The following is a 113,126-nucleotide window of genomic DNA, read 5'->3' as shown; positions in this document are numbered from 1 at the left end:
CAAAGGCATGCAGGTGTGTCTGCACCACCACATGGGCACCGGCATTCAGACCACCGCCGAAATCGATCGCTACATGAGCATGGTCAACGACGACGTCTACCTGCTGTTCGATACCGGCCACGCCTACTATTCGGAAGGCAGCCAGCAGGCGATGATGGCGATCCTGGAGAAGTATCTGCCGCGCATCAACCACGTCCATCTGAAGGACGTGCGCGATGAGGTGGTGGCGGAAGTGAAGGCCAACAAGCTGAGCTTCCTCGACGGCGTGAAGAAGGGCACCTTTACCGTGCCGGGTGATGGCGTGATCGACTTCAGGCCGGTGTTCAAGCTGCTGGACGAGCGCGGTTACAAGGGATGGATGGTGGTGGAGGCCGAGCAGGATCCGGCGCTGGCCAACCCGTTCGAGTATGCGGTGAAAGCGCGCCGTTACATTCGGGAAACCGCCGGTATTTAAGCGGTAAGGGGCAATAAAACTCGAGGGGCGCCGCCAGCGCCCCTTTTTTGATGGCGGCGCGTTAGCCGCCGAGCGTTTGCCAGGTGGCGACCTGGCTGCCTGGCCACGGTGTGGCGGCATACACGCCACGGGCGATCGCCCGAGCGAGGGTGTCCGCCGCCAGCGCGCCGATTTGCAGTACCGCCAGTTCGCGGCTGCCCTGTACCTCGCGCTGCCCGGTGGACAGGGCGAACACCACGTCGCCGTCAAACGGGCTGTGCAGCGGGCGAATCGCGCGCGCCATGCCGTCTTGCGCCATAATGGCCACCCGCTTCAACTCCACGCGCGTCAGCACCAGATCGGTGGCGATGCAGGCCAGGGTGGTGTTCTTTCTGCCGCCCTGCGGCTCTTGCACCATCCAGTCTTCGCCCTGAGCGTGCAGTTGCGCCAGCGCCGCCGCGCCGCCGTTGCCGAATTCACCGTCAATTTCATAGGGCGTCGCCCAGAAGGCGCGGGTGCCGGGCGCCACCACCGCTCCCAGGCTGTTGACCGCCACCAGCGCGCCGACGGTAGCGCCGTTGGCGGCGACGATAGACGCCGAACCAAGGCCGCCTTTCAGCTTGCCCATGCCGGTCATGGCGCCGTAGCCGGCGCCGACGGTGCCCAGCGGAAAGTCCAATCCAGCCTTGCCGACCGCGTCGATACCCAACTGGCGATACGGCGGCGTGAGCTGCCAGTTTTTGTCACCGCCGTTGGCCAGATCGTACAGGCAGGCGGTGGGCACGATCGGGGAGACCGGCACGCCGGGCGCTGGGCGCAGCGCGTAGCCTCGGCCCTGTTGCCCCAGCCAGGCCGCGACGCCGTCCGCCGCCGCCAGGCCGTAAACTGAACCGCCGCTGAACGTCAGCGCATCGATGGTTTGCACCAGATTGTCTTCGCCCAAGGCGTCGGTTTCCCGGGTGGCGGGGCCGCCGCCGCGCACGTCCACGGCGGCCATCGCCGGGCTGTCCGGCAGGATCACCGTCGCGCCGGTGCGCACCCGGCTGTCTTGCGCCACGCCGACCTTCAGGCCCAGCACATCGGTAATCAGGTTGCGGGCGCCAGGGCGCCCGGCGGCGGAAGTTGGCATAGCGGCACCTAATGGGGTGAGGGGAGAGAACATGCTGGCGGCGGCCGTCAAGCCGGCCAGCGCTTGTAAAAAGGTTCGGCGGTTGATGTTAAGGGGCCGGCGCAGCGGCCCCTGCGGGGGGATGAGATCACGCATCTGCGCGTGGCTGCCCGGAGCGCAGACGCGCCATATGGTAGGCATCGACCAGCACGCCGTCGCGCATGGCATAGGCGCGGCTGGTGCCCTCTATCTCGAAGCCGAATTTGCGGTACAGCGCGATGGCCGCCGGGTTATCGGTGAACACCGTCAGTTCGATGCGCTCGATGGCCGCCCAGTTGTCGCACAGGTCGATCATCGCCTGCATCAGGCGGCTGCCGACGCCTTTACCGTGGTAGCGCGGATCGACGCCGATGCCAAAGGTGGCGACGTGGCGGCGGCGAACGCGCTGATTCAGCATCACAACCAACTGGCCGGCAAGCTGCCCGTCGATGATGGCGGCCAGGTTATGCGTGCCCGGCTCGGGATTGGCGAGGCGCTTCTGCCAGGACTCGACGGACGGTAGCGGGAGCTGCAGCGTATCGCGGTAGACGGGCGTCTGAGAATAAAGATGATGCAGGGCCTGCGCATCCGTTGTTTCCACGTGGCGTATCACGATCTCGCTCATCTCGCTGCTCCTGTCGCTTACCGGTTGAATAACCTCTGAATTTATCCGTTTACTGCCTTGAGTCAATATTATTTAAACGGGTCAAAAAAAACGCTTTACAGGTGCGAATGATAATGATTATTATTGCGATGCGTTCCGGGGAGGGCATCAACCCTTGATACTCTCGCTGCGAAGGCACGACATTGCTCACATTGCTTCCAGTGTTTACTTAGCCAGCTCGGGTGCTGGCTTTTTTTTTTGCCATTTTTCAGCCGTTCCCGCTTTAAACAAATCCGCTGCCCATCCGACGTTTCATTTCATCGAAATTTTTGAACAGAGGCATGAGTTTTTTACGCTTTCTTATTCTGCTGGCAGGACTAGACTGTAAAAAAACATTGAGGAGAGTTGAATATGATTTATGTACGTAAAGCGGAAGACCGCGGCCACGCCAATCATGGCTGGCTGGATAGCTGGCACACCTTCTCATTTGCCGATTACTACGATCCGAACTTTATGGGGTTCTCGGCGCTGCGGGTGATCAACGAAGATGTGATCGACGCAGGGCAGGGTTTCGGTACCCACCCGCATAAAGACATGGAAATCCTGACCTACGTGCTGAGCGGCACGGTGGAACACCAGGACAGCATGGGCAACAAGGAGCAGATCCAGGCCGGCGAATTCCAGATCATGAGTGCGGGCACCGGCGTGCGTCACTCCGAGTACAACGCCAATCAGGATCGTCCGTTGCACCTGTACCAGATTTGGATCATCCCGGATCAGGTCGGGCTGGAACCGCGCTACGAACAGCGCATGTTCGACGCGCCGCAGGGCCGTCAGCTGGTGCTGTCGCCGGATGCGCGTGACGGCTCGCTGAAGGTGTTCCAGGACATGACGCTGTCGCGTTGGGCGCTGAATAAAGGTGAGCAGGCGGAATACGCGATCGACGCCGGACGCCGCATTTGGATCCAGGTGGTGCGCGGCAAGGTCTCGGTCAATGGCCAGGCCGCCGGCATCAGCGACGCGTTTGCGGTGTGGGATGAATCGGCGCTGACGATTCAGGCCGACGAAGAGAGCGAAATCCTGCTGTTCGATCTGCCGCCGGTGTGATTAAGCGGTAAATATCAAGGGCTCACGGTGTGAGCCCTTTTTGCGTTGGCCGTCGCATAACCGACAATATCGGCGCGCCGTTTTTTTTGCTAAAATGACTGCCCATTCACGGTTAGTCAGTTCATTGATAATGAAGAAAAAACGGCCGGTACTCCAGGATGTGGCGGACAAGGTGGGCGTGACCAAGATGACGGTGAGCCGTTATCTGCGCAATCCCGACCAGGTTTCCGCCGCCCTGCAGCAAAAAATCGCCGTCGCGCTGGATGAGCTGGGCTACATCCCCAACCGCGCGCCGGACATTCTCTCCAACGCCACCAGCCGGGCGATTGGCGTGCTGTTGCCGTCGCTGACCAACCAGGTGTTCGCCGAAGTGCTGCGCGGCATCGAAAGCGTGACCGACGCGCACAACTACCAGACCATGCTGGCGCACTACGGCTATCTGCCGGAGCGCGAAGAAGAGCGTCTGACCTCGCTGCTGTCTTACAATATCGACGGTTTGATCCTGTCCGAGCGCCACCACACGCCGCGCACCCTGAAGATGATCGAGGTGGCGGGCATTCCGGTGGTAGAGCTGATGGACTGCGTCTCGCCGTGCATCGATCTGGCGGTGGGCTTCAACAACTTCGAGGCGGCGCGCCAGATGACGCAGCAAATCATCGCGCACGGCCACCGTCACGTGGTCTACTTCGGCGCCCGTCAGGATGAACGTACTATCATCAAACAACAGGGGTATGAGCAGGCGATGCGTGAATCCGGCCTGGAGCCGTATAGCATCATGACCGCGCGTTCTTCCTCCTATTCCGCCGGCGGCGAGCTGCTGCGCCAGGCGCAGCGCGATTATCCGCAGATCGACAGTATCTTCTGCACCAACGATGACCTGGCGATCGGCGCGGCCTTCGAGTGCCAGCGACAGGGGCTGTCGATCCCGCAGGACATGGCGATCGCCGGTTTCCACGGCCATGACATCGGTCAGGTGATGGTGCCGAAGCTGGCCAGCGTGCTGACCCCGCGCGAGCGCATGGGGCAGATCGGCGCCGAGCGCCTGCTGGCCCGGCTGCGCGGGGAAACGGTGTGTCCGCGCATGGTGGACGTCGGTTTCACCGTGATCCCCGGCGGCAGCATCTGAGCCATTTTAACGTTCTGTTTTAACACCCTTTCTTTTTGCAGCGCGCCCTGAGGCGCGCTGGTTATCCCGCCTGTAAGCCCGCCGCTCGTTGCCGACATAAGTTTGATCTCTGTCCCAGAACGCGAATTTTAGCCGCTTACCCGGTTCCGAGGCTTATGTTGTTACCGGTATCATGATACCGGTAACAACGAGTGGGCGGTCATCTTGCTGCAAGACTGAACCTCTGAATCAACAACACCTACAGCTCTTCTTAAACACCGGGAAAGAGCCTAAAAATAAAACAACCGCACGCTTTACGCCTATCGTAAAGAGAGTCGCGATAAAAGGTTGGAGAAAAACTATGCCATTAGTGATTGTTGCAGGCGGCGTAGCGCTGCTGCTGCTGCTGATGATCCGCTTCAAGCTGAACGGCTTTATCTCTCTGGTTCTGGTTGCTCTGGCGGTCGGGATTGCACAGGGGATGCCGGTCGATAAGGTCATCGGCTCCATCAAGGCCGGCGTGGGCGGCACGCTGGGCAGCCTGGCGCTGATCATGGGCTTCGGCGCCATGCTCGGCAAGCTGCTGGCGGACTGCGGCGGCGCACAGCGCATCGCCACCACGCTGATCGACAAGTTCGGCAGAAAACACATTCAATGGGCGGTGGTGCTGACCGGTTTCACCGTCGGCTTCGCGCTGTTCTACGAAGTGGGCTTCGTGCTGTTGCTGCCGCTGGTGTTCACCATCGCCGCCTCCGCGCGCATTCCGCTGCTGTACGTCGGCGTGCCGATGGCCGCCGCGCTGTCGGTGACCCACGGCTTCCTGCCGCCGCACCCGGGCCCGACCGCCATCGCCACCATCTTCCATGCCGACATGGGTAAAACCCTGTTGTACGGCACGCTGCTGGCGATCCCGACGGTGATCCTGGCCGGCCCGGTCTATGCCCGCTTCCTGAAAGGCATCGACAAGCCGGTGCCGGAAGGCCTGTACAACCCGAAAACCTTTACCGACGCGGAGATGCCGAGCTTTGGCGTCAGCGTCGCCACGTCGCTGGTGCCGGTGATCCTGATGGCGCTGCGCGCGGTCGCTGAAATGGTGCTGCCGAAGGGCCACAGCCTGCTGCGCTTCGCCGAGTTCTTCGGCGACCCGGTGATGGCGACCCTGATCGCCGTGCTGATCGCTATCTTCACCTTCGGCCTGAACCGCGGCCGCACCATGGATGAAGTGATGGGCACCATCACCGATTCGATTAAAATCATCGCCATGATGCTGTTGATCATCGGCGGCGGCGGCGCCTTCAAGCAGGTGCTGGTGGACAGCGGCGTCGAGAAGTACATCGCCGGTCTGATGGAAGGCAGCAACGTTTCGCCGATCCTGATGGCCTGGTCGATCGCCGCCGCGCTGCGTCTGGCGCTGGGTTCCGCCACCGTGGCGGCAATCACCGCCGGCGGCATCGTGGCGCCGCTGATCGCCACTACCGGCGTCAGCCCTGAGCTGATGGTGATTGCGGTCGGTTCCGGCAGCGTTATCTTCTCGCACGTCAACGATCCGGGTTTCTGGCTGTTCAAGGAGTACTTCAACCTGAGCATCATGGAAACCATCAAATCCTGGTCGGTGCTGGAAACCATCATCTCGGTGTGCGGCCTGGTGGGCTGCCTGCTGCTGGCGACGGTCGTATAATCTTTATCCGGCGCCCTGCGGGGCGTCGGCGTTCCAAAGTATCTTTATCAGTCGGGACGCATTTGGCGCGTTTGCGCCAGTTCCCATAAGGGCATGACACAATGAGCAATCCGCAGAATCACGTATTTATCCTGATGGGCGTGTCCGGCAGCGGCAAATCCGCCGTGGCCAGCGCCGTCGCCCGCGAGGCCGATGCCGCCATGCTGGACGGCGATTATCTGCATCCGCGCGCCAACATCAACAAGATGGCTGCCGGGCATGCGCTGGACGACAACGATCGCGCCCCGTGGCTGGCGGCCTTGAACGACGCCATCTTCGCCATGCAACGCACCAATCCCGTGTCGCTGCTGGTCTGCTCGGCGCTGAAGAAAAGCTATCGCGACCGCCTGCGCGAAGGGAATAGCAACCTGCATTTCCTCTACCTGAAAGGCGACAAGGCGGTGATCGAGGAGCGCCTGAAGCAGCGCAAAGGTCATTTCTTCAAACCGCAGATGCTGGTTTCGCAGTTCGCCACGTTGGAAGAGCCGGGCGAGCAGGAGCCGGATGTGCAAGCGATCGACATCAACCAGCCGCTGGACGGCGTGGTCGCCGATACGCTCGCCTATATTCGCCGCGTTACCGCCCGCTGAGCGCGGGCCGTTGTCGGCGCCGCCAGGCGCCTACAGCTTCATGTAAGCCCGCACGCCGTCCAGGAACATCTGGGTCGACAGCATCACCAGAATCAGCCCCATCAACCGCTCCAGCGCGCTGACGCCTTTGCTGCCCAGCAGGCGCAGGAACAGGTTCGACATCAGCAAAATGGCCGCAGAGAGGCCCCAGGCGATCAACAGCGCCGCCACCAGATGGGGCAGCTGATGTGGATACTGGTGCGACAGCAGCATCAATGCAGCCAGAATCGACGGCCCGGCCACCAGCGGGATCGCCAGCGGCACCAGGAACGGCTCCTCGCCGGCGGACAGCCCGGAGCTGTTTCCTTCCTGCGAGGGGAAAATCATCTTGATGGCGATCAGAAACAGGATGATGCCGCCGGAAATGGAGACGGTTTCGGTGCGCAGGTTGAGGAACGCCAGAATTTTCTCGCCGGCGAACAGGAAGATCAGCATCAGCAGCAGGGCGATCAGCAGCTCGCGAATCAACACCACGCGGCGGCGGCGCGGTTCCAGGTGCTTGAGCACCGACATGAAAATCGGCAGGTTGCCCAGCGGATCCATAATTAAAAACAGCAATACCGTAGCGGAAATCATCTCTGTCATGGTGACCTCGTGATCGGGAAAACGCCTCGGCCTTTTCGGCCGCGTCCTTGCCTATACCCTATGGATTTCAAATTGCAGCTAGGCGCCCAGCGATCGCATCCCCAGGAGCTTACTCAAGTAAGTGACTGGGGTATGACAAATCTGCCGGGAGCAGATTTGAACGCTGCTCGCAGCGGCCCCTTGGGGCGTGGCCCACGGATGGGCCACGTAACTACGTGCAGGTAACAACGCTGCAGTTTGAAAGACGACGGGTATATAAGAAGGATTGCTGAGAAATCCCCAGCCATCGAATAAATTCACTTTGCGCCCGCGCCGACATTTTGTAAGGTGAGGAGATATTGCACACAACTCGTTATCACCTAATAAGCCCTTATCCGGGCGGGACACAGATATTATGAAAAACGTTGGTTTCATCGGTTGGCGCGGAATGGTCGGCTCGGTTCTCATGCAACGCATGACGGAAGAGCGCGATTTCGACGCCATTCGCCCGGTCTTTTTCTCCACCTCGCAGCACGGTTCTGCCGCGCCGGCCTTCGGCGGCCAGCAGGGCACGCTGCAGGATGCCTATGACATCGACGCCCTGAGCGCGCTCGATATCATTATTACCTGTCAGGGCGGCGATTATACCAACGAAGTTTATCCTAAGCTGCGCGCCAGTGGTTGGCAGGGTTACTGGATCGACGCGGCCTCGTCGCTGCGCATGCAGGATGACGCCATCATCATTCTGGATCCGGTCAACCACGCGGTGATTCAGCAGGGCCTGGACAAAGGCATCAAAACCTTCGTCGGCGGCAACTGCACCGTCAGCCTGATGCTGATGTCCCTCGGCGGCCTGTTCGCCAACGATCTGGTTGAGTGGGCGTCGGTTGCCACCTACCAGGCGGCCTCCGGCGGCGGCGCTCGCCACATGCGCGAACTGCTGACCCAAATGGGCATGCTGCACGCCGATGTGGCGAAAGAGCTGCAGGATCCGGCCTCCGCCATTCTGGATATCGAACGCAAGGTGACCGAGGCGACCCGCAGCGGCAAACTGCCGACCGACAACTTCGGCGTGCCGCTGGCCGGCAGCCTGATCCCGTGGATCGACAAGCAGCTCGACAACGGCCAGAGCCGCGAAGAGTGGAAAGGCCAGGCGGAGACCAACAAGATCCTCAACACCGGCAGCGTGATCCCGGTCGACGGTCTGTGCGTGCGCGTCGGCGCGCTGCGCTGCCACAGCCAGGCGTTCACGCTGAAGCTGAAAAAAGACGTGTCGCTGCCGGAAATCGAGCAGATGCTGGCGACGCACAACGACTGGGTGCGCGTGATCCCGAACGACCGCGAGCTGACCATGCGCGAACTGACGCCTGCGGCGGTGACCGGCACGCTGAATACGCCGGTCGGCCGTCTGCGCAAGCTGAATATGGGGCCGGAGTACCTGTCGGCGTTCACCGTAGGCGACCAACTGCTGTGGGGCGCGGCCGAGCCGCTGCGCCGCATGTTGCGTATCCTGCTGTAAACCCGCTCGCCAGTTCATCTGTTGTATTTCAAAGCCCGCTTATTGCGGGCTTTTTCATATGAGCGGAGTCATGTCGGTATGGTCTGAATGTGGTTACAAGTTAATCTTCCCTGTGATATTTATAAGCGCATTGGCAACATAGCGCAGGTATAGGGATATGATTTCCAACGAAGGATTGCAGGTCGCGCTTTCACCCGTGCAGCTAGCGGCCGTGATGTCGGATAGCACGGTCACAGAAGGGGAAACCTGGGGTAATCGGCTCATGGGGGGACTGGGTTTAGCGGGGGGAGTCGTCGAACTTCTTGGGGCTGGGGTGATGTGCTATGCGCCTGACCCAACATTGTTAACCAAAGTGGGATGCGTGGTCGTTGGCACTCATAGCATGGATAGCATAAAAACCGCATCAAATCAGATCATTACCGGCCGATCATTGACTACAGACACTTACAAGTCGGCGGTTTTGCTGGCTCAGAGTCTGGGGGCCGACGAAGATATGGCTTACAACGTCGGTTTAACGGTAGATATTGCCGTTCCTTTGGTGTTTGCAACCGCTTTAGGCGCTGTACGCGTGGCTTCCGTTCGGGTGGGGCAATTAAAATTGCTTGAACACGAGTCTATAGCCGGTGCAAAAGGAGGTGGGCACACTATTGCTAAGCATGTTGCTAAAAGTTCAGAAGAGCTGCTGGAGCGTTTGGCAAAGAGTCCTGGTTTACAGTCAGCCTCGACATTTACAGATTTACGTACTGCTGAAGACGCGATTAGTCGGGCGTTGAAAGTGAATAACGCGCTTATTAAGCGCTGGGCGCAACAGCCTACTTCGGCCAACGTGCTTGAACTCACGCATAAGGTGGGTAAAGCGGTTGGTTTTGGCTACAGGCAAGGAAGCACAATTCAATTAACGTCCAACAGCGTGCGGGTTGTCTTGCTAAAGAAAATTTACAACGGTAAGCCGTATTACATTTTAACCGCTTACCCCATTATCAGATAAGGGACCCTATGGGCTTTTCAGTCGCTAATCTCGGTACACTTGTGCGTGTTTTTTTGGGGCAAGATTATGATTTATTTGGAGAGTCTGTAGAAGAGATCCTGGCCTCTTATCGGGAGACGGAAAATACCGCGACAGTGAGAAAAACCGTCGATGAAGCACGAGCGTTGCTGGCGCAATATCCTGAGGAACAACAGCTTGAACTTGCCGTTGCTGAACTTGCTGATGGGGAGTTTGCACCAGCGCCATGGGGATACACGGCGCGATCGTTTCTTGAGAAGGTGATCTCTGCTTTGGAATAGGCGATACCTGCTGCTTCTGTACTTTGTTGTAAACCCGCACTTCCTGGGGGCTGAGCGCTTTCAGCCCCCTAACGCCTTATTTTCCGCTTTTTTGTTCGCTGCGCGCCGCGTCGGGCAGCGTTATCGCAAGTCTCGTTTCATTGGGCTGTACCCCGCATCTCTTCTCGTCGGCCGCCACATGCAGATGCCGTCAGGCTGGCAGTTTTCTTAATGAAGAATTTTCCTCACCAATGCCGAGCAGTTTTTAACAGACATTGGCTATGCTTAACGCATGGGCGAACAGTTTTTCACCATGACTGAAATATTTCAAAAAATAAGCATAAAGAGCGAAATTCAGGTCGGCAGAGTAAAGATTGGTCAATAACCGACCGCAATCACGCTTTAGAGTCCGAATGCATTGCATGATGACCAAAACGGCCAAGGAATAACCAACAAGCCGTGCTTAGATCATGCTGTTAATCTAAGGAAGAAGACTATGCCTGTACTTCCCGATCGTGACGTGATTGATCAGATCATCTCCGGCCATTACGCCGATCCCTTTGCTCTGCTTGGCATGCATGCGACCGATAACGGTCTGCAAGTGCGCGCGCTGCTGCCGGACGCCGGCGCAGTCTGGCTGGTGGAACAGCAAACCGGCCGGCGACTGGTGCAGCTGAACTGCGACGATCCGCGCGGCTTCTTCAGCGCCGTGGTGCCGCGGCGCAAAAATCCTTTCCGCTATCAGCTGCAGGTCAGCTGGCGCGATCATCAACAGATCGTCGACGATCCCTACCGGTTCGGCCCGCTGCTGCAGGACATCGACAGCTGGCTGCTGGCCGAGGGCACGCACCTGCGCCCCTATGAACGCCTGGGTGCTCACCTCGCCACGCTGGATGGTGTCGACGGCGTCAGCTTTGCCGTTTGGGCGCCTAACGCCCAGCGCGTCTCGGTGGTGGGGGAGTTCAACTTCTGGGACGGCCGCCGCCACCCGATGCGTCTGCGGCGTGAAAACGGCATCTGGGAGCTGTTCCTGCCCGGCGTGCGGGCCGGCCAGCTGTACAAATATGAAATCGTCGATTGCTACGGCAATACCCAGCTGAAAGCCGATCCTTACGCCTTCGAGGCGCAGATGCGCCCGGACACCGCCTCGCTGGTGGCGCCGCTGCCGGAGGTGGTGCCGTCGACGCAGGCGCGCCGCCGCGCCAACGATTTTGACCAGCCGATCGCCATCTACGAGGTGCATCTCGGCTCATGGCGTCGCCACACCGACAACCACTTCTGGCTCAGCTACGGCGAGCTGGCGGTGCAGCTGATCGACTATGTGAAGGACATGGGATTCACCCATATCGAGCTGCTGCCGGTCAACGAGCACCCGTTCGACGGCAGTTGGGGCTATCAGCCGCTGGGGCTGTATGCGCCGACCCGGCGCTTCGGCACGCCGGCCGATTTCAGGGCGTTCGTGGCGGCGGCGCATGAGGCGGGCATCAACGTGATCCTCGACTGGGTGCCGGGGCACTTCCCGAGCGACGCCTACGGCCTGGCGAACTTCGACGGCACGGCGCTGTACGAATACGCCGATCCGCGCGAGGGCTTCCATCAGGACTGGAATACGCTGATCTACAACTACGGCCGCCACGAGGTGCGCAACTACCTGGCGGGCAACGCGCTGTATTGGCTGGAGCGCTTCGGCATCGACGCGCTGCGGGTCGATGCGGTGGCGTCGATGATCTATCGTGACTACAGCCGCGCCGACGGCGAGTGGGTGCCGAATTACTACGGCGGCAACGAGAACCTGGAGGCGATCGCCTTCCTGCGTTATACCAACCAGACTATCGGCCAGGCGCAGCCGGGCGCGGTGACGCTGGCGGAGGAATCCACCGACTATCCCGGCGTCACCCTGCCGCCGGACGCCAACGGCCTTGGGTTCCACTACAAATGGAACCTCGGCTGGATGCACGACACGCTCAATTACATGAAGTGCGATCCGGTGCACCGCAAGTATCACCACAACCAGATGACCTTCGGCATGCTGTACGCCTATACCGAGAACTTCGTGTTGCCTATCTCGCACGATGAAGTGGTGCACGGCAAAAAATCGGTCCTCGACCGTATGCCGGGCGACGCCTGGCAGAAATTCGCCAACCTGCGCGCCTATTACGGCTTTATGTGGGCGCATCCGGGCAAGAAGCTGCTGTTTATGGGCTGCGAATTCGCACAGGGGCGCGAGTGGAATTTCGATACCAGCCTCGACTGGCATTTATTGGAAGGGTTGGATAACTGGCATAACGGCGTGCAGCGGCTGGTGCGCGATCTGAACCACTGCTACCGGCAGCAGGCGCCGCTGTACGAGCGCGACTACCGGCCTGACGGCTTCGAGTGGCTGGTGGTCGACGATCACGATAACTCGGTGTTCGCCTTCGCGCGCTACGATTCGCAGGGCAATGAGCTGATCGCCATCAGCAACTTTACCCCGGTGCCGCGCTACCGCTACCGCATCGGCCTCTCGCGCGCCGGTGACTACCGCGAGATCCTCAATACCGATTCGCACCACTATCACGGCAGCAACGCCGGCAATCAGGGGCGGGTCTCTTCCGAAGCGGTCGGCAGCCACGGCCGCGACTTCTCCATCTGCGTAACGCTGCCGCCGCTGGCGACCATTTATCTGCTGCGGGAGGCGCCATGACGGAGCTGACGGCCGGCCTCGCCGCGCCGCTGGGCGCGCATTACGACGGCGAAGGCATCAACTTTACCCTGTACTCGGCGCACGCGGAGCGGGTGGAGCTGTGCCTGTTCGACGGCCAGCAGCGCGAAGTGCGCCTGCCGCTGCCGGCGCGCAGCGGCGATATCTGGCATGGCTACTTACCGGGCGGCAGGCCGGGGCAACGTTACGGTTACCGGGTCTACGGCCCGTTTGACCCGGCGAACGGACAGCGTTTCAACCCCAACAAACTGGCGCTCGATCCGGCCGCGCGCGCGGTGGAAGGGCCGGTGGCAGATCACCCGCACCTGCACGGCGGTTACGAGCAGCCGGACCCGCACGACAGCGCGGAGCTGATGCCGAAGTGCGTGGTGGTGGACGAACAGTATGACTGGCAGGACGATCGCCCGCCTGCCACGCCCTGGGGACAGACGGTGATTTACGAAGCGCACGTGCGCGGCCTGACGCTGCTGCACCCGCAGATCCCGCCGGCGCTGCGCGGCAGCTTCGCCGCATTGGGGCACCCGGCGATGATCGCCCACTTCAAACGCCTCGGCATCACCGCGCTGGAACTGCTGCCGGTGCAGCAACATACCTCCGAACCGCGCCTGCAGCGGCTGGGGCTGATCAACTATTGGGGCTATAACGTGCTGGCGCCCTATGCGCCGGACAACCGCTACGCCAGCCTGAGCACCGATGCCACGCCGCTGAACGAATTCCGCGATGCGGTCAAGGCGCTGCACAAAGCCGGCATCGAGGTGATCCTCGACGTGGTGTTCAACCACAGCGCCGAGCTGGATATGGACGGGCCGATGCTGTCGCTGAGCGGCATCGATAACCTGAGCTACTACTGGCTGACGCCCGAAGGGGACTATGTCAACGACACCGGCTGCGGCAACACGCTGCGGTTGGATCAGCCGCAGGGCGTGGCCTGGGTGATGGATTGCCTGCGTTTTTGGGTGCGGGAGTGCCACGTCGACGGCTTCCGTTTCGATCTGGGCAGCGTGCTCGGCCGCACGCCGGGGTTCGATCGCGATGCGCCGCTGTTCCAGGCGATGCTGGCGGACGATGTGCTGTCGCGCTGCAAGCTGATCGCCGAACCCTGGGACATTGGCCCCGGCGGCTATCAGGTAGGGGCGTTTCCCGGCCGCTTCGCCGAATGGAACGATCATTACCGCGATGACATGCGTCGTTTCTGGCTGCAGAGCGGCGTGTCGCTCGGCCAGTTCGCCCGGCGTTTTGCCGCTTCCAGCGATCTGTATAACCAGCGCGGGCGAGCGCCTTACGCCACCGTCAATATGCTGACCGCCCATGACGGTTTTACCCTGCAGGACGTGGTCAGCTTCAATGAGAAACACAATCAGCCCAACGGCGAGGGCAACCGCGACGGCAGCGATCGCAATTTCAGCAACAACCACGGCGTCGAAGGCCTGGTCGCCGACGACGCCATTGTGCAACGCCGCAGGGCCAGCCAGCGGGCGATGCTCGCCACGCTGTTGCTGTCCCAGGGAACGCCGATGCTGCTGGCCGGCGATGAACAGGGACACAGCCAGCAGGGGAACAACAATGCCTATTGTCAGGACAACGCCACCACCTGGCTCGATTGGGCCACGGCGGACGACGCGCTGACCGATTACGTCGCGGCGCTGATCGCGCTGCGCCACCAGATCCCCGCGCTGCAGCAGGACCGCTGGTGGCAGCAGGACGACGGCAGCGTGCAGTGGCTGAACGCGCAAGGGCAGGCGCTCGACGCGCAGCAGTGGGAGCAGGGCGAGCCGCTCATGCAGATCCTGCTGTCGCAGCGCTGGCTGCTGCTGATCAACGCCACGCCGCAAACGACGGAGATGAGGTTGCCGGAAGGCGATTGGCAGGTTGTCGCCCCGTTCACTCAGGAAGACTCACGGGCGGTATTGCCCGCCTGGCACCAGGCCGCGCGCTCGCTTTGCGTACTGGTACGGAAATAATAAAAGGAGTCCGCTATGGTTAGGTTTGAAAATAAAGACCCCCTGATGTTGGCGCGCCAGTTGCCGATTAAATCCGTAGCGCTGATCCTGGCCGGTGGCCGCGGTTCACGTCTGAAAGATTTGACCTCCACCCGCGCCAAGCCCGCCGTCCACTTTGGCGGCAAATTCCGCATCATCGACTTCGCCTTGTCGAACTGCCTGAACTCCGGCATCCGCCGCATCGGCGTGATCACCCAATACCAGTCGCACACGCTGGTGCAGCACATTCAGCGCGGCTGGTCGTTCCTCAACGAGGAGATGAATGAGTTCGTCGATCTGCTGCCGGCCCAGCAGCGCCTCAGCACCGAGCATTGGTACAAGGGCACTGCCGACGCGGTGTACCAGAACCTGGATATCATCCGCCGCTATGAGGCCGAATACGTGGTGATCCTGGCGGGCGACCATATCTACAAGATGGATTATTCGCGCATGCTGATCGACCACGTCGAGAAGGGGGCCCAGTGCACCGTGGCCTGCCTGCCGGTGCCGCGCAGCGAAGCCGGCGAATTCGGCGTGATGAAGGTGGATGAAAGCGACCGTATCATCGAGTTCCTGGAGAAACCCGCCGATCCGCCGGCGATGCCGGGCAACCCGGATATGTCGCTGGCCAGCATGGGCATCTATATTTTTAATGCCGCCTACCTGTTCCAACTGCTGGAAGAGGATATGTCGACCCCCGGCTCCAGCCACGATTTCGGCAAGGATCTGATCCCGAAAATCACCGCGCAGCAGGCGGCGTGGGCGCATCCGTTTACCTTGTCCTGCGTGACGTCCAACCCCGACTTGCCGCCTTACTGGCGCGACGTGGGCACGCTGGACGCTTACTGGCGCGCCAATCTCGATCTGGCGTCGGTGACGCCGGAGCTGGACATGTACGACCGCGCCTGGCCGATTCGCACCCACATGGAACCGCTGCCGCCGGCCAAGTTCGTGCAGGATCGCTCCGGTAGCCATGGCATGACCATGAATTCGCTGGTGTCCGGCGGTTGCATCGTCTCGGGCTCGGTGGTGGTGCATTCGGTGCTGTTCCCGCGCGTGCGAGTGAACTCGTTTTGCACCATCGACTCTACCGTATTGTTGCCGGACGTGAACGTCGGCCGTTCCTGCCGCCTGCGGCGCTGCATCATCGACCGCGCCTGCCATATTCCGGAGGGCATGGTGATCGGGGAAAACGCCGATGAGGACAGCAAGCGTTTCTATCGCTCGGAAGGCGGCATCGTGCTGGTGACGCGCGAAATGTTGTCAAAATTGTGAGTTAACGTGGGGGGCAGAACGATAGCCTGCCGCCCGATGAACGGTTCGATGGCTTGCGCAACGCGGCACACATAACAGCGGCAAGCCTGCTTTATTTCTTATCCAGAGGCCTTCGGCCGACTTTCAGGAGTGATAATGCAGGTCTTACACGTATGTTCTGAAATGTTCCCCCTGCTGAAAACGGGCGGACTCGCAGACGTGGTTGGCGCGCTGCCGGCGGCGCAAATCGCCGAAGGCGCCGATGTTCGGGTGCTATTGCCCGCTTTCCCTGATGTACGCAACGGCATACCCGACACCGTGCTGGTGGCGGAGATAGACTCGTTCGCCGGCCGTGTCGGCCTGCGTTACGGCACCTACCATGGCGTGGGCATTTACCTGATCGATGCGCCCTGGCTGTATGACCGGCCGGGCAGCCCGTACCACGATCAGTCCATGTACGCCTACCCCGACAACCACCGGCGCTTTGCGCTGCTGGGCTGGATGGCCTGCGAGTTGGCCAAGGGGCTGGATCGCTACTGGCGTCCGCAGCTGGTGCACGCCCACGACTGGCATGCCGGTCTGAGCTGCGCCTATCTGGCCGCCAACGGCCACCCGGCGCGTTCGGTGTTCACCGTGCACAACCTGGCCTATCAGGGCCTGTTCTGCGCCCATCACGTGACCGAGCTGTGGCTGCCGGCGTCGTTTTACGATGTTTATGGCCTGGAGTTCTACGGCCAGATGTCGTTCCTCAAGGCCGGGCTGTTTTATGCCGACCACGTGACCGCCGTCAGCCCGACCTATGCGCGCGAGATCACCCGGCCGGAGTTCGGCTACGGCATGGAGGGGCTGCTGCAGGAGCGGCAGCGGCAAGGCAGGTTGAGCGGCATCCTCAACGGCGTGGACGACAAGATTTGGGATCCGGCCCACGACCCGCGGCTGAGCGCCCGCTACGACGCCGACGATCTGAAAAGCAAGGTCAAAAACAAGCTGCATCTGCAAAAGGCCATGGGGCTGAAGGTGGACGAATCGCTGCCGGTGTTCGCGGTGGTGAGCCGATTGACCAGCCAGAAAGGCCTCGATCTGGTGCTGCAGGCGTTGCCCGAATTGCTGGCGCAGGGCGGGCAGTTGGCGCTGCTGGGTGCCGGCGACGCGGTGCTGCAGCAGGCGTTTCTGGCCGCCGCCGCCGACTACCCTGAGCAGGTCGGCGTGCAGATCGGTTATCACGAATCCTTCTCCCACCGCATCATCGGCGGCGCCGACGTCATTCTGGTGCCGAGCCGCTTCGAGCCCTGCGGCCTGACGCAGCTCTACGGCCTGAAATACGGCACGCTGCCGCTGGTGCGCCGCACCGGCGGACTGGCGGACACGGTCGTGGACTGCGCGCTGGAGAACCTGGCCGACGGCACCGCCAGCGGATTCGTGTTCGACGATTGCGACGCCGTCGCGCTGGGCAACGCCATCCGCCGCGCCATGGTGCTGTGGAGCCGGCCGAAACACTGGCGCCACGTTCAGCGCCACGCCATGAGCGTGGACTTCGGCTGGCCGGTGGCGGCGAAAGAGTATTTATCGCTTTATCAACGCTTGTAGCCCGCGATTCGCGTCGCGAGTTGACGCGCGGCGGGCAACCGTAAGGGTAGATTGTCGGGGCGCAGCGTACCGCGCCCATGTTCAGCGGGGCCAGCTATTCCGCGGCGGATGGCTGGGCTCCCCATTAGGGATTAAAAGCCATGACTTCACCGTTTAGTTACACCTCACCTACGGTCAGTGTGGAAGCGCTGAAACATTCCATTGCCTATAAGCTGATGTTTATCGTCGGCAAGGATCCGGCGATCGCCAACCGCCACGACTGGCTCAACGCCGTCCTGTTCGCGGTGCGCGATCGCATGGTGGAGCGCTGGCTGCGCTCCAACCGCGCCCAGCTGTCTCAAGACGTGCGGCAGGTGTATTACCTGTCGATGGAGTTTCTGATCGGCCGCACGTTGTCGAACGCGCTGCTGTCGATGGGCATTTATCAGGACATCGACAACGCGTTGAACGAGATGGGGCTGAACCTGGCGGAGTTGCTGGAGGAAGAGAACGACCCCGGGCTCGGCAACGGCGGTCTGGGCCGGCTGGCGGCCTGCTTCCTCGACTCGCTGGCGACGCTGGCGCTGCCGGGGCGCGGCTACGGCATTCGCTATGAGTACGGCATGTTCAAGCAGAACATCGTCAACGGCCAACAGATGGAATCGCCGGACTACTGGCTGGAGTACGGCAATCCGTGGGAGTTTCCGCGCCATAACACCCGCTACAAGGTGCGCTTCGGTGGCCGCGTGCAGCAGGAGGGGGCCAAGGCCCGCTGGCTGGAGACCGAAGAGATCGTGGCCATCGCCTACGATCAGGTGATCCCCGGTTTCGACACCGACGCCACCAACACGCTGCGGTTGTGGGGCGCGCAGGCCAGTAACGAGATCAACCTCGGCAAGTTCAATCAGGGCGATTACTTCGCGGCGGTGGAAGATAAAAACCATTCGGAGAACGTGTCGCGCGTGCTCTATCCGGACGATTCGACCTCCTCCGGGCGTGAATTGCGCTTGCGACAAGAGTATTTCCTGGTGTCGGCCACGGTGCAGGATATTCTCAATCGCCATTGGCTGATGCACAAAACCTTCGACAACCTGGCGGACAAGATCGCCATTCACCTCAACGACACTCACCCGGTGTTGTCGATTCCGGAGCTGATGCACCGGCTGATCGACGAGCACAAGTTCAAGTGGCTCGACGCCTGGGAAGTGGTGGAGCAGGTATTCTCCTACACTAACCACACGCTGATGAGCGAGGCGCTGGAGACCTGGCCGGTGGACATGCTTGGCCGCATCTTGCCGCGCCATCTGCAGCTGATTTTCGAGATCAACGATCACTTCCTCAAAATGGTGCAGGAGGTGGCGCCGGGCGACAACGATCTGCTGGCGCGGGTCTCGATCATCGACGAAACCAACGGCCGTCGGGTGCGCATGGCGTGGCTGGCGGTGGTGGCCAGCCACAAGGTCAACGGCGTTTCCGCCCTGCATTCCGAACTGATGGTGCAGTCGCTGTTCGCCGACTTCGCCCGGCTGTTCCCGACTCGTTTCTGCAACAAAACCAACGGGGTGACGCCGCGTCGTTGGCTGGCGCTGGCCAACCCGCCGTTGGCGGCGGTGCTGGACGACTGCATCGGCCAAACCTGGCGCACCGATCTCAGCCAGCTGAGCGAGATCAAGGCCAACATCGATTACCCGAGCTTCCTGCAGGCGGTGCAGCGCGCCAAGCGGCAGAACAAGGAGCGGCTGGCGCTGTACATCGCCAAAACGCTCAACGTGGTGGTTAACCCGGATGCGCTGTTCGACGTGCAGATCAAACGCATTCACGAGTACAAACGGCAGTTGCTCAACGTGTTGCACGTCATCACGCTGTATAACCGTTTGCTGGCCGACCCTGATATCGAGCGCGTGCCGCGGGTGGTGATCTTCGCCGGCAAGGCGGCCTCGGCCTACTATGCTGCCAAGCAGATCATCCGCCTGATCAACGACGTGGCCAAAGTGATCAACAACGATCCGCGCGTGCATACCCAGTTGAAGGTGGTGTTCATTCCGAACTACGGCGTCAGCCTGGCGCAGATCATCATCCCGGCGGCGGATCTGTCGGAACAGATCTCGCTGGCGGGCACCGAAGCCTCGGGCACCAGCAATATGAAGTTCGCGCTGAACGGCGCGCTGACCATCGGCACGCTGGACGGCGCCAACGTCGAGATGCGCGAGCACGTGGGGGAAGAGAACATCTTTATCTTCGGCAATACCGCCGAGCAGGTCGAGGAACTGCGCCGCAACGGTTACAACCCGCGCCAGTACTACGAGCAAGACCCAGAGCTGCATCAGGCGCTGACGCAGATCGCCACCGGCATGTTCAGCCCTGAGGAGCCGAAGCGCTATGGCAATTTGTTCGACTCGCTGGTGAACCTCGGCGATCACTATCAGCTGTTGGCGGATTACCGCAGCTATGTGGACACGCAGGACAAGGTGGACGAGGTGTATCTCAATCAGGACGAGTGGACGCGGCGCGCGGTGCTGAATATCGCCAATATGGGTTACTTCTCATCCGATCGCACCATTCAGGAATATGCGGATGAAATTTGGCACATTAAGCCGGTGAAGCTGTAAAGCGGGGCAGGAAAAAAGCAAAGGGCCGGATAACCGGCCCTTTTTCGTTACGCTGCGGCTCAGGAAGCCAGCGACAGCGCTTTCGTTTTCGCGTGTTCCGCCAGCCAGGCTTTCACGCGCGCCTGCTGCGCTTCGTCCAGCCACATGCCCAGCTTGGTGCGGCGCCAGATAGCGTCGTCCAGCTCCACGACCCACTCTTTCTCGGTCAGATAGCGCAGTTCGGCTTCATACAGACCGTGGCCGAAATCTTCGCCCAGATCGGCGAGGCCGTTGGCGCCGGCCAGGATCAGCTCGCTCTGGCTGCCGTAGGTGCGGGCATAGCGGCGCGCCAGGGCTTCCGGCAGCCAGCCGTGCGCACGGCGCAGTTTGGCCGCGTAACCGTCGCGGTCGCCGTCGATGTCACCGCCCGGCAGCGTGGCGTTTTTGGTCCACGCCGGGCCGCAGCCTGGGTAGTAGTGGGCCAGTTTTTCCATCGCATGTTCGGCCAGCTTGCGGTAGGTGGTCAACTTGCCGCCGAAGACCGACAGCAGCGGCGCCTTGCCTTGCTCGTCGTGCACGTCCAGCGTGTAATCGCGGGTGATCGCCTGCGGTGAATCGGATTCGTCGTCGCACAGCGGACGCACGCCGGAGTAAGTCCAGACGATGTCGTCGCGGCCCAGCTGCTTCTTGAAGTGATCGTTGTACACTTTCAGCAGATAAGCGATTTCGTTCTCGTCGATCTTCACGTCTTTCGGATCGCCTTTGTACTCCACGTCGGTGGTGCCGATGATGGAGAACTCGTCATTCCACGGGATCACGAACACGATGCGGTGGTCTTCGTTCTGCAGAATGTAAGACTGCGGCTGATCGTGCACGCGCGGCACCACGATGTGGCTGCCTTTGATCAGACGGATGCCGTAAGGCGATTTCAGCTTCAGGCCGTCGTCGAAGAAGTTTTTCACCCACGGGCCGGTGGCGTTCACCAGGCCTTTGGCGCGCCAGGTGAAGGTTTTGCCGCTGTCGATATCGACCGCTTCCACCATCCACAGGCCGTTTTCGCGCCATGCGCGGGTCACTTTGGTGCGGGTGCGCACTTCGCCGCCGCGTTTTTCCACTTCCTGCGCGTTCAGCACCACCAGGCGAGCATCGTCGACCCAGCAGTCGGAATATTCGAAACCGCGCTTCAGTTCAGGCTTCAGCACCGATTCTGGTCCAAAGCGCAACCCCTTGCTGCCCGGCAGGCTGGTGCGTTTGCCCAGGTGATCGTACAGGAACAGGCCGATACGGATCATCCAGGCCGGACGCAGATGCGGCTGGTGCGGCAGGCGGAAACGCATCGGGAACGCGATGTGCGGCGCCAGTTTCAGCAGCACTTCACGTTCGGCCAGCGCTTCGCTTACCAGACGGAATTCGTAGTGTTCCAGGTAGCGCAGGCCACCGTGGATCAGTTTGGAACTGGCGGAAGACGTAGCACAGGCCAAGTCTTGCGCTTCCAGTAGCAGTACCGACAGCCCGCGCCCGGCAGCATCCGCCGCGATGCCGGCACCGTTGATGCCGCCACCGATAACGATCAAGTCTTTGGTTTCCACGTCATCTTCCTCCAGATGTTCGAAATAGCTCTTTCATGTTCGTTTTCGCTCATGATTGTAATCAAAAACCAACAAGCAAGCCAAGACTTAACCAAACAAAAACATTTAGGCGTGATAGAGGTAACAGTTTGGTGATGATAGTCACACAAGCAGCATGGATATGACGCGGGCGCGCAAAAGGCTGTCGGTGAGGGGGGCTAAAGGGATGAAACGGGGCGGCGGCGCGCCCCGCAGGTTAAGGCCGAATCAGCACAGCTCCAGCTGCACGTCGTACTGTTCGATGATTTTCATCACGCTCGGCGGCGGCAGCTGGTCGGTAAACAGGTAGTCGATCAGGTTCATGTTGCCCAGGTTGACCATGGCGTTGCGGCCGAACTTGGAGTGGTCGGTCACCAGCATCACGCAGCGGGAATTTTCGATAATCGCGCGTTTGGTGCGCACTTCGTGATAGTCGAATTCGAGCAGCGAGCCGTCCATATCGATGCCGCTGATGCCGAGAATGCCGTAATCGAGACGGAATTGGGAGATGAAGTCCAGGGTGGCTTCGCCCATGATGCCGCCGTCGCGGGTGCGCACTTCGCCGCCGGCCAGGATCAGGCGGAAGTCTTCTTTGGCGGTCAGCAGGGTGGCGACGTTAAGGTTGTTGGTGACCACGCGCAGGTTCTTGTGGTTCATCAGCGCATGGGCCACCGCCTCCGGCGTGGTGCCGATATCGATGAACAGCGTGGCGCCGTCCGGGATCTGGCTGGCGACGCGCTGCGCGATGCGGGCTTTCTCTTCCGACCACATCACCTTGCGATCGTTATAGGCAGCGTTGACCGAGCTGGAAGGCAGCGCCGCGCCGCCGTGGTGACGCTGGATCTTGTTCTGGTCGGCCAGGTCATTCAAATCGCGGCGAATCGTTTGCGGGCTGACGTCAAAATGCTCGACCAGCTCTTCCGTGCTGACGTAACCCTGCAGGCGCACCAGCTCGATAATTGCGTCATGACGCTGTGTTTGCTTCACGATAATCCCCTAAAACGCCCGCTATGCCCGCTGGGCATAGCTCCCGGCTGTTATTGTTCGTTGTGTGCGCGATGACGCGTATCCCAAAATGCCATCAATAACCCTAACACTAAACCGGCTACGTGTGCCGCGTTGGCGATCGACATTCCTAAAATATCGAAATATCCGGCCACCAGCCACAGCACCGAGAACACCATCAGGCCGCGCGGCAGCATCAGGCCGCGCTCCGGCGCCCGTTCGCCCGACAGCCAGACATAGCCCATCAGCGCATAGACCACGCCCGACAGCCCGCCGAACAGCGCGCCGCTGAACAGCGATTGCGCCCAGCCGCTGAAGAACGCCGACACCACCGCCAGCACGAACAGCTTGCCGGCGCCGAGGCGTTTTTCCATCTGGCCGCCGAGATACCACCACCACATCAGGTTAAACAGGATATGCAGCAGGGAGAAATGCAGGAACGCATGGCTGACCCAGCGCCACAGCTGCGTGTATTGGCTGCTGTCTTGTGGCCAGGAGAGCCAGTACATCACGGTATCGTCGCCGAGCGCCTGCATCAGAATATAGACCGCGATGCACAGCACCATCACGCCGAGCGTCAGAGGCCCGGCCTTGCTGCGCAGGGTGTGCAGGTAGGACTCGCTCTGATAGTGCAGGCCGGCGTCGGTATGGCCGGTCTGCCAGCTGGCGGCCTGATAACGGCGGTTGAGCGGATCGACCAGAAACTGCTGCAGCTCGTGTTGCACCTGCTCGAGATGACCTTCGTCGGCCAGCCAGATTTCCGCCACCTCGCCGCTGTTGCGCAGCTCAAGCCGGATGCCCTGGGTCGCCATATAGTCGACAAAGGCCAGCGCCAGGCGCGGGTTGGATACGGCGATTACTCTAACCATTGCTCTTCCGTCGTAAGTGAATGATTTTGGCCGCCGCTTGCGCGCCGGCGACCCTGACGGCCGATTATAACGTCGAAATCCTGAGCGCTGGCAAACGGATCTGCGAAAAACCCGCGAAAACGCGCATAAAAACGAAGGGGAAGCCCGCCGACGCACGGCGGGCGGCGGGGATCAGGCAGAGGTTTCCACGTCTTGCGGATACTGACGGGCCCAGGCCTCGAAGCCGCCGTCGATGCTGTAAACCGCGTCGAACCCCTGGTGCAGCAGGTATTGCGCCGCGCTGCGGCTGCTGTTGCCGTGGTAGCACATCACCATCACCGGCCGCTCGAAGTCGTTTTGTTGCATAAAGGCCGACAGGGTGGCGTTGGTGAGGTGAAAGGCGCCCGGCGTGTGCCCGGCTTCAAAACTTTGCGGATCGCGGATGTCGACCAGGGCGGCGCTGCCCTCTTTCCAGCGGGTGTAAGCCTGTTCAACGTTGATCGCTTCGAACTGTTCCATACTGCTGACTGCCTCATTATTGGGGGACGCCGCTATTGTAACCAACTCTGCGGCGTTTAAGACCAGAGCAAGCTTGTGGTTTTCTCACACCAGCAGCACTTCTACCCCTTGTTGACGCAGTTGCTCAACGATCGCCGAATCGGCGGCGCGGCCGGTGATCACCATGGCGATTTGCTCGGTACGGCTGAACAGCATGCCGGCGCGTTGGCCGACTTTGCTGCTGTCGACCAGCACCACCAGTTTACCGACGTAGTTGAGCATCTTCTGTTCCGCCATCGCGGTCAGCATATCGGTTTTATACAGGCCGTCAGCGGTGAGGCCGATACCGCTGGTGAACATCCAGTGCCCGGCGTACAGGGTGGCGTCGCCGTCCTGGGGCGCCAGAGTAATCGACTGGGTTTTGTTGTACTGGCCTCCCATGATCACCACGCTGTCATGTTCCTGCTCAATCAGGTAATTGGCCAGCGGCAGATAATTGGTGATCACCTGAACCGGCTTGCCGCAAATTTCACGGCCCAACAGAAATGCGGTGGAGCCGCAATTGATCACCACGCTTTCACCCGGCTGACAGAGCTGTGCCGCGGCCGCCGCAATACGCATTTTTTCGTCCAGGTGCTGAGTTTGGTGGATATTGAGCGGCGTCCAGGCCGGGCGCGGAGTTTGTGTGGCTTCGGCGCCGTTGCGCACTTTGCGCAATTTGCCGATTTCATTCAGTTTGTTGATGTCCCGGCGCGCGGTGGCCGGAGAGATGTCAAACGCCGCGATGACGTCCGCCACGGAGATTTGCCCCTTGCGCTGCAAGAGATCGAGAATGGCGTTGTGGCGTTGGGACTCTGTCATGCGGGCTCCGTCGGAGAGAGAAAACGTCGTTGCCTATGATTATATGCGCGCCGTTTGACGATTTGAATCATTCCCGTTCAAAAGCGCGCATCCGTATGCAACACCGGTTGATTACAAGAAAGACTTGAAGGGCAGATCGGGTTCGAGGGTGAAGCAATCATCGAAACCGCGCGGGTAGTGGTACTCCAGATTGTCTTTATCCTGCGGCCAGATGAACTTGCCGCCAACCTGCCAGATAAACGGTTTAAAACCGTATTTGAGCCGGTCTTTCTTCATTTCCCACAGCACGCGAATTTCCTGCGGATCCGCCTGGAAATTCGACCATATGTCATGGTGGAAGGGGATAACGACCTTGGCGTTCAGCGATTCCGCCATGCGCAAGATGTCGGCGCTGGTCATCTTGTCGGTAATGCCGCGCGGGTTCTCGCCGTAGGAACCGAGGGCGACATCGATCTGATGATCGTTGCCGTGCTTGGCGTAATAGTTGGAGTAGTGGGAATCGCCGCTGTGATAAAGGTTGCCGCCCGGCGTTTTGAACAGGTAGTTGACCGCCCGCAGGTCCATGCCGTCCGGCAGAACGCCCGCCGCTTTTTGTTCCACCGGCAGTGTGATGAGCGCCGTGCGATCGAAGGCGTCCAGCGCATGAATTTCAATGTCTTTGATTTTTATCACGTCGCCAGGTTTGACGGTGATGCAGCGCTCAGGCGGCACACCCCAGCCAATCCAGATATCCACGCAGCTTTGCGGCCCGATAAACGGAACGGTGGCGGCGCAATTTTGCAACACCGCCGCGGCGACGTTCACATCGATGTGATCGTTGTGGTCGTGCGTGGCCAAGACGGCGTCGAGCTGGGTAATCGCGAAGGGATCCAGTACGAATGGGGTCGTGCGCAGGTTAGGCTGCAGCTTGCGCACTCCCGCCATTCGCTGCATTTGGTGGCCGGTTTTCATCAGCGGGTTGCCGTGGCTCTGCTTGCCGGTACCGCACCAAAAGTCGACGCACAGATTGGCGCTTTCTTCGGATTTGAGCCAGATACCGGTACAGCCCAGCCACCACATGGCGAAGGTGCCGGGCGCAACTTTCTCCTGCTCTATCTCTTCGTTCAGCCAGGTGCCCCATTCGGGAAAGGTGTTCAATATCCAGGATTCGCGGGTGATGTCGTTGACTTTACTCATGGGTCGTTCCTCGTTGGCGGTGATAATGCAATCACAAATAATCATTTTAAGATTTTATGTGATTTGTTTTGATCGAATCTAGCACCGTTTTTTTCAACTGACAACGTTCGAAATACACGTTAACACCGCCGGATTTACGTGCTGCGCCGTCCTTTTATCTCCTTTTTGTTTGATTAACTGCTATTAAATTCAATGAGTAATAAAATGAAAGCCGTCTAATTCATTGAATGTTAGTGGAATTGATTTTTAACTTGCGAGGTTGTTCACAAATAATCATTTATGATCTTTTTGTGATTTCTTGTGATTGGTATGGTGAAGGCGTTACCTGCATGCCAACCTTTTCGGGAGAGCCGTATGGAAACTCTTTACACCATCTTCACCGTCTTTTTTAACCAGGTGATGACCAATGCGCCGCTGCTGTTGGGGCTGGTTACGCTGCTGGGTTACACGTTGCTGCGCAAAAGCGCGGCGGTCATTATCAAAGGCACGATCAAAACCATTATCGGTTTCATGTTGCTGCAAGCCGGTTCCGGCATCCTGACCGGCACGTTCAAACCGGTGGTGGCGAAGCTGTCCGAGGTGTACGGCATCAACGGGGCGATTTCAGATACCTATGCCTCGATGATGGCCACCATCGATCGGATGGGGGAGGCCTATAGCTGGGTCGGCTACGCGGTCTTGCTGGCGCTGGCGCTGAACATACTCTACGTGTTGTTGAGGCGCATTACCGGCATCCGCACCATCATGCTTACCGGCCATATCATGTTTCAGCAGGTGGGGTTGATCGCGGTATTTTTCTACATTCTGGGCTACGGCATGTGGACAACGGTATTGTGCAGCGCGCTGTTGGCTTCACTGTATTGGGGCATCACGTCCAACATGATGTTCAAACCGACGCAGGCGGTGACGGAAAACAGCGGTTTCTCCATTGGGCACCAACAGCAGTTCGCTTCGTGGCTGGCGTATAAGGCAGCGCCGTATCTCGGTAAAAAAGAGGACAGCGTGGAAGATCTGAAGCTGCCCGGGTGGCTGAACATTTTCCATGACAACATCGTTTCCACCGCCATCGTGATGACGCTGTTCTTCGGCATCATTCTTTGCTCGTTCGGCTTGGATACCCTGCAGGCGATGGCCGGTAAAACCCACTGGAGCATCTATATCCTGCAAACCGGGCTGATGTTCGCGGTGGCGATTTTCATCATCGTGCAGGGCGTGCGCATGTTCGTCGCCGAATTGACCGAGGCCTTCAATGGGATTTCCCAACGCCTGATCCCCGGTGCGGTACTGGCCATCGACTGCGCCGCCATCTATAGCTTCGCGCCCAACGCCGTGGTGTGGGGCTTTATGTGGGGCACCATCGGCCAATTGATCGCCGTCGGCATCCTCCTGGCGTGCGGCGCTTCCATCATGATCATCCCCGGTTTCATTCCCATGTTCTTCTCTAACGCCACCATCGGCGTGTTCGCTAACCACTTTGGCGGCTGGCGCGCGGCGATGAAGATCTGCCTGGTGATGGGGATGATAGAGATCTTGGGCTGCGTGTGGGCCATCAAGCTGACCGGGCTGAGCGCCTGGATGGGAATGGCGGACTGGTCGATTCTGGCGCCGCCGCTGATGCAAGGGCTGAGCTTCGGCCTGTGGTTTATGGGCGTGGTGATCGCCATCGCGCTGCTGTACATGTTCTTCGCCGGGCGCACCCTGCGCGCGGAGGAAGATGCTGAAAAACAATCGGTTGAACCAGCGTCACGTTAATAGGAGTGCAGATTATGACGGTACGAATCCTGGCGGTGTGCGGTTGCGGACAAGGCAGTTCCATGATCATGAAAATGAAAGTCGACCAATTTTTAACGCGGCAAGGCGTGGATCATTCGGTCAACAGCTGTGCGGTGGGGGAATACAAATCCGAGTTGAGCGGGGCTGACATCATCATCGCTTCCACCCATGTCGCGGATGAGATCGTCGTCAGCGGCAACAAATACGTGGTCGGGGTGCGCAATATGCTCTCGGCGGCCGACTTCGGTCCGAAGCTGATGGAAGTCATCGGCGCGCATTTTCCGCAAGATTTGAAGCAGTGAGGAGCGAGTCATGAAGCTGAGCGATTCGTTGGCGCAGAACAACGCTATTCACCTGCAGGCGGAGGCTGCCGACTGGCGTCAGGCGGTGCGGCTGGGGGTCGATCTGCTGGTGGCCGCCGGCGTGGTGGAGCCTTGCTATTTCGACGCCATTCTGGCCGGCGTCGAACGGCACGGCCCTTACTTCGTGTTGGCGCCCGGCCTGGCGATGCCGCATGGTCGGCCGGAGGAAGGGGTGCTGAAAACCGGCTTCGCCTTGGTCACCTTGAAAACGCCGGTGTGCTTCGGCGATGAGGACAACGATCCGATAGATATCTTGATCACCATGGCGGCGGTGGACGCCAAAACGCATCAGGAGGTGGGCATCATGCAAGTGGTTAACCTATTCGAAGATGAGGCGAACTTCGATCGCTTGCGGGCCTGTCGCCGGGCGAGCGAGGTACTGGCGTTGATCGACAAAACGTCCGCGGCGGCGGCGAATTGAAGGAGACATGCAATGAAAACGCATTTACCGATGCTGCAAGTGGCGCTGGATAACCTGTCCATGGCCGCGGCTTACAATACGACGCGCCTGATCGCGGCCGAAGTCGACATCATTGAGGTCGGCACTATTTTGTGCGTGGCGGAAGGCGTACGGGCCGTGCGCGATCTGAAAGCGCTGTATCCGGATCGCATCGTGTTGGCGGACGCGAAAATCGCCGATGCGGGGCAAATTTTGGCGCGGATGTGCTTCGAGGCACACGCCGACTGGATCACGGTGATCTGCTGCGCTGACATCAATACGGCCAAGGGCGCGCTGCAGGTGGCGCATGAGTTCGGTGGCGACGTGCAGATCGAACTGACGGGGTTTTGGACCTGGGAACAGGCGCAGGCGTGGCGTGAGGCGGGTATTGGTCAGGTGGTGTATCACCGCAGCCGTGACGCGCAGGCGGCGGGCGTCGCCTGGAGCGATGACGATATCCGCGCGGTTCATCGCCTGAGCGAGATGGGTTTCAAGGTGACGGTTACCGGCGGATTGTCATTGGCGGATTTGCCTCTGTTCCGGGGCATTCCCATCCATGTTTTTATCGCCGGGCGCAGCATTCGCGATGCCGCCGATCCGGTCGCGGCGGCGCGGGAATTTAAACGCGTCATCGCCCAACTGTGGGGCTGAGGAGCGGTTATGTTGCAAAAATCCGTACCGTTGGGCATCTACGAGAAGGCGTTGCCGCCGGGCGAGGACTGGCTGACGCGCTTGCAACTGGCGGGGGAGTTGGGATTCGATTTCGTTGAAATGTCGATCGATGAAAGCGACGGCCGTCTGGCGCGGTTGGATTGGAACAGCGAGCAGCGACTGGCGCTGATCGGCGCCGTTGCGGCCAGCGGTGTGCGCGTCCCTTCTTTGTGCCTTAGCGCCCATCGGCGTTTTCCGTTGGGCAGTGAAGACGACAGGACGCGCGAGCGGGGGCTGGAGATCATGCGCAAGGCCATCCGGCTGGCGCAGGATACCGGCATACGGGTGATCCAATTGGCCGGATATGACGTTTATTACCAACAGGCTACTGCGCAAACCCGCGCCCGGTTCCGCGCCGGCTTGGCGCAGGCGGTGGAGATGGCCAGCCGTGCGCAGGTCATGCTGGCGATGGAAATCATGGATTATGCGCTGATGAATTCGATCAGCAAGGCGCTGGGTTATGTCCACTACCTGAATAACCCATGGTTTCAGCTGTACCCGGACATCGGCAATTTGTCTGCCTGGGACAACGATGTGCAGATGGAGCTCGTAGCCGGACGCGGGCATATCGTAGCGGTGCACGTTAAGGATACGCGGCCGGGAGAGTTTAAGAACGTGCCGTTCGGCGAGGGCGTGGTCGATTTCACCCGCTGCTTCGAAACGCTGCTTGCGAGCGGCTATCGCGGCCCCTATCTGCTCGAAATGTGGAGCGAGAAGGCGTCCGACCCGCTGCAGGCGGTGCGGGAGGCGCGTGCCTGGGTGGTTGAACGCATGGCAGAGGCCGGGTTGGAAATAGGGAGCTAACATGCTGGAACAACTGAAATGGCAGGTCTACAAAGCCAATATGGCGCTGCCTGAGCACGGGCTGGTGACCTATACCTGGGGCAATGTCAGCGGCATCGATCGGGCCAGCGATCTGATGGTGATAAAACCCAGCGGCGTGCCTTATGAAACGATGCGGGCGGAAGATATGGTGGTGGTGAATGCGCGAGGGGAGGTTGTTGAGGGGCAACTGCGGCCTTCATCCGATACGCCGACGCATCTGGCGCTGTACCGGGCATTCCCACAACTCGGCGGCGTCGTGCATACGCACTCCACTCACGCCACCGCCTGGGCCCAGGCGGGTGAGGCGATACCGGCGTTTGGCACCACCCATGCCGACTATTTTTCCGGCGACATTCCTTGCACCCGCGCGCTGACGGCGGAAGAGGTGGCGGGGGAATATGAATTGAACACCGGGCAGGTGATTATCGAAACCCTGTGCGGGCGCGAGCCGTTGCACATTCCCGGCATTCTGGCGTATCAGCATGGCCCGTTTAGTTGGGGCTGCTCGCCGGATGAGGCGGTGCATAACGCGGTGGTGCTCGAGGAGGTGGCTAAGATGGCTTGGATCAGCCGGGGCATTAACCCCGGCCTGCGCCGGATCGATGAACACCTGTCGGCGAAACATTTCAGCCGTAAACATGGCGCCGGCGCTTATTACGGCCAGCGCTGACTATCAGGCGCCATACCCCATCATCTTCAGCAGCTGCTGCGCTTGCTGCACCGCTTCCTGGCGATGGGCCACGCCCAGCTTCTGGTACAGATTGCGGATATGGGTCTTGATGGTGGTGGCCGCTACATCCAACTCACCGGCGATCTGGTCGTTGCTGTAACCGGAATAGATCAGCCCCAGCACCTGCCATTCGCGTTGGGTCAACGGACTGGTGCGGATCAGTTCCGGCACCTGCGGATGGGTCAGCAGCTTATCGACGAAGTTCTCGTCGAAATGCGCGAACTTGTGCCGATGGTGCTGGTTGATGTCGCGCAGGATGCGCTGGGCGCGATGCTGTTCCAGCTCCGGCAGCGTGTTGAGCTGGATCAACTGGCGCAGCTGCTGCGCCATCGCTTCGCCTTCGATGACGAAGTGGCTGATAAAGCCGGTGCGGTTGGCCAACGACAGCGCTTCGATCAGCGCCTGCTGCGCTTCCCCCTTGCGCTCTTGCAGCCAGTAGAGCTGGTTGCTGAGCAGCAGATTGCGGTTGAGATCGCTCACCAGCCGCAGGCGGCGGGCATTTTCGTTCAGTTCATCCAGCACCACGCCGGCCTCTTCATACTGGCCGAGCAGGATCTGCACTCGCGCGATGTTGCGCCATTGGCCCTGCGTGAAGTGGTTGTCCGCCATGCCGGGCTTTTCGGTGTGGCGCAGCCACTGGGCGGCGGCGGCGGTATCGCCGGTCATCTGCCAGTGGATCACCCGCGACTTGTCGGTGTTGGTCAGCCAGTCGCGATGATAGTGGGCGCCGTGCAGCAGGGTTTCGCAGCGCTGCAGATGGGTATTGGCGTTGTCCAGATCGCCGCGCGCCAGCGAGCATTTGGCCAACATGGCGATGCACTGCAGCTGCTGCTGCGGTTGGTAGTTGGCCAGAATTTTCAGCCCGGCGCGCGCCGCGTCTTCCGCTTCGTCCAACCGCGACCATGACCACAGGATCTGGGCGCGGATGCGCAGCAGAAATTCGTGCATCGGCAGCTGTTCCAGGTGCTGCTCGCGGATCAGTTCGAACGCCTTATCCTGGGTTTCGTAAGCGGCCTGCAGGAAGCCTTGGGCGATAAGGATTTCGCTCTGCTGCAGCAGCGCCCAGAGCGCGTAATGGTTGGCCTGATGACGACGCGCCATCTGCTCGGTTTGCTGCATCATCGGCAGCGCGCGCGCCAGTTCACCCTTGCAGTGGTGCACTTCGCCGGTCACCGAGGTGGCGACGATGCGGCTGTAGTAGCTGGACAGCGGCAGGAATTTCAACGCTTCGGTCGCCAGCCGCTCGGCTTCTTCCGGTTTGCCGGCGTTGATCGCCACCTGGGCGCGCAAGGCGTCGAACTCGGCGTGCAGCGTTTGGTCTATCTCGATTTTCTGTTCGCGCATGGTGCGCTCGGCGCGCTCCAGCAGGGTGTTGACCTCGCTGTAGCGGTGCTGGCTCTGCGCCAGCCAGGCCTGCAGCAGCGCCAGCTTGGGGTTTTGGATCAGGCGCTCATACGGCAGCGCGTTGAGGCACTCCTCCAGCAAGGCCAGTTCGCTGTGGTGGAACAGCGACCAGGCGTGTTGCAGCAGGATATCGCGCAGCATGCTGACGTCGCTGGCCGCCAGCGCGTGGTGAATGGCCTCCGCCGGATACCCCAGCGCCAGCCAGCCTTCGGCGGCGGCGCGGTGCAGCCCCGGCAGCTCCAGCGCCAGTTCCCACTGGCAACGCTGGCGCAGGAAAGAGGCGAACAGCGGGTGGAAGTTGAACCATTCGCCGGTGTCGTCCATGCGGTGGATAAACAGCCCCTGGCGTTCCAGCTCCTCCAGCCGCTGCTGGCCGTTGTCTTCGCCGGTCAGCCGTACGATCAGCGCATCGTTCATTGAGCGCAGCACCGAACAGCGCAGCAGGAAGGCGCGCGCATCGGCATCGACGTGATCCAGCACTTCGTCCACCAGATAGTCGGACAGATGGCTGGCGTTCAGCCCCGCCAGCCGCTTGGCCGACAGTTGGGCCGAGGAGGCGGATTGGCGAGCCGACAGCGCGATCAGCTGCAGCGCGGTGGCCCAGCCTTCGACTTCGTCGCACAGGCGGCTGCTGTCCTGCTGTTCCATCGGTGCCGCCAGGCGGCAATCGAAGAACTGTTTGGCTTCCTGATGGGTGAACGCCAGCTGCTGCGTGCCCATTTCCAGCAGTTGATCGCGCACCCGCAGGTTGGCGATGCCGAGCGGCGGCAGGGTGCGCGAGAGCAGGATCAGCGTCAGGTTTTCCGGCTGATGGCGCAGGAAAAAGCGCATGGCTTCGTGAATGGCGTCGTTGGTGATCAGGTGATAGTCGTCGATCACCAGGTACAGCGGTTGATGCCAGTCGGCCAGCTCGATAAACAGCTGGGCGAACAACGCAGACAGGCTGGCGTACTGGTGCTTCTGGCTCAGCGCCTCGCTCTTGACGCAGCGGCCGCCGCTGGCCTGCTGCAGCGCCGCGATCAGGTAGCTGGCGAAACGCTCCGGCTGGTTGTCGCTCTCATCCAGGGAATACCAGCCCAGATCGGCCTTGCCGGCCGCCCATTGGGCGATCAGCGTGGTTTTCCCGTATCCCGCCGGGCAATTGACCAGTGTCAGACGATAGTTGCCCGCGCTGGCCAGTTTGGCCAGCAGGCGATCGCGGATCACGGTATTTTGCAGCCGTACCGGGCGGCTCAGTTTTGATGGGATCAGCATAGTATTCCAGGATATAAATCGCGGTTCCCGCCGGGATTGGAGTGGCGCTAATTATTTTATGGTTCGTAATTAATAGCTCCCCCTAACTTCTGCCAACCCTAAACGTATTGCAACAAGCTTCCGCATCGGCTTGGAGTTAAGTTGCTATCGATCACACTTTTTTACGTTTGGCGTCGGAGTACGGCGATGCGGTTGCGGATCGCATTTCCGGCCATGGACAAAACTTCAGCAGCGCGAATACTTGTGCTAACGTCATGGTTAACGTTCTCAGTGCTCGCCGCACGCGTTGGCGGGCTTTTTTGCATCGTTGCAAGGGAGTCAAAAAGTGCCTGAGATCACAATTCCAGCTACGCCCCAATCCTCCTCCCCAGCTAATCCCCAGGCGGGATGATGCCGTCAGGCTTTCTCACCGGCACGATAGCGGCAATTTGACCCACTTACTGGATAGAGAGTTTTCCTTATGTCACAGCCTACGCTCAAGAAGGATGCTTTTCTGGCGGCGCTCGCCCGTCAGTGGCAACGGTTCGGCCTCAGTTCCGCGCAGCAAATGACGCAACATCAATGGTGGGAAGCCGTCAGTGCGGCGCTGGCCGAGCAACTGGCCGCACAGCCGGCGCCGCGCAAAAGCGCCAAACCGCTGCGTCACGTGAACTACATCTCGATGGAGTTTTTGATTGGCCGGTTGACGGCGAACAACCTGATCAACCTGGGCTGGTACGACACCGTCGAGCAGGCGCTGGCCGAGCAGAACGTCAAGCTGGCGGATCTGCTCGAGCAGGAAACCGATCCGGCGTTGGGCAACGGCGGGCTGGGGCGTTTGGCGGCCTGTTTCCTCGACTCGATGGCGACGGTGGAACAACCGGCCACCGGCTATGGGCTGAACTACCAGTACGGGCTGTTCCGCCAGTCGTTCCAGGGTGGGCAACAGCAAGAGGCGCCGGATAACTGGCAACGCGAGAGCTATCCGTGGTTCCGCCACAACGCCGCGCTGGCGGTGGACGTGGGCATCGGCGGCAAGCTGGAAAAGCAGGCCGACGGCCGCGAACTGTGGCGCCCGGCCTTCACCCTGCGCGGCGAAGCCTGGGACCTGCCGGTGCTGGGGTATCGCAACGGCGTGGCGCAGCCGCTGCGTCTGTGGCAGGCGACCCATCAGCATCCGTTCAACCTGGGCGATTTCAACGACGGCAAATTCCTGCAGGCTGAGAAGCAGGGCGTAGAAGCCGATAAGCTGACCAAGGTGCTTTACCCGAACGACAACCATCAGGCCGGCAAACGCCTGCGCCTGATGCAGCAGTATTTCCAGTGCGCCTGCTCGGTGGCGGACATTTTGCGCAAGCACCATCAGGCCGGCCGCAAGATTGAAGAACTGCCGAAGTATGAAGTGATCCAACTGAACGACACCCACCCGACCATCGCCATTCCGGAAATGCTGCGCATTCTGCTGGACGAGCATCAGCTGGAGTGGGAGGCGGCCTGGGCGATCACCAGCAACACCTTCGCCTACACCAACCACACTTTGATGCCGGAAGCGCTGGAGCGCTGGGATGAAAAATTGGTGCGCAGCCTGCTGCCGCGCCATTTCTCCATCATCAAACAGATCAACGCCAGGTTTAAAAAATTGGTGGATAAGCACTGGCCGGGCGACGAGGCGGTGTGGGCCAAGCTGGCGGTGCACCACGACAAGCAGGTGCGCATGGCCAACCTGTGCGTGGTCAGCGGCTTTGCGGTTAACGGCGTGGCGCAGCTGCATTCGGATCTGGTGGTGAAGGATCTGTTCCCGGAATATCACCAGCTGTGGCCGAACAAATTCCATAACGTCACCAACGGCATCACGCCGCGGCGCTGGCTGAAACAGTGCAACCCGGCGCTGTCAGGCTTGATCGACGAGACGCTGAAGGTGGAGTGGGCGGGCGATCTCGACGCGCTGCGCGGGCTGGAGAAATTTGCCGACGACGCGGCGTTTCGCCAGCGTTATCAGCAGATCAAACGCGACAACAAGGTGGCGCTGGCCCATTACGTGCACGGCGTGATGGGGCTGACGCTCGATCCGGACGCGATCTTCGACGTGCAGATCAAACGCTTGCACGAGTATAAACGCCAGCACCTGAATCTGCTGCACATCCTGTCGCTGTATCGCCAGCTGCGCGACAACCCGAATCTGGACATCGTGCCGCGCGTGTTCCTGTTCGGCGCCAAGGCGGCGCCGGGCTACTACCTGGCGAAGAACATCATCTACGCCATCAATCAGGCGGCCGAGAAGATCAATCACGATCCGCTGGTGAAAGATCGTCTGAAAGTGGCGTTTATTCCGGACTACCGCGTGTCGGTGGCCGAACTGATGATCCCGGCGGCGGATATCTCCGAGCAGATCTCCACCGCCGGTAAAGAGGCCTCCGGCACCGGCAACATGAAACTGGCGCTGAACGGCGCGCTGACGGTCGGCACGCTGGACGGCGCCAACGTCGAAATCGCCGAGCAGGTGGGCGAAGACAACATCTTTATCTTCGGCAATACCGTGGAGCAGGTGAAGGCGATAGTGGCGAAGGGCTACGATCCGCTCAGCTACCGCAAGAAGGACAAGCACCTGAAGGCGATTTTGGATGAACTGGCGAGCGGCGCTTTCAGCCATGGCGACAAGCACGCGTTCGACATGATGCTGCACAGCCTGCTGGAAGGCGGCGATCCCTATCTGGTGCTGGCGGACTTTGCCTCGTACTGCCAGGCGCAGCGCCGGGTCGATGAGCTGTATCGCGATCGGGACGAGTGGACGCGGCGGACTATCCTTAACACCGCGCGCGTCGGCATGTTCAGCTCGGATCGCTCGATCCGCGATTACCAGCAGCGCATCTGGCAAGCCAAACGTTAAGGAGAGCGAATGGATCGCAAGCGTATCGATCAGGCGGCAGCGCAGGCGGGGATCGCTGCCGATTTCATCAATGCTCACGGCAAACGGCAGGCGATTGAGCCGGAGACCAAGCGCAAGCTGCTGGCGGCCATGAAGTGGGCCGATGATGCGGTGCTGGATACCGCGCCGCCGCCGTTACCGGCGGTCAAGGTGTTCTATCAGGGCGCGCCGTTGGCGCTGACGCCGACGGGCGAAGGCGAATACCTGTGGGCGCTGCAGCGTGAAGACGGTGAATGCCTGCAGGGTCGCGTCGGCGCGCGCAAGACCCTGACGCTGCCCGGCGAGCTGCCGGCGGGTTACCACCAATTGACGTTGAGCCAGGGCGCACGGCAGTGGTCATGCCGAGTGATCGTCGCGCCGAGGCGCTGCTTCGAGCCGGACGCCTTGTTGACCGGCAAAAAGCTGTGGGGCGCCTGCGTTCAGCTGTACACGCTGCGCTCCGATCGCAACTGGGGCATCGGCGATTTCGGCGATCTGCGCCTGATGGTGGAAGAGGTGGGGGAACGCGGCGGCGCTTTCGTCGGCCTCAACCCGATCCATGCGCTGTACCCCGCCAACCCGGAGAGCGCCAGCCCTTACAGCCCCTCGTCGCGCCGCTGGCTGAACCTGGCGTATATCGACGTCAACGCGGTGGAGGATTTCCAGCGCAGCGACGCGGCGCAGCGCTGGTGGCAGAAGCCGGCGACGCAGAAACAGCTCGCCAAAGCGCGCGCTGCGGAGTGGGTGGATTACACCGCCGTGATGCAGCTGAAACTGGCGGCGCTGAAGCTGGCGTTTCCGGTATTTCAGGCGCGCAAGCCAAACGACGCGCAGCGTCAGGCGTTCGAGCAATTCGTGACGGACGGCGGCGACAGCCTGTACCGGCAGGCGGCCTTCGACGCGCTGCATGCCCATTTGGCGGCGGATGACATCAGCCAGTGGGGCTGGCCGGCCTGGCCCGAACGTTATCGGCAGGGAGATAGCGAAGCGGTGCGGCAGTTCTGCGCTGAACACCAGGAAACGGTTCGTTTTTACCTGTGGCTGCAGTGGCTGGCTGCCACCCAGTTCGCGCAGTGTTTTGACCAGAGCAGGCAGCAGCAGATGCCGATCGGCCTGTATCGCGATCTGGCGGTCGGGGTGGCGGAAGGCGGGGCGGAAACCTGGTGTGACCGCGAGCTGTACTGCCTGAAAGCGTCGGTCGGGGCGCCGCCGGATATTCTGGGCCCGCTGGGGCAAAACTGGGGCCTGCCGCCGATGGATCCGCACGTGATGGCGGCGCGCGGGTATCAGCCGTTCATCGATCTTTTGCGCGCCAACATGACCAGCTGCGGCGCGCTGCGTATCGATCACGTCATGGCGCTGCTGCGGCTGTGGTGGATCCCTTATGGCGAAACCGCCGATCGCGGCGCCTACGTCAAATACCCGGTGGACGATCTGCTGGCGGTGCTGGCGCTGGAAAGCCAGCGCCACCGCTGCATGGTGATCGGCGAAGATCTCGGCACGGTGCCGGTGGAAATCGTCGGCAAGCTGCGCGACAGCGGCGTCTATTCCTACAAAGTGCTCTATTTCGAAAGCGACGGCGAACACCATTTCCGCGCGCCGCAGGCCTATCCGGTACAGGCGATGGCGACCATCACCACCCACGATCTGCCGACGCTGCGCGGCTACTGGCAAAGCGACGATCTGACGCTGGGCAACCGGCTGGGTCTTTACCCGGATGCGGAGATCCTGCAGGCGCTGTTTGCCGATCGGGAACGCGCCAAGCAGGGGCTGCTGGATGGATTGCATCGCTATGGCTGCGTGCCGCAGAAGGTGGGCAAGAAGGCGGCGCTGCTCGGCATGAGCCCGCTGCTCAACCGTGGCCTGCAGCGTTATGTCGCCGACAGCGCCAGCGCCTTGCTTGGCCTGCAGCCGGAAGACTGGCTGGACATGGCCGAGCCGGTCAATATTCCAGGTACCAGCGATCAGTACCCTAACTGGCGGCGCAAGCTGACCCGGACGTTGGAGGAGATGTTTGCCGACCCGCACATAAACCGCTTACTGAAGGATTTGGACAAGCGGCGACGCAAGGTGTCGGTGGGCTAAAAACGACAATGCCGGAACGGGTTCCCCCTTCCGGCATTGCGTTATCTACCGTGGCGTGAGCGCCGGGTATCAGTAGTAAGAGTGCTCGCCGCGCTGGTGTTCGGTCAGATCACGCACGCCCTTCAGCTCCGGGAACTTCTGCAGCAGCTCTTTCTCGATGCCTTCTTTCAGCGTGACGTCGACCATCGAACAGCCGTTGCAACCGCCGCCGAACTGCAGAATAGCCATGTTGTCGTCGGTGATCTCCATCAGCGTTACGCGGCCGCCGTGGCCCGCCAGCTGTGGGTTGATCTGCGACTGCAGCACGTATTCCACGCGTTCCATCAGCGGCGCGTCGTCATCGACCTTGCGCATCTTGGCGTTCGGCGCCTTCAGCGTCAGCTGAGAACCCAGCTGGTCGGTCACGAAGTCGATTTCGGCGTCTTCCAGATACGGCGCGCTCAGTTCATCGACATAGGCGGACAGTTTGTCGAACTTCAGTTCGGTATCCGTCGCTTCTACCGCGTCCGGCGGGCAATAAGAGACACCGCATTCGGCCGTCGGCGTGCCCGGATTGATCACGAATACGCGGATTTGGGTGCCTTCTTCTTGATTTGCCAGCAGTTTGGCAAAGTGTTCCTGTGCAGCATCTGTTATACGGATCATAGCATTAGCTCAATAGTTGACTTCTATAGTCGGTTATAATACGCCCATTGCCGTGGCACTACAACGTGCGGCAAACGCACCATATCTGCACCGAGGCGGCGCCTTGCCGCCGCAGCAGCGACGCGATCTCCGAGACGGTGCTGCCGGTGGTCACCACGTCATCCACCAGGGCGATATGCCGGCCGGCGACCGGCACGGTACAGGCGAACGCGCGCTGCAGATTGCGTCTGCGGGCAGAGGCGCTCAGCCGCTGTTGCAGGGCGGTTTTGCGCACCCGGCGCAAGGCGGCGGGCCGGTAGGCGCAACCCAACCAGCGCGCCAGCGGCCGGGCCAGCAGATCGCTCTGGTTATAGCCACGGCGCCAGCAGCGTGTTGCATGCAAGGGTACCGCCAAAATCAGGTCGGGTCTGTTCAGATACTGCTCTCTGCGCGCCTGCTGCCAGCGCAACAGCATCAGGCGCGCCAGCGCCGGCGCCAGCTCGGGCGCGCGGTGGAACTTGAACCTTTTTACCAAGCCGCTGAGCGGCGTCACGTAGTCGCCGACGAACACCAGCCGTTGCCAGGGCAGTGGCCGTTGCAGGCAGCGGCCGCAGGGCGTGCGCGTCTCCCCGGCGGGCAGCCCGCAGCGCGGGCAACACGGCGGTCTGGCCGGCAGGTGACGCAGGCAGCAGCTGCAGAGGCCATGACGCATCAGGCTCAATGGCTGTCGGCATAGCCAACAGCGGCTGCGGATTGATAGCATAGTGTCTCCGAGACGGGTAAGCATGAAAGGACAATAACCAATGACAGCGCTGTACTGGCAAACAATAGGTGAAGGTGAACGCGATCTTGTGCTGCTGCACGGCTGGGGATTGAACGCCGAAGTGTGGAGTTGCATTCAGGCGCGGCTGACGCCGCATTTTCGCCTGCACCTGGTCGATCTGCCGGGGTACGGCCGCAGCCAGGGGTTCGGCGCCCTGTCGCTGGCGCAGATGACGGAAATCGTGCTGGCGGCCGCCCCGCCGCAGGCCTGGTGGCTCGGCTGGTCGCTCGGCGGGCTGGTGGCCAGCCAGGCGGCGCTGATGCAGCCGCAGCGGGTCAGCGGGCTTATCACCGTAGCCTCCTCGCCGTGCTTTGCCGCCCGCGATGAGTGGCCGGGGATCCGTCCGGACGTGCTGAGCGGTTTCCAGCACCAGCTAAGCCTGGATTTCCAGCGCACCGTCGAGCGTTTTCTGGCGCTGCAGACGCTGGGCACCGAGAGCGCGCGTCAGGATGCGCGCCAGCTGAAAGCGGTGGTGCTCAACCAACCGACACCGAGCGTCGAAGTACTGAACGGCGGGTTGGAGATCCTGCGCACCGCCGATCTGCGCGCGCCGCTGGCGGAGTTGAATCTGCCGTTGCTGCGGATCTACGGCTATCTGGACGGGCTGGTGCCGCGCAAGGTCGCCGAGCTGCTCGACGTCGCCTGGCCGAACTCCACGTCGCAGATCGTGGCTAAAGCTGCCCATGCGCCGTTTATCTCTCATCCCGATGAATTTGTGACGATGATCGAAGCGTTTATTGCAGCACATTGAATGCAGCGTGAAAACGCACGATAGAGCGTGAAAAAAAACGCTGCCGGGTGGATAAAAGACAAAGCTGTTCAATACTTAGTGAGTCAATGCGTTGGCTGCAAAATGAAAAGACCGCGTGCGGCGATTTTCATTTTGGCGTTTCGTCTCTGGGAAACAGGCCCCGTCAGGGAAAGCAACGAGGCCTGAGGATGTCGCGGCAGCCTGCAGTACTACGCATGGATCCTGGACGGCTTTCATAACAGATAAATTATCCATTGAGAGGTTAGTGTCATGAAATCATTGAAGATGATTATTGCAGCGGCAGTGCTGGGTTCGGTGTCTTTCGGCTCCATGGCGGCAACCCTGCTGACCAAGGAAGATCTGGATAAGAATCCGGGTAAATACGAGAAGATCGGCACCGTGACCACCACGGCGGAAACCACGTCGCCGATGGATGCCAAGGAAGAGCTGTCCAAACTGGCGGACGAAAAGGGCGGTCAATACTACGTGATCCTGGCGGGCCGCGAACACGGTAAATTCAGCGCCATCGCCGAAGTTTACAAAGACAAGCAATAAGCCTTGAACGGCAAGGGGGCGCCCGCAGCGGCGCCCCTGAACGTCAGGCCTTCAGCCGGTAGAACACCGTGCTGCACCCCTGGCCCTGCGGGCAGCTTTTGCAGCCGCCGCTCAGACAGGCGCCGTCATCTTGTTCGATGCGTTCCACTTTCCCCATCGCCGTCAAACGGTCCAGCATCGCCTGCACCAGCGGCAGCGGCGTCGCCAGCGATTGGCTGAGCTGCTGCGCCTGAGCGCTGCCGCGCAGCGCCAACGCATCGCGCACCTGCAGCAGCCCGGCCATCAGTGGCAGCTCCCTTTGGCGCCCTGACAGCAGGCCGCCGGCGTGGCGTTGCCCAGGCGAACCGTGACGCGGCTGCGCGCCCGGCGCAGGCCAAACAGCACCAGCAGGTTTACCAGCACCACCGCCAGGATCGCCGTCAGGCTGTACTGCGGATGTTGGTTGAAGGTGGCCGCCTGATAGAACAGCGTCGCCAGCGAGTAGGCGACGTTCAGCCCCCACAGGATTGAGAAGGTCATCCAGCCGCGGCTTGATTCACGGGCGATAGCGCCCATCACCGAGACGCAAGGCACGTACAGCAACACGAAGATCAGGTAGCTGTAGGCGGAAATGCCGGAGCCGAATTTGCTGCTCATCACGCCCATCGAGCCGACGCCCATCTCGCCGTCGCCCTTGCTGGCTTCGATCGGGTTGGAGAGCACGCTCAGGCTGAAGGTGTTTTTCAGCCCGTCCCAGGTTTCCCGCAGTGCGCCGCCCAGCTCGTCGAGCAGGTTGAAGTTGGCGGCGTCGAACGCCTCTTTATTGATGTGCTCGGCGGTGTACAGCGTGTTCAGCGTGCCGACCACCACTTCTTTCGCCATCGCGCCGGTCACCAGGCCGACGGTGGCCTGCCAGTTATCGCTGTGGACGCCCATCGGCTGCAGCAGCGGCGTCAGCACCTTGGAGACCGAGGCCAGCGCGGAGTCGTTGATGTTGTCGACCGTTTTGCCGCTGAACGAGAAACTGTTCAGGCCGCCGATGAACATGCTGGCGACTACGATCACCTTGCCGGCGCGCAACACGAAGCCTTTCAGCCGCTGCCAGGTTTGCAGCAGCAGGCTTTTCAGGTGCGGCACATGGTAGACCGGCAGCTCCATCACGAACGGCGAGGCTTCGCCGCGCATGAGGGTATATTTGAGTACCAGGCCGGTCAGGATCGCCACCGCGATGCCGAGCATATACAGCGAGAACACCACGCCGGCGCCGTCCTGGCCGAAGAAGGCGGCGGCGAACACCGCGAAGATCGCCAGGCGGGCGCCGCAGGACATGAACGGCGCCATCATGATGGTGATCAGGCGTTCGCGCTGGGCGTCCAGCGTACGGGCGCCCATGATGGACGGCACGTTGCAACCGAAGCCGACGATCAGCGGCACGAAGGATTTGCCCGGCAGCCCGAGCGCCTGCATCAGGCGATCCATCACGAACGCCGCGCGCGCCATGTAGCCGGAGTCCTCCAGGAACGACAGGAACAGGTACATCATGCCGATCTGCGGCACCAGCGGCAGCACGGTGTTGATGCCGCCGCCGACGCCCTGCGCCAGGAAGACGGTCAACCAGTCGGGGAAGTGCAGGGTGTAACCGAGCCACTGAATGCCCTGAATGAAGATCGCCGCCGAGCCGATATCGAAGATCGGCTGCAGCGCGCCGCCGATATTGATCGCCAGCAGGAACATCAGGTACATCACCAGCAGGAAGATCGGTACGCCCAGCCAGCGGTTGAGGATCACTTTATCCAGCATGTCGGTCAGGCGGTTGGGCATCGCCTGCTGCGAGTTGCTGACCGCGTCGCACAGGGCGGCGATGGACTGGTAGCGTGCGTCGGCGATCACCAGCGCCGGGTCCTCCTGCTGCTGCTGTTGCAGCGCCTGAATGGCCGCTGGCAGCCGCGCCACGGCGGGGCCGGCCAGGCGATGGCTGTAGATGTCGCCCTCCAGCATCTGCAACGCCAGCCAGCGGCGCTGCGCCGCCGGCAGGGTTTGCGGCATGGCGTCGCTCAGCGTGGCGACCTCTTTCAGCAGCAGCGGCGGGTAGTTCACCAGCGCCTGCTGTTCGTTGATGCGATGATTGTCGATCATTTGTTTCAGCACGCCGATGCCGTCGGCGCGGGTGGAGACCATCGGCACTACCGGGCAACCGAGGCGCGCCGACAGCGCGGCGACGTCGATATCGATATGCTGGCTTTTGGCGATGTCGAGCATGTTGAGCGCCACGATGCAGGGAATGCCCAGCTCCAGCAGCTGCAGCGTCAGGTAGAGGTTGCGTTCCAGGTTGGAGGCATCCACCACGTTGATCAGCAGATCGGCGTCGCCGCTCAAAATGTAGTGGCAGGCGATCTGCTCATCGAGCGACGTCTGCTCCGAAATGGTGGTCAGGGAGTAGGTGCCGGGCAAATCGACCAGCCGCACGTCGGACTGCGGGGTGGTGAAATGGCCTTCCTTGCGTTCGACCGTCACGCCCGCCCAGTTGCCGACCCGCTGGCGCGCGCCGGTCAGTTGGTTGAACAGCGTGGTTTTGCCGGAGTTCGGGTTGCCGATTAAGCCGATGGTGAGTTTTTTCATAGTTCTGCGTGTCGTCTTCAAGGAGAACAGCGCCGGCGCAAAGGCGCACCGGCAAACGGAGGGCGCGCCGGCTCAGGGCTGGCCGTCGAGCTGCAGCAGCGCCAAATCCTTCCTGCGCAGCACCAGGCTGACGCGGCGGGTTTTAATTTCTATCGGATCGCCCAGCGGCGCGACGCGCACCACGTCGAACGAAGAGCCGGGCAGCATGCCGAGCGATAACAGTTTCTGGCGGTAGGCCGGCGCAATTTCACCGGAAAAGCCGACAATCTTATATGTGCGTTTAGGTTGAAGCTGCATGTGATTAACCTTCCGGGTGCCGATGAGCATCGGGCTGATGATAATTGGACGTTGCCGGCGAAAATGCCACGCCGTCGGCGGTATTCATCCATAAGGTCATGCAATAAAGTGAGCGAAAATAATAGTAATTATCATTATCGCGTTCAATACAAAAAGTAAGGGTATTGTAACCAATTATTTTGGCGGCGGCCGCTTTTTGGCTGGCCCCCTTGATAATCCCCGTTTTACCACCGCTTTTACGCAGCGGCAAATGAGAATGGCGAGTTAAATCAGTTACGTATTTGTAGACAGGGTTTCTCGTTTGCAAATGGCGATGGCGTTTTTTCCTTTTTTATTTCTGGTGAAAGGCAATTCGATAACATTATTCCACCGTAATGCGAGCGGTAACCATTTGTGTTTCTCTCACAATTCGCGAGATGAAAAATGCGTGTTAACGGAGTTGTTAATAAATGGCTGCAGAAGGGTTTTTTGCTGCCTGAATAATGGGAGGACGGTCACACAAGAACGGGAAATAAAAAGATGATGGTTTATTGAGGCGGGTCAAAAATGCCGCAAGTTTTCTTCATTGGAAAGGGCGGAGCAGGCTCCGCCCTGTTGGTCTGACTTAGCGTTTCTTGCCGAAAGCCGCCGCCAGCGCGTCGCCCATGGCGCTGTTGCCGGCCGGCGCCGCATTGCGCGGTTTAGCCTTGTTGGCGGGCGCCGAACGGTTGGCGTTGTCGCGCTGTGACGGCGCGTTGCCGCCGCGGCGCGGCGAGCCTTCGCCCGGTTGCTCATCCAGGCGCATGCTCAGCGCGATGCGTTTGCGTTGCAGATCGACTTCCATCACCTTCACTTTGACTATGTCGCCGGCCTTCACCACGGTGTGCGGATCTTCGACGAACTTGTCCGCCAGCGAGGAGATATGCACCAGGCCGTCCTGATGCACGCCGATATCCACGAAGGCGCCGAAGTTGGTGACGTTAGTGACCGACCCTTCCAGGATCATGCCCGGCTGCAGATCGTTGAGGGTTTCCACGCCTTCGGCAAAGGTGGCGGTTTTGAACTCAGGACGCGGGTCGCGGCCCGGCTTCTCCAGCTCTTTCAGGATGTCGGTGACCGTCGGCACGCCGAACTTGTCGTCGGTGAAATCGACCGCTTTCAGGCTGCGCACCGCCGAGGCGTTGCCCATCAGATCCTGCAGCGCCTGCTCGGTGGCGGCCAGAATGCGCTGCACCACCGGGTAGGCTTCCGGGTGGACGGTAGAGGCATCCAGCGGGTTGTCGCCGTGGTTGATGCGCAGGAAGCCGGCGCACTGTTCGAACGCTTTCGGCCCCAGACGGCTGACTTTCAGCAGCTGTTCACGGTTGCTGAAGCGGCCGTTCTCGTCGCGCCAGTTGACGATATTCTGCGCCATCATGCGCGTCAGGCCGGCCACGCGGGTCAGCAACGGCACCGAAGCGGTGTTCAGATCGACGCCGACGGCGTTCACGCAGTCTTCCACCACCGAGTCCAGCTTTTTCGCCAGCTGGCTCTGGCTGACGTCGTGCTGATACTGGCCGACGCCGATGGATTTCGGGTCGATCTTCACCAGCTCCGCCAGCGGATCCTGCAGGCGACGGGCGATGGACACCGCGCCGCGCAGCGACACGTCGAGATCAGGGAACTCCTGCGCCGCCAGTTCGGACGCGGAGTACACCGACGCGCCCGCTTCGCTGACGATCACTTTTTGCGCCCGGACGTCGCTGAACTGCTTTTGCAGGTCGAGATAGAAACGCTCGGTTTCACGCGAAGCGGTACCGTTGCCGATCGCCACCAGCTCCACGTTGTGTTTGATGCACAGCGCCGCGACGATGGCGGCGGCTTTGGCCGCTTGCCCGGTGTGCGGATAGACGGTGTCGGTGGCCACCAGTTTGCCGGTCGCGTCGACCACGGCGACTTTCACCCCGGTGCGCAGGCCCGGATCGAGGCCCATGGTGGCGCGCATGCCGGCCGGCGCGGCCATCAACAGATCATGCATGTTGCGGGCGAAGACGTTGATCGCTTCATCCTCCGCGCGTTCGCGCACCGTGCCCATCAGCTCGGTTTCCAGGTGCAGCAACACCTTGATGCGCCAGGTCCAGTTGACCACCGCCTTGCGCCAGGTGTCTGCCGGAGCGTTGTTCAGGCGCAGATTGAGGTGATTGATGATGATCAGCTCCGCCTGGCTTTCGCGCGGCGCTTCCTCAAACTGCGGATCGGCGTTCAGCGCCAGCTGCAGCACGCCTTCGTTGCGGCCGCGGAACATCGCCAGCGCGCGGTGCGAAGGCACCTGGGAAATCGGTTCGTGGTGATCGAAGTAGTCGCGGAACTTGGCGCCTTCGTCTTCCTTGCCCTCGACCACCTTGGACACCAGATGGGCGTTTTTCCACAGGTAGTCGCGCACCTTGGCCAGCAGCGCGGCGTCTTCAGCGAAGCGCTCCATCAGGATATAGCGCGCGCCGTCGAGGGCGGCTTTCACGTCCGCCACGCCCTTCTCGGCGTCGACGTAGCGTTCAGCCAGCTGTTCCGGCTGCTGTTGCGGATCCTGCCACAGCGTGTCCGCCAGCGGTTCCAGACCGGCTTCGATGGCGATCTGGCCACGGGTGCGGCGCTTGGGTTTGTACGGCAGGTAGAGATCTTCGAGTTCGGTCTTGCTCAGCGTGGCGTTGATCGCCCCCGCCAGTTGTTCGGTCAGTTTGCCCTGTTCATCGATCGACTTCAGGATGGTCTGACGACGATCTTCCAGTTCACGCAGATAACCCAGGCGGGTTTCCAGCTGGCGCAGTTGGGTGTCGTCCAGGCCCCCGGTGACTTCCTTACGATAGCGTGCAATAAAGGGCACGGTATTACCTTCATCCAGCAGACGGATGGCGGAGTCGACTTGCTCCGGCCGGGCCTGCAGTTCTGTTGCAATAATGCGGCTCAGTGGGTCATTCATAGGTCTGGTATCTGTATTGAGAACGGTGAATAAACAGGGGACAGTTATACGGATTGATCGCGGAAAATGCCAGCGGAGCGGGCCGCCGCCGCGCGGCCGCGGCGTGGAGAACAGCTCAGGCGGCGGCGTTGGCGGCGGTTCGGAAAAAGCTGAAAGCTTACTTCGGGTAGTTTATCTCGTTAACGTACCACTGCGCCTCGCCCAGCGGGGTATTGACGGTGGCGACGTCCCCGACCTCTTTTTTCAGCAGGGCGCGCGCCATCGGCGCATCGATGGAGATGTAATCCTTGCGGCCGAAAATCTCATCGTAGCCGACGATGCGAAAACGTTTGATCTCGCCGTCGTCATTCTCCACCTCCACCCAGGCCCCGAAGAACACTTTGCCTTCCTGCTGCGGGGAGTAATCGACGATCTTCAACTGCTCCAGGCATTTGGTCAGATAGCGGACGCGGCGATCGATCTCGCGCAGCCGCTTCTTGTTGTATTGGTAATCGGCGTTTTCGCTTCTGTCGCCCAGGCTGGCGGCCCAGGTCACTTTCTTGGTCACCTCGGGGCGTTCTTCGCGCCAGAGGTAATCCAGCTCTTGTTTGAGCTTGTCATACCCTTCACGGGTTATCAGTTGAGTTCTCATCGTGATTTATCTTTATGGGGCCACCGCCACAGTGTACGTGAATGCGGAGGGCTTTAAAAATGGCGCGCGGGCCTGCGCCTTGTCGCACGGTTTTTATTCAGTTTGCGCAGCTTTTAACAATCGGGAGTATGCTTAGCGATAGCGGAAAAAGAATGTGACGAAAGGAGGATATCTGGCGAGAGAGACAAGGAATTTTGGCGCACAACCCAACACATTGAAGGTATTACCGCATGGAATTTAAAGATTACTACGCCACGATGGGCGTTGAGCCCAACGCCGATCTGAAAACCATCAAAACGGCTTACCGCCGGCTGGCGCGTAAATATCACCCTGACGTGAGCACCGAAGACGACGCCGAGAGCAAGTTCAAGGAACTGGCCGAAGCCTATGAGGTACTGAAGGACGACGAGCGCCGCGCCGAGTACGATCAGATCCGGCTGCATCGCAACGATCCGAACTTTGGCCGCCAGGCGCGCGGCGATCACGGCGGCTATCAGCAGAGCGCCTCATGGCACGGCGGCGGCGCCGACGCGCAAGACTTCTCCGACTTCTTCGAGAGCATGTTCGGCGGGCGAGCGGCGGGCGGGCACCGTTCCGCTTCGCATTCGCACGGCGGGCATGGCTTCCGCGGCCAGGATCTGGAGATGGAGGTGCCGCTGTTCCTCGAGGAAACGCTGCATGGTCAAAGCCGCGAGATTTCCTACAAGCTGCCGGTGTACGACGAACTGGGGCGGCAGGTAAGCGAAGCCAGCAAGACGCTGAACGTGAAAATTCCGGCCGGCGTGGGCGACGGCGAGCGCATTCGCCTCAAGGGGCAGGGCGTTGCCGGCGTGGGCGGCGGCCAGAACGGCGACCTGTATCTGGTTATCCGCCTCGCGCCGCACCCGCTGTTTGAGATAGACGGCCACAACCTGAGCATCGTGGCGCCGCTCGCTCCGTGGGAGGCGGCGCTCGGCGCCAGCATTGAGGTGCCGACGCTGACCGGCAAAATCGCGCTGACCGTGCCGGCCGGCAGCCAGAGCGGCAAACGGCTGCGGGTCAAAGGCAAAGGGCTGGCGGGCAAGAAAGAGCCCGGTGACCTGTACGTTATTCTCAAGGTGGTGATGCCGCCGAAGCCGAACGAGAAGGCCAGCGCCCTGTGGCGGGAACTGGCTGAACAGGCGGCGTTCAACCCGCGCGCGGAATGGGAGTAAAGCAGATGATGAAAAAAGAGATCACTTTCACCGTGGTGGAATTGTGTCAGAGGGTGGAGATTTCAGAGGACGAGCTGGTCGAGATCGTCGGCCTGGGCGTTATCGTGCCGCTGGAGCCGGCGCAGCCGCGCTGGGAGTTTGATTATCCGGCGCTGAGCCATCTGCAGCGCGCACGCAGGCTGCGGGCGGAGCTGGATCTGGACTGGCCGGGGATCGCCATGGCGCTGACGCTGCTCGACCGGGTTGATGCGCTACAGCAAGAGAACCGACAGCTGCGCAGGCAGCTGGCGCGTTTCCTGCAAACTTCCTGACCCGAGAGCTGAACGCCACCGGGCGCTTCCCGGTGGCGAAATTGCACAAAATTGGGCCGTCGCCCCACATTGCGCCGATAAAGGGCGAAATTTTGACAAACCCCCGTCGACATTCACTGAAAATTGTTGATAAATGGGGAAAAGAATAAGCTTTGTAACAATTTCGTCTAGAATACATACCATTAAACGCTGTCTCAAATGGCAAGGTTTTCTAACAATATTCGAGTCAGGCAATAAAGCCTTTGGGAGTAATACCATGCAAGAGAATCATAAGATCCTGGTTGTCGATGATGACATGCGCCTGCGCGCGCTTTTAGAACGTTATTTAACCGAGCAGGGCTTCCAGGTTCGCAGCGTTGCCAACGCTGAGCAAATGGATCGCTTGCTGACTCGTGAATCCTTCCATTTGATGGTGCTCGATCTGATGTTGCCGGGCGAAGACGGCCTGTCCATCTGCCGCCGCCTGCGCAGCCAGAGCAACCCGATGCCGATCATTATGGTCACCGCGAAAGGCGAAGAGGTCGATCGCATCGTGGGCCTGGAAATCGGCGCCGATGACTACATTCCTAAACCGTTCAACCCGCGTGAGCTGTTGGCTCGTATCCGCGCGGTGCTGCGCCGTCAGGCGAACGAACTGCCGGGCGCGCCTTCGCAGGAAGAAGCGGTGATCGCTTTCGGCAAATTCAAACTGAACCTCGGCACCCGCGAGATGTTCCGCGAAGACGAGCCGATGCCGTTGACCAGCGGCGAGTTCGCGGTACTGAAGGCGCTGGTCAGCCACCCGCGTGAACCGCTGTCGCGCGATAAGCTGATGAACCTGGCGCGTGGCCGCGAATACAGCGCCATGGAGCGCTCCATCGACGTGCAGATCTCTCGTCTGCGCCGTATGGTTGAAGAAGATCCGGCGCATCCGCGTTATATCCAGACCGTGTGGGGTCTCGGCTACGTCTTCGTCCCGGACGGCAGTAAGGCATGAGGCGATTGCGCTTTTCACCGCGTAGCTCGTTTGCCCGAACCCTGTTGTTGATCGTCACCTTGCTGTTCGTCAGCCTGGTGACGACCTATCTGGTGGTGCTGAACTTCGCCATCCTGCCCAGCCTGCAGCAGTTCAACAAGGTATTGGCCTACGAAGTGCGTATGCTGATGACCGATCGGCTGCAGCTGGAGGACGGCACGCTGCTGGAGGTGCCGCCGGCGTTCCGCCGTGAGATCTACCGCGAACTGGGCATCTCTCTCTACACCAACTCGGCGGCGGAGGAGAGCGGCCTGCGCTGGGCGCAGCACTACCAGTTCCTCAGCCAGCAGATGGCGCAGCAGCTCGGCGGGCCGACCGATGTGCGGGTGGAGGTGAACAAGAACTCCCCGGTGGTGTGGCTGAAAACCTGGCTGCAGCCCGATATCTGGGTGCGCGTGCCGCTGACGGAAATCCACCAGGGCGATTTCTCGCCGCTGTTCCGCTATACGCTGGCGATTATGCTGCTCGCGATCGGCGGCGCCTGGCTGTTTATTCGTATTCAAAACCGCCCGCTGGTGGAGCTGGAACATGCGGCGCTGCAGGTGGGCAAGGGCATTATTCCGCCGCCGCTGCGCGAGTATGGCGCTTCCGAAGTGCGGTCGGTGACTCGCGCATTCAATCAGATGGCGTCGGGCGTCAAACAGCTGGCGGATGACCGCACCTTGCTGATGGCCGGGGTCAGCCATGACCTGCGCACGCCGTTGACGCGCATCCGCCTGGCGACGGAGATGATGAGCGCCGAAGACGGCTATCTGGCCGAGTCGATCAATAAAGACATCGAAGAGTGCAACGCCATCATCGAGCAGTTCATCGATTATCTGCGCACCGGGCAGGAAATGCCGACCGAAAGCAGCGATCTGAACGCCATTTTAGGCGAAGTGGTCGCGGCCGAGAGCGGCTATGAGCGGGTGATTGAAACCGCGCTGTCGCCGGGCGAGCTGATGATGAACGTGCATCCGCTGTCGATTAAACGGGCGGCGGTGAATATGGTGGTGAACGCGGCGCGTTACGGCAACGGCTGGATCAAGGTCAGCAGCGGCCGTGAGCTGCAGCGCGGCTGGTTCCAGGTGGAAGATGACGGCCCGGGCATCAAGCCGGACGAGTTGAAGCACCTGCTGCAGCCGTTCGTACGCGGTGACAGCGCGCGCAGCACCAGCGGCACCGGCCTGGGGCTGGCGATCGTACAGCGTATTATCGACGCACATGACGGCGAACTGGATATCGGCACCAGCGAGCGCGGCGGGCTATTGATCCGCGCTTATATTCCGTTGCCGATGGAGAAAAAAGAGTCGACCAACGGCCATCAAACGGCCAGGGAAACCGCCTGACTTCTGATGTGGGCCGCGCCGCTGCGGCCCCGTCAGGACTTTCTGCTCATCACGTAGTATTCCGCCGCATCCTCATGCAACCGGCGGCCGGTCGGCGCCTGCCACGGATCGATTAATTCGATGCCGCAGTGGAGGAAGTCTTTGGTATTGCGGGTGGCCAGGGCGGCGCCGTAATGCAGGCAGGTGGCCGCGATTTGGGTATCGGGCACGCTCATCGCTTTACCCAACAGCCGATTCCTTGCCGTCAATTCCGCGTATTGCATCGCGCACAGCCCATCAAACGGCAATATCTGCCCCTCGAACTTCAATTCAATGGCGTCCGCCAATTTCAGCTTGAGATCCCGCTGGCGCTTGTCGTCGGGCATGCAGGCCACGCCGCTGAACAGTTCGGCGAGGACAATGGCGCTGAGATAGAGCTCGTCATTGTCCTTTTCATTTAACCAGTTAATGACGTTGTAGTACGGGCTGGGACGCAGCGTTTCTGAAATGACGTTGGTGTCGATAATGATCATGCGTTGTCATCTTCATCATCAAAGGTGACGATGCGTGGCGGCACGGCGTCACGCGGTGGGATCTCCAGCTCAACGCCGCCGAATTCGGCGAAGTGCTGATGCATCCAGGTACCCAATCCATAGCGCGGCGGCTTTTTCACCAGCGCCTGTTTCAGGATCATGCGCGCTTCCTCTTCCATGGAATGGCCGTTTTTCGCCGCTGAGATACGCAGCAGCTCTTTGATTTCGTCGTCCAGATTTCTGACGGTGATAGTAGCCATTGAAACCTCCTTTGCTATCAATGATTGCATTGACTTATTTTCTAGTCTTGCCGATTAAAAAGCAATCAATTGAAATAAAAAAAGGCGCGGGATCCGCGCCTTAGCTGAAGGGGTAACGCTACCGAATTACAGCTTCGGGCCGGCGCTGACCAGCGCGGCACCCGCAGGCGTGTCGGTGTATTTGTCGAAGTTGGTGATGAAGCGCTCGGCCAGATCCTGCGCTTTTTCCTGCCACTGCTCGAGGCTGGCGTAGGTGTTGCGCGGATCGAGGATCTCCGGGTTCACGCCAGGCAGCGCGGTCGGCATCGCCAGATCGAAGATAGGCAGGGTAACGGTTTCCGCCTTGTCGATTTCACCGCTCAGGATGGCGTCGATGATGCCGCGCGTATCTTTGATCGAGATGCGTTTTCCGGTGCCGTTCCAGCCGGTGTTGACCAGGTAAGCCTGGGCGCCGGCGGCCTGCATGCGTTTCACCAGCACTTCGGCGTACTGCGTCGGGTGCAGCGACAGGAATGCGGCGCCGAAGCAGGCGGAGAAGGTTGGCGTCGGTTCGGTTACGCCGCGCTCGGTGCCGGCCAGCTTGGCGGTGAAGCCGGACAGGAAGTGGTACTGAGTCTGGTTGGCGGTCAGGCGCGATACCGGCGGCAGCACGCCGAAGGCGTCGGCGGTCAGGAAGATCACCTTGGTGGCGTGACCCGCCTTGGACACCGGCTTGACGATGTTCTGGATATGGTAGATCGGGTAAGAAACGCGGGTATTCTCGGTTTTCGAACCGTCGTTGAAGTCGATGCTGCCGTCGGCCAACACGGTGACGTTTTCCAGCAGCGCATCGCGTTTGATGGCGTGGTAGATGTCCGGCTCGGCTTCTTCAGACAGCTTGATGGTCTTGGCGTAGCAACCGCCTTCGAAGTTGAACACGCCGTCGTCGTCCCAGCCGTGCTCGTCATCGCCGATCAGCTGACGCTTAGGATCGGTGGAGAGGGTGGTCTTGCCGGTGCCGGACAGGCCGAAGAACACCGCCACGTCGCCTTTCTCGCCCACGTTGGCCGAGCAGTGCATCGAGGCGATGCCTTTCAGCGGCAGCAGGTAGTTCATCATCGAGAACATGCCTTTCTTCATTTCGCCGCCATACCAGGTGCCGCCGATCAGCTGCATGCGCTCGGTCAGGTTGAAGGCGACGAAGTTCTCCGAGTTCAGGCCTTGCTGCTGCCAGTTCGGGTTAGTGCATTTGGCGCCGTTCATCACCACGAAGTCCGGCTCGAAGTCTGCCAGCTCTTCGTCGCTCGGGCGGATAAACATGTTTTTCACGAAGTGCGCCTGCCAGGCCACCTCGGTGATGAAACGCACTTTCAGGCGCGAGTCGGCGTTGGCGCCGCAGAAGGTATCCACCACGAACAGGCGCTTGCCGGACAGTTGCTCGGTGACCAGGTGTTTCAGATCGGCCCAGACTTCCGGGCTGAGAGGTTTGTTGTCGTTTTTGCCTTTGCCCTGATCGGCCCACCACACGGTATCGCGGGTGATGTCGTCGCGGACGATGTATTTGTCTTTCGGCGAACGGCCGGTGAAGATGCCGGTATCGACGGAGACGGCACCCAGCTTGGTGACTACCCCACGCTCAAAACCTTCCAGAGATGGGTCTGTTTCTTCCTTAAACAGCAGTTCATAGCTCGGGTTGTGAACGATTTCGCTAACGTCGTGAATGCCGTAAGCGGCCAGATCCTGAGGGGTTATACCTTTAACGCGCATGTTACTACTCCTTGGTCACAGAATTTCTGGCGGCAATTGTAGGGATCTAACGGTGCGTAACCGCGATGGGTATCAAATATTTAACGTTTTAGGCGGTATTTCGTTACGATCTGAGAGATAGCACACGGAAAAAAGCAAACGTGCAAACGGCGGGCGTTGGCGGGCGCCGGGCGCGCCCGCCGAAAGGGTGTAACTTAGTGCAACTGGTCGCTTTCGCCGGTATTACCCGCATACAGCGCGGCAACATCAACCGGGTCAAAGACATAGTGGCTGCCACAGTAGTCGCAGTGCATGTCGATATTGCCGTCCTGCTCCAGCATGTCCGCCACTTCGTCGGTCGGCAGGGTCAGCAGCGCGTCGGCGCAACGCTGGCGAGAACAGGTACAACGGAATTGCACGTCCTGCGGTTCATACAGGGTGACTTCTTCCTGATGATACAGACGGTACAGCACCTCGTTGGCCGGCAGGCCGAACAGCTCTTCGCTTTTGACCGTGTTGGTCAGTTGCACCAGGTGATCGAAATCATCGAGGTTGCCGTCTTGCGCCGGCAGCACCTGCAGCAGCATGCCGGCCGCCGCGGCATTGCCTTCCACTTCGCCGGTGCGGATGAACAGGCGGGTCGGCAACTGTTCAGACTGGCGGAAGTAGGCTTCCAGGCATTCGGCCAGAGTTTCCCCTTCCAGACCGACCACGCCCTGATAGCGCTCGCCTTCCGTTGGGGAAATGGTGATGACCATGACGCCGTTGCCGATCATCTGATGCAGGGTGCTGTCGTCGGCGATAGGCGCCTGGGTGCGCGCAACGCCGCGCATCTCCTGGCGGTTGTTGCCGTTGATCACCGCCAGCTTCAGCGGGCCGTCGCCTTGCAGCTGAACGGTGATGTCGCCGTCGAACTTCAGGGTTGCGGTCAGCAGACTGGTGGCGACCAGCAGCTCGCCCAGCAGTTTTTGCACCGGCGCCGGGTAGTCGTGGTTGTTCAGGATCTGCTGATAGGTTTCGCTGACGGTAACCAGCTCGCCGCGCACCGCGTAGTTTTCAAACAGGTAACGGTGCAATTGGTCATGGTTGGACATAATCTTCTCTCATTGCGGTGAGGGGTTATTCCTGCTCACCAAATTTAAATTTCATCAGGTCGCGCCGCTCCTTTTTGTCCGGACGTCGGTCCGGATGCGGCATGGTCAACGCGTTCATCTTGCGCGCCAGCGCCATTTTTTCGCGGTTGGCGATGCTGGCTTCGGTTTCCTGATACATTTGCTGCGCCTCGTTGGCGCCGCGGCGTTGGCTGGTCAGCGCCAGCACGATCACCGTACGTTCTTCGTTGCCCTGCCGCAGTTTGAGCTCGGCGTTGAGCTCGACAATCTTGCTCGGCTTGCCGCGCTGGCCGTTGTAATGCACCTTGCCGCCGTCGATCATTTCGCGCGCCAGCGCGCGGGTCTTGTAGAAGCGTGCGGCCCACAGCCACTTATCCAGTCGGACCGCGTCGTCGCGCGTCGCTTTTTCCTTCATGCTTCCCCCTTGGCCAGCGCCGGTATCAGCAGGCGGTAGTCGCGCATCGACGGATGGCGCTGGAAGCTTTTCTCCGCCGTGCTGGAGTCCGGGTTTTGCACGCCCAGGCAGTAACGAATGCCGAAAGTGCGCGCCGCGTCGAGGATCGGCTCGCCGTCGTCGACAAACAGCGTGCGCTGCGGGTTGAATCCGGTGTGCTGTTGCACTGCCTGCCACAGACGCTGATCTTCTTTCGGATAACCAAATGTGTGGGTGGAAAACAATAAATCAAGGTGCCGATCGAGGCCGGTATGCTCGATTTTCACCGCCAGGCTGTGCGGATGGGCGTTGGTCAGCAAAATGGTTTGCAGGCCGGCGTCGCGCAGCGCCCGTAAAAAAGGCTCGGTGTCTTCGCGCAGCCGGGCGCGGCTGCCCACTTCGCTGGTCATGCGGTAAATGTCCAGATCCAGCCGCTCGCTCCAGTAATCGAAGCAATACCAGTTCATGGTGTGCTGCACCGCCTGATATTCCCGCTCGATGATGTGGCGGGCTTCGTCGAACGGAATGGCGCGCCTTTCGCTCAGCGCCTGCGGCACCAGGCTGAGCCAAAAGTGGCTGTCGAACTCCAGATCCAGCAATGTGCCGTCCATGTCCAGCAGCACGGTATCGATCTGCGGCCAATCAAACTCGGGAACCATAAAAACTCCACGGGCGGACCGACGGGCAGTCCGCAGATGAGAATAATAGCGTTAGCGTAGCATAAGCGGATGACAGGGCCGAAGCCCCCGGCGTCAGGTTCAGGCCATCGGCCGCATCGACATCGGATTGAGCTGCGGATTGAAGCAGCTGTCGTAGTAACGCTGGATATCGGCGACGCGGTGCTGATTGATGCGCCGACGCTGCACCAGCCGCCAGGCGTTATAACCCAGGCTGACCACTACGGCCAGCAACAGCAGGCTGGTGCCGAGATAGCGCCACAGGGTGATCATGTCCGGTTCGCTGTGCAACGCCACGTGGCGGGTGCCATTGGCGTCAACGCTGAGGCTGGTGATCACGCCCTGCGCCTGGAATGGGGTATGCAGCAGCAGGTTGGACTGGCGCTGCAGCTCATTCCACTGGTCGAGCGCGTTGTATTCGCTTTGCGGCGTCTGCGGCTGGGGGTGACTGACCCACTGGCGGCCTTCGTCGCTGCGGATCAGGAAACCGCCTGGCGGCGGGCTGTTAAGCGCAGCGGCGGCCAGTCGTGTCTCATTGAAGATGAACGACGAGGTGGCCACTTTGGTCAGGCTTTCCAGCGATTCGGCGCTGACCGGACGAAGCAGGACGTTGACGCCTTGCAGCGCGCCGGATTTGGCGCGTTTCACCAGGCTGCTCCAGTTTTTCGCGTTGCCCAGGTTAACCAGCGCGTTTTTCAGCCGTACGCAGTCGTTTTCCGTCTGGCACAGATCCTGCGTTTTCAGCACGATATCGGAGAAATCGTCCAGCAGGATCATGCCGGATTTCTCGATGGCGCTGGCCAGCTGCGGGTTGACCTTCTGATCGGCGCCGCTCGGATGCAGCTGACCGCTGACCGTCGCCAGCAGAGCTGTCGCTTTGTCTATGACTTCCGATTCCGGCTGCGGCAGCGGGGCGGCGGTGTTCCAATAGATGCCGGAGCAGTCGAACGGCGCAAAATTGACGGCGCCGCCACCGTTGGCCGGCGGCGGGACATAGCACATGCCGCTGCCGCGCACTTTCAGCGTGTCGCCGATGCGCAGCGGCGTGGCCTCCAGCGCCTGTACGCTGGTCACTTCCACTTTTTGTGCGCCTTGCAGCCAGGCCATGCTGAGGGTCAACGGCAGGTTGAGCGGGATATAGATCAGCAGCAGCAGCAGAACCAGCGCCGAGCTGGCGACCAGCACCGCATTGCGGCCCCACTGCTGCAACGGGAAATTCTTCACTTCGTCATGCAGCGACAGGAAGCGCCCCTGCCGCACCACCTGACGGTTGAGATAGACGTCCACATCGGTGGTTTTGCCCAGATCCTGCGTCAGGTACGGTTGCCAGTGCGGCGGATAGATCAGATCGATAATGCCGAGCGAAATATTGCTGATCTGCCCCTGGCCGGATTCGCCGAACAGGCCCCAGCGCTTTGGCGTGCCGCGCAGGCAGTGGATCTCTTTCAACTCGCGCGACGCCGGGCGGCGGAACAGGTTCCACCCTCCCCAGGCGATCATCAGCACCGCCACGAAAATCATCCAGGGGATCACCAGCACCGGGCTGATCAGGCTGAAGAACAGCAGCAGCAGCGCGGCGGAGATGATGACGGCTTCACGGATGCCGTTCGGCCGGTTCAGCGCATGCTCTTCCGGCGTTTCCTTGCGAATGTTCACCAGCTCGACATGCTCGCTCTCTTCCTTGCGGATGGAGGCGTTTTTGGTCGGCGCGGCGGTCACGACCGGCGGCTGCGGCCGGTCGTGGATATGATCTTTCAGCGAGTGCCCATTGAGCGAAATCACCAGCGGCAGCGTCTGGGTTTTGATCACTTCCACATGGTTGTCGGCGGTGATATAGGGTTCCCAAAACGGGGGCAGATGTACCTCTTCAGCGTCGAGGTAATAGCGCCATTTATTGGGATCGTCGCTGGCCAGCCCGTAACGGGTGATGGCGTGCGTCACGGGATAAACGTTATCGCTTTGCGGGGTGAGCGCCAGTTTGGCTGCGGGCAGCGTAGCGCCGCCGCCGGGCAACAGTTTGTTGCTCAGCTTGTTTTGTTGATTGAGGTAGAACTCGACCGCCGCGCGTTCTTCGTCGGTCAGCTTGCGGTGGGCAGGTTTGATAAACGGCAGCGTGCGCGCCAGCGCCGTCGGGTGGCGGGCCTTGAACCACAGGTACAGGCCGGCGGCAATCAGGCAGACAAGCACTAAGGCCAATATCAACACTATTGTGCTCATGCAATCCCCATCTCACACCCGTGAATTTCGCCAACCTGATGAAAAGCTGAATATTATACGGAGTAAACCGCCAGGAGGCACCCAGAACTAATGAGGGAACAAACAGATTTTCGCTTTGGATCTCATTCCTTCATGAAGCAAGGTCATTTTATCACTGATTCTTGCCTGCGTGATACTAGCAACCGGCCTCTGCCGTCGATATCGGCATTATCCTATTTTCATGCGCGCTGTTTGCTGAATCAGTGCAGAAAATCGCCCGCGGCTGGCGACGCTTGTTAAAAGAAAGTAAATTACTGTTCATGCGCGTTGCGGCCGAGCTTGCCCTTAACGCACAATGTGATCAAGATCGAATTTGGTCAGCGTTTGAGCGCCAACGAGCCGTGCGTTACGCCAATCATTTTTTCGGTTGCCCTGTCCGCGCCTGGGCAACCTCTTTGAGGCAATCATGGATAAACACCTGCAAAAACCTAAAATTCTGAAAGTGGAAACGGTCGCGCGTTCGCGTTTGTTCAACGTCGAGTCGGTCGATTTGGAATTCAGCAACGGTGTGCGGCGGGTGTATGAGCGCATGCGGCCTTCGGATCGCGAAGCGGTGATGATTGTGCCGGTGATTGGCGATGACCTGTTGCTGATCCGCGAATATGCGGTGGGCACTGAATCCTATGAGCTGGGCTTCCCGAAAGGGTTGATCGATCCCGGCGAGGGGGTGCTGGAGGCGGCCAACCGCGAGCTGATGGAAGAGGTGGGATTCGGCGCCAGACGCTTTGATTTCCTCAGCAAGCTGACGATGGCGCCATCCTACTTTTCCAGCAAAATGAATATCGTGCTGGCGCACGATCTCTACCCGCAGAGCCTGGAAGGGGACGAACCGGAACCCCTGCCGCAGGTGCGCTGGCCGATCGCCAACATGATGGCGCTGCTGGCGGAACCGGATTTCCGTGAGGCGCGCAACGTCAGCGCGCTGTTCCTCTCCGAGGCGTTTCTGCGCGCTTCGCGCTGAGACGCTTCGCGCCGCATAAAAAAAGGGCCAGATTTCTCTGGCCCTTTTCGATCAGAACAGCTCGTGGCTTTCGCCGCCCGGATCGGTCAGCGTGGTGCCGGTATCGCGCGATGGGTAGTCCGTCGGCTGCGTTCCTTCGATAAAGTACTCGGAACGGCTGCCGCCGCCACCGCCAGAGAGCTTGCCGCTGCTCTTGTCGATGGTGACGCTGATGATGCCCGGCGGCGGCGTGACTTTCTGCTCCGGAATGCCTTCCAGCGCGATCTTCATGAAGTCGTCCCACGCCGGCTGGGCGCTCTTGGCACCGCCTTCGCCGCCGGAAATCTGATCCGGGATGGCGCCGGACACCGTCGAACGGCCCAGATCGCGGCGGTGATCGTCGAAGCCGATCCACACCGACGTCACGGTATCCGGGCCATAGCCGGAGAACCAGGCGTCTTTGGAACTGTTGGTGGTACCGGTTTTGCCGCCGATATCATGACGTTTCAGATCGCGCCCGGCGCGCCAGGCGGTGCCCATCCAACCCGGTTCACCGAAGATGTTGCTGTTCAGCGCGTCGTGGATCAGGAAGGCCAGCGGCGTGCTGATCACGTGCGGCGCATACTGTTGGTCGCCGTCCTGCTGCACCTGAGCCGGGGTTACCTGCTCCAGCTGCGGCATCGGCACCGTGCTGTTGCTGCCTTCCTGCGAGGTGGCGACGTTTTCGATGTTGTCATCGGACAGCACGGCCGAACGGTGAGTATCACCGTAGATCACCGGCAGGTTGCAGCTGCTGCAAACCACTTTAGGTTTGGCTTCGAACACCGTATTGCCGTTGTCGTCTTCAATTTTGGTGATGAAGTACGGATCGACCAGATAACCGCCGTTCGCCAGCACCGCGTAACCGCGCACCAGCTGCATCGGGGTGAAGGAAGCGGAGCCCAGCGCCAGCGATTCGGTATGCACGATGTTCTGTGCCGGGAAGCCGAAGCGCTGCAGATATTCCGCCGCGTAGTCGACGCCCATCGCACGCATCGCGCGCACCATCACCACGTTCTTCGACTGCCCCAGCCCTTGACGCAGACGAATCGGGCCATCGTAGGTCGGCGGCGAGTTCTTCGGCCGCCAGTCGGTGCCGGCGCCGGCATCCCAACGGGTGATCGGCAAGTCGTTCAGGATGGTGGCCAGCGTCAGGCCTTTATCCATCGCGGCGGTATACAGGAACGGTTTGATGTTCGAGCCCACCTGACGCAGGGCCTGCGTGACGCGGTTGAACTTGCTCTGGTTGAAATCGAAGCCGCCGACCAGCGCTTTCACCGCGCCGTCGTTCGGGTTGATGGAAACCAGCGCCGAGTTGACGTCCGGCACCTGCGACAGCCACCAGGCCTCGTTCACTTTACGCACCCAGACCTGCTGGCCTGGCTGCACCACGTCGGTGACGCGTTTCGGCGTTGGGCCTTGCTGAGTGTCTGAACGGTATGGGCGCGCCCAGCGCATGGTGGCCATCGGCAGGGCAATGCTGCTGCCGTCGGCCAGCATCGCCGTCGCTTCCTGCGGGTTGGCGGCGGTGATGACCGCCGGCGCCAGCGGGCCGTAGTTCGGCAGGTTTTTCAGCGAGTCGACAATCTGTTTGCGATCCCAGGCCGCTTCGCCGACTTTCCACAGCACGTTTGACGGGCCGCGATAGCCGTGGCGCATGTCATAGGCCAACACGTTATTGCGCACCGATTCCTGCGCCGCCAGCTGCAGCCGTTTGGTCACGGTGGTGTAAACCTTATAACCGTCGGTATAGGCGTTTTCACCGTAGCGCTTGATCATCTCCTGACGCACCATCTCGGAGAGATACGGGGCGGAGAAGCTGATTTCCGGCGCATGGTAGTTGGCGACCAAATCTTCAGAACGCGCCTGATCGTACTGCGCCTGCGTGATGTAGTGTTCGTCCAGCATGCGCGACAGCACTACGTTGCGACGGGCAACGGCGCGATCGTGCGAATAGAGCGGGTTGAAGGTGGACGGCGCTTTCGGCAGGCCGGCGATGGTCGCCATCTCGCTCAGGGTGAGCTGGCTGACGTCCTTGCCGAAATAGACCTGCGCGGCGGCGCCCACGCCGTATGCGCGGTAACCCAGGTAGATCTTGTTCAGATACAGCTCAAGGATTTCATCTTTGGTCAGCATCTGCTCGATGCGTACCGCCAGGAAGGCTTCCTTGATTTTACGCATCAGGGTGCGTTCCGGGCTTAAGAAGAAGTTACGCGCCAGCTGTTGGGTAATGGTGCTGGCCCCCTGGGAAGCGTGGCCGGAGACCAACGCGATGGAGGCCGCGCGGAAGATGCCGACCGGATCGACACCGTGGTGATCATAGAAGCGGCTGTCTTCGGTGGCGATAAATGCGTGCACCATCACCGGCGGAATTTGATCCAACTTCAGCGGAATGCGGCGCTTCTCGCCGTACTGGGCGATCAGTTCGCCATCGGCGCTGTAAACCTGCATCGGTATCTGCAGCCGCACGTCTTTCAGCGTTGCGACGTCGGGCAGCTGCGGCTCGACATATTTGTACAAGCCGAAAATCGAGGCTGCTCCCAGCACGATGCAACATACTGCAAGGATTAGTAAATACTTTACGAACTTCACCTGAGATTTCCCATTTCTAAGTCATTTGGGCAGTTTATAAACAACCGCGCGGTAGTATAAAGGCAAGCCTGCGACATGGATATGTTCTTTTATCATCGGATGTTATGGAGGCTTGTGAAACATGTTCCCTCAAGCATGGCAGGTGGGGCTGGATATACAAATCGACTGCGTGCGGGCGCTGGCGGTCCAACGCCGCCGCAACGGCTGGCAACTGCGTCACTGGTGGCAACAGACGCTGCCGCAGGCGGTTTTACGCGACGGCTGCCTGGCACCTTCCGAAGCCCTGATCCGGGCGCTGCGGCAATGGCGCGTCCAACTGCCGCGACATATTTCCTTACGCATTGCCCTGCCGGCGCAGCGGGTGTTGCAACAGTGCATGGCGCAGCCGGACGCGCGGCTGCGCGAGCCGGAACGCAGCGACTATATCGTTGGCCACGGCGTGAAGCAGTTCCCACTCGACGGCCAGACGCTGGCGCTCGACTATCGCGCTGCGCCGGCGGAGGGGGCGGCGCTGCTGTTGACCGCCGCGCGGCGGCAGGAGCTGCAGCAGTGGCTGCACTGTCTGCGCCAGGCGGGCCTGCATCCGCAAGCGGTCGATATTACGCCCTGCGCGCTGCGGATGATGGCGACGGCGGCGGGCGTGCCGCACACCGCGGGGCTGATGCATCGTCTCGAGCGAGAATGGCTGTGGGTGGCGCCGGCCGACGGCGCGTTCGCGTTCGGGCTGACGCCGGGCGACGATGACGCGCAGGCGCTGCGGGCGCTGCAAGCCCAGATGCCGGCGGACGATGATCGACCGGTCTATGCCGGCAGCGTGCTGGCAGGAGCCTTGCCCGTCGGCTGCCTTTCCTGGTCGCCGCTCAGCGCCTTCACGCAGCTGCGTCCGCCGTTGCCCGTGCATCCCTCAGCGTTCGCGTTGGCCGGCGGTCTGGCGCTGCGCGAGGAGGACCGCTGATGTACCAGGTCAACTTTTTGCCCTGGCGGCAACGTCGCGATCGGCGGCGCGGCTGCTTCTGGCTGGGCGTGTTGCTGTTGCAGATAACGGTGTTGTTGCTGGCAGGGGGCCTCGTCGCCGGCCAACTGCGTCATCAACAGGCGCAGCGCCAGGAGCGGCTGGCGCTGTTGGAAGAAGAGCTGGCGGCAGTGACGCTGCTCGTCCGTCAGCAGCAGCAAGAGCGGGCGCAACGGGCGCGATACAGCGCCCTCGCTGAACGGCAGGCGCGCAATGCCCAACATAACCGGCGTTATTTGCAACTGCTGCAGCAACTCTCCTCCTGCCTCCCCCCACCGCTGTGGCTCACGGCGTTGGACAGCGATGCGGCGAACGGCCTGCGGCTGCGTGGATTGAGCCGTTCTCCTGCCGCCATTTCGCAGTTCGAACGGCGGCTGGCGGGGATTCCCGCGTTACCGCGGCTGCGTTTGGCGGAGGTGGCGCAACGCGACGACGGCCTGTACGCCTTTCATCTGGTGGCGCAATGGGGGCGTGATGGATAACCGTTTGCCATCCGGGCTGCGCTTCTTGCTGGGCCTGTCGGGCCGGCGATTGCTGGCCGCGCAATGGCTGGGCATCGGCACGTTGGCGTTGTTGGGCGGGGGCTGGATGCTGCAAGACGAATGGCGTCAGCGGGAAAGTGCGACAGAGAGGCAACAGCGCCTGCTGCAACAGATCGCCGTGGCGCAGCGCCAACTGGACGAGGCGCCGGTCGCCCTGATACCGCCGACGCCGCTCGCTCCGGCCGCCACCGGCGATCTGACGAACGGGCTGCAACGGGCGGGGGGCGCCTTATTGCGCTGGCAGCGGCAGGAAAAACCACCGCGGCAGACGCTGAGCTTGCGCATTGACTACCCCGGTTTGTTGGCGATGCTGGAGGCGCTGCCCGCCGATTTGCGTCTCGAACAATTGGGCGTGGAGACGCCGCCGCAGGGCATGACGGCGCGGTTGGTTTTACAGGATGCCGCCGAGGAGCTGGCCGATGAGTAAAAGATCCGGCCGTTGGTGGTGGCTGCTATGGCCGTGGGCCTTATGCGCCGAACCGCGCGACCCGTTTGCGCCGCCTCCGATGCCTGCTTGCGCCCAGACAGAGACATCCCCGGCGGGCTGGCGATTGAAAGGCGTCATCGGGCAACCGACGCAGCGCTATGGCTGGGTGGTGACGCCGGCGGGGCAATGGTTGCGCCTGCGGCCGCAACAACGGGTGCTTGCCGAGCGCTGGCAGGTGACGCAGGTGCAGGCGCGCAGCCTGACGTTGAAGGCGCTGACGGCCGATCCGGAGTGCCCGACGAGCCGCGACGACATATCGCTGATGATCGACGACAAGGATGACAAATCATGAAAGGACGCGCTGGACTGGGCTTGGCGCTAGGGTGTTTGGCGCTCGGCGCCGCGCAGGCTCAGGATAAACAGATAATCTCATTGGAGTTTCAGGATGCGCCGGTCACGGTCATCCTGCAGGCCTTGGCGGATTATCGGCAGATGAACCTGATCGCCGCGCCGGGCGTGAGCGGCAACCTGACGCTGCGGCTGGAGGATGTGCCCTGGCCACAGGCGCTGGCGCTGACCCTGCGTATGGGCAAACTGACGATGACGCGGGAGGGTAACGTGATGCTGATCTCCCCGGAGCCGGATGCGCGGGAAAAAAGACAGCAGCAAGAGGCGCTGGCGCAGCGGCAACCCTTGCACAGCCTGACGATGACCGTGCAAAACGGCGATGCGGCGGAAATTGCCGAAAGCCTCAACGCCCAACGTGGCGCCTTGCTCAGCGAGCGTGGCAGCGTGTTGGCGGATAAACGCACCAATACGCTGCTGCTCCGCGACACCGCGCCGATTGTGGCGCAGTTGAAAAAGCGGATAACGGAAATGGATGCGCCGCTGGCACAGGTGCAACTGGCGGCGCATATCGTGACCATCAACAGCGAAAGCCTGCGTGAGCTCGGCGTGCGTTGGGGATTGGCGCCCGACGACAGGCCGGCGCGGCCGCTGCGGCCGGGCAATATCGGCGTTAACCTGCCGTTGGAGCGCAGCGTGGTGAACGCCGGTTTCCATCTGGCGCGCATCAGCGGGCGTTTGTTGAGCCTGGAACTCACGGCGCTGGAGCAGGAAAATCAGGTGGAGATCATCGCCAGCCCGCGTCTCCTGACGGCGCATCTGCAAACCGCCAGCATCAAGCAAGGGACGGAGATCCCTTATGAAGTGTCCAGCGGCGCCAGCGGTGCGACCGCCATCGAGTTTAAAGAGGCGGTGCTGGGCATGGAGGTGACGCCGAAGGTGTTGCCGGACGGGCGCATCACGCTGACGCTGCAGATCAGCCAAAATATGCCGGGGCGCGCCATCAGACGAGGGGCCGGAGAGGCGTTGACCATCGATAAACAGGAGATTAAGACGCAGATCACGGTGAAAAACGGCGAAACCCTGGTGCTCGGCGGCATTTTTCAACGGCATCGCGGCAAGACGGCGGACAAGGTGCCGGGATTGGGGGATGCGCCGCTGCTGGGAGGCTTGTTCCGGCAGAGCGGCGCACAACAGAAAAAACGCGAGCTGGTGATCTTTATTACGCCGACCCTGATTAAGGGATAAGCGGCGGCCTGTCGGCCGGGCGGCAAATCGCCTAAAGTTGATGAGCAGATACACTTTTTTATCCCCTTGGGGGGATCTGCGTTTGACGCTGCGGCCGATTTAGCTTACAAGGGTTACCGAATTGAGCACCGAGGTTTTTTGTTAGCGCCAAGACGCCGTTAAAAACATATGGTTTCCCTCCCGCGGCGTGGATTGCGATTTATTCGGTTGCCAAACTACCAAGAGTGTTGAGATAATTTTTCGTCTGATCTCGCACTATCGCTCATGAGGTTTCAGTTTAGGTCCCGCCGCTGATTTGATTGGCGGGGCGGGTTAACATTAACGAATTGTCTTAGTAATACCGAAAAACATGGCAGAGAAACGCAATATCTTTCTGGTTGGGCCTATGGGTGCCGGCAAAAGCACTATTGGCCGTCAGTTAGCTCAGCAACTCAATATGGAGTTCTTCGACTCCGATCAAGAAATTGAGCGACGTACCGGAGCTGACGTGGGCTGGGTATTCGACGTGGAAGGGGAAGAAGGTTTCCGCGATCGTGAAGAAAAAGTCATTAATGAACTGACGGAAAAACAAGGGATTGTGTTGGCGACCGGCGGCGGTTCGGTGAAGTCGCGCGAAACGCGCAACCGTCTGTCCGCGCGCGGCGTGGTGGTTTATCTCGAAACCACGATCGAAAAGCAGTTGGCTCGTACCCAGCGTGATAAAAAACGCCCGCTGCTGCAGGTTGATTCTCCGCCGCGTGAAGTGCTGGAAGCTTTGGCGAAAGAACGCAATCCGTTGTATGAAGAGATTGCCGATGTCACCATTCGCACCGACGATCAGAGCGCTAAAGTGGTTGCCAACCAGATCATCAACATGCTGGAAAGCAACTGATTGCCGATTTTCGCGTTCGCCGTCGGCTAATGCGGAATACTGATTTGTGTTCCCCGCCGTTGCGGGGATCAACCACCGCCGTACCATACAGAGAACTAAGCGCGACATGGAGAGAATTACTGTAACGCTTGGGGAGCGCAGCTACCCGATTACCATCGCCGCCGGATTGTTTGACGATCCGGCTTCTTTTATGCCGTTAAAGGCGGGTGAACAAGCGATGTTGGTCACCAACCAGACCCTGGCGCCGCTCTATCTGGAGCGTGTCCGGCAGGTGCTGGAGCAGAGCGGCGTCGTGGTGGATCAGGTGATTCTTCCCGATGGTGAGCAGTACAAATCTCTGGCGGTGTTGGAGCAGGTGTTTTCGGCGCTGCTCGAAAAACCGCACGGGCGCGATACCACGCTGATCGCGCTCGGTGGCGGCGTTGTCGGCGATCTGACCGGCTTCGCCGCCGCGTGCTACCAACGCGGCGTGCGCTTCATTCAGGTTCCCACCACGCTGCTGTCGCAGGTGGACTCCTCCGTGGGCGGCAAGACCGCCGTCAACCACCCGCTCGGCAAAAACATGATCGGCGCTTTCTATCAACCCGCTTCGGTGGTGGTTGATCTGGATTGCCTGAAAACGCTGCCGACGCGTGAACTCTCTTCCGGCCTGGCCGAAGTCATCAAATACGGGATCATCCTCGATCGCGAGTTTTTCGTCTGGTTGGAACATAACATCGATGCGCTGATGGCGTTGGATATGCAGGCGTTGGCCTACTGTATTCGCCGCTGCTGCGAGCTGAAGGCCGAGGTGGTGGCCGCAGACGAACGCGAAAGCGGTCTGCGCGCCCTGTTGAATCTGGGCCATACTTACGGCCATGCTATCGAAGCCGAGATGGGCTACGGCGTGTGGCTGCACGGTGAGGCGGTGGCTGCGGGCATGGTGATGGCGGCGGAAACCGCGCACCGTCTCGGCCAGTTCTCCGTTGAAGACATCGAGCGCATCAAAGCGCTGCTGCTGCGCGCCGGCTTGCCGGTCTGCGGGCCGCAGGAAATGACGCCGGAATCCTACTTGCCGCACATGTTGCGCGACAAGAAAGTGCTGGCGGGGGAACTGCGTCTGGTGTTGCCGACCGCGATCGGTGCGGCGGAAGTGCGCGGCGGCGTAGGGCATGAGCTGGTGCTGGCGTCGATCGCCGCCTGCTTGCCTGAGCGGAAGCGTAATTAAATCGGACTAAGTAACAGTGGCTTAGCCGCCATTAGCATCTATATTAATACAGTGAGCAGAGCACGACGGGTGTCGCTTTGCCATCATCGGGTTAATCCGCCCGTGCCACGGTAGGTCTACGGTGGTGGGCTTTTGCCTCTAGTTGGAGGGTTTCAGATGGACGAGTTTAAACCGGAAGACGATCTCAGACCTGATAGCAGCGATCGTCGTCCTACGCGTTCGCGCAAGCCGGCCGCCGCGCCGCGCTTCGCCGTTTCGCGCCAGCATTTGATGATTGGCATCGGCATTTTGGTGCTGCTGCTGCTGATTATCGGCATCGGTTCAGCCCTGAAGGCGCCGACCAAACATGAAGCGGCGCAGGAGAGCGGCGCGCAAAACGGCGCGGCCCGCGATATCAATCTGTCCGGTTCTTCGTCGCTGACCACCGCCAATAACGGCGTGCCGGGCGGCACGACGGATACCCACGATAATAACGGCGTGAGCGCGACTCAGCCGCAGCAACCGCAGAACGTCAGCGTTCCGCCGATCTCCGGCACGCCGACCGAAGCGCAAACGCAGCCTCAGCAAGGCGGTGCGCAGCAGCGCGTCGATTTGCCGGGCAACATGGCGGATGCGCTGTCGCAGCAGCAGGGGCAGGTTGACGCCGCTACGCAGGGCATGACCGGCGCAGCGTCGACGTTGCCGACCGCACCGGCGACGGTGATGAGCGGCGCCGCAGCGCGCGAAGCGACGCGTCCTGTGCAGGGCACTGCCCCGCAACAGCATAAAACGCCGGCGAAAACCGCCGCCGCCAAACCGACCGCAACGCAGCATAAATCACCGACTACGGTGTATACGCCGCCGGCCAAACCGTCTTCCACCGCGAAAGCGGGAGCGGTCGCCAGCAGCGGCAGTTCTGTGCAGTCTGCGCCGGGCAGCCACTATACCTTGCAACTGAGCAGCGCTTCGCGTTCCGATACGCTGAACGCCTACGCCAAACAGCAGAAGCTGCAGAATTACCTGGTGTATGCCACCAAGCGTGACGGCAAGCCGTGGTACGTGCTGGTGAGCGGCAACTATGCGTCTTCTGCTGAAGCGAAGCGCGCCATTGCTTCGTTGCCGGCCGATGTGCAGGCGAAAAAACCATGGGTTCGACCTGTACACCAAGTGCAGCAAGATCTTAAAAAATAAATCATTTAAATTTGTGCGCTGATGTGCTGTCTGAAACAGAGTACAATCCGCCGCTCTGAATTGTATAAGTAGCTAATTGACGGCATGAAGAAAAACCGCGCTTTTTTAAAATGGGCTGGTGGAAAATACCCGCTGGTAGATGAGATTCGTCGCCATCTGCCGGCGGGAGACTGCTTAATCGAGCCCTTCGTGGGTGCGGGATCCGTCTTTCTGAATACGGATTACGACGCCTACATTCTCGCCGACATCAATAGCGATCTTATCAACCTGTATAACATCGTTAAGCTGCGCACGGATGACTTCGTGCGTGATGCCCGCACGCTTTTCGCCGATGAATTCAATAACTCGGATCAGTTTTACCTGCTGCGAGAAGAGTTCAATACTAGCACCGAGCCTTACCGCCGGGCGCTGCTGTTCCTGTACCTGAACCGTCACTGCTATAACGGCCTGTGCCGCTATAACTTGCGCGGCGAGTTCAATGTGCCGTTTGGCCGGTACAAGAAACCGTACTTCCCGGAAGAAGAGCTCTACTGGTTTGCTGAAAAATCGCGCAATGCCACTTTTGTCTGTGAGCATTACCGCGATACCATGGCGAAGGCTGCAGCCGGCGCCGTGGTGTATTGCGATCCGCCTTATGCGCCGCTGTCGGCGACGGCGAATTTCACCGCTTACCACACCAACAGCTTCAGCATCGCCGATCAGCAGAGCCTGGCGCATCTGGCGCATCAGCTCTCGGTAGAGAGCCGGGTGCCGGTATTGATTTCCAATCACGATACCGAGCTGACGCGCGACTGGTACCAGCATGCTGCGCTGTATGTGGTGAAAGCGCGCCGCACGATCAGCCGCAATATTCTCGGCCGCAGCAAAGTGAACGAGCTTTTGGCGCTGTATCGCTAAGCCGGGGTGCACCCCGGCGCATAACAACTCGACCCTACGTTTGGAGAAGCGGATGAAAAAGTTTTTGATTGCCCCGTCCATTCTGTCGGCAGATTTTGCCCGGTTAGGTGAAGATACCGCTAACGTGCTGGCCGCAGGCGGCGACGTGGTGCACTTCGACGTCATGGACAACCACTACGTGCCCAATCTGACCATCGGTCCGATGGTGTGCGAAGCGCTGCGCAACTACGGCATTACCGCGCCGATTGACGTGCATCTGATGGTCAAGCCGGTGGACCGCATCGTGCCTGACTTCGCCAAGGCCGGCGCGTCTTATATCTCTTTCCACCCTGAAGCCTCCGAACATGTCGATCGCACCATTCAGCTGATCAAAGAGCACGGCTGTAAAGCCGGCCTGGTGTTCAACCCGGCCACGCCGCTGAGTTATCTCGATTACGTGATGGATAAAATCGACGTGATCCTGCTGATGTCGGTCAACCCGGGCTTCGGCGGCCAGTCGTTCATCCACGGTACCCTGGACAAGCTGCGCCAGGTGCGCAAGCTGATCGACGACAGCGGTCGCGATATCCGTCTCGAAGTCGACGGCGGCGTGAAGGTGGATAATATTGCCGAAATCGCCGCCGCAGGCGCCGATATGTTCGTCGCCGGTTCCGCCATCTTTGGCCAGCCGGACTACCGCAAGGTGATCGACGAGATGCGCAGCGAGCTGGCGAAGGTTTCCCATGGCTGATTTCGGCGCGATCCGCGCATTGGCCTTCGATCTGGACGGCACGCTGGTCGACAGCGCGCCGGGCCTGGCGGCCGCCATCGATATGGCGCTGGAAGAGACGGGCTTGCCGCAGGCGGGTGAAGAACGGGTTGGCACCTGGATCGGCAACGGCGCCGACGTGCTGGTGCAGCGCGCGCTGCGCTGGGCGGAAGCGGAAGGCACGGCGGAGCAGTGCAGCCGGCTGCGTGAACGCTTCGACCATTTCTACGCGCAGACCGTCGACAGCGGTAGCCGCCTGTTCCCGCAGGTGCAAGAGACGCTGGCCCGACTGGCCGCGCACGGTTACCCGATGGCGTTGGTGACCAATAAGCCGACGCCGTTCGTGGCGCCGCTGCTGGCATCGTTGGGCATTGGCGACTATTTCTCGCTGGTGATCGGCGGCGACGACGTGACGGAAAAGAAACCGCACCCGGCGCCGTTGTATCTGGTGCTCGGCAAGCTAGGGTTGCGGGCGCATGAGCTGCTGTTCGTCGGCGATTCGCGCAACGATATTCAAGCCGCGCAGGGTGCCGGTTGCCCGAGCGTCGGTTTTACCTACGGTTATAACTACGGCGAATCGATCGCCCTGAGCCACCCCGATCGGGTGTTGGAGCGCTTCGCCGATTTGTTGCCCGCTCTTGGGCTGTCATCTTTAGAGAATCAGGAAATTTAAACATGAGTAAGCCCATCGTATTTAGCGGCGCGCAGCCGTCCGGCGAACTGACCATCGGCAACTACATGGGTGCGCTGCGTCAGTGGGTGCAGATGCAGGACGACTACGACTGCATCTACTGCATCGTCGATCTGCATGCCATCACCGTGCGCCAAGACGCCGAAAAGCTGCGCAAAGCCACGCTGGATACGCTGGCGCTGTATCTGGCCTGCGGTATCGATCCGGAAAAAAGCACCATCTTCGTGCAGTCGCATGTGCCTGAGCACACGCAGCTGAGCTGGGTGCTGAACTGCTACACCTATTTCGGCGAACTGAGCCGCATGACGCAGTTCAAAGACAAATCCGCACGCTACGCGGAGAACATCAACGCCGGGCTGTTCAGCTATCCGGTGCTGATGGCGGCGGACATCCTGCTGTATCAAACCAATCAGGTGCCGGTGGGCGAAGACCAGAAACAACACCTGGAACTGAGCCGCGACGTGGGCCAGCGTTTCAACGCGCTGTACGGCGACGTGTTCAAAGTGCCGGAACCGTTTATTCCTAAATCCGGCGCACGCGTGATGTCGCTGCAGGAACCGACCAAGAAGATGTCCAAGTCGGACGATAACCGCAACAACGTGATCGGCCTGCTGGAAGATCCGAAAGCGGTGACCAAAAAGATCAAACGCGCAATGACCGACTCGGAAGAGCCGCCTGTCGTGCGTTACGACGTGGTCAACAAGGCGGGCGTCTCCAACCTGTTGGACATCCTCGCCGGCGTCACCGGCAAGAGCATCGCGCAGCTGGAAGCCGAGTTCGAAGGCCAAATGTACGGCCACCTGAAAGGCGCGGTGGCGGAAGCCGTCTCCGGCATGCTGGCTGAGCTGCAGGAGCGTTACCACCGCTTCCGCAACGACGAAGCCTACCTGCAGCAGGTGATGCGCGACGGCGCCGCCAAGGCTCGCGCACGCGCGCAGGAAACCCTAGCGAAGGTTTATCAGGCCGTCGGTTTCGTACCGCCGCAGGCGTAACGCCGGCGCAAATAAAAAAAGCGGCCTTGGGCCGCTTTTTTTACGTCGGTATCACGCCATTTGCGCCAGGCCGGCGGGCGGGGCTTCGCTGGCGAACCAATTAAGCTTGCTGCGCAGGCTGACCACGCTGCCGACGATGATCAGGCTGGGGCTGGCGGCCTGCAGTGACAGGGCGCCCAGATGGCCGAGCTCGCCTTCGATCACCCGCTGGCGACAGGAAGTGCCGTTTTCCACCAGCGCCACCGGCGTAGCGGCCGGCAGTCCGTTCGCGATCAGCCGGCGCTGGATCTCCGCCGCCTGCGATAGCCCCATATAGAACACCAGCGTCTGTTGCCCGGCGGCCAGTGTCGCCCAGTCCAATCCACCGTCGGCCTTGGCGTGGCCGGTCACCAGACGCACGCTCTGCGCGTGGTCGCGGTGGGTGAGCGGGATGCCGCTGTAGGCGGAACAGCCGGAGGCGGCGGTGATGCCCGGCACCACCGAGAACGGTACGTTGGCGTCCGCCAGCGTTTCCAGCTCTTCGCCGCCGCGGCCGAAGATAAAGGGATCGCCGCCCTTCAGGCGCACCACGCGTTTGCCTTGCCGCGCTTGCTGCAGCAGGATGTGGTTGATCTGCTCCTGCGGCACGCAGTGATGGCCGGCGCGTTTGCCAACGAAGATGCGCTCGGCGTCGCGACGCACCAGCGTCATGATCGCTTCGGAGACCAGCCGGTCGTAAACCACCACGTCGGCCTGCTGGATCTGTTGCAGCCCTTTCAGCGTCAGCAGGCCGGCATCGCCCGGCCCGGCGCCCACCAGCACCACTTCACCGCGATCCTCCGGCCGTTCGCTGAACAGCTGTTCGAGCTGGCGTTCGGCCAGAGCCGCGTCGTCATTGGCCAGCGATTGCGCCAGCCGATCGTGAGCGAACAGCCGCTCCCAGAAGCGGCGGCGCGCGCCGAGGCTGCTGAAGCGCTGTTTCACCCGTTGACGCAGCGATCCGCCGAGCTGCGCCAGCTTGCCGAGGTGTTGCGGCAGCAGCGCTTCCAGCTTCTCGCGCAGCAACCGCGCCAACACCGGCGCTTTGCCGCCGGAGGACACCGCCACCACGATCGGTGAACGATCGATGATCGACGGCATGATAAAGCTGGCGCGTTTCGGGTCATCGACCACGTTGCAGAACACCCGCTGCTGGTTGGCGCACTGGTACACCCGCGCGTTGACCTCCAGCCGGTCAGTGGCGGCGATCACCAACCATTTTTCCGTCAGCAGGGCCGGGCTGAATTCGCCCTCGGCCAGCGTCAACAGGCCTTCTGCCGCCCACTGGTGGAACTGCGGGCTGAAGGCCAGGGCGTTGACGGTCAGCGCCGCGCCGGCGTCCAGCAGCAGGCGCGCCTTGCGTTCGGCGATTTCGCCGCCGCCGACCAGCAGGCAGGCTTTGTGTTGCAGTTGGCAGAAAATCGGCAGGTAGTCCATCGGCATTCCTCGGGGTTATCGGCGTGGGGGCGGGATGCGCCCCCGAAAGGTTATGCCGCGACTTGCACGATGCCGTCGACCACCCGGCTGGTGAAGCTGGCGACGGAGCGGCTGTCATCTTCCAGGCAGTGGCCATCGTACAGGCGGAAACGCTGTTTCTTCAGCGGGCTGGCGACCCACAACTCCCCCTGATGCTCGGCGATCAGCCCGCGCGACAGCACGCTGGCCTGGGCGAACGGGTCGATATTGCTGATGGCGAACACCTGTTCGTCGGCATAGGGGCGGAACACCGCCACCTGCCGATCGCCGATCAGGGCGCACACGCCGGTGCCGGGCAGGATGTCGGCGATGGGGCAAACGGTAATCCACTGGCTCATGCTTGGCTCTCCTCGGTGTCGATCAGGGTGACGGCAATGCGCTCGTCAGGGCGCGCCGGGCGATGTTGGTCACGTTCGGCCACCACCTGCACGTTCGGATCGCGCAGCGGGCTGTTGATGAAGTGGGCGAAGCGCAGCTGCGTTTCCGGGTGCTCGACGGTTTCTTTCCACTCGCAGATCACCGCCTCGCGCAGGCGGGCGATATCCGCTTCCAGCTGCTCGTTGATGCCGAGCTTGTCGTTGACGATCACCTTGCGCAGGTAATCGATGCCGCCTTCCAGGCTCTCCAGCCATACCGAGGTGCGCTGCAGCTTATCGGCGGTGCGGATATAGAACATCATGAAACGGTCAAGGTAGCGCACCAGGGTCTCGCTATCGAGATCGGCGGCCAGCAGGTCGGCGTGGCGCGGTTTCATGCCGCCGTTGCCGCAAACATACAGGTTCCAGCCGTTCTCGGTGGCGATGATGCCGACGTCCTTGCCCTGCGCTTCGGCGCATTCCCGGGTACAGCCCGAGACGCCGAATTTCATTTTGTGTGGGGTGCGGATGCCTTTGTAGCGATGTTCCAGCGTGACGCCGAAACCGACGCTGTCGCCGACGCCATAGCGGCACCAGGTGCTGCCGACGCAGGTTTTCGCCATGCGCAGCGCCTTGGCGTATGCGTGCCCGGTTTCAAAGCCTGCGGCGAGCAGCTTGCGCCAGATGGCCGGCAGGTCGTCTTTCTGCGCGCCGAACATGCCGATGCGCTGCGAGCCGGTCATTTTGGTGTAAAGGTTGTACTCTTTGGCGATCTGTCCGATGGCCAGCAGGCCGTCCGGGGTGATTTCGCCGCCGGCGGAGCGCGGTATCACCGAGTAAGTGCCGTCTTTCTGGATATTGCCGAGGAAGTTGTCGTTGGTATCCTGCAGCGGCGTGTGCTGCGGTTTGAGGATGTATTCGTTCCAGCACGAGGCCAGCAGCGAGCCGACGGTCGGTTTGCAGACTTCGCAGCCGTAGCCTTTGCCGTATTTGGCCAATAACGCCTCGAACGACTTGATGCCTTCGACGCGGATCAGGTGGAACAGCTCCTGGCGTGAATAGGCGAAGTGTTCGCACAGGTGGTGGTTGACCTCGATGCCTTGCTTGCTCAGCTCGGCGTTCAACACCTGAGTAAGCAGCGGGATGCAGCCGCCGCAGCCGGTGCCGGCCTTGGTTTCGGCTTTCAGCGCCGCCACGGTGTGACAGCCTTGGTTGACTGCCCGGATGATGTCGCCTTTGCTGACGTCGAAGCAGGAGCAAATCTGCGCGCTTTCCGGCAGCGAATCCACGCCGATGGCCGGCTTGCTGCCCGCATGGGCCGGCAGGATCAGGCCGTCCGGGTTTTCCGGCAGCGCGATGCCGTTCAGCGCCAGCTGCAGCAGGTTGCCGTAATCGCTGGTATCGCCGACCAACACTGCGCCGAGCAGGGTTTTGTTGTCGGCGCTGACCACGATGCGTTTGTAGACCTCTTTGCTCTCATCCAGATAAACGTAGCTGCGGGCGCCCTCGGTGCGGCCGTGGGCATCGCCGATGCCGCCGACGTCTACGCCCAGCAGTTTCAGTTTGGCGCTCATATCGGCACCCTGGAAGCCGTTTTCGCGGCCCAGCAGGTGATCGGCGGCCACCTGCGCCATTTTGTAACCCGGCGCCACCAGGCCGAAGGTGCGATCGCGCCAGGCGGCGCACTCACCGATGGCGTACACGTCCGGATCCGATGTCTGGCAGCAGTCGTTGATGGCGATGCCGCCGCGGCGGCCGATCTCCAGTCCGCATTGACGCGCCAGCTTGTCCTGGGCGCGGATGCCGGTGGAGAAAACGATGAAATCCACTTCCAGCAGGCTGCCGTCGGCGAAATGCAGGGTTTTGCGCGCCGTGCCGCCGCCGTTGACGATCTCCTGGGTGTTTTTCCCGGTGTGTACCTTGACGCCCATGCGCTCGATCTTGCGGCGCAGCTGGTCACCGCCCATCGGGTCGAGCTGTTCGGCCATCAGCACCGGAGCGAACTCGATCACGTGCGTTTCCACCCCCAGGCTTTTCAGCGCGCCGGCGGCTTCCAGCCCCAACAGCCCGCCGCCGACCACCGCGCCGCGTTTGCTGCGGCGCGCGCAGGCTTCAATGGCGTTCAGGTCTTCGATGGTGCGGTAAACGAAGCAGTCCTGGCTATCCGAGCCTTTAATCGGCGGGATCCACGGATAGGAGCCGGTGGCCATGATCAGCTTGTCGTAATAGACGGTGCGTCCGGTATTGGAGTGGATGACTTTCTCGTCGCGATTGATGGTGATGGCGCGTTCGCCGATCAGCACCTTCACGCCGTGCTTTTCGTAAAAGCCTTCGCGCACCAGCGACAGCTCTTCGGCGGTATGGTGCGAGAAATAGGAAGAGAGATGCACGCGATCGTAAGCGATGCGCGGCTCTTCGCAAAACACGGTGATGTCGAATAGGTCTTTGTCTGCTTTATCCAACAGATCTTCGATGAACCGGTGGCCGACCATGCCATTGCCGATCACGGCAAGTTTGACTCTGCTCATTATTGCCTCAAAATTCGGGTTTCCTAGGCTTACCTTATCCCTCCCGAGGGGCAATTTATTGATGCAAATCAATCGCGCCTTTATATACCCACAACGTGGTATATGAATGATTTTCCACGTTTTTTGATAAGTTGCGGATTTTATTCACCTTTAGCTGAAGCGAGTCAGGTCGCGCACCAACTACCCCGCTGGGAGTAGACGCGCAGGCCGGCATGCAACGGCGACTTTGTCAGCGCGATCCGCTGCCAGTATGATGAAGAAAACCAGCGCAACGGCAGAGGTGAAGGGTGGTGAAACGTCCATTGAAGTTTATCGACAACCTGCGTTTAAGCGGGCATGAAGGATTGTGGCAACTGGCGATAGAACAGGGGCGCATTGCGCATCTGGTGCCGCAGCCGGAAGGGCAGGAGTGGCGCAGCGACGTGCTGGATGCGCAGGGCGGGCTGGCGCTGCCGGCATTCGTCGAACCCCATATTCATCTGGATACCACCCAAACCGCCGGCCAGCCGGCCTGGAACCAGTCCGGCACGCTGTTTGAGGGGATTGAGCGCTGGGCAGAACGCAAAGCCTTGTTGACCCATGAAGACGTCAAGCAACGCGCCTGGCAAACGCTCAAGTGGCAGATCGCCAACGGCGTGCAGTATGTGCGCACCCACGTCGACGTTTCCGATCCCACGCTGACGGCACTGCGCGCCATGCTGGAAGTTAAGCAGGAGGTGGCGCCCTGGGTAACGCTGCAGATCGTCGCCTTCCCGCAGGAGGGGATCCTTTCCTATCCCAACGGCGAAGCATTGCTGGAAGAAGCGCTGCGGCTGGGAGCCGACGTGGTGGGCGCCATTCCGCATTTCGAGTTCACCCGCGAGTACGGCGTGGAGTCGCTGCACAAGGCATTCGCGCTGGCGCAAAAATACGATCGGCTGGTGGACGTGCACTGCGATGAAATTGACGATGAGCAATCGCGTTTCGTCGAGACCGTGGCGGCGCTGGCGCTGAAGCTGGAGATGGGGGAGAAAGTCACCGCCAGCCACACCACGGCGATGCACTCTTACAACGGCGCTTACGCCTCGCGGCTGTTCCGCCTGCTGAAAATGTCCGGCATCAACTTCGTCGCCAACCCGCTGGTGAACATTCACCTGCAGGGGCGTTTCGACAGCTACCCAAAACGGCGCGGCGTGACGCGGGTGAAGGAGATGCTGGAGGCGGAGATCAACGTCTGCTTCGGCCACGACGATGTGTTCGATCCCTGGTATCCGCTCGGTACCGCCAACATGCTGCAGGTGCTGCATATGGGGCTGCACGTGTGCCAGCTGATGGGCTATGGCCAAATCGACGACGGGCTGAAGCTGATCACCAGCCACAGCGCGCGCACTCTTAACCTGAGCGACTACGGCCTGGCGGCCGGCAACAGCGCCAACCTGGTGATCCTGCCGGCGGAAAGCGGTTTCGACGCGGTGCGCCGCCAGACGCCGGTGCGTTATTCGATTCGCCAGGGTGCGGTGATCGCCGAAACGCGGCCGGCGGAAACCACGCTGCATCTGCAGCAGGATGAGACGGTGGATTTTCGGCGCTAAGGCGCAAAAAAAGGGCGCCTTGCGGGCGCCCTTGATGTATTTGATGCGAAGAAATCAGTGCGTTACGTGACCGTGGCTGCGGTGCTTGGTCACGAAGCCCAGCAGCAGACACATCACGAACACCGCCAGGTACAGGCCGTTGGCGGTGGTCAGCGCCGCGTGCGCCCCGCCTTTCGCCACGATCGGGCCGGTGACCACGAAGGTCAGCATGGTGCCGATGGTGCCGCAGGTCAGGATAAAGTTGACCAGCTTCGGCGAGGAGACCTTGGTCTGCAGCGAGCCGAGGGTGATCAGCGTGGTGTAGATGGCGCTGGAAACGAAGCCCAGGGCCATGATGTAGTAGCCCAGGTGCTCCGGATTGTCGGTGCTGACGAACAAGTACATCGCGCCGGTGGCCAGCGCGGCCAGCACGGTAACGATGCGCTGCAGATCGAAGAAGCGCAGGATGAAGCTGAACACCCACATGCCGACCATGTATGAGGTCCAGAAGTCGCTCACCAGCTTACCGGCCTGGCCGATGTCCATGTTGAACGACTTGGTGGCGTACTCAGGCACCCACTGAATGAAGCCCAGCTGGCCAAGGATGTAGCACAGCGCGGCGATCGACAGGAACAGCACGCCGATGCCCCATTTTTCTTTCTCGACCGGTTGACCGGCGTCGGCGCCTTTCTTGCCCAGCACCGGGAAGTCGGAGCACAGGGTCAGCACGAAGATCCCCACGTACAGCAGGCCGATGCAGGCATAAACCCAGTACCAGCCGATATGGCGAGCCAGCAGCATGGCGGCGACGATTGGGAAAATCATCCCGGCCATGCTGAAGAAGGAATCGGTGAACAACAGGCGTGAACCGCGCTGGCGGCCGGCATACATGTGGGTGATCAGGAAGGTGCCGATCGACATGGTGATGCCGCTAACCACGCCAAGGATAAACATGCACAGCGAGAACATGGTCAGGCTCTTGCCGAGCATCAGCCCCGCCACCGCCAGCACCATCAGGACAAAGCCGAAGATCAGCTGACGCTTCAGCGGGATGATTTCCATCAGCCAGGCATTGAGGAAGATAGAAATCAAAATGCCGGCGTTGAGGAAAGTAAAGGTGTTACTCATGCTGGAAACCGGCAGATTAAAGTACTCTGCAATGTTTCCCATCACCATCCCTGTGACGATCACTAAAGCACCGGTCAGCGCGTACGAAAAGAAGCTGATCCAGGTAAGCCGTATGCGGTTACTGTCATTCATTATATAGGCCTGAATATGTCTGTTAGAGGTTTTAAAACTGGCATAAGGCCGCTGGCTTTTCCTGGCAAACGCAGAAAAAAGTCCCGTTCAGGCCACCAGGGGGCGGATCCTAGCACAGACAACGGGATTTTTTGTGATGGCTGTCGATTTTTTGATGCAACCCATGAAGGGATGATACGCATTATTGTGATCTATTTGCGTACCGTCACAATGGAATCACGGTTGATGATCGTCGGCTCAAAACGGTGCGTCGGGGTGGCGGGATCGATCAACCTGCGCGCCGCGTATTGCGCCATCTCGCTGATGGGAAAGTGTACGCTGCTCAACGCCGGGCGGACGAAGGGCGCGCGTTCGCCGCTGTCGTAGCAGATCAAGGAGATATCCTGCGGCACCCGCAGGCGGTGCTCGTTGATCGCCAGCAGGGCGCCGATCGCCATCTCTTCGTTGCAGCAGTAGATGGCGCTGGGCGGCGCGGCCTGCCGCAACAGGCGATCGGCGCAGCGGTAACCGCTTTCCAGATCGTAAACGCCCTCCAGACAGGCCACCGGCTCGATATTCGCCGCCTGCATCGCCTCTTCAAACCCTTGCAGCCGCAGGCGGCTCGACGGCCGCTCGCGCGGCCCGCTGATGCAGGCGATGCGCCGGTGGCCGACGTCGAGCAGTTGCTGGGTCGCCATGCGGCTGGCGAGCGGATGATCGAAGGTGACGCAGCGGTCTTCCAGCCCCGGCACCAGACGATCGAGCAACACGAAATGACGTTGCTCCGCCGCCAGCTGGCGCAGCCGATCGTCGCTGAGAAAACGCACGTGCAGGATCACGCCGTCGCAGCGCAGGCTGAACAGCCGCTGCACCGCCTGCCATTCGTTTTCGGCGCTGTTGCGGCCCTGGGTCACCAGTAGCTGCTTGCCGTGGGATTCGGCCTCGGTTTGCACGAAGTCCATCAGCGCGCCGAAGAAGCCGCCGCGATACGATGTGGTGACCAGCCCGAGGGTATTGCTGTGGCTGGAGGCGAGCGCGCGGGCCGCCGGGTTGGGGGTGTAACCGAGCTGGGCGACGGCGCGCTCAACCTTCTCGCGGGTCGGCGCTTTGACGTTGCTGTCACCGTTCACTACCCGCGATACGGTGGCGCGCGATACGCCCGCCAGCGCCGCGACATCTTCCAGTGTCACCATCGTCCAACTCCTGATTACGGCTAAAAAAATGGGTTCGGCGCGCCGAACCCCTGTCATACCGCGCGCAGGCGCTTACCTGAACTGCGGCAAATACGGCGCGTTTATCGTCAACACCTCGTCCAGCAACGGCTGCGCCAGATTGGCGTTGCCCACCAGCGGGTTGGCGATCAGCGCCAGCAAGCCGCTGCGGCGATCGCCGTGCACCGCGGCCTCGATGGTCAGGCGTTCGTAGGCTTTCACCTGCTGCGTCAGCGCCTGCATCGGTTCCGACAGGGGGCCGAAGGTCAGCGGATGCGCGCCCTGAGCATCGACGATACAGTTGATTTCTATCACAGCATCGTCCGGCAGGCCATGGATTGCGCCGCGGTTTGCGGTGTTGACCACTAATTGCGTGCCGAGATTATTATGGATAGCACGGATCAGCTCCAGCGCAACTTCGGAATAGAAAGAACCGCCGCGGAAGCTGAGCTGTTCCGGTTTCGTGTTCAACTGCGGATCGGCATACAGCTCGAACAGCTCTTTCTCCACCTGCATCACCTGCTCGGCGCGGGTGCCGCGCTCGCCGGCGGCGGCCATCTCTTCCGCCAGCATCTCGCGGGTCTGGTAAAAATAGCGGTGGTACGGGCAGGGGATGGCGCCGAGCGCGCGCAGGAAGTCCGGCTGCCAGGGCTCTTCCTTGATGTTGTTCATGGTCAGCGCCGCGCCGTCGCACAGCATATCGATCACTTTGCCGGTGACGTCGCGCCCCTGCTGCGTGACCTGATGCACCCAGACCATGTGGTTCAAACCGGCGAACCGCAGCTGCACGTCGGCGTAAGGCGCCAGCAGCATGTTGGCGATCATGTGATGCATGCTGATCGGTACGTTGCACAGGCCGATGATCTTCGCTTTGGTAAAGCGGGACACCGCCTCGGTGACGATGCCGGCCGGGTTGGTAAAGTTGATGATCCAGGCGTCCGGCGCCAGCTTTTCCACCCGACGGGCGATATCCAGCATTACCGGAATGGTGCGCAGCGCCTTGGCGAAGCCGCCGACGCCGGTGGTCTCCTGGCCGAGCAGCTGGTATTTGAGGCCCAGCCGTTCGTCGGCGGCGCGCGCCGGCAGTTGCCCGACGCGGAACTGGGTCAGCACGAAAGCGGCGCCGCGAATCGCTTCGTCCAGCGCGAAGTGCACGCTGACCTTCACCTGTTCCAGCCCGTGGCGCGCCAGCATGCGGCGGGTCAGGGCGGCGATGGTTTCCACTTTTTGGCGGCCTGGCTCGACGTCCACCAGCGCCAGTTCGGTGACCGGCAGCTCATCGATGCGTTGGATCAGCCCATCGACCAGTTCGGGAGTGTAGCTGCTGCCACCGCCAATCACCGCGATTTTGAGCGTGCTCATGAGCGGCCCTCCGTTTGCGACTGACGGCGATAGAGCTCGATCATGTCGTCGGCCAGATCCTGGATCACCATGGCGTTCATCAGATGATCCTGCGCATGTACCGTGATCAGGTTGATCGCCAACTTGCCGCAGCCTTCGTCCAGGCCGATCAGCTCGGTCTGGATCAGGTGCGCCTTCTTCACCCACTCTTTGGATTCGACCATGTGTTTGGCCGCGGCGGCGAAGTCACCGGCGCGCGCTTGCCGCAACGCCATCAACGCATTACTGCGTGCGCTGCCGGAGAACACCAGCAGTTCCATGATGGTGCTTTCAAACTCGGGGCTGACTTCAGTCATCAATTCACTCACGTCATTTCTCCAGGGGTTGCGCGGCGACGCCGCCGTGGGATACCTCAGTATCCGTTCTTTTTATAATGAGAGCGCTCTCATTTATATAGGGTAACGGCAACGGGTGTGCAAACTGGGAGGTAGATCGCAAAAAACGCCCCGGGGCGGCGCTGGGCAAAAAATGCGTGACGCGGTTGGCAAAAAAGCCTTCTGCGCCCATACTTTCCGCAGCAAAATTCAGGGCCACCTAGGATATGTCCCGTAATTGGGTAAATATAGGTAAATGGCTGGCACTTGCCGATACAGCTCTTTAGAATCAAAGCGCTTTTCCGTTGTTTGTCTCTCAGAGAAAGGACCCGTTAATGTTCAAACGTACTTTAGTGACCTTCGTCGCGCTGTGTTCCCTGACAGCGATGGCGCCAGCGGCGCTCGCCGCCGGTGAAACCCATGTCATGCTGACCACCTCGGCAGGGAATATCGAGTTGGCGCTCGACAGTCAGAAGGCACCGGTTTCCACCCAGAATTTCGTCGATTACGTGAACAGCGGGTACTACAACAACACCATTTTCCACCGTGTGATCCCTGGCTTTATGATTCAGGGCGGCGGTTTCACCGCTGACATGCAGCAGAAATCCACCAAGGCGCCAATCAAGAACGAAGCCGACAACGGCTTGCGCAACCTGCGCGGCACCATTTCGATGGCGCGCACCGCCGACAAGGACAGCGCCACCAGCCAGTTCTTCCTGAACGTGGCCGATAACGCCTTCCTGGATCACGGCCAGCGTGACTTCGGCTACGCCGTGTTCGGCAAAGTGGTGAAAGGCATGGACGTCGTGGACAAGATCGCTCAGGTGCCGACCGGCAACGTCGGCCCTTACCAGAATGTGCCGACCAAACCGGTGGTGATTCTGTCGGCCAAGGTGCTGCCGTAAGTTTTTTGGCCGATCCCGCCGGGGTCGGCCGTCCTTCCTCACGAAGCCTTGCCTTCATCACTGTTTTCTCCCGCGCCCCATGCTCTAATCGGCAGACAATAACCAGACCGGAAATCCGGCGTTCGCCCTTTGTTGTCTCTGGATGAGTTGCTGCCATGTATGAATTTAACCAGGTGCTGTTGCTGTTGCAGCAGATGTGCGTCTATCTCGTCATCGCCTATCTGCTGAGCAAAACCCCGCTGTTTATCCCGCTGATGCAGGTGACCATTCGCCTGCCGCACAAGCTGCTGTGTTACGTGATCTTCTCGGTGTTCTGTATCATGGGCACCTATTTCGGGTTGCACATTCAGGATTCGATCGCCAATACCCGCGCGATAGGCGCGGTCCTGGGCGGCCTGCTGGGCGGGCCGTCGGTAGGCTTTCTGGTCGGGCTGACCGGCGGCCTGCACCGGTATACGCTCGGCGGCATGACCGACGTGGCCTGCGCGATCTCCACGGTGTCGGAAGGCCTGGTCGGCGGCATCGTACACAGCATCGCCATGCGCCGCGGGCGCATCGAGCTGCTGTTCAATCCGCTGTTCGTCGGCGGCGTGGCGCTGGTGGCGGAAGTGTTGCAGATGGCGATCATTCTGGCGGTGGCGCGCCCTTACAACGAGGCGTTGCAGCTGGTGGAACACATCGCGCTGCCGATGATGATCGCCAATACCGTCGGCGCGGCGATGTTTATGCAAATCCTGCTGGATCGGCGCGCGATGTTCGAGAAATACACCAGCGCTTTCTCTTCCAAGGCGCTGAAAATCGCCGAGCGTACCGAGGGCATCCTGCGGCAGGGGTTCGATCAGGAAAACAGCATGAAGGTCGCCCGGGTGATTTATCAGGAACTGGGCATCGGCGCGGTGGCGATCACCGATCGCGACAAGCTGTTGGCGTTTATCGGCATCGGCGACGATCACCACCTGCCGGGGACGCCGATCGCCTCGGTGCATTCGCATCGCGCCATCGACAACAACGAGGTGGTCTACGCCGACGGCAACCAGCTCTCTTACTGCTGCTCGATCAATCCGGCCTGCAAGCTGGGATCGACGCTGGTGATCCCGCTGCGCGGCGAAAATCAGCGGGTCATCGGCACCATCAAGCTGTACGAACCGAAAAGCCAGCTGTTCAGCACTATCAACCGCACGCTGGGCGAAGGCATCGCCAGCCTGCTGTCGGCGCAGATCATGGCCGGACAGTACGAGCGCCACAAGCAGCTGTTGGCGCAGTCGGAGATCAAGCTGTTGCATGCGCAGGTCAACCCGCATTTCCTGTTCAATGCGTTGAATACGCTGGTGGCGGTGATCCGCCGTGATGGCGAGCGCGCCTGCGAGTTGGTGCAGTCCCTTTCGACCTTCTTTCGCAAAAACCTCAAGCGCTCGGATGATGAAGTCAGCCTGGCGGACGAGATAGAACATGTGAACGCCTACCTGCAGATCGAGAAAGCGCGTTTCGCCGATCGGCTGGAGGTTGCGGTATCGCTGCCCGAGGCGCTGCTGGCGGCGCGGCTGCCGGCGTTTTCGCTGCAGCCGATCGTCGAGAACGCCATCAAGCACGGCACCTCGCATCTGTTGGGCGTGGGCCGCATCGAAATCGGCGCCTGCTGCGAAGGCGAGCATCTGCTGCTGCAGGTGACGGACAACGCCGGGCTGTTCCAGCCGAAACCGAACTGCAGCGGGCTGGGTATGAATCTGGTGGATAAACGCATTCGCGTGCGCTACGGCGAAGGCTATGGCGTGCAGGTGGATTGCCGGCCGGACGCCTATACCCGCATTACGCTCAATGTTCCCATGGAGAGGGCCGCCTGATGTTAAACGCACTGATTGTTGACGATGAGCCTTCCGCGCGCGACAACCTGCGCCATCTGCTGGAGGCCGAAGCGGGGATCACGATCATCGGCGAATGCGCCAACGCCATCGAAGCCATCAGCCAGATCCACCGGCTGCAGCCGGACGTGGTGTTTCTCGATATTCAAATGCCGCGTATCAGCGGGCTGGAAATGGTCGGCATGCTGGATCCCAATCGGATGCCGCACATCGTGTTTCTGACCGCCTACGACGAATACGCGGTGCAGGCGTTCGAGGAGCACGCCTTCGACTATCTGCTGAAGCCGGCGGAGCCGAAGCGGCTGAGCAAGACGCTGCAACGCCTGCGGCAGCGCAGTGCGCCGCAGGATGTGACGGCGCTGGATGAGAGCGCCGGCTACCTGAAATACATTCCCTGCACCGGCCACAGCCGCATCTATCTGCTGCGGTTCGACGAGGTGTTGGCGATCCGTTCCAAACTGAGCGGGGTATTCGTGGTGCGCAGCGACGGCATGGAGTGTTTCACCGAATTGACGCTGCGCACGCTGGAAAGCCGTACGCCGCTGGTGCGCTGCCATCGGCAGTATTTGGTCAACCTGGAGCAGGTGCGCGAGATCCGCTTCGAAGAAGGCGGCGCGGCGGAGATGATCATGTCCGCCGGCGATCCGGTGCCGGTCAGCCGGCGCTATTTGAAAGCGCTGAAGGAGCAACTGGGGCTGCGGGGGTGACGCAGGTCTTAGGGGGATTCTGAAAAGACAGGCATCATGGGCGTCCCGACGGCGCCCTTTTTGTTTGTCCTTGACGGGGTTACGCGGCGCTTATAGCTTTATTGCATCAACAGGCGCGTTTCGCGCCGCGTCAGCGTCAAAGGAACAGAAAATGAGTGAACCACGGATTATCGCCAAAGCGATGAAAGACGGAAAACCGGAACAGGATCTGGTGATTTTGCCGGCGTTGGCCAACCGCCACGGGTTGATTACCGGGGCAACCGGCACCGGCAAGACGGTGACGCTGCAAAAAATGGCCGAACAGTTCTCGCGCATCGGCGTGCCGGTGTTCCTGTCGGACGTGAAGGGCGATCTGTCCGGCATCGGCGCCGAGGGCGTGCCTTCCGAGAAGCTGCAGGCGCGCCTGGCGGCGATCGGCGTCACCGACTGGCAGCCGCAGGCCTGCACCATTATCCCGTGGGATATTTACGGCGAAAAGGGGCATCCGATCCGCGCCACCATTTCCGATCTCGGGCCGCTGCTGCTGGGGCGCCTGTTGGATCTGAACGAGGTGCAAAGTGGCGTGCTGCAGCTGGTGTTCAAAATCGCCGATGACAACGCGCTGCTGCTGTTGGACATGAAAGACCTGCGCGCCATGGTGCAGTTCGTCGGCGATAACGCCAAACAATTCCAGACTCAGTACGGCAACATCTCTGCCGCGTCGATCGGCGCCATCCAGCGCGGGTTGCTGACGCTGGAAGAGCAGGGCGCCAACCAGTTCTTCGGCGAGCCGATGCTGGACATCAACGATCTGATGAAAACCGACGCCAACGGTCATGGCGTGATCAACCTGCTGGCGGCGGACAAGCTGATCAATCAGCCGAAGCTGTATTCAGTGTTCCTGCTGTGGCTGCTGGCCGAGCTGTTTGAACATCTGCCGGAAGTGGGCGACCCTGAACAGCCGAAGCTGGTGTTCTTCTTCGATGAAGCGCACCTGCTGTTCAACGACGCGCCGGCGGCGCTGTTGACCAAGATCGAACAGGTGGTGCGCCTGATCCGCTCCAAAGGCGTCGGCATTTACTTCGTCACCCAGAACCCGCTGGATATCCCGGACAGCGTGCTGGGCCAGTTGGGCAACCGCGTACAGCATGCGCTGCGCGCCTTCACGCCGCGCGATCAGAAGGCGGTGAAAACGGCGGCGCAAACCCTGCGCGCCAATCCGGCCTTCGATGCCGAAACGGCGATCACCGAGCTGGGCGTGGGCGAAGCGCTGGTGTCATTCCTCGACGAGAAGGGCCGGCCGAACGTGGTGGAGCGGGCGATGGTCATCGCGCCGGAATCCAAAATGGGCATGCTCGGCGCGGAAGGGCTGAACAGCGCGATCAACAAGTCGCCGCTGTATGGCCGCTATGAAGACATGATTGACCGCGAGTCCGCCTACGAGAAGCTGTCGTCGGGCGGCTTCGCCACCGTCGGCACTGCGCAGCAGGGGCAGCAACCGCAGGCGCAAGCGCAGCAACAGACGGGCGGCGGCCTGATGGACGGATTGAACGAGCTGCTGTTCGGTTCCACCGGTCCGCGCGGTGGCAAACGCGACGGCATCGTCCAGACCGCTGCCAAGAGCATGGCGCGCGATCTCGGCCGGCAGATCCTGCGCGGCGTACTGGGCTCGATCACCGGCGGCCGTAAAAAGTAAGCGGAAATTATCGTCGGCAGCGGCGGGTTAAATCAGTAAACTATGGCGGCGTTTTTCTCTGCCGGACCTAACATGCTGCTGCTGATCGATAACTACGACTCCTTTACCTATAACCTTTACCAGTACTTCTGCGAGTTGGGCTCCGAGGTGGTGGTGAAGCGCAATGATGAGCTGCAGCTGGCCGATATCGAGCGGCTGGCGCCGCAGCATCTGGTGATTTCCCCCGGCCCTTGTACCCCGAACGAAGCGGGCATCTCGCTGGCCGCCATTCGTCATTTCGCCGGCAAGCTACCGATCCTCGGCGTGTGCCTGGGGCACCAGGCGCTGGGGCAGGCGTTCGGCGCCGAGGTGGTGCGCGCCCGCGCGGTGATGCACGGCAAAACCTCGGCGATTCGCCATCTGGGCGTCGGCGTGTTTCGCGGCCTGAGCGATCCGCTGACCGTGACGCGTTACCATTCGCTGGTGCTGAAAGCCGATACGCTGCCGGATTGCTTTGAAGTGACCGCCTGGAGCGAACGCGACGGCGTGCGCGACGAGATCATGGGCATCCGCCACCGCACGCTGGCGCTGGAAGGGGTGCAGTTCCACCCGGAAAGCGTGCTCAGCGAGCAGGGCCATCAGCTGTTGGACAATTTTCTCAGGCGTTAATCCCTTCGCGTTTTTTTCGCCCGTCAGGCGTTTTGCATTTGCGCTTTAGTGTTTTTTTATGCATATTTCGTGATTATATTTTCATAATGACATCGCGATAGCGCTGAAAAACCTTCAGGGTGGAGCCGAAAATGACTGACAAATCCGCAGTGAGCCGCAGCACCTTTGACCAGGTGATCCTGCCTGTTTATGCACCCGCCCAGTTTGTGCCGGTGCGCGGCAAAGGCAGCCGGGTCTGGGATCAGCAGGGAAAAGAGTATATCGATTTTTCCGGCGGCATCGCGGTGACGGCGCTGGGGCACTGCCATCCGGCGCTGGTCGAGGCGCTCAAACGTCAGGGGGAAACCCTGTGGCATACCAGCAACGTCTTTACCAATGAACCGGCGCTGCGCCTGGCGAGCAAACTGATCGACGCCACCTTCGCCGATCGGGTGTTCTTCGCCAACTCCGGCGCAGAGGCCAACGAGGCGGCGTTCAAATTGGCGCGCCATTACGCCATTACCCGTCACAGCCCGTACAAAACCAAAATCATCGCCTTCTATAACGCGTTTCACGGCCGCACGCTGTTCACCGTGTCGGTGGGCGGGCAGGCCAAATATTCCGACGGGTTCGGGCCGAAGCCGGCCGACATCGTGCACGTGCCGTTCAACGATCTGGCGGCGGTGAAAGCGGTGATGGACGACCACACCTGCGCGGTGGTGATGGAGCCGATTCAGGGCGAGGGCGGCATTACGCCGGTCGACGCCGACTTCCTTAAAGGCGTGCGCAAACTGTGCGACCAACATCAGGCGCTGCTGGTGTTCGATGAAGTGCAAAGCGGCATGGGGCGCAGCGGCAAGCTGTTCGCCTATATGCATTATGGCGTGACGCCGGACATTCTCACCACCGCCAAGGCGCTGGGCGGCGGTTTCCCGGTGAGCGCCATGCTGACTACCGAAGAGATTGCGTCGGTGATGCAGGTGGGCACTCATGGCACCACCTACGGCGGCAACCCGCTGGCCTGCGCGGTGGCGGAGGCGGCGCTGGATGTGATCAATACGCCGGAGGTGCTGAGCGGCATCGAGCAGCGCCATGCGCTGTATGTGCAGGCTTTGCAGAATATCGGCGATAAATACAGTATTTTCACCGCCATTCGCGGCATGGGGTTGCTGATCGGCGCCGAGCTGACGCCGCATTATCATGGCAGAGCGCGCGATTTCCTCACCGCCGCCGCCGCGCGTGGGCTGATGATCCTCAACGCCGGGCCGAACGTGATCCGCTTCGCACCGTCGCTGGTGGTGGAGCTGCAGGACATCGAGGCCGGCATGGCGCTGTTCGAGCTGGCGGTGCAGGATGTGATCAACGCCTGAAGCACCTGCGGCGAATAACGGGGCGCGGCATGCCGCGCCCTTATTGATCGCGCAGTTTACGCTTGAGCCAGATGCCGTGGTGCGGGCGCTGGCGCCAGGCCAGCGACGAAATGGTGTGCATGACGCTCAGGTGCGACAGAATGCGCCGCAAATGACGTTCCATCTCGGTGACGGGCATCTCCGGATGCAGATCCGGCGGCTGCATGATGCCGCTGTTGTCACTGCTCGGGCCGTCGTATTCCAACCGCTGCTGGCAGCTTTGCAGCGCGATTTCACAGGTTTGCAGATACGCTTCCGCCAGCTTCGGCGTCAGCATGTAGTGCTCGCGCGCCAAGATGGTCATGGCGTTCAGGTGTTCGACGATGAACTGGCTGTGAGTGACCCACAGCCGCATGTCCGCCAGATAGTTCGAGGCGAACCCCGGTTCCTGCATCGCCTGATTGAGCGAAGTGAACAGCGCATTGTGCGCCTGGTTGACCTGCATGCGGGCATAGGCCAACGCGGTGGCGTCCGGCTCCGGTTGCTTCAGCATCAGCCGCAGCGCGGCTTGATCGTTTTCCAGCGCCTGATGGGCATTCTTGCGCAGCAGCCCGCTTTGCCACTGCGGCCACAGCCAAATGGTGCCGCCGAACGCCAGCACGCAGCCGATCAGCGTATCGATCAGACGCGGCACCAAAAAATGCGAGCCGTTCAGCGCCAGCAGCTGCAGGGTGTAAACCGCAGTGACCGTAAAGCCAATCACCGACAGCCCGTAGTTCTTGCGCGAAACCAGGTAGGCCAGCAGCGTGATCATCAGCATGATGCTCAGTGTTTCTGCTTCCGGTAACTGCAGCTGCAACAGCCCGGCCGCCAGCAACAGACCGGCGATCGTGCCGAGCGCACGGTGCTGAATGCGCACCCGGGTGGCGTTATAGCCGTTTTGGCTCACCAGCATGATGGTGAGCAGTATCCAGTACGGCTTCGGCAGATTGAATACCGCCCCCAGGCTGCTGCCGACCGCCAGCGTCACCCCCAGCCGCGCGGCGTTGCGCAGCGCCGTGGATTTGAACGACAGGTAGCTGGCCAACGCCGGCCAAAACGGCAGGCGATGCTGGCTGGGCATCAAATCGCGGCGGTACAGCGGATGCTGGGTGCGCAGCAGGCGGGCAATGCGGCTGAAATGGTAGTAACAAAACTGGCCGACCGGGTTGTCGGGATGCTGCGCCGCCATTTTTTCCAGCGCCGCCAGTTCGTGCGTCATGGAAAAGCGCTTCGAATGTTGATGGTAGAGAATATCGTGCGCCACCACGCGCAGCCGCCCGGCGATCACCTGAGCGTTGCGGCGAATGATCGCTTCGGCCTGGCTCTGCTCCATCAGTTTTTGTACTTCCTCCGGCAAGTGCAGGCTGACGGTGATGTGCTCCTGCAGATCCATCGCCACCTGAAAGGCGCGTTGCAGACGCTTTTGATCGAGGTTGTTGGCGTGCGGCAGGAAATTAAGCTGTTGGTACAGCAGGCTGATCAGATCCATCACCTTTTGCTGGCGCACCAGCAGCGGCGGCAGCGCGGTCTGCGGATCGGTGTGCTGAGTCAGCAGCGAGTATTTGGCTTCGAAGTAGTCCGCCAGTTCCAGATAGAGCTGGCTCAGCGTCTCGCGCATCGGCTGCTCTTTCCACAGCCGGAACCAGAACCAGGTGAATAAGCCGTACCAGGCGGTGCCGATCGCGTACAGCAGCGGCGCCTGCCAGAGAGGCACGGTGCCGGCCATGCTGAGGGAGAAGATGGCGGCCACCAGCGCCGCCGGCAACAGCCGGGCGTGCAGCGGGCTGATTTCACCGGTGACGCCGAGCAGCAGCGCCAGGCCCAGCATCAGCGCCGGCAGCGGCACGTGCCACAGCAGCGCCTGTTGCAACAGCACGCTGCTGAAGGCGAACAGCGAGCCGCCGACGATCAGCCGTTTAAAGAAGCGCTTATGCGGCGTGTCCAGACCGGCGATATTGCAGCAGGCGGGCACCAGAGAGAACATCAGGCCGAGCTGCAGCTGGCCTATCAACAAGCCGAACAGCACCGGCAGGCACAACACCAGCGTTTGTCGCAGTGCGTAGTTGATTTCCGGGTGGTAGATCAGGCGGCGCCACATGGCAGAGAGCAGATAAAAAAACGGCGCAGATTGCGCCGTTTCTTCGGAGATTAACGGGTGCCGTAGACGACAATGGTTTTGCCGTGGGCGGAAATCAGGTTTTGATCTTCCAGCATTTTCAGAATACGGCCAACGGTTTCACGCGAGCAGCCGACGATCTGGCCGATCTCCTGACGGGTGATCTTGATCTGCATGCCGTCCGGGTGAGTCATAGCGTCGGGTTGCTTCGCCAGATTCAGCAGGGTTTGCGCGATGCGGCCGGTCACGTCCAGGAAGGCGAGGTTGCCCACTTTTTCGGAGGTGACCTGCAGGCGGCTCGCCATTTGGGCGGACAGACGCATCAGGATGTCCGGGTTCACCTGGATCAGTTGGCGGAATTTCTTGTAGGAAATTTCGGCCACTTCACAGGCGGTTTTCGCGCGAACCCAGGCGCTGCGCTCCTGGCCTTCTTCGAACAATCCGAGCTCGCCGATGAAATCCCCCTGGTTGAGGTAGGACAGGATCATCTCTTTACCTTCTTCATCCTTGATCAGCACCGCGACGGAGCCTTTCACGATGTAGTAAAGCGTTTCGGCCTTTTCACCTTGGTGAATCAGCGTACTCTTCGATGGATATTTGTGGATATGGCAATGAGACAGGAACCATTCGAGAGTAGGGTCTGTTTGCGGTTTGCCGAGAACCATTCGCTGTTATCCTCTGTTGTTATCGCTGCCTTGTGTCACAGGGGTCAGAGTTCCCTGTAAAACCCGCCTGTAGCCGCAGTCATGAGCGAGGGCTACCGGCAAGTTTTGAGGCGTGTCATAAAAATACGCTGTCGCTCTAGCATATTAACTTGCCGTAAGCGCTGCAAGCTACATTCTGTTAACATACCGGTAAAGGAGCCTTTCTCTGGGCGTTTCCCTGAAATACAGTGTCCCGGAAAGATTTATTGCGGCTCTGTTTGTAGCACAGAGTAAGGCGGGTGTCTCGTGTTGTCTCGCTTCAGCATGATTAGCATCAGGTTACGTTGCCTGTTTCTATGCGAAAGCGTACTCTGATTTTAAGAAATCAACCGGAGTGACCAGAATGCAGGCAAGAGTTAAATGGGTGGAAGGGTTAACGTTTTTGGGTGAATCGGCCTCCGGCCATCAGGTGCTGATGGACGGCAACGCCGGTGATAAAGCGCCCAGCCCGATGGAGATGGTGCTGATGTCGGTGGGCGGCTGCAGCGCGATCGACGTGGTGTCCATCCTGCAAAAAGGGCGCAACGACGTGCGCGACTGCGAGGTGAAGCTGACCTCCGAGCGCCGCGAAGAAGCCCCGCGGTTGTTCACCCATATCAACCTGCACTTCATCGTTACCGGCCAGGATCTGACCGACAAAATCGTCGAGCGAGCGGTGAACCTGTCGGCGGAGAAGTACTGCTCGGTGGCGCTGATGCTCAACAAGGCCGCCACGGTGACCCACAGCTTCGAGATCCGCCAGCCGGCGTAATCGAGACGGAGCGCGGCTCGGCGCCGCGCTCAACGCGCTTATTCGATCTTCTTGCCTTCCAGCAGCCGCTGCACCAGCGGCGCCATGATCAGCTCCATCGCCAGCCCCATTTTGCCGCCCGGCACCACTAACGTATTGATGTGCGAGATAAACGAGCCCTGCAGCATCGCCAGCAAGTAGGGGAAGTCGATCTGGTCCAGGCCGCGGAAGTGGATCACCACGAAGCTTTCATCCAGTGAGGGAATGGCCTTGGCGGCGAACGGGTTGGAGGTGTCCACCGTCGGCACGCGCTGGAAGTTGATGTGGGTGCGCGAGAATTGCGGCGTAATGTAGTTGATGTAGTCTTCCATCGAGCGCACCACCGAATCCATCACCGCCTCGCGGGAGTGGCCGCGTTCGCCGGTATCGCGGATCAGCTTCTGTATCCACTCCAGGTTGACGATCGGCACCACGCCGACCAGCAGATCGACGTGGTTGGCCACGTCATGGTGCTCGGTGACCACACCGCCGTGCAGCCCCTCGTAGAACAGCACGTCGGTCGGCGCCGGCAGCGGCTCCCACGGGGTGAAGGTGCCCGGCACCTGATTGTAGGGCACCGCTTCGTCGTAGGTGTGCAGGTACTTGCGCGAACGGCCGGTGCCGTTTTTGCCGTACTCGATAAAGCTCTGCTGCAGCAGGCCGAAGTCGTTGGCCTCGGGGCCGAAATAACTGATGTGTCTGCCCAGATCGCGCGCCTTGCGGATCGCCGCGTCCATTTCCGGCCGGGTGTAGCGGTGGAAGCTGTCGCCCTCCAGCTCGGCGGCGCGAATGTTGAGCTGTTGGAAGATTTTGCGGAACGCCACGCTGGTGGTGGTGGTGCCGGCGCCGCTGGAACCGGTCACCGCGATAACGGGATGTTTGGCAGACATGGTGGTTGTCACTCCGTGTTGAATGCGCCGGCGTCAGGGGATTATTGTGGCTCTTGTTGACGCTCTCTATGTCAGGAAAAAATGGCGCGCGCTGGTTTGCAATGTCCCATTGTTACCTGATTTTTTCCGTCAGTCATAGAACCGGGCGCCACTAAATTTCTTCCTGCCCGGCGCGGAACTGACCGCGCGGCATGATGTTGACGCTCTCATGCAGTTCCGACCACACCAGCACCACCTCGCCGTTTTTCAGCTGGCGGCGCACGTCCTCCACCTTCTGCTCCAGCGATCGTTCGTGCTCGCCGTAATCGGTGCCTTCGCGCAGCACAAAGGATTCGATCAGGCTGTTCAGGGTGTCGGTTGCCAGTTCTTGCCAGGGAATAATCACGTCGGAATGTCCAGATAAGGGGAAAGCCAGGCCGGAATGCGATGCTCCAGCCACATGTGCGGTTTTTTCAGCGTGCCGCCGACGAAGCCGACGTGGCCGCCGAACTCAGTCAGCTGATATTCGATATTGCGCGGCAGGCCGGCGACGTCGGGGATCACCTCAGGGGTCATGAAAGGGTCGTCCTTCGCATGGATGATCAGCAGCGGCGTCTGGATGGACGGCAACAGCGGCAGGGCGCTGCAGCGGCGATAATAGTCGGTGGCGTCGCTGAAGCCGTGAATGCGCGAAGTGATGGCATCGTCGAACTCGCGGATGCGCCGCAAACCGTTCAGCTGTGACAGCTTGAGCGGCAGGGTGTCCGGATAGTGCAACAGCTTGCGGGTGGCGTTTTGTTTCAGCTGCCCCAGCAGGTAGCGCTGATAAACGCGGGAGAAGCCTTGTTCCATGCGGTAGGCGCAGGGTTCCAGCATCAGCGGCGCCGAGACCACCACCGCCGCCTGCAGCAGGCTGTCGGCGCCTTGCTGCGCCAGATAGCAGGCCAGCATGTTGCCGCCGAGCGAAACGCCTACCGCCGCGGTTGGCACTTCGCCGTAGCGGTCGCGCAGCCAGCGCAGAAAGAAGCGCGCGTCTTCGGTTTCGCCGGAGTGATAGATGCGCTGTTTGCGGTTGGGCACGCCGCTGCAGCCGCGAAAGTGCATCACCACGCCCAGCCAGCCGCGATCGCGCCAGGCGTTGAGCAGGCCATGCGCGTAGGGGCTGTAGAAGCTGCCCTCCAGGCCGTGGAACAGCACCGCGCGCGGTTTGTCGCGCGCCTGCGCCGGATCCTCGCTCCAGGCGAGATCGACGAAATCGCCGTCGGGCAATTCCAGCCGTTGCCAATGCGGTTTCAATAACACGCGGCGGCGCACCAGCCGCGGCAACAGCGTTTGCAGGTGCGGGTTACTGGCCCCGGTCAGAGGGCGAAAGGTGTTAGGCATAGGCTGAGTAAAATGTTGTGGGCGGCTATTGTGAGATCCCTAGCGCACTGTTAGCTTCAATACCAAGAATTAACAATGATACTGCAAAAAAGCGCCTTGGGTGAGGAGCACCCGTGCCATGGAACCGAGTTTATTCCTTTCGATGCTGGGCTTCCTGTGGGTCGCGGCCATCACGCCTGGCCCCAATAATCTGCTGCTGACCACTTCCGGCGCTAACTTCGGCTTTATGCGATCGCTGTGGCTGATGGTCGGCATCATGCTCGGCATGCAAAGCATTTTGCTGCTGGTGGCCTTCGGCGTCGGCAGCCTGATCCTGGTTTACCCGTCGCTGCACCTGATCCTGAAAATCCTCGGCAGTTTGTACCTGCTGTGGCTGGCGTGGAAAGTCGCCACCGCCGCCTATGAAAAGCTGGAAACCGACGTGGCGCCGCCGCAGCCGGTGCGGCTGTATCAGGGCTGGCTGCTGCAGTTCCTCAACCCGAAAGCCTGGCTGATGGCGCTGGGCGCGGTGGCGAGCTTCAGTCTGGCGGGCGATAAGTACAACGGTTCCATTGCGGCGATCGCGCTGGGCATTTTGGCGGTAAACATCGTCGCCGGCGTTATCTGGCTGGCGTTCGGCACGGTGATCGGCCGCCTGCTGCGCAGCAAAAAGGCCTGGATTATCTTCAACGTTTCCATGGGGCTGCTGACTGCAGCCTGTGTATTACTGATTTGGCATTAAGGAGCGGAACGATGGCGGAAAACTATTATCACGTGGTCGCCTTTACCGGTGAGGGGCTGCGCGGCAACCCGGCCGGGGTCTGCCTGCTGACGCAGCCACTGCCGACGGAGCGGATGCAGGCGATCGCCAACGAGATCGGCCTGCCGGAGACCAGCTTTGTCTGGGATGACGGCGACATGACCGCCATTCGCTGGTTTACCCCGGAGCGTGAGGTCGATCTTTGCGGCCACGGCACGCTGGCGGCGGCGCATATTATGTTCAGCGCGGTTAACCCGGCGCTGAAGGATATTCGCTTCAGATCGGCCGGCGGCGAGCTGTTCGTCAAGCGCGATGAGCGGGATGGGGAGCGGCTGGTGCTTGATTTCCCCGCCAGGCCGCCGCAGAAAGTCGCCGAACCGGCGGGCCTCGCGGCGCTGCTGGGCGTGCAGCCGCAGGAAGTGTGGCAGGCGAAAGCGCTGCTGGCGGTGGTGGAAAATGAGGCGCAGGTGCGCGCGCTGCGCCCGGACATCCCGGCGCTGATCGCATTGGCCGGCCGCGCGGTGATCGTCACCGCGCCGGGTGACACCGTGGACTTCGTGTCGCGCTATTTCACGCTCGACGGCGGCGAGGATCCGGTGACCGGTTCCGCGCATTGTACGTTGATGCCTTACTGGACGGCGCGTCTCGGCCGCCATCGGTTGCACGCCCGGCAGATTTCGGCGCGCGGCGGCGAGCTGTTCTGCGAACTGCAAGGGGACCGCACGCTGCTCGGCGGCTACGCTCACGTGTTCTTGCGCGGGACGATCGTGCTGTGATTCGCTTTAATATTACCTAAGGTAATAAAGAAGACTTTTTTATTCTTTTATCGCCCGTCATCGCTCAGATAAAACTGTCAGCAACTGAACAGATTTTTATCAACGGAGCGGAACATGGCGGGCAAACTCTTTTCTTTACGCAACGCGGCGCTGCTGGCGCTGTCGCTCAGCGCGGCCAGCGCCTATGCGGTGGACGTCACCGTGGCGTACCAGACGTCGGCGGAGCCGGCCAAGGTGGCGCAGGCGGAAAACAGCTTCGCCAAACAGTCCGGTGCGACCGTCGACTGGCGTAAGTTCGACAGCGGCTCCAGCGTGTTGCGCGCGCTGGCCTCCGGCGACGTGCAGATCGGCAATATCGGCTCCAGCCCGCTGGCGGTGGCCGCCAGCCAAAAACTCCCCATCGAAGTGTTCCTCATCGCCTCGCAGCTCGGCAGTTCCGAAGCGTTGGTGGTGAAGAATGACATCAAAAGCCCGCAGGATCTGATCGGCAAACGCATCGCGGTGCCGTTTATTTCTACGACTCATTACAGCCTGCTGGCCTCGCTCAAACATTGGGGCATCAAGCCTGAACAGGTGAAGATCCTCAATCTGCAGCCGCCGGCCATCGCCGCCGCCTGGCAGCGCGGCGACATCGACGGCGCCTACGTCTGGGCGCCGGTGGTCAACGAACTGGCCAAACAAGGCAAGGTGTTGACCGACTCCGCGCAGGTGGGCGAATGGGGTTCGCCAACCCTGGACGTGTGGGTGGTGCGCAAAGACTTTGCCGAGAAACATCCCGACGTGGTGACCGCCTTTGCCGCCAGCGCCCTACAGGCGCAGAAGGCCTACCTGGCGGCGCCGGAACAGTGGCTGAAAGATCCGAGCCATCTCAGCACCTTGGCGCGCTTGAGCGGCGTGCCGGAAGCGCAGGTGCCGGAGCTGGTGAAGGGGAACCGTTATCTGCCGGTGGCGGATCAGGTCGCCCAACTCGGCCAGCCGGTGGACAAGGCAATCCGCGATACCGCCGAATTCCTCAAGCAGCAGGGCAAGATCCCGCAGGTCGACAGCGACTACAGCGCTTACGTCACCGACCGTTTTGTGAAACAGGTGCAGGCTGCGCCGCAGTCGTAAGGAAGCAGGATGCTAAACGTCAGCCATCTTTCAGCAGAATATCAGGGGCGGCCCGCGCTGCGTGACGTGTCGTTCCAGATCGCCGCCGGGCAACTGGTGGTGGTGCTCGGCCCGTCGGGCTGCGGCAAAACCACGCTGCTGAATTTAATCGCCGGGTTTATCGAGCCTTCAGCTGGCAGCATCACGCTGGATGGAACGTCCGTTCATGGCCCAAGCGCCGAACGGGGCGTGGTGTTCCAGCATGAGGGTTTACTGCCGTGGCGTAACGTGGTGGACAACGTCGAGTTCGGCCTGCAGCTGGCCGGCGTCGGCAAGGCGCAGCGCCGCCAGGTGGCGGAGCAGATGTTGCAGCGCGTCGGTCTGGCCGGTTACGAGCGGCATTTCATCTGGCAGCTTTCCGGCGGCATGCGCCAACGCGTCGGCATCGCCCGCGCCCTGGCCGCCGATCCGCGTCTGCTGTTGCTGGATGAACCGTTCGGCGCGCTGGACGCGTTCACTCGCGAGCAGATGCAGGAGCTGCTGCTGACCATCTGGCGCGATACCGGCAAGCAGGTGCTGCTGATTACTCACGATATTGAAGAGGCGGTGTTCCTCGCCAGCGAACTGTTGCTGCTGTCGCCGGGGCCGGGGCAGGTGGTGGAGCGGCTGTCGCTGAACTTCGGCCAACGCTATGCCGACGGCGAAGCCTGCCGCTCGATTAAGTCCGATCCTGAATTTATCGCGCAGCGCGAATACGTGCTGGGCAAAGTTTTCCAACAGCGCGAGGCCTTGTTATGAGCCTGCATTCCACGTTAAAGGCCGCGGCGCAGCCGCAGGGCAAAGCGACGCGCCGTTTCAGCGTGCCGCGCAACGTTTGGCTGAGCGGCGCCACGCTGTTGACGGTGTTGATCGTCTGGTGGGGCGTGACGGCGCTGCAGCTGATCAGCCCGCTGTTCCTACCGGCGCCGCAGCAGGTATTGCATCAGTTGATCACCATCGCCAGCCCACAAGGCTTTATGGACGCCACGCTGTGGCAGCATCTGGCGGCCAGCCTGGGGCGCATTTTGGTGGCGCTGCTGGCGGCGGTGATCGTCGGCGTTCCGGTGGGCATCGCCATGGGGCTGAACGACACGGTGCGCGGCATCCTCGATCCGCTGATTGAGATCTATCGTCCGGTGCCGCCGTTGGCGTATTTGCCGCTGATGGTGATTTGGTTCGGCATCGGCGAAACCTCGAAGATCTTGCTGATTTATCTGGCGATTTTCGCGCCGGTGACGCTCTCCGCCGTGGCGGGCGTGCGCAGCGTGGCGCAGGTGCGGGTACGCGCCGCTCGCGCGCTGGGCGCCACGCGTTGGCAGGTGCTGCGTTTCGTGGTGCTGCCGAGCGCGCTGCCGGAGATCCTGACCGGCATTCGCATCGGGCTGGGCGTCGGCTGGTCGACGCTGGTAGCCGCCGAACTGATCGCCGCCACGCGCGGCCTGGGATTTATGGTGCAATCCGCCGGTGAGTTTCTGGCGACCGACGTGGTGCTGGCCGGCATCGGCGTGATTGCGGTGATTGCATTTGGGTTGGAGCTGGGGCTGCGCGCCCTGCAGCGCCGATTGACCCCGTGGCATGGAGTACAGCAATGAACGAACGTCTGAATATCACCCCGCTGGGGCCTTACATCGGGGCGCTGGTGGAAAATGTCGAGTTGGCCCGGCCGTTGGGCGATGGCCAGTTTGAACAGCTTTATCATGCGCTGCTCAAGCATCAGGTGCTGTTCTTCCGCAACCAGCCGATCACGCCGCTGCAGCAGCGCGATCTGGCCGGCCGCTTCGGCGATCTGCATATCCATCCGGTCTATCCGCACGCCACCGACGTGGAAGAGATCATCGTGCTCGATACCCACGACGACAACCCGCCGGACAACGACAACTGGCACACCGACGTGACCTTTATCGAGAACCCGCCGCTGGGGGCGATCCTGGCGGCCAAGACGCTGCCTGTCACCGGCGGCGATACGCTGTGGGCCAGCGGCATCGCCGCTTATGAGGCGCTGTCGGCGCCGTTCAGAACGCTGCTCGCGGGGCTGCGCGCGGAACATGACTTCACCAAGTCGTTCCCGGAGCACAAGCATCGCGGCAGTGAAGAAGAGCATCAGCGCTGGCAACTGGCGGTGCAGAAAAACCCGCCGCTGTTGCATCCGGTGGTGCGTACCCATCCGGTCAGCGGCCGGCAGGCGCTGTTCGTCAATGAAGGGTTCACCACGCGGATCGTCGATCTGGCGCCGAAGGAGAGCGACGCTTTACTGAATTTCCTGTTTGCTCACATCACCAAACCGGAGTTTCAGGTGCGCTGGCGTTGGCAGGAGAATGACGTGGCGATCTGGGATAACCGCGTGACGCAGCACTACGCCAACGCGGATTATCTGCCGCAGCGGCGCATCATGCACCGCGCGACCATTCTGGGGGACAAGCCCTTTTACAAGGCGTAACAACGGTTAGGCGTCGAACGCCTGCGTTAACTGCTCCAGCTGTTCCTGCGCATCCAGCCAGGTCATTTCCGTCTCTTCGAGCGCGGATTTGGCCTGGCTTTGCTTTTGCAGGCAGTCGGTCAGTTCGGCCTTGCGGCTGATGTCGTACAGTGCGGAATCCGCCAACTGCTCTTCCACCGCCGCCAGTTCGGCGCCCAGTTTTTCCATCTGCTGTTCCAGCTTGGCGATCTGCTTGCGCAGCGGTTGGGTTTGCGTACGGAACTCCGCCTCGCGGCGTTTTTGATCCTTGCGCGCCTGCGCGCTGTTGGCGCCGCTCTCTTTTTCCGGCGCGTCCTGTTGGCTTTCCTGGCGCTGCAGATCGATCAGCCACTGCTGATAATCGTCGAGATCGCCTTCGAAAGGCTCGACCTGGCCATCGTGCACCAGGTACAGATCGTCGGTGGTGGAGCGCAGCAGGTGACGGTCGTGCGAGACCACCACCAATGCGCCTTCGAAATCGATCAGCGCCTCGGTCAGCGCCTGGCGCATGTCGAGATCCAGGTGGTTGGTCGGTTCATCGAGCAGCAGCAGGTTCGGGCGCTGCCAGACGATCAGCGCCAGCACCAGCCGCGCCTTCTCGCCGCCGGAGAAGCGTTCGGTGATTTCACAGACCTTGTCGCCCTGGAAGCCGAAACCGCCCAGATAATCGCGCAGCTGTTGCTCCAGCACCCGTGGCGCGATACGGCTCAGGTGCTGCAGCGGCGATTCGTCGGCGCGCAGGAATTCCAGCTGGTGCTGAGCGAAGTAACCCAGCTTGATGCCTTTCGCCAGGCCGATCTCGCCGCTCAGCGGCTCCAGGGTGCCGGCCAGCAGTTTGATCAGCGTCGATTTACCGGCGCCGTTGCGGCCGAGCAGGCCAATGCGTGAGCCGGGCACCAGGTTCAGTTTGATGGACTTCAGGATCACCTTGTCGCCGTACCCGGCGCTGACTTTTTCCATGCGCAGCAGCGGGTTCGGCAGGCTTTCCGGCGGCCGGAAGCTGAAGGTGAACGGGTTGTCGACGTGCGCCGGGGCGATCAGCTCCATGCGCTCCAGCATCTTGATGCGGCTCTGCGCCTGCTTGGCCTTGGTCGCCTGCGCGCGGAAACGGTCGATATAGCTTTGCAGGTGCGCCACTTTTTCTTGCTGGTGCTGATACAGCGACTGCTGCTGCGCCAGTTTGGTGGCGCGTTGGCGTTCGAACGACGAGTAGTTGCCGGTGTACTCGTTCATCGTCTGCTGTTCGATATGCAGGATCTTGTCGACGATCGGATCGAGGAAGTCGCGGTCGTGCGAGATAAGCACCAGCGTGCCGGGATAGCTTTTCAGCCAGCGCTCCAGCCAGATCACCGCATCGAGATCCAGGTGGTTGGTCGGTTCGTCGAGCAGCAGCAGATCGGAACGGCACACCAACGCCTGCGCCAGGTTAAGACGCATGCGCCAGCCGCCGGAAAAGTCGCGCACCGGGCTTTGCAGTTGTTCGTTGGAGAAGCCGAGACCGTGCAGCAGGCTGGCGGCGCGGGAACGAATGGTCCAGGCGTCGATGGCGTCCAGCTTGCCGTGCAGGGTGGCGATGGCGTGGCCGTCGTTGCGGTCGTTGGCGGCCTGCAGTTCGGCTTCGAGCTGGCGAAACTCGCGGTCGCCGTCGATAACATACTCGATCGCCGGCACGTCCAGCGCCGGCGTCTCCTGGTTGACCCAGGCCAGCGCCCAGTTGCCGGGGAAGGTGAAGCTGCCGCCATCCGCCGCGATCTCGCCCTTCAGCAGCGACAACAGCGTGGATTTGCCGCAGCCGTTTTTGCCGACCAGGCCGACCTTCTGACCTGGATTAACCGTCGCCGTGGCGTTGTCCAGCAGGACGCGGATGCCGCGTCGGATTTGTAGCGAGGAGAATACAATCATAAAGCGCCGTATGTTCAGAGTATGTTAAATTATCATTAAGGTAACAGAACGCGCACCGCGCGCTGTTTTTGTCTTTGCGATGCATGGTAACGGAAAACCGCTACCCTGACGACGCTTTGGAGGGGAATGATGTCGCAGCCGCCCAAGGTCTTGCTGCTGTATGCCCATCCGGAATCCCATGACTCGGTGGCGAACCGGGTTTTGCTTCGACCGGCGCAGCAATTGGAACATGTCACCGTGCACGATCTCTACGCGCACTACCCTGATTTTTTTATCGATATTCATCACGAACAACAGCTGCTGCGTGAGCATCAGGTCATCGTGTTTCAGCACCCGCTGTATACCTACAGCTGCCCGGCGCTGCTGAAGGAATGGCTGGATCGCGTGCTGGCGCGCGGCTTCGCCAGCGGCGTGGGCGGCAATGCGCTGGCGGGCAAATACTGGCGTTCGGTGATCACCACCGGCGAGCCGGAAGGCGCCTACCGCACCGGCGGTTATAACCATTATCCGATGGAAGATATCCTGCGGCCGTTCGAGTTGACCGCCGGGATGTGCCATATGCACTGGTTGACGCCGTTCGTGGTCTATTGGGCGCGGCGGCAAAAGCCGGAGGTGCTGCGCAGCCACGCAGACGCCTACGGGGAGTGGCTGAGCCACCCGCTGCCGCACGGGGGGCGGTGATCATGGAAGGATCGACCTTACTGACCGCCATTTTACTGTTCCTGTTCGCCGCGGTGGTGACGGTGCCGATCGCCCGTCGCCTGGGGATCGGCGCGGTGCTGGGGTATCTGATCGCCGGCATCGCCATCGGCCCGTGGGGATTGGGTTTTATTCGCGACGTTGACGAGATCCTGCACTTCTCCGAGCTGGGCGTGGTGTTCCTGATGTTCATCATCGGCCTGGAGCTGAACCCCAGCAAGCTGTGGGAGCTGCGGCGCTCGATTTTCGGCGCCGGCGCCGGCCAGGTGCTGATCACCGCGGCGGTGCTGGGCGCATTGCTGTACCTGACGCACTTCGCCTGGCAGGCGGCGGTGATCGGCGGCGTTGGCCTGGCGATGTCTTCCACCGCCATGGCGCTGCAGCTGATGCGCGAAAAGGGCATGAACCGCAACGAAGGCGGGCAGCTGGGTTTCTCGGTGCTGCTGTTCCAGGATATGGCGGTGATCCCGGCGCTGGCGTTGATCCCCATTCTGGCCGGCGCCGGCGGCACCAGCGACGACTGGGCGAAGATCGCGCTCAAGGTGGCGGCGTTCGGCGGCATGCTGATCGGCGGCCGCTTCCTGCTGCGGCCGCTGTTCCGCTATATCGCCGCTTCCGGCGTGCGCGAGATCTTTACCGCCGCGGCGCTGCTGCTGGTGCTCGGCTCGGCGCTGTTTATGGAGACGCTCGGCCTGTCGATGGCGCTCGGCACCTTCATCGCCGGCGTGCTGCTGGCGGAGAGCGAATACCGCCACGAACTGGAGATCTCCATCGAGCCGTTTAAAGGGCTGCTGCTGGGGCTGTTCTTTATCTCGGTGGGCATGGTGTTGAATATCGGCGTGCTCTACACCCATCTGGCCGAGGTGTTGATCGGCGTGTTGGCGTTGGTGGCGGTGAAATCCGGCGTGCTCTACGGCGTATCGCGCCTGTTCGGCCTGCGCAGTTCGGTACGCCTGCAGTTCGCCGGCGTGCTCAGCCAGGGCGGTGAGTTCGCCTTCGTGCTGTTTTCGGCGGCGGGCGCCCAAAAGGTGCTGCAGCCAGATCAACTCTCTTTGCTGCTGGTGGTGGTGACGCTGTCGATGATGACCACGCCGCTGTTGATGCAGGCCATCGATCGCATTTTGGCGCGCCGCTATAACGCCAAAGACGAAGACGAGGAGACGCCGTACGTGGAAGATGACGATCCGCAGGTGATCATCGTCGGCTTCGGGCGTTTTGGCCAGGTGATCGGCCGCCTGCTGATGGCCAACAAAATGCGCATTACCGTACTGGAACGCGACGTCAGCGCCGTCGGCGTGCTGCGTCGCTACGGTTACAAGGTCTATTACGGCGACGCCACCGAGTTGGAGCTACTGCGCGCGGCAGGCGCAGAGAAGGCCAAGTCGATCGTGATCACCAGCAATGAGCCGGAAGACACCATGGCGATCGTGCGGCTGTGCCAGCAGCACTTCCCGAACCTGAGCATCCTGGCGCGCGCGCGCGGCCGCGTGGAGGCGCATGAGCTGCTGCAGGCGGGCGTAAAACAGTTCAGCCGCGAGACCTTCTCCAGCGCGCTGGAACTGGGGCGCAAGGCGCTGATGGAATTGGGCATGCACCCGCATCAGGCCTTTCGCGCCCAGCAGCATTTCCGTCGTCTGGATATGCGCATGCTGCGTGAGCTGATGCCGCCGCATCAGGGCGACGTGGCGCAAATTTCTCGCGTGAAAGAGGCGCGGCGCGAGCTGGAAGAGCTCTTCCATCGCGAAATGCAAAAAGAAAGTCGCCAGTTTGACGGCTGGGATGAATACGAATAAGCGGGAGCATAACGATGTCTGCAACACGTAAGAGATTTATCGCCGGAGCGGTGTGCCCGAGCTGTAGCGCCATGGATACGCTGGCGGTATGGCGGGAGGATCAGGTGGAAGTGGTGGAGTGCGTCAAGTGCGGCCATCACCAGCGCCAGACCGAACAACAGGTGGAAAAACACGTTCGACCGCAAGAGCAGGTGATCGGCATTTTTCAGCCGAAGTAGCGTTTTTTTATCCCGAAGGGTACAGCGAGGCAGATTTCCGTTACAATCTGTCCGGAAAAGGCGCGCATCCCGATAACGGTGCGCGTCCTAGTAGCCAACGGTAGGAGATATCATGAAAGTAGCAAAAGACTTGGTGGTCAGCCTGGCTTACCAAGTACGTACAGAAGACGGTGTTTTGGTTGATGAGTCTCCGGTGAGCGCACCGCTGGACTATCTGCACGGGCATGGTTCTCTGATCGCAGGTCTGGAAAAAGCGCTCGAAGGCCACGACGTTGGCGATCGTTTTGACGTTCACGTCGGCGCGAACGACGCGTACGGCAACTACGACGAAAACCTGGTGCAGCGCGTACCGAAAGACGTCTTCATGGGCGTTGACGAACTGCAGGTCGGCATGCGTTTCCTGGCTGACACCGATCAGGGCCCGGTACCGGTTGAAATCACTGAAGTTGACGGCGACCACGTTGTGGTTGACGGCAACCACATGCTGGCCGGCCAAAACCTGAACTTCAACGTGGAAGTTGTCGCGATCCGCGAAGCGACCGCAGAAGAACTGGCGCACGGTCACGTACACGGCGAGCACGATCATCACCACGAGCACGGTGAAGGCTGCTGCGGCGGTCACGGCCACAGCCACGATCACGACCATGGTCACGACCATGGTCACGACCACGGTAAAGGCGGTTGCGGCAACGGCGGTTGCGGCTGCCACTAAGCAGAACGCAATTCCGAGACGAGAGGGCAGCCATTGGCTGCCCTTTTTTATGCGCGGCGCCCCTCAATAGTGCGGCGGAGGGGTTTCTTCCGATTGCGAGGCGATCATCGAGGTTTGGGTCGAGCGCAGTTTGTCGGTCAACATGCGCAGGTGCTCGCGCATCTTCAGCATTTCCATCTGATGCTGGGTGACGGTCTGGTTGAGCTCTTCGATAGTGAGCTCTTGAAAAGCCTGACGGCTTTCCAGTTCTTCAAGCCGCTGTAGCAGGCTTTGAATGTCGGCGTTGTGCATGAGGCTACCTCTGACGCGATAAAATCCTGATTCGGCGCTATGGTAACAGCTGGCGTCGGGTTTGCCCGCGCTATTTCTTTGGGCGGCGCGCAACGTTGCGATCGGCAGTGTAAAGTGCTGAAAAGCTGCACGCCTGATTCGCCGTTTTTTGCTAACCTCGCCGAATATTCTGCAAGAAAAATCTGATTTATCATGTGAGTAGCACGCAGCGGGAAACTTCTTGGCAAAGCGGGAGTCACACTTTGACTCGATTGGTTACCTGTGCGACTGTTTTGTTTTGTTTCAGGCAGCTATAGTAGCCCGGTTATCTTACCTAATGATTGTTTGGGGCATTGCTTCAGACACTGGAGAAATGGATGAAATCTTTGTTTAAAGTCACGCTTCTGGCAACCACCATGGCTTTTGCTCTGAATGCGACCCAGGTCATGGCAGCCGATGCCGCTAAACCGGCGGCAGACGCGGCAGCAGCGCCAAGCACCGGCAAGTTCAAAAACGACGATGAGCAAGCGGCTTACGCACTGGGCGCCTCTCTTGGCCGTTACATGGACAACTCTCTGAAAGAGCAAGAGAAGCTGGGCATCAAGCTGGACAAAGATCAGCTGATCGCCGGCGTTCAGGACGCTTTCGCTAACAAGAGCAAGCTGAACGACGCCGACATCGAAAAGACCCTGCAGGGCTTTGAAGCGCGCGTGAAGGCTTCCGCACAGGCGAAAATGGAGCAGGACGCCAAGGACAACGAAACCAAAGGCGCCAAGTATCGCGACAGCTTCGCTAAAGAAAAAGGCGTGAAGAAAACCGAATCCGGCCTGCTGTATCAGGTAGAGAAACCGGGCGCGGGTGAAGCGCCGAAAGACAGCGACACCGTGGTGGTGAACTACAAAGGCACCCTGACCGACGGTACCGAGTTCGATAACTCCTACACCCGCGGTGAGCCGCTGTCATTCCGTCTGGACGGTGTGATCCCTGGCTGGACCGAAGGCCTGAAGCACATCAAGAAAGGCGGCAAAATCAAGCTGGTGATCCCACCGGCGCTGGCCTACGGTAAAACCGGCGTTCCGGGCATCCCGGCTAACTCCACGCTGGTCTTTGACGTCGAGCTGCTGGATGTGAAAGCGGCGCCGAAAGCTGACGCTAAAGCCGAAAAACCGGCCGACGCCAAAGCCGACGCCAAAGCGAAATAATCTCGTCGCTCTGTTTGCCACCGCCGCGGATGCCCTCCGCGGCGGTTTTCATTTCGGCAGCCGCTACCGCTCTCTCCATTGAACGCTTGACGCCTGCCGGGCATCGGGCTTAACGTCAATACCACGCGCAAACGCAAGGACTTTGCTCCGGCCGCTTTGCTAGACTAATAATTCTGACTTATCAGTCATGCGTCTGCCCCTTAGGGCGTGTACCTAAAATTGTTCCCGGCCGCCTCGCCCGCGGATGTCATCGCGCCGTTTTATGCCGCTCTCAGCCAGCCGCGCTGCAGCGCGCCGACGACGGCAGCGATCCGGCCCGAGCGGTTTTAGCTGCGCCCCCTGGCACAGGCGATCTATGAGGGTGGTATCTTCGATGTCGAATTCGCTTTTATCCAGCGAAGCCAGCGAACTTGATTTGCTGAATGAACGTCCGTTTACTCAAACGGATCATGAAATCCTGAAATCCTATGAAGCGGTGGTCGACGGGCTGGCGATGTTGATCGGCGGCCACTGCGAAATCGTATTGCACGCGCTGGAAGACTTGAACAGCTCGGCGGTGCGCATCGCCAACGGGGAACACACCGGGCGCAAAATCGGCTCGCCGATCACCGACCTGGCGCTGCGCATGCTGCACGACATGGCCGGCGACGACAGCAGTGTGTCGAAAGCCTACTTTACCCGCGCCAAGAGCGGCGTATTGATGAAATCGGTGACTATCGCCATTCGCAATCGCGAGCAGCGGGTGATTGGTTTGTTGTGCATCAACATGAACCTCGACGTGCCGTTCTCGCAGATCATGCAAACCTTTATGCCGCCGACAGCGCAGGACGTGCCGTCGTCGGTGAACTTCGCCTCTTCCGTCGACGATCTGGTGGCGCAGACGCTGGAGTTCACCATCGAAGAGGTGAACGCCGACCGCTCGGTGTCCAATAACGCCAAGAATCGACAGGTGGTGCTCAATCTCTATGAGAAAGGCATCTTCGACATCAAGGATGCGATCAATCAGGTGGCGGATCGTCTGAATATCTCCAAACACACCGTCTATCTGTACATTCGCCAGTTTAAAAGCGGCGACCTGGTGGGAAGCGACCGCTGATGCTCGACTATTGTCTGTTGGTTACCGGCCCGGCTTATGGCACGCAGCAGGCCAGCAGCGCCTATCAATTCGCTCAGGCTTTACTGGCGAAAGGGCACCGTCTTTCCAGCGTCTTTTTCTACCGTGAAGGGGTGTTGAACGCCAACCAGTTAACCGCGCCCGCCAGCGACGAATTCGATCTGGTGCGCGGCTGGACGCAGCTCGCGAAGCAACACGGCGTAGCGCTCAACGTCTGCGTGGCCGCCGCGCTGCGTCGGGGCGTCACCGACGAGCAGGAGGCGCAGCAGCAGGGGCTGGCCGGCGCCAACCTGCAGCCCGGTTTTACCCTGAGCGGGCTGGGTTCCCTGGCCGAAGCGTCGCTGAGTTGCGACCGTCTGGTGCAGTTCTGAGGAAATGATGAAACGAGTCGCTTTTGTTTTCACCCACGGGCCGCATGGCGGCGCCGGCGGCAGGGAAGGGCTGGATGCGCTGCTCGCCACGTCGGCGCTCAGTGAAGATTTGGGGGTGTTTTTTATCGGTGATGGCGTGTTGCAGCTGTTGCCGGGCCAGCAACCGGAAAAGATTTTGGCGCGCAATTATATCGCCACTTTCGGCGTACTGCCGCTGTATGACGTGGAGCGGTGTTATCTGTGCCAGGCTTCGCTGCAGGAACGCGGGCTGAGTCAGGTGACCGATTGGGTGCTGGATGCCGATGTGCTGGCGCCGGACGAACTGCGCCGTGAATTGGCCGGCTACGACGCCGTAATGACGTTTTAGGATCTTCTGATGTTGTATACCCTGAGCCATTCGCCAAACCAATGTGACCTGCCCGCGCTGTTGCGCCTGACCGCGGAGGGCGACGCGCTGCTGCTGCTGCAGGATGGCGTGCTCGCAGGCCTTGTTGGCAGCGCCCATCTTGAATCGCTGCTCGCCGCCCCCATATCCCTTTATGCGCTGCAGGACGACCTGGAAGCCAGGGGGTTGATTGGTCATTTTTCGCACAAAATCACTGTCGTCGGCTATAATCACTTCGTTGAATTAACCGAACAACACCGCAGCCAAATGGCCTGGTAATGAGAGTGATGTTGTATATTTCTTGACACCCATACTGGTCAGCCCTAAAATTCTGCGTCCTCGTACTTTGCCAGTAGTGCATACGAGGGGATTTATCACATGTTTACGAAGCTAGTACGAAGCAAAAACCAGGAGCTTTTTTAATGGCAACAATTAACCAGCTGGTTCGCAAACCACGCTCTGTGAAGGCTGCTAAAAGCAACGTTCCAGCGCTGGAAGCCTGCCCGCAGAAACGTGGCGTATGCACCCGCGTATATACCACTACCCCGAAAAAACCAAACTCCGCACTGCGTAAAGTTTGCCGTGTGCGTTTGACCAACGGTTTCGAAGTGACTTCCTACATCGGTGGCGAAGGCCACAACCTGCAGGAACACTCCGTAATCCTGATCCGTGGCGGTCGTGTAAAAGACCTGCCAGGTGTGCGTTACCACACCGTCCGTGGTGCACTTGACTGCTCCGGTGTTAAAGACCGTAAGCAAGCTCGTTCCAAGTACGGCGTGAAGAAGCCAAAGGCTTAATGGTTCTCCGTTAAGTAAGGCCAAACGTTTTAACTTTAATGTCAAAATAAACTCGTAGAGTTTTGGACAATCCTGAATTAACAACGGAGTATTTCCATGCCACGTCGTCGCGTAATCGGCCAACGTAAAATCCTGCCAGATCCTAAGTTCGGATCTGAGCTGCTGGCCAAATTTGTAAATATCCTGATGGTAGACGGTAAAAAATCTACTGCAGAAGCAATCGTCTATACCGCGCTGGAGACCCTGGCTCAGCGTTCTGGTAAAGATCACCTGGAAGCTTTCGAAGTCGCTCTCGACAACGTTCGCCCGACTGTAGAAGTTAAGTCGCGTCGCGTTGGCGGTTCTACTTATCAGGTACCAGTTGAAGTCCGCCCGGTTCGTCGTAATGCTCTGGCAATGCGTTGGATCGTTGATGCTGCACGTAAACGCGGTGATAAATCCATGGCTCTGCGCCTGGCGAACGAGCTGTCTGACGCAGCAGAGAACAAAGGTTCTGCTGTTAAGAAGCGTGAAGACGTTCACCGTATGGCCGAAGCCAACAAGGCGTTCGCCCACTACCGCTGGTAATCATCTGGCTGTAGTCATGCTAACCAAGCGGGCGCGTCAAATCGGCCCGCTTGGGTTAACTGAACTTGAACGCCCTAGGAATAGAGGAATCAAATGGCTCGTACAACACCCATTGCACGCTACCGTAACATCGGTATCAGTGCTCACATCGACGCCGGTAAAACCACCACTACCGAACGTATTCTGTTCTACACCGGTGTAAACCACAAAATCGGTGAAGTTCATGACGGCGCTGCCACCATGGACTGGATGGAACAGGAGCAGGAGCGTGGTATTACCATCACTTCTGCAGCGACGACTGCCTTCTGGTCTGGTATGGCCAAGCAGTTCGAACCGCATCGCGTAAACATCATCGACACCCCAGGGCACGTTGACTTCACCATCGAAGTAGAACGTTCCATGCGTGTGCTGGATGGCGCGGTAATGGTTTACTGTGCTGTTGGTGGTGTTCAGCCACAGTCTGAAACCGTATGGCGTCAGGCTAACAAATACAAAGTGCCACGTATCGCGTTCGTTAACAAAATGGACCGTATGGGCGCTAACTTCCTGAAAGTTGTTGGCCAGATCAAAACTCGTCTGGGCGCTAACCCTGTTCCTCTGCAGCTGGCTATCGGCGCAGAAGACAAATTCACCGGTGTTATCGACCTGGTGAAGATGAAGGCGATCAACTGGAACGAAGAAGACGCAGGCGTTACCTTCGAATACGAAGACGTCCCGGCTGACATGATGGAACTGGCTGAAGAATGGCGCCAGAACCTGATCGAATCCGCTGCGGAAGCTTCCGAAGAGCTGATGGAAAAATACCTGGGCGGCGAAGAGCTGACCGAGGCAGAAATCAAATCCGCTCTGCGTCAGCGCGTGCTGAACAACGAAATTATCCTGGTTACCTGTGGTTCTGCGTTCAAGAACAAGGGCGTACAGGCGATGCTGGATGCGGTAATCGAATACCTGCCGGCGCCAACTGACGTTCCTGCGATCAACGGTATCCTGGACGACGGTAAAGACACCCCGGCTGAGCGTCACGCAAGTGATGACGAGCCGTTCTCTGCTCTGGCGTTCAAAATCGCTACCGACCCGTTCGTAGGTAACCTGACCTTCTTCCGCGTGTACTCCGGCGTTGTTAACTCCGGCGACACCGTGCTGAACTCCGTTAAGGCTGCGCGCGAGCGTTTCGGCCGTATCGTTCAGATGCACGCCAACAAGCGTGAAGAGATCAAAGAAGTTCGCGCAGGCGACATCGCCGCTGCGATCGGTCTGAAAGACGTGACCACCGGGGACACCCTGTGTGATCCAGACTCTCCAATCATCCTGGAGCGTATGGAATTCCCTGAGCCGGTAATCTCTATCGCCGTTGAACCAAAAACCAAAGCTGACCAAGAGAAAATGGGTCTGGCTCTGGGCCGTCTGGCTAAAGAAGACCCGTCATTCCGCGTATGGACTGACGAAGAGTCTAACCAGACCATCATCGCCGGTATGGGTGAACTGCACCTCGACATCATCGTTGACCGCATGAAGCGTGAATTCAACGTTGAAGCTAACGTGGGCAAACCTCAGGTAGCTTACCGCGAAGCGATTCGCGCGAAGATTACCGATGTTGAAGGTAAGCACGCCAAGCAGTCTGGTGGTCGCGGTCAGTACGGTCACGTTGTGATCGACATGTACCCACTGGAGCCGGGCTCTAACCCGAAAGGTTACGAGTTCATCAACGACATCAAAGGCGGCGTAATTCCTGGCGAATACATCCCTGCCGTTGATAAAGGCATCCAGGAGCAGCTGAAGTCTGGTCCGTTGGCTGGTTACCCGGTAGTAGATATGGGTATTCGTCTGCACTTCGGTTCTTACCACGACGTTGACTCCTCTGAACTGGCGTTTAAACTGGCCGCATCTATCGCCTTTAAAGAAGGCTTTAAGAAAGCGAAACCAGTTCTGCTTGAGCCTATCATGAAGGTTGAAGTTGAGACTCCAGAAGAGAACACCGGTGACGTTATCGGTGACTTGAGCCGTCGTCGCGGCATGCTGCGCGGTCAGGAATCTGAAGTGACTGGCGTTAAGATCCACGCTGAAGTACCGTTGTCCGAAATGTTCGGCTACGCAACTCAGCTGCGTTCTCTGACTAAAGGTCGCGCATCATACACCATGGAATTCCTGAAGTATGATGATGCACCGAACAACGTCGCTCAGGCCGTAATCGAAGCCCGTGGCAAATAAGCCGCAGGGTTAAAACCAAAGTCCCGTGCTCTCTCCAGAAGGGGAGAGCGCTATAGTAAGGAATATAGCCGTGTCTAAAGAAAAATTTGAACGTACAAAACCGCACGTTAACGTTGGTACTATCGGCCACGTTGACCACGGTAAAACTACCCTGACTGCAGCGATCACCACCGTTCTGGCTAAAACCTACGGCGGTTCTGCACGTGCTTTCGACCAGATCGATAACGCGCCAGAAGAAAAAGCTCGTGGTATCACCATCAACACCTCTCACGTTGAGTATGACACCCCGACTCG

107 protein-coding genes (1 of these 107 running past the window's edge) are annotated in these 113,126 nt (G+C 60.5%); 67 read left to right on the top strand and 40 right to left on the bottom strand.

The window, feature by feature from the left end; genetic code table 11:
* A protein-coding gene (gene iolE / locus ACJ8PE_RS21220) for a myo-inosose-2 dehydratase (RefSeq protein ID WP_033645315.1) crosses the window boundary here: on the top strand, nt 1-454 show its 3' portion. The gene continues 443 nt to the left of window position 1, outside the view; only the last 454 of its 897 coding nucleotides appear in the window; the start codon falls outside the window, past its left edge; it ends in the stop codon at nt 452-454.
* Nucleotides 455-515: 61 nt separating this feature from the next.
* Here iolE and ACJ8PE_RS21215 read toward each other — a convergent pair whose 3' ends face one another.
* Both ACJ8PE_RS21215 and ACJ8PE_RS21210 read right to left on the bottom strand, forming a co-directional pair.
* Entirely contained in the window at nt 516-1,697 is a 1,182-nt protein-coding gene (locus ACJ8PE_RS21215; RefSeq protein WP_442536862.1) for a P1 family peptidase, read from the bottom strand.
* Nucleotides 1,690-2,205, bottom strand: a complete 516-nt coding sequence (locus ACJ8PE_RS21210; protein ID WP_046898688.1) for a GNAT family N-acetyltransferase — start codon at nt 2,203-2,205, stop codon at nt 1,690-1,692. The genes ACJ8PE_RS21215 and ACJ8PE_RS21210 overlap by 8 nt, the downstream gene beginning before the upstream one ends.
* Nucleotides 2,206-2,595: 390 nt before the next feature.
* Between ACJ8PE_RS21210 and ACJ8PE_RS21205 the strand changes: the two genes are divergently transcribed.
* The 4 genes from ACJ8PE_RS21205 to gntK all read left to right on the top strand — a co-directional run bounded on the left by ACJ8PE_RS21205 (nt 2,596) and on the right by gntK (nt 6,703).
* Nucleotides 2,596-3,291 carry a pirin family protein gene (locus ACJ8PE_RS21205; RefSeq protein WP_033651758.1) on the top strand — a complete coding sequence of 232 codons (696 nt, stop codon included), beginning with the start codon at nt 2,596-2,598 and terminating at the stop codon, nt 3,289-3,291.
* Between the two features lie 130 nt (nt 3,292-3,421).
* Nucleotides 3,422-4,417 carry a gluconate operon transcriptional repressor GntR gene (gene gntR, locus ACJ8PE_RS21200; protein ID WP_004930833.1) on the top strand — a complete coding sequence of 332 codons (996 nt, stop codon included), beginning with the start codon at nt 3,422-3,424 and terminating at the stop codon, nt 4,415-4,417.
* Between the two features lie 340 nt (nt 4,418-4,757).
* Nucleotides 4,758-6,074 (top strand): gluconate transporter, encoded by a 1,317-nt coding sequence (gene gntT / locus ACJ8PE_RS21195; RefSeq protein ID WP_004930830.1) that lies wholly within the window; start codon nt 4,758-4,760, stop codon nt 6,072-6,074.
* Nucleotides 6,075-6,175: 101 nt separating this feature from the next.
* A complete protein-coding gene (gene gntK / locus ACJ8PE_RS21190; protein WP_046687937.1) occupies nt 6,176-6,703 on the top strand; it encodes a gluconokinase in 528 nt (175 codons plus the stop codon).
* 30 nt (nt 6,704-6,733) lie between these two features.
* Here the strand turns inward: gntK and ACJ8PE_RS21185 are convergent, their stop codons facing one another.
* Nucleotides 6,734-7,327: a YhgN family NAAT transporter gene (locus ACJ8PE_RS21185; protein WP_025159894.1), complete on the bottom strand. Its 594-nt coding sequence runs from the start codon at nt 7,325-7,327 to the stop codon at nt 6,734-6,736.
* Between the two features lie 394 nt (nt 7,328-7,721).
* On the opposite strand from ACJ8PE_RS21185, the gene asd reads away from it, so the two are divergent.
* The 8 genes from asd to glgP all read left to right on the top strand — a co-directional run bounded on the left by asd (nt 7,722) and on the right by glgP (nt 20,200).
* Nucleotides 7,722-8,825, top strand: a complete 1,104-nt coding sequence (asd, locus tag ACJ8PE_RS21180) for an aspartate-semialdehyde dehydrogenase (RefSeq protein ID WP_016930397.1) — start codon at nt 7,722-7,724, stop codon at nt 8,823-8,825.
* A 157-nt stretch (nt 8,826-8,982) separates the two neighbouring features.
* The gene (locus ACJ8PE_RS21175; protein WP_047026502.1) at nt 8,983-9,813 is read left to right on the top strand and encodes an RNase A-like domain-containing protein; all 831 of its coding nucleotides are present in this window, start codon (nt 8,983-8,985) and stop codon (nt 9,811-9,813) included.
* Between the two features lie 8 nt (nt 9,814-9,821).
* Nucleotides 9,822-10,112, top strand: a complete 291-nt coding sequence (locus ACJ8PE_RS21170) for a contact-dependent growth inhibition system immunity protein (protein WP_197793253.1) — start codon at nt 9,822-9,824, stop codon at nt 10,110-10,112.
* A 475-nt stretch (nt 10,113-10,587) separates the two neighbouring features.
* On the top strand, nt 10,588-12,774 hold the full coding sequence (gene glgB / locus ACJ8PE_RS21165) for a 1,4-alpha-glucan branching enzyme (protein ID WP_197795585.1): 2,187 nt from the start codon (nt 10,588-10,590) through the stop codon (nt 12,772-12,774).
* The gene (gene glgX, locus ACJ8PE_RS21160) at nt 12,771-14,753 is read left to right on the top strand and encodes a glycogen debranching protein GlgX (protein WP_197760656.1); all 1,983 of its coding nucleotides are present in this window, start codon (nt 12,771-12,773) and stop codon (nt 14,751-14,753) included. Before glgB ends, glgX begins: the two co-directional genes overlap by 4 nt.
* Nucleotides 14,754-14,768: 15 nt before the next feature.
* Nucleotides 14,769-16,046, top strand: a complete 1,278-nt coding sequence (gene glgC / locus ACJ8PE_RS21155) for a glucose-1-phosphate adenylyltransferase (RefSeq protein ID WP_004930810.1) — start codon at nt 14,769-14,771, stop codon at nt 16,044-16,046.
* A gap of 135 nt (nt 16,047-16,181) precedes the next feature.
* Nucleotides 16,182-17,612, top strand: a complete 1,431-nt coding sequence (gene glgA, locus ACJ8PE_RS21150; protein ID WP_197793255.1) for a glycogen synthase GlgA — start codon at nt 16,182-16,184, stop codon at nt 17,610-17,612.
* Nucleotides 17,613-17,752: 140 nt separating this feature from the next.
* Nucleotides 17,753-20,200 (top strand): glycogen phosphorylase, encoded by a 2,448-nt coding sequence (gene glgP, locus ACJ8PE_RS21145; protein WP_033645307.1) that lies wholly within the window; start codon nt 17,753-17,755, stop codon nt 20,198-20,200.
* Nucleotides 20,201-20,259: 59 nt separating this feature from the next.
* On the opposite strand, the gene glpD is transcribed toward glgP, so the two are convergent.
* The 6 genes from glpD to ulaG form a co-directional block, all read right to left on the bottom strand.
* Complete coding sequence (gene glpD / locus ACJ8PE_RS21140) at nt 20,260-21,768, bottom strand: glycerol-3-phosphate dehydrogenase (protein ID WP_004930801.1); 1,509 nt, start codon at nt 21,766-21,768, stop codon at nt 20,260-20,262.
* A gap of 246 nt (nt 21,769-22,014) precedes the next feature.
* Nucleotides 22,015-22,773: a DeoR/GlpR family transcriptional regulator gene (locus ACJ8PE_RS21135; RefSeq protein ID WP_004930797.1), complete on the bottom strand. Its 759-nt coding sequence runs from the start codon at nt 22,771-22,773 to the stop codon at nt 22,015-22,017.
* Between the two features lie 50 nt (nt 22,774-22,823).
* Nucleotides 22,824-23,660 (bottom strand): rhomboid family intramembrane serine protease GlpG, encoded by an 837-nt coding sequence (gene glpG / locus ACJ8PE_RS21130; RefSeq protein WP_197760654.1) that lies wholly within the window; start codon nt 23,658-23,660, stop codon nt 22,824-22,826.
* Nucleotides 23,661-23,831: 171 nt separating this feature from the next.
* Nucleotides 23,832-24,158, bottom strand: coding sequence for a thiosulfate sulfurtransferase GlpE (glpE, locus tag ACJ8PE_RS21125; protein ID WP_004930790.1), 327 nt, complete (start codon nt 24,156-24,158; stop codon nt 23,832-23,834).
* 84 nt (nt 24,159-24,242) lie between these two features.
* Nucleotides 24,243-24,998 carry an HTH-type transcriptional regulator UlaR gene (ulaR, locus tag ACJ8PE_RS21120; RefSeq protein ID WP_033651753.1) on the bottom strand — a complete coding sequence of 252 codons (756 nt, stop codon included), beginning with the start codon at nt 24,996-24,998 and terminating at the stop codon, nt 24,243-24,245.
* A gap of 111 nt (nt 24,999-25,109) precedes the next feature.
* Nucleotides 25,110-26,174, bottom strand: coding sequence for an L-ascorbate 6-phosphate lactonase (ulaG, locus tag ACJ8PE_RS21115; RefSeq protein ID WP_033645303.1), 1,065 nt, complete (start codon nt 26,172-26,174; stop codon nt 25,110-25,112).
* 354 nt (nt 26,175-26,528) lie between these two features.
* Between ulaG and ulaA the strand changes: the two genes are divergently transcribed.
* The 6 genes from ulaA to ACJ8PE_RS21085 are packed head-to-tail and all read left to right on the top strand — an operon-like array spanning nt 26,529 to nt 30,954.
* On the top strand, nt 26,529-27,926 hold the full coding sequence (gene ulaA / locus ACJ8PE_RS21110; RefSeq protein WP_033645302.1) for a PTS ascorbate transporter subunit IIC: 1,398 nt from the start codon (nt 26,529-26,531) through the stop codon (nt 27,924-27,926).
* Between the two features lie 14 nt (nt 27,927-27,940).
* Nucleotides 27,941-28,249 (top strand): PTS ascorbate transporter subunit IIB, encoded by a 309-nt coding sequence (gene ulaB / locus ACJ8PE_RS21105; RefSeq protein ID WP_197793256.1) that lies wholly within the window; start codon nt 27,941-27,943, stop codon nt 28,247-28,249.
* A gap of 10 nt (nt 28,250-28,259) precedes the next feature.
* On the top strand, nt 28,260-28,730 hold the full coding sequence (gene ulaC / locus ACJ8PE_RS21100) for a PTS ascorbate transporter subunit IIA (RefSeq protein ID WP_197793257.1): 471 nt from the start codon (nt 28,260-28,262) through the stop codon (nt 28,728-28,730).
* Between the two features lie 12 nt (nt 28,731-28,742).
* Nucleotides 28,743-29,399 (top strand): 3-keto-L-gulonate-6-phosphate decarboxylase UlaD, encoded by a 657-nt coding sequence (locus tag ACJ8PE_RS21095; protein ID WP_033645299.1) that lies wholly within the window; start codon nt 28,743-28,745, stop codon nt 29,397-29,399.
* Between the two features lie 9 nt (nt 29,400-29,408).
* Entirely contained in the window at nt 29,409-30,263 is an 855-nt protein-coding gene (locus ACJ8PE_RS21090; protein ID WP_197760648.1) for an L-ribulose-5-phosphate 3-epimerase, read from the top strand.
* Nucleotides 30,264-30,267: 4 nt separating this feature from the next.
* Entirely contained in the window at nt 30,268-30,954 is a 687-nt protein-coding gene (locus ACJ8PE_RS21085; RefSeq protein WP_033651798.1) for an L-ribulose-5-phosphate 4-epimerase, read from the top strand.
* Between the two features lie 3 nt (nt 30,955-30,957).
* On the opposite strand, the gene malT is transcribed toward ACJ8PE_RS21085, so the two are convergent.
* The gene (gene malT / locus ACJ8PE_RS21080) at nt 30,958-33,672 is read right to left on the bottom strand and encodes an HTH-type transcriptional regulator MalT (RefSeq protein ID WP_033651750.1); all 2,715 of its coding nucleotides are present in this window, start codon (nt 33,670-33,672) and stop codon (nt 30,958-30,960) included.
* A gap of 460 nt (nt 33,673-34,132) precedes the next feature.
* On the opposite strand from malT, the gene malP reads away from it, so the two are divergent.
* Nucleotides 34,133-36,538 (top strand): maltodextrin phosphorylase, encoded by a 2,406-nt coding sequence (gene malP, locus ACJ8PE_RS21075; protein WP_060660165.1) that lies wholly within the window; start codon nt 34,133-34,135, stop codon nt 36,536-36,538.
* 9 nt (nt 36,539-36,547) lie between these two features.
* The gene (gene malQ / locus ACJ8PE_RS21070) at nt 36,548-38,641 is read left to right on the top strand and encodes a 4-alpha-glucanotransferase (RefSeq protein ID WP_442536861.1); all 2,094 of its coding nucleotides are present in this window, start codon (nt 36,548-36,550) and stop codon (nt 38,639-38,641) included.
* 69 nt (nt 38,642-38,710) lie between these two features.
* Here malQ and nfuA read toward each other — a convergent pair whose 3' ends face one another.
* On the bottom strand, nt 38,711-39,286 hold the full coding sequence (gene nfuA, locus ACJ8PE_RS21065; RefSeq protein WP_004930777.1) for a Fe-S biogenesis protein NfuA: 576 nt from the start codon (nt 39,284-39,286) through the stop codon (nt 38,711-38,713).
* A 58-nt stretch (nt 39,287-39,344) separates the two neighbouring features.
* Nucleotides 39,345-40,028, bottom strand: coding sequence for a DNA utilization protein GntX (gene gntX / locus ACJ8PE_RS21060; protein ID WP_404769146.1), 684 nt, complete (start codon nt 40,026-40,028; stop codon nt 39,345-39,347).
* 40 nt (nt 40,029-40,068) lie between these two features.
* On the opposite strand from gntX, the gene bioH reads away from it, so the two are divergent.
* Together bioH and ACJ8PE_RS21050 are read left to right on the top strand one after the other, a co-directional pair.
* On the top strand, nt 40,069-40,839 hold the full coding sequence (gene bioH / locus ACJ8PE_RS21055) for a pimeloyl-ACP methyl ester esterase BioH (RefSeq protein WP_404769147.1): 771 nt from the start codon (nt 40,069-40,071) through the stop codon (nt 40,837-40,839).
* Between the two features lie 270 nt (nt 40,840-41,109).
* Nucleotides 41,110-41,394, top strand: coding sequence for a YdgH/BhsA/McbA-like domain containing protein (locus ACJ8PE_RS21050; RefSeq protein WP_004930765.1), 285 nt, complete (start codon nt 41,110-41,112; stop codon nt 41,392-41,394).
* 43 nt (nt 41,395-41,437) lie between these two features.
* Here the strand turns inward: ACJ8PE_RS21050 and ACJ8PE_RS21045 are convergent, their stop codons facing one another.
* The 6 genes from ACJ8PE_RS21045 to greB all read right to left on the bottom strand — a co-directional run bounded on the left by ACJ8PE_RS21045 (nt 41,438) and on the right by greB (nt 47,855).
* Complete coding sequence (locus ACJ8PE_RS21045) at nt 41,438-41,677, bottom strand: FeoC-like transcriptional regulator (RefSeq protein ID WP_004930758.1); 240 nt, start codon at nt 41,675-41,677, stop codon at nt 41,438-41,440.
* A complete protein-coding gene (gene feoB / locus ACJ8PE_RS21040) occupies nt 41,677-43,992 on the bottom strand; it encodes a Fe(2+) transporter permease subunit FeoB (protein ID WP_197760636.1) in 2,316 nt (771 codons plus the stop codon). The genes ACJ8PE_RS21045 and feoB overlap by 1 nt, the downstream gene beginning before the upstream one ends.
* A 72-nt stretch (nt 43,993-44,064) precedes the next feature.
* Nucleotides 44,065-44,289: a ferrous iron transporter A gene (feoA, locus tag ACJ8PE_RS21035; protein WP_025304553.1), complete on the bottom strand. Its 225-nt coding sequence runs from the start codon at nt 44,287-44,289 to the stop codon at nt 44,065-44,067.
* A gap of 4 nt (nt 44,290-44,293) precedes the next feature.
* A complete protein-coding gene (locus tag ACJ8PE_RS21030; RefSeq protein WP_197760628.1) occupies nt 44,294-44,596 on the bottom strand; it encodes a hypothetical protein in 303 nt (100 codons plus the stop codon).
* 297 nt (nt 44,597-44,893) lie between these two features.
* Nucleotides 44,894-47,224 carry a Tex family protein gene (locus ACJ8PE_RS21025; protein ID WP_197760626.1) on the bottom strand — a complete coding sequence of 777 codons (2,331 nt, stop codon included), beginning with the start codon at nt 47,222-47,224 and terminating at the stop codon, nt 44,894-44,896.
* 157 nt (nt 47,225-47,381) lie between these two features.
* The gene (greB, locus tag ACJ8PE_RS21020; RefSeq protein ID WP_033645289.1) at nt 47,382-47,855 is read right to left on the bottom strand and encodes a transcription elongation factor GreB; all 474 of its coding nucleotides are present in this window, start codon (nt 47,853-47,855) and stop codon (nt 47,382-47,384) included.
* A 230-nt stretch (nt 47,856-48,085) separates the two neighbouring features.
* On the opposite strand from greB, the gene cbpA reads away from it, so the two are divergent.
* The 4 genes from cbpA to envZ all read left to right on the top strand — a co-directional run bounded on the left by cbpA (nt 48,086) and on the right by envZ (nt 51,702).
* On the top strand, nt 48,086-49,048 hold the full coding sequence (cbpA, locus tag ACJ8PE_RS21015; RefSeq protein WP_033645288.1) for a curved DNA-binding protein: 963 nt from the start codon (nt 48,086-48,088) through the stop codon (nt 49,046-49,048).
* Between the two features lie 5 nt (nt 49,049-49,053).
* Nucleotides 49,054-49,359 carry a chaperone modulator CbpM gene (locus ACJ8PE_RS21010; protein ID WP_004930739.1) on the top strand — a complete coding sequence of 102 codons (306 nt, stop codon included), beginning with the start codon at nt 49,054-49,056 and terminating at the stop codon, nt 49,357-49,359.
* A 256-nt stretch (nt 49,360-49,615) separates the two neighbouring features.
* Entirely contained in the window at nt 49,616-50,335 is a 720-nt protein-coding gene (gene ompR / locus ACJ8PE_RS21005) for an osmolarity response regulator transcription factor OmpR (RefSeq protein ID WP_004709363.1), read from the top strand.
* Nucleotides 50,332-51,702: a two-component system sensor histidine kinase EnvZ gene (gene envZ / locus ACJ8PE_RS21000; RefSeq protein WP_033645286.1), complete on the top strand. Its 1,371-nt coding sequence runs from the start codon at nt 50,332-50,334 to the stop codon at nt 51,700-51,702. Before ompR ends, envZ begins: the two co-directional genes overlap by 4 nt.
* A 32-nt stretch (nt 51,703-51,734) precedes the next feature.
* On the opposite strand, the gene ACJ8PE_RS20995 is transcribed toward envZ, so the two are convergent.
* The 7 genes from ACJ8PE_RS20995 to ACJ8PE_RS20965 form a co-directional block, all read right to left on the bottom strand.
* Nucleotides 51,735-52,214 (bottom strand): type II toxin-antitoxin system VapC family toxin, encoded by a 480-nt coding sequence (locus ACJ8PE_RS20995; protein WP_042785502.1) that lies wholly within the window; start codon nt 52,212-52,214, stop codon nt 51,735-51,737.
* On the bottom strand, nt 52,211-52,474 hold the full coding sequence (locus tag ACJ8PE_RS20990) for a FitA-like ribbon-helix-helix domain-containing protein (protein WP_004930730.1): 264 nt from the start codon (nt 52,472-52,474) through the stop codon (nt 52,211-52,213). The genes ACJ8PE_RS20995 and ACJ8PE_RS20990 overlap by 4 nt, the downstream gene beginning before the upstream one ends.
* 126 nt (nt 52,475-52,600) lie before the next feature.
* Complete coding sequence (gene pckA, locus ACJ8PE_RS20985) at nt 52,601-54,220, bottom strand: phosphoenolpyruvate carboxykinase (ATP) (protein ID WP_015379308.1); 1,620 nt, start codon at nt 54,218-54,220, stop codon at nt 52,601-52,603.
* 194 nt (nt 54,221-54,414) lie between these two features.
* Nucleotides 54,415-55,293 (bottom strand): Hsp33 family molecular chaperone HslO, encoded by an 879-nt coding sequence (gene hslO / locus ACJ8PE_RS20980; protein WP_197793263.1) that lies wholly within the window; start codon nt 55,291-55,293, stop codon nt 54,415-54,417.
* A 25-nt stretch (nt 55,294-55,318) separates the two neighbouring features.
* The gene (gene hslR / locus ACJ8PE_RS20975) at nt 55,319-55,726 is read right to left on the bottom strand and encodes a ribosome-associated heat shock protein Hsp15 (RefSeq protein WP_033645283.1); all 408 of its coding nucleotides are present in this window, start codon (nt 55,724-55,726) and stop codon (nt 55,319-55,321) included.
* Nucleotides 55,723-56,403 (bottom strand): GMP/IMP nucleotidase, encoded by a 681-nt coding sequence (yrfG, locus tag ACJ8PE_RS20970; protein ID WP_025304546.1) that lies wholly within the window; start codon nt 56,401-56,403, stop codon nt 55,723-55,725. Before yrfG ends, hslR begins: the two co-directional genes overlap by 4 nt.
* Nucleotides 56,404-56,502: 99 nt before the next feature.
* Entirely contained in the window at nt 56,503-58,638 is a 2,136-nt protein-coding gene (locus tag ACJ8PE_RS20965) for an intracellular growth attenuator family protein (protein WP_033651741.1), read from the bottom strand.
* 445 nt (nt 58,639-59,083) lie between these two features.
* Here ACJ8PE_RS20965 and nudE point away from each other — a divergent pair, with 445 nt between their 5' ends.
* Nucleotides 59,084-59,638, top strand: a complete 555-nt coding sequence (nudE, locus tag ACJ8PE_RS20960; RefSeq protein WP_033645281.1) for an ADP compounds hydrolase NudE — start codon at nt 59,084-59,086, stop codon at nt 59,636-59,638.
* Between the two features lie 51 nt (nt 59,639-59,689).
* Here the strand turns inward: nudE and mrcA are convergent, their stop codons facing one another.
* On the bottom strand, nt 59,690-62,248 hold the full coding sequence (mrcA, locus tag ACJ8PE_RS20955) for a peptidoglycan glycosyltransferase/peptidoglycan DD-transpeptidase MrcA (RefSeq protein ID WP_033645280.1): 2,559 nt from the start codon (nt 62,246-62,248) through the stop codon (nt 59,690-59,692).
* A 121-nt stretch (nt 62,249-62,369) separates the two neighbouring features.
* On the opposite strand from mrcA, the gene pilM reads away from it, so the two are divergent.
* From pilM to trpS, 12 genes are all read left to right on the top strand, one after another.
* Entirely contained in the window at nt 62,370-63,203 is an 834-nt protein-coding gene (gene pilM, locus ACJ8PE_RS20950) for a type IV pilus biogenesis protein PilM (protein WP_033651740.1), read from the top strand.
* A complete protein-coding gene (locus tag ACJ8PE_RS20945) occupies nt 63,203-63,742 on the top strand; it encodes a PilN domain-containing protein (RefSeq protein WP_197793265.1) in 540 nt (179 codons plus the stop codon). Before pilM ends, ACJ8PE_RS20945 begins: the two co-directional genes overlap by 1 nt.
* Complete coding sequence (locus tag ACJ8PE_RS20940; RefSeq protein WP_197793266.1) at nt 63,735-64,229, top strand: hypothetical protein; 495 nt, start codon at nt 63,735-63,737, stop codon at nt 64,227-64,229. Before ACJ8PE_RS20945 ends, ACJ8PE_RS20940 begins: the two co-directional genes overlap by 8 nt.
* Entirely contained in the window at nt 64,222-64,581 is a 360-nt protein-coding gene (locus tag ACJ8PE_RS20935; protein ID WP_197793267.1) for a HofP DNA utilization family protein, read from the top strand. Before ACJ8PE_RS20940 ends, ACJ8PE_RS20935 begins: the two co-directional genes overlap by 8 nt.
* Nucleotides 64,578-65,822: a DNA uptake porin HofQ gene (hofQ, locus tag ACJ8PE_RS20930; protein ID WP_197793268.1), complete on the top strand. Its 1,245-nt coding sequence runs from the start codon at nt 64,578-64,580 to the stop codon at nt 65,820-65,822. Before ACJ8PE_RS20935 ends, hofQ begins: the two co-directional genes overlap by 4 nt.
* Nucleotides 65,823-66,171: 349 nt before the next feature.
* Nucleotides 66,172-66,693 (top strand): shikimate kinase AroK, encoded by a 522-nt coding sequence (gene aroK, locus ACJ8PE_RS20925; RefSeq protein ID WP_004391482.1) that lies wholly within the window; start codon nt 66,172-66,174, stop codon nt 66,691-66,693.
* 106 nt (nt 66,694-66,799) lie between these two features.
* Complete coding sequence (gene aroB / locus ACJ8PE_RS20920; RefSeq protein WP_046687922.1) at nt 66,800-67,900, top strand: 3-dehydroquinate synthase; 1,101 nt, start codon at nt 66,800-66,802, stop codon at nt 67,898-67,900.
* A gap of 156 nt (nt 67,901-68,056) precedes the next feature.
* The gene (locus ACJ8PE_RS20915; protein WP_033645274.1) at nt 68,057-69,070 is read left to right on the top strand and encodes an SPOR domain-containing protein; all 1,014 of its coding nucleotides are present in this window, start codon (nt 68,057-68,059) and stop codon (nt 69,068-69,070) included.
* 84 nt (nt 69,071-69,154) lie between these two features.
* Entirely contained in the window at nt 69,155-69,967 is an 813-nt protein-coding gene (gene dam, locus ACJ8PE_RS20910; RefSeq protein WP_033651736.1) for an adenine-specific DNA-methyltransferase, read from the top strand.
* Between the two features lie 52 nt (nt 69,968-70,019).
* On the top strand, nt 70,020-70,697 hold the full coding sequence (rpe, locus tag ACJ8PE_RS20905) for a ribulose-phosphate 3-epimerase (RefSeq protein WP_019456160.1): 678 nt from the start codon (nt 70,020-70,022) through the stop codon (nt 70,695-70,697).
* A complete protein-coding gene (locus ACJ8PE_RS20900; protein ID WP_197793269.1) occupies nt 70,690-71,388 on the top strand; it encodes a phosphoglycolate phosphatase in 699 nt (232 codons plus the stop codon). Before rpe ends, ACJ8PE_RS20900 begins: the two co-directional genes overlap by 8 nt.
* Nucleotides 71,389-71,390: 2 nt before the next feature.
* Complete coding sequence (gene trpS, locus ACJ8PE_RS20895) at nt 71,391-72,398, top strand: tryptophan--tRNA ligase (protein ID WP_004930324.1); 1,008 nt, start codon at nt 71,391-71,393, stop codon at nt 72,396-72,398.
* 51 nt (nt 72,399-72,449) lie between these two features.
* On the opposite strand, the gene cysG is transcribed toward trpS, so the two are convergent.
* From cysG to nirB, 3 genes are read right to left on the bottom strand one after another with little or no spacing between them, the layout of a single operon-like run.
* On the bottom strand, nt 72,450-73,853 hold the full coding sequence (gene cysG, locus ACJ8PE_RS20890) for a siroheme synthase CysG (RefSeq protein WP_197793270.1): 1,404 nt from the start codon (nt 73,851-73,853) through the stop codon (nt 72,450-72,452).
* Between the two features lie 50 nt (nt 73,854-73,903).
* Entirely contained in the window at nt 73,904-74,230 is a 327-nt protein-coding gene (gene nirD, locus ACJ8PE_RS20885) for a nitrite reductase small subunit NirD (RefSeq protein WP_033645269.1), read from the bottom strand.
* On the bottom strand, nt 74,227-76,776 hold the full coding sequence (nirB, locus tag ACJ8PE_RS20880; protein ID WP_197795549.1) for a nitrite reductase large subunit NirB: 2,550 nt from the start codon (nt 76,774-76,776) through the stop codon (nt 74,227-74,229). Before nirB ends, nirD begins: the two co-directional genes overlap by 4 nt.
* 290 nt (nt 76,777-77,066) lie before the next feature.
* Between nirB and ACJ8PE_RS20875 the strand changes: the two genes are divergently transcribed.
* On the top strand, nt 77,067-78,347 hold the full coding sequence (locus tag ACJ8PE_RS20875; protein WP_169539927.1) for a cytosine deaminase: 1,281 nt from the start codon (nt 77,067-77,069) through the stop codon (nt 78,345-78,347).
* Between the two features lie 54 nt (nt 78,348-78,401).
* Here ACJ8PE_RS20875 and tsgA read toward each other — a convergent pair whose 3' ends face one another.
* The 4 genes from tsgA to ACJ8PE_RS20855 form a co-directional block, all read right to left on the bottom strand.
* Nucleotides 78,402-79,586 carry an MFS transporter TsgA gene (gene tsgA / locus ACJ8PE_RS20870; protein WP_025304528.1) on the bottom strand — a complete coding sequence of 395 codons (1,185 nt, stop codon included), beginning with the start codon at nt 79,584-79,586 and terminating at the stop codon, nt 78,402-78,404.
* A gap of 191 nt (nt 79,587-79,777) precedes the next feature.
* Nucleotides 79,778-80,758 carry a LacI family DNA-binding transcriptional regulator gene (locus tag ACJ8PE_RS20865; RefSeq protein WP_147838465.1) on the bottom strand — a complete coding sequence of 327 codons (981 nt, stop codon included), beginning with the start codon at nt 80,756-80,758 and terminating at the stop codon, nt 79,778-79,780.
* A gap of 72 nt (nt 80,759-80,830) precedes the next feature.
* Nucleotides 80,831-82,138 carry a 6-phospho-beta-glucosidase gene (locus tag ACJ8PE_RS20860; protein WP_197760616.1) on the bottom strand — a complete coding sequence of 436 codons (1,308 nt, stop codon included), beginning with the start codon at nt 82,136-82,138 and terminating at the stop codon, nt 80,831-80,833.
* Nucleotides 82,135-82,473 carry a PTS lactose/cellobiose transporter subunit IIA gene (locus ACJ8PE_RS20855; RefSeq protein ID WP_025304525.1) on the bottom strand — a complete coding sequence of 113 codons (339 nt, stop codon included), beginning with the start codon at nt 82,471-82,473 and terminating at the stop codon, nt 82,135-82,137. The genes ACJ8PE_RS20860 and ACJ8PE_RS20855 overlap by 4 nt, the downstream gene beginning before the upstream one ends.
* 353 nt (nt 82,474-82,826) lie before the next feature.
* Between ACJ8PE_RS20855 and ppiA the strand changes: the two genes are divergently transcribed.
* The 6 genes from ppiA to argD all read left to right on the top strand — a co-directional run bounded on the left by ppiA (nt 82,827) and on the right by argD (nt 89,634).
* A complete protein-coding gene (gene ppiA, locus ACJ8PE_RS20850; protein ID WP_033636286.1) occupies nt 82,827-83,396 on the top strand; it encodes a peptidylprolyl isomerase A in 570 nt (189 codons plus the stop codon).
* A 155-nt stretch (nt 83,397-83,551) separates the two neighbouring features.
* The gene (locus ACJ8PE_RS20845) at nt 83,552-85,237 is read left to right on the top strand and encodes a sensor histidine kinase (protein WP_197793272.1); all 1,686 of its coding nucleotides are present in this window, start codon (nt 83,552-83,554) and stop codon (nt 85,235-85,237) included.
* Nucleotides 85,237-85,962 carry a two-component system response regulator BtsR gene (gene btsR / locus ACJ8PE_RS20840; RefSeq protein ID WP_025304522.1) on the top strand — a complete coding sequence of 242 codons (726 nt, stop codon included), beginning with the start codon at nt 85,237-85,239 and terminating at the stop codon, nt 85,960-85,962. Before ACJ8PE_RS20845 ends, btsR begins: the two co-directional genes overlap by 1 nt.
* Before the next feature lie 151 nt (nt 85,963-86,113).
* Entirely contained in the window at nt 86,114-87,637 is a 1,524-nt protein-coding gene (locus ACJ8PE_RS20835) for a helicase HerA-like domain-containing protein (protein ID WP_033645261.1), read from the top strand.
* 72 nt (nt 87,638-87,709) lie between these two features.
* Nucleotides 87,710-88,285 (top strand): aminodeoxychorismate synthase component II, encoded by a 576-nt coding sequence (locus ACJ8PE_RS20830; RefSeq protein ID WP_197793273.1) that lies wholly within the window; start codon nt 87,710-87,712, stop codon nt 88,283-88,285.
* A 131-nt stretch (nt 88,286-88,416) separates the two neighbouring features.
* Nucleotides 88,417-89,634, top strand: a complete 1,218-nt coding sequence (gene argD / locus ACJ8PE_RS20825) for a bifunctional acetylornithine/succinyldiaminopimelate transaminase (protein WP_197793274.1) — start codon at nt 88,417-88,419, stop codon at nt 89,632-89,634.
* A gap of 40 nt (nt 89,635-89,674) precedes the next feature.
* On the opposite strand, the gene ACJ8PE_RS20820 is transcribed toward argD, so the two are convergent.
* A complete protein-coding gene (locus ACJ8PE_RS20820; protein WP_197795529.1) occupies nt 89,675-91,753 on the bottom strand; it encodes a YccS/YhfK family putative transporter in 2,079 nt (692 codons plus the stop codon).
* A 50-nt stretch (nt 91,754-91,803) separates the two neighbouring features.
* Nucleotides 91,804-92,436, bottom strand: a complete 633-nt coding sequence (gene crp / locus ACJ8PE_RS20815; RefSeq protein ID WP_004090925.1) for a cAMP-activated global transcriptional regulator CRP — start codon at nt 92,434-92,436, stop codon at nt 91,804-91,806.
* Between the two features lie 382 nt (nt 92,437-92,818).
* Here crp and ACJ8PE_RS20810 point away from each other — a divergent pair, with 382 nt between their 5' ends.
* Nucleotides 92,819-93,226: an OsmC family protein gene (locus ACJ8PE_RS20810; protein WP_004930372.1), complete on the top strand. Its 408-nt coding sequence runs from the start codon at nt 92,819-92,821 to the stop codon at nt 93,224-93,226.
* A gap of 38 nt (nt 93,227-93,264) precedes the next feature.
* On the opposite strand, the gene ACJ8PE_RS20805 is transcribed toward ACJ8PE_RS20810, so the two are convergent.
* The 3 genes from ACJ8PE_RS20805 to ACJ8PE_RS20795 form a co-directional block, all read right to left on the bottom strand.
* A complete protein-coding gene (locus ACJ8PE_RS20805; RefSeq protein WP_042785488.1) occupies nt 93,265-94,134 on the bottom strand; it encodes a phosphoribulokinase in 870 nt (289 codons plus the stop codon).
* A gap of 151 nt (nt 94,135-94,285) precedes the next feature.
* Nucleotides 94,286-94,519 carry a YheU family protein gene (locus ACJ8PE_RS20800; RefSeq protein WP_004930376.1) on the bottom strand — a complete coding sequence of 78 codons (234 nt, stop codon included), beginning with the start codon at nt 94,517-94,519 and terminating at the stop codon, nt 94,286-94,288.
* Nucleotides 94,516-95,496, bottom strand: a complete 981-nt coding sequence (locus ACJ8PE_RS20795; protein ID WP_016930342.1) for a hydrolase — start codon at nt 95,494-95,496, stop codon at nt 94,516-94,518. The genes ACJ8PE_RS20800 and ACJ8PE_RS20795 overlap by 4 nt, the downstream gene beginning before the upstream one ends.
* Nucleotides 95,497-95,614: 118 nt before the next feature.
* On the opposite strand from ACJ8PE_RS20795, the gene ACJ8PE_RS20790 reads away from it, so the two are divergent.
* The 6 genes from ACJ8PE_RS20790 to tauD all read left to right on the top strand — a co-directional run bounded on the left by ACJ8PE_RS20790 (nt 95,615) and on the right by tauD (nt 100,576).
* Nucleotides 95,615-96,217, top strand: a complete 603-nt coding sequence (locus ACJ8PE_RS20790; protein WP_171404490.1) for a LysE family translocator — start codon at nt 95,615-95,617, stop codon at nt 96,215-96,217.
* Nucleotides 96,218-96,228: 11 nt separating this feature from the next.
* On the top strand, nt 96,229-97,011 hold the full coding sequence (locus tag ACJ8PE_RS20785) for a PhzF family phenazine biosynthesis protein (protein WP_197760611.1): 783 nt from the start codon (nt 96,229-96,231) through the stop codon (nt 97,009-97,011).
* Between the two features lie 114 nt (nt 97,012-97,125).
* A complete protein-coding gene (gene tauA / locus ACJ8PE_RS20780) occupies nt 97,126-98,121 on the top strand; it encodes a taurine ABC transporter substrate-binding protein (protein WP_004930383.1) in 996 nt (331 codons plus the stop codon).
* Between the two features lie 9 nt (nt 98,122-98,130).
* Nucleotides 98,131-98,898, top strand: a complete 768-nt coding sequence (gene tauB, locus ACJ8PE_RS20775; RefSeq protein WP_033645255.1) for a taurine ABC transporter ATP-binding subunit — start codon at nt 98,131-98,133, stop codon at nt 98,896-98,898.
* The gene (gene tauC / locus ACJ8PE_RS20770) at nt 98,895-99,731 is read left to right on the top strand and encodes a taurine ABC transporter permease TauC (RefSeq protein ID WP_117187570.1); all 837 of its coding nucleotides are present in this window, start codon (nt 98,895-98,897) and stop codon (nt 99,729-99,731) included. The genes tauB and tauC overlap by 4 nt, the downstream gene beginning before the upstream one ends.
* Nucleotides 99,728-100,576 carry a taurine dioxygenase gene (gene tauD, locus ACJ8PE_RS20765; RefSeq protein WP_187048450.1) on the top strand — a complete coding sequence of 283 codons (849 nt, stop codon included), beginning with the start codon at nt 99,728-99,730 and terminating at the stop codon, nt 100,574-100,576. The genes tauC and tauD overlap by 4 nt, the downstream gene beginning before the upstream one ends.
* A 6-nt stretch (nt 100,577-100,582) precedes the next feature.
* Here the strand turns inward: tauD and ACJ8PE_RS20760 are convergent, their stop codons facing one another.
* Nucleotides 100,583-102,496: an ABC transporter ATP-binding protein gene (locus tag ACJ8PE_RS20760; protein ID WP_442536860.1), complete on the bottom strand. Its 1,914-nt coding sequence runs from the start codon at nt 102,494-102,496 to the stop codon at nt 100,583-100,585.
* Between the two features lie 129 nt (nt 102,497-102,625).
* On the opposite strand from ACJ8PE_RS20760, the gene kefG reads away from it, so the two are divergent.
* The 4 genes from kefG (at nt 102,626) to slyD (ending at nt 105,918) form a co-directional block, all read left to right on the top strand.
* Nucleotides 102,626-103,177: a glutathione-regulated potassium-efflux system ancillary protein KefG gene (gene kefG / locus ACJ8PE_RS20755; protein ID WP_028127618.1), complete on the top strand. Its 552-nt coding sequence runs from the start codon at nt 102,626-102,628 to the stop codon at nt 103,175-103,177.
* A 2-nt stretch (nt 103,178-103,179) separates the two neighbouring features.
* Nucleotides 103,180-104,988, top strand: coding sequence for a glutathione-regulated potassium-efflux system protein KefB (gene kefB / locus ACJ8PE_RS20750; protein ID WP_033651722.1), 1,809 nt, complete (start codon nt 103,180-103,182; stop codon nt 104,986-104,988).
* A 14-nt stretch (nt 104,989-105,002) separates the two neighbouring features.
* Entirely contained in the window at nt 105,003-105,206 is a 204-nt protein-coding gene (locus ACJ8PE_RS20745; protein WP_015379274.1) for a YheV family putative zinc ribbon protein, read from the top strand.
* A gap of 112 nt (nt 105,207-105,318) precedes the next feature.
* Nucleotides 105,319-105,918: a peptidylprolyl isomerase gene (gene slyD, locus ACJ8PE_RS20740; protein ID WP_115436588.1), complete on the top strand. Its 600-nt coding sequence runs from the start codon at nt 105,319-105,321 to the stop codon at nt 105,916-105,918.
* A 63-nt stretch (nt 105,919-105,981) separates the two neighbouring features.
* Here the strand turns inward: slyD and ACJ8PE_RS20735 are convergent, their stop codons facing one another.
* Entirely contained in the window at nt 105,982-106,209 is a 228-nt protein-coding gene (locus ACJ8PE_RS20735) for a SlyX family protein (protein WP_033645250.1), read from the bottom strand.
* Between the two features lie 356 nt (nt 106,210-106,565).
* Here ACJ8PE_RS20735 and fkpA point away from each other — a divergent pair, with 356 nt between their 5' ends.
* From fkpA to ACJ8PE_RS20690, 9 genes are all read left to right on the top strand, one after another.
* Nucleotides 106,566-107,390: an FKBP-type peptidyl-prolyl cis-trans isomerase gene (gene fkpA / locus ACJ8PE_RS20730; protein ID WP_033645249.1), complete on the top strand. Its 825-nt coding sequence runs from the start codon at nt 106,566-106,568 to the stop codon at nt 107,388-107,390.
* Between the two features lie 373 nt (nt 107,391-107,763).
* Complete coding sequence (locus tag ACJ8PE_RS20725) at nt 107,764-108,486, top strand: helix-turn-helix transcriptional regulator (RefSeq protein WP_033645248.1); 723 nt, start codon at nt 107,764-107,766, stop codon at nt 108,484-108,486.
* Nucleotides 108,486-108,875 carry a sulfurtransferase complex subunit TusD gene (tusD, locus tag ACJ8PE_RS20720; RefSeq protein ID WP_042785483.1) on the top strand — a complete coding sequence of 130 codons (390 nt, stop codon included), beginning with the start codon at nt 108,486-108,488 and terminating at the stop codon, nt 108,873-108,875. The genes ACJ8PE_RS20725 and tusD overlap by 1 nt, the downstream gene beginning before the upstream one ends.
* 7 nt (nt 108,876-108,882) lie before the next feature.
* Complete coding sequence (gene tusC / locus ACJ8PE_RS20715) at nt 108,883-109,242, top strand: sulfurtransferase complex subunit TusC (protein WP_197793277.1); 360 nt, start codon at nt 108,883-108,885, stop codon at nt 109,240-109,242.
* Nucleotides 109,243-109,251: 9 nt separating this feature from the next.
* Nucleotides 109,252-109,539: a sulfurtransferase complex subunit TusB gene (tusB, locus tag ACJ8PE_RS20710; RefSeq protein ID WP_033645246.1), complete on the top strand. Its 288-nt coding sequence runs from the start codon at nt 109,252-109,254 to the stop codon at nt 109,537-109,539.
* A 143-nt stretch (nt 109,540-109,682) separates the two neighbouring features.
* On the top strand, nt 109,683-110,057 hold the full coding sequence (gene rpsL, locus ACJ8PE_RS20705) for a 30S ribosomal protein S12 (RefSeq protein ID WP_004930426.1): 375 nt from the start codon (nt 109,683-109,685) through the stop codon (nt 110,055-110,057).
* 96 nt (nt 110,058-110,153) lie between these two features.
* On the top strand, nt 110,154-110,624 hold the full coding sequence (gene rpsG, locus ACJ8PE_RS20700; RefSeq protein ID WP_004956203.1) for a 30S ribosomal protein S7: 471 nt from the start codon (nt 110,154-110,156) through the stop codon (nt 110,622-110,624).
* A gap of 93 nt (nt 110,625-110,717) precedes the next feature.
* Complete coding sequence (gene fusA / locus ACJ8PE_RS20695) at nt 110,718-112,832, top strand: elongation factor G (protein ID WP_033645245.1); 2,115 nt, start codon at nt 110,718-110,720, stop codon at nt 112,830-112,832.
* Between the two features lie 70 nt (nt 112,833-112,902).
* Nucleotides 112,903-113,126 (top strand): GTP-binding protein (locus ACJ8PE_RS20690; protein WP_008502775.1); only part of this gene is annotated, 224 nt, incomplete at its 3' end.

Origin of the sequence: Serratia sp. CY74737 (assembly GCF_052166775.1) — a bacterium.
Classification (GTDB): domain Bacteria; phylum Pseudomonadota; class Gammaproteobacteria; order Enterobacterales; family Enterobacteriaceae; genus Serratia; species Serratia ureilytica.
This window is presented reverse-complemented; position numbering and strand designations above follow the sequence as displayed.

Coding starts and splice junctions, on each gene's coding strand:
- ACJ8PE_RS21215 (WP_442536862.1), bottom strand. CDS start 1,697: ATGCGTGATCTCATCCCCCCGCAGGGGCCGCTGCGCCGGCCCCTTAAC.
- ACJ8PE_RS21210 (WP_046898688.1), bottom strand. CDS start 2,205: ATGAGCGAGATCGTGATACGCCACGTGGAAACAACGGATGCGCAGGCC.
- ACJ8PE_RS21205 (WP_033651758.1), top strand. CDS start 2,596: ATGATTTATGTACGTAAAGCGGAAGACCGCGGCCACGCCAATCATGGC.
- gntR (WP_004930833.1), top strand. CDS start 3,422: ATGAAGAAAAAACGGCCGGTACTCCAGGATGTGGCGGACAAGGTGGGC.
- gntT (WP_004930830.1), top strand. CDS start 4,758: ATGCCATTAGTGATTGTTGCAGGCGGCGTAGCGCTGCTGCTGCTGCTG.
- gntK (WP_046687937.1), top strand. CDS start 6,176: ATGAGCAATCCGCAGAATCACGTATTTATCCTGATGGGCGTGTCCGGC.
- ACJ8PE_RS21185 (WP_025159894.1), bottom strand. CDS start 7,327: ATGACAGAGATGATTTCCGCTACGGTATTGCTGTTTTTAATTATGGAT.
- asd (WP_016930397.1), top strand. CDS start 7,722: ATGAAAAACGTTGGTTTCATCGGTTGGCGCGGAATGGTCGGCTCGGTT.
- ACJ8PE_RS21175 (WP_047026502.1), top strand. CDS start 8,983: ATGATTTCCAACGAAGGATTGCAGGTCGCGCTTTCACCCGTGCAGCTA.
- ACJ8PE_RS21170 (WP_197793253.1), top strand. CDS start 9,822: ATGGGCTTTTCAGTCGCTAATCTCGGTACACTTGTGCGTGTTTTTTTG.
- glgB (WP_197795585.1), top strand. CDS start 10,588: ATGCCTGTACTTCCCGATCGTGACGTGATTGATCAGATCATCTCCGGC.
- glgX (WP_197760656.1), top strand. CDS start 12,771: ATGACGGAGCTGACGGCCGGCCTCGCCGCGCCGCTGGGCGCGCATTAC.
- glgC (WP_004930810.1), top strand. CDS start 14,769: ATGGTTAGGTTTGAAAATAAAGACCCCCTGATGTTGGCGCGCCAGTTG.
- glgA (WP_197793255.1), top strand. CDS start 16,182: ATGCAGGTCTTACACGTATGTTCTGAAATGTTCCCCCTGCTGAAAACG.
- glgP (WP_033645307.1), top strand. CDS start 17,753: ATGACTTCACCGTTTAGTTACACCTCACCTACGGTCAGTGTGGAAGCG.
- glpG (WP_197760654.1), bottom strand. CDS start 23,660: ATGGTTAGAGTAATCGCCGTATCCAACCCGCGCCTGGCGCTGGCCTTT.
- glpE (WP_004930790.1), bottom strand. CDS start 24,158: ATGGAACAGTTCGAAGCGATCAACGTTGAACAGGCTTACACCCGCTGG.
- ulaR (WP_033651753.1), bottom strand. CDS start 24,998: ATGACAGAGTCCCAACGCCACAACGCCATTCTCGATCTCTTGCAGCGC.
- ulaG (WP_033645303.1), bottom strand. CDS start 26,174: ATGAGTAAAGTCAACGACATCACCCGCGAATCCTGGATATTGAACACC.
- ulaA (WP_033645302.1), top strand. CDS start 26,529: ATGGAAACTCTTTACACCATCTTCACCGTCTTTTTTAACCAGGTGATG.
- ulaB (WP_197793256.1), top strand. CDS start 27,941: ATGACGGTACGAATCCTGGCGGTGTGCGGTTGCGGACAAGGCAGTTCC.
- ulaC (WP_197793257.1), top strand. CDS start 28,260: ATGAAGCTGAGCGATTCGTTGGCGCAGAACAACGCTATTCACCTGCAG.
- ACJ8PE_RS21095 (WP_033645299.1), top strand. CDS start 28,743: ATGAAAACGCATTTACCGATGCTGCAAGTGGCGCTGGATAACCTGTCC.
- ACJ8PE_RS21090 (WP_197760648.1), top strand. CDS start 29,409: ATGTTGCAAAAATCCGTACCGTTGGGCATCTACGAGAAGGCGTTGCCG.
- malT (WP_033651750.1), bottom strand. CDS start 33,672: ATGCTGATCCCATCAAAACTGAGCCGCCCGGTACGGCTGCAAAATACC.
- malP (WP_060660165.1), top strand. CDS start 34,133: ATGTCACAGCCTACGCTCAAGAAGGATGCTTTTCTGGCGGCGCTCGCC.
- malQ (WP_442536861.1), top strand. CDS start 36,548: ATGGATCGCAAGCGTATCGATCAGGCGGCAGCGCAGGCGGGGATCGCT.
- nfuA (WP_004930777.1), bottom strand. CDS start 39,286: ATGATCCGTATAACAGATGCTGCACAGGAACACTTTGCCAAACTGCTG.
- gntX (WP_404769146.1), bottom strand. CDS start 40,028: ATGCTATCAATCCGCAGCCGCTGTTGGCTATGCCGACAGCCATTGAGC.
- bioH (WP_404769147.1), top strand. CDS start 40,069: ATGACAGCGCTGTACTGGCAAACAATAGGTGAAGGTGAACGCGATCTT.
- ACJ8PE_RS21050 (WP_004930765.1), top strand. CDS start 41,110: ATGAAATCATTGAAGATGATTATTGCAGCGGCAGTGCTGGGTTCGGTG.
- ACJ8PE_RS21045 (WP_004930758.1), bottom strand. CDS start 41,677: ATGGCCGGGCTGCTGCAGGTGCGCGATGCGTTGGCGCTGCGCGGCAGC.
- feoB (WP_197760636.1), bottom strand. CDS start 43,992: ATGAAAAAACTCACCATCGGCTTAATCGGCAACCCGAACTCCGGCAAA.
- feoA (WP_025304553.1), bottom strand. CDS start 44,289: ATGCAGCTTCAACCTAAACGCACATATAAGATTGTCGGCTTTTCCGGT.
- ACJ8PE_RS21025 (WP_197760626.1), bottom strand. CDS start 47,224: ATGAATGACCCACTGAGCCGCATTATTGCAACAGAACTGCAGGCCCGG.
- greB (WP_033645289.1), bottom strand. CDS start 47,855: ATGAGAACTCAACTGATAACCCGTGAAGGGTATGACAAGCTCAAACAA.
- cbpA (WP_033645288.1), top strand. CDS start 48,086: ATGGAATTTAAAGATTACTACGCCACGATGGGCGTTGAGCCCAACGCC.
- ACJ8PE_RS21010 (WP_004930739.1), top strand. CDS start 49,054: ATGATGAAAAAAGAGATCACTTTCACCGTGGTGGAATTGTGTCAGAGG.
- ompR (WP_004709363.1), top strand. CDS start 49,616: ATGCAAGAGAATCATAAGATCCTGGTTGTCGATGATGACATGCGCCTG.
- envZ (WP_033645286.1), top strand. CDS start 50,332: ATGAGGCGATTGCGCTTTTCACCGCGTAGCTCGTTTGCCCGAACCCTG.
- ACJ8PE_RS20995 (WP_042785502.1), bottom strand. CDS start 52,214: ATGATCATTATCGACACCAACGTCATTTCAGAAACGCTGCGTCCCAGC.
- ACJ8PE_RS20990 (WP_004930730.1), bottom strand. CDS start 52,474: ATGGCTACTATCACCGTCAGAAATCTGGACGACGAAATCAAAGAGCTG.
- pckA (WP_015379308.1), bottom strand. CDS start 54,220: ATGCGCGTTAAAGGTATAACCCCTCAGGATCTGGCCGCTTACGGCATT.
- hslO (WP_197793263.1), bottom strand. CDS start 55,293: ATGTCCAACCATGACCAATTGCACCGTTACCTGTTTGAAAACTACGCG.
- hslR (WP_033645283.1), bottom strand. CDS start 55,726: ATGAAGGAAAAAGCGACGCGCGACGACGCGGTCCGACTGGATAAGTGG.
- yrfG (WP_025304546.1), bottom strand. CDS start 56,403: ATGGTTCCCGAGTTTGATTGGCCGCAGATCGATACCGTGCTGCTGGAC.
- ACJ8PE_RS20965 (WP_033651741.1), bottom strand. CDS start 58,638: ATGAGCACAATAGTGTTGATATTGGCCTTAGTGCTTGTCTGCCTGATT.
- nudE (WP_033645281.1), top strand. CDS start 59,084: ATGGATAAACACCTGCAAAAACCTAAAATTCTGAAAGTGGAAACGGTC.
- pilM (WP_033651740.1), top strand. CDS start 62,370: ATGTTCCCTCAAGCATGGCAGGTGGGGCTGGATATACAAATCGACTGC.
- ACJ8PE_RS20945 (WP_197793265.1), top strand. CDS start 63,203: ATGTACCAGGTCAACTTTTTGCCCTGGCGGCAACGTCGCGATCGGCGG.
- ACJ8PE_RS20940 (WP_197793266.1), top strand. CDS start 63,735: ATGGATAACCGTTTGCCATCCGGGCTGCGCTTCTTGCTGGGCCTGTCG.
- ACJ8PE_RS20935 (WP_197793267.1), top strand. CDS start 64,222: ATGAGTAAAAGATCCGGCCGTTGGTGGTGGCTGCTATGGCCGTGGGCC.
- hofQ (WP_197793268.1), top strand. CDS start 64,578: ATGAAAGGACGCGCTGGACTGGGCTTGGCGCTAGGGTGTTTGGCGCTC.
- aroK (WP_004391482.1), top strand. CDS start 66,172: ATGGCAGAGAAACGCAATATCTTTCTGGTTGGGCCTATGGGTGCCGGC.
- aroB (WP_046687922.1), top strand. CDS start 66,800: ATGGAGAGAATTACTGTAACGCTTGGGGAGCGCAGCTACCCGATTACC.
- ACJ8PE_RS20915 (WP_033645274.1), top strand. CDS start 68,057: ATGGACGAGTTTAAACCGGAAGACGATCTCAGACCTGATAGCAGCGAT.
- dam (WP_033651736.1), top strand. CDS start 69,155: ATGAAGAAAAACCGCGCTTTTTTAAAATGGGCTGGTGGAAAATACCCG.
- rpe (WP_019456160.1), top strand. CDS start 70,020: ATGAAAAAGTTTTTGATTGCCCCGTCCATTCTGTCGGCAGATTTTGCC.
- ACJ8PE_RS20900 (WP_197793269.1), top strand. CDS start 70,690: ATGGCTGATTTCGGCGCGATCCGCGCATTGGCCTTCGATCTGGACGGC.
- trpS (WP_004930324.1), top strand. CDS start 71,391: ATGAGTAAGCCCATCGTATTTAGCGGCGCGCAGCCGTCCGGCGAACTG.
- cysG (WP_197793270.1), bottom strand. CDS start 73,853: ATGGACTACCTGCCGATTTTCTGCCAACTGCAACACAAAGCCTGCCTG.
- nirD (WP_033645269.1), bottom strand. CDS start 74,230: ATGAGCCAGTGGATTACCGTTTGCCCCATCGCCGACATCCTGCCCGGC.
- nirB (WP_197795549.1), bottom strand. CDS start 76,776: ATGAGCAGAGTCAAACTTGCCGTGATCGGCAATGGCATGGTCGGCCAC.
- tsgA (WP_025304528.1), bottom strand. CDS start 79,586: ATGAATGACAGTAACCGCATACGGCTTACCTGGATCAGCTTCTTTTCG.
- ACJ8PE_RS20865 (WP_147838465.1), bottom strand. CDS start 80,758: ATGGTGACACTGGAAGATGTCGCGGCGCTGGCGGGCGTATCGCGCGCC.
- ACJ8PE_RS20860 (WP_197760616.1), bottom strand. CDS start 82,138: ATGAGCACGCTCAAAATCGCGGTGATTGGCGGTGGCAGCAGCTACACT.
- ACJ8PE_RS20855 (WP_025304525.1), bottom strand. CDS start 82,473: ATGACTGAAGTCAGCCCCGAGTTTGAAAGCACCATCATGGAACTGCTG.
- ppiA (WP_033636286.1), top strand. CDS start 82,827: ATGTTCAAACGTACTTTAGTGACCTTCGTCGCGCTGTGTTCCCTGACA.
- ACJ8PE_RS20845 (WP_197793272.1), top strand. CDS start 83,552: ATGTATGAATTTAACCAGGTGCTGTTGCTGTTGCAGCAGATGTGCGTC.
- btsR (WP_025304522.1), top strand. CDS start 85,237: ATGTTAAACGCACTGATTGTTGACGATGAGCCTTCCGCGCGCGACAAC.
- ACJ8PE_RS20835 (WP_033645261.1), top strand. CDS start 86,114: ATGAGTGAACCACGGATTATCGCCAAAGCGATGAAAGACGGAAAACCG.
- ACJ8PE_RS20830 (WP_197793273.1), top strand. CDS start 87,710: ATGCTGCTGCTGATCGATAACTACGACTCCTTTACCTATAACCTTTAC.
- argD (WP_197793274.1), top strand. CDS start 88,417: ATGACTGACAAATCCGCAGTGAGCCGCAGCACCTTTGACCAGGTGATC.
- ACJ8PE_RS20820 (WP_197795529.1), bottom strand. CDS start 91,753: ATGTGGCGCCGCCTGATCTACCACCCGGAAATCAACTACGCACTGCGA.
- crp (WP_004090925.1), bottom strand. CDS start 92,436: ATGGTTCTCGGCAAACCGCAAACAGACCCTACTCTCGAATGGTTCCTG.
- ACJ8PE_RS20810 (WP_004930372.1), top strand. CDS start 92,819: ATGCAGGCAAGAGTTAAATGGGTGGAAGGGTTAACGTTTTTGGGTGAA.
- ACJ8PE_RS20805 (WP_042785488.1), bottom strand. CDS start 94,134: ATGTCTGCCAAACATCCCGTTATCGCGGTGACCGGTTCCAGCGGCGCC.
- ACJ8PE_RS20795 (WP_016930342.1), bottom strand. CDS start 95,496: ATGCCTAACACCTTTCGCCCTCTGACCGGGGCCAGTAACCCGCACCTG.
- ACJ8PE_RS20790 (WP_171404490.1), top strand. CDS start 95,615: ATGGAACCGAGTTTATTCCTTTCGATGCTGGGCTTCCTGTGGGTCGCG.
- ACJ8PE_RS20785 (WP_197760611.1), top strand. CDS start 96,229: ATGGCGGAAAACTATTATCACGTGGTCGCCTTTACCGGTGAGGGGCTG.
- tauA (WP_004930383.1), top strand. CDS start 97,126: ATGGCGGGCAAACTCTTTTCTTTACGCAACGCGGCGCTGCTGGCGCTG.
- tauB (WP_033645255.1), top strand. CDS start 98,131: ATGCTAAACGTCAGCCATCTTTCAGCAGAATATCAGGGGCGGCCCGCG.
- tauC (WP_117187570.1), top strand. CDS start 98,895: ATGAGCCTGCATTCCACGTTAAAGGCCGCGGCGCAGCCGCAGGGCAAA.
- tauD (WP_187048450.1), top strand. CDS start 99,728: ATGAACGAACGTCTGAATATCACCCCGCTGGGGCCTTACATCGGGGCG.
- ACJ8PE_RS20760 (WP_442536860.1), bottom strand. CDS start 102,496: ATGATTGTATTCTCCTCGCTACAAATCCGACGCGGCATCCGCGTCCTG.
- kefG (WP_028127618.1), top strand. CDS start 102,626: ATGTCGCAGCCGCCCAAGGTCTTGCTGCTGTATGCCCATCCGGAATCC.
- kefB (WP_033651722.1), top strand. CDS start 103,180: ATGGAAGGATCGACCTTACTGACCGCCATTTTACTGTTCCTGTTCGCC.
- ACJ8PE_RS20745 (WP_015379274.1), top strand. CDS start 105,003: ATGTCTGCAACACGTAAGAGATTTATCGCCGGAGCGGTGTGCCCGAGC.
- slyD (WP_115436588.1), top strand. CDS start 105,319: ATGAAAGTAGCAAAAGACTTGGTGGTCAGCCTGGCTTACCAAGTACGT.
- ACJ8PE_RS20735 (WP_033645250.1), bottom strand. CDS start 106,209: ATGCACAACGCCGACATTCAAAGCCTGCTACAGCGGCTTGAAGAACTG.
- fkpA (WP_033645249.1), top strand. CDS start 106,566: ATGAAATCTTTGTTTAAAGTCACGCTTCTGGCAACCACCATGGCTTTT.
- ACJ8PE_RS20725 (WP_033645248.1), top strand. CDS start 107,764: ATGTCGAATTCGCTTTTATCCAGCGAAGCCAGCGAACTTGATTTGCTG.
- tusD (WP_042785483.1), top strand. CDS start 108,486: ATGCTCGACTATTGTCTGTTGGTTACCGGCCCGGCTTATGGCACGCAG.
- tusC (WP_197793277.1), top strand. CDS start 108,883: ATGAAACGAGTCGCTTTTGTTTTCACCCACGGGCCGCATGGCGGCGCC.
- tusB (WP_033645246.1), top strand. CDS start 109,252: ATGTTGTATACCCTGAGCCATTCGCCAAACCAATGTGACCTGCCCGCG.
- rpsL (WP_004930426.1), top strand. CDS start 109,683: ATGGCAACAATTAACCAGCTGGTTCGCAAACCACGCTCTGTGAAGGCT.
- rpsG (WP_004956203.1), top strand. CDS start 110,154: ATGCCACGTCGTCGCGTAATCGGCCAACGTAAAATCCTGCCAGATCCT.
- fusA (WP_033645245.1), top strand. CDS start 110,718: ATGGCTCGTACAACACCCATTGCACGCTACCGTAACATCGGTATCAGT.